We start from the raw sequence: 113,897 nt of genomic DNA on the forward strand, positions 1-113,897 counted from the left end.
GCGTGCCGGCCGAGATCCGGATCTCCAGACGGGACTGGGAGAGCGGGTGGTTCTGCCCCCGCACCAGCTCGGCCGTCATCGCCTTCGTCCCCCCTGTGTCGCGTGTGATGTGTCTCCTGCCGTGCCCCTGCTTCGGGTGCGGTACCTAGAGAACCGGCAGGATCGACGGCATCAGGTCCTGGAAGGTGCGGCCGTTGGCCGGGTTGCCGAGCGCGGTCATCTGCCAGCCGTTCCCCGAGCGGTGCACCTTGGCCATGATCTGGGCGGTGTACTGCCCGCCGCCGTCCAGCGTGTAGCGGGCGAGCTCCTGGCCGTTGGTCTCGTCGACGATGCGGCAGAAGGCGTTCTGCACCTCCTGGAACGTCTGGCCGGTGAAGGAGTTCACCGTGAAGACGATCTGGTCGATGTGGACCGGCACCCGCTGCAGGTCCACGAGGATCGCCTCGTCGTCGCCGCCGGATCCGGCGCCGCCGACCAGGTTGTCCCCGGTGTGCTTGACCGAGCCGTCGTCACTGACGAGGTGACGGAAGAAGACCACGTCGACCGGCTGCTTGTCGGCGAAGAGCACCGCCGACGCGTCGAGGTCGATCTCCCGTGTACGTGAACCGAACAGACCCCGGCGCGGCGCCGCCTGCCAGCCGAGCCCCATCCGCACCGCGGTCAGGGTCCCCCCGTCGCTCTTCTGCAGGCTGATGGCCTGACCCTTGGTCATATTGACCGTCACGCGCTGTCCCCTCTCCGCTTTCCCCGCAACCGTCCGTGCGCGGTTTCCAGCACCCTACGCATTCGCGCCGGTGGCGCGACCGCTCGGGGCCGTTTTGTGTCGGTCCTGCAACACACCGGATGCCGCGGGCTCAGGCAAGCCCCGCTTCGCGCATCTGGCGCAGTTCCTTCTTCAACTCCCCGACCTCGTCGCGCAGTCGTGCGGCCACCTCGAACTGGAGGTCCGCGGCCGCCGCCCGCATCCGGTCGGTCATCTCCTCGATGATCCCGGCGAGTTCGGTGGCGGGCCGGTCGGTGACCGTTTCGCCGCCGCCCTTGGCCTTCTTGGAGCCGGCCGTCTTGACGCCCAGCGCGGGAACGGGTGCCTTGGCGCCCTTCGCCTGGCGGTAGCCGGTGCCGAGCAGTTGCTCGGTGTCGACCTCCTCGCGGGCGATCGTCGCGACGATGTCGTTGATCTTCTTCCGCAGCGGCTGCGGGTCGAGACCGCGCTCGGTGTTGTAGGCGATCTGCTTCTCGCGGCGGCGGTTGGTCTCGTCGATGGCCTGCGCCATCGCCGGGGTGATCTTGTCCGCGTACATATGGACCTGCCCCGAGACGTTTCGGGCGGCTCGCCCGATGGTCTGGATCAGGGACGTCCCCGAGCGCAGGAAGCCCTGCTTGTCCGCGTCGAGGATGGCGACGAGCGACACCTCGGGCAGGTCGAGGCCCTCGCGCAGGAGGTTGATGCCGACCAGTACGTCGTACTCGCCGGAGCGCAGCTCGCGCAGCAGCTCGATGCGGCGCAGCGTGTCGACGTCGCTGTGCAGATAGCGGACCTGGATGCCGAGCTCCAGGAAGTAGTCGGTGAGGTCCTCGGCCATCTTCTTGGTGAGGGTGGTGACCAGGACCCGCTCGTCCTTCTCGGCGCGCGAACGGATCTCGTGGACCAGGTCGTCGATCTGGCCCTCGGTGGGCTTGACGACCACTTCCGGGTCGACGAGGCCGGTGGGGCGGATGATCTGTTCCACGAAGCCGTCGCCGCGGGACAGCTCGTACTTCCCCGGTGTGGCGGAGAGATAGACGGTCTGGTCGATCCGGCTCAGGAACTCCTCCCACTTCAGCGGGCGGTTGTCGAGCGCGGAGGGGAGCCGGAAGCCGTGGTCGACCAGGGTGCGCTTGCGGGAGGCGTCGCCCTCGTACATGGCGCCGATCTGCGGCACGGTGACATGCGACTCGTCGAGGACGAGGAGGAAGTCCTCGGGGAAGTAGTCGAGGAGGGTGTTGGGGGCGGTGCCGGGCGAGCGGCCGTCGAAGTGCATGGAGTAGTTCTCGACGCCGGAGCAGGTGCCGATCTGCCGGAGCATCTCGATGTCGTACGTGGTGCGCATCCGCAGCCGCTGGGCCTCCAGCATCTTGCCCTGCTTCTCCAGCTCGGCGAGGCGCTGCTCCAGCTCCTGCTCGATGCCGTTGACCGCCTTCTCCATGCGCTCGGGACCGGCGACGTAGTGGCTGGCGGGGAAGACGTGGAGCGACTGGTCCTCGCTGATCACCTCACCGGTGAGCGGGTGGAGGGTGGAGAGCGCCTCGATCTCGTCACCGAACATCTCGATGCGGACGGCGAGCTCCTCGTAGACCGGGAAGATCTCGATGGTGTCGCCGCGGACCCGGAAGGTGCCACGGGTGAACGCGAGGTCGTTGCGGCTGTACTGGATCTCGACGAAGCGGCGCAGCAGCTGGTCCCGGTCGATCTCCTCGCCGACCTTGAGCTGGACCATCCGGTCCACGTACTCCTGGGGCGTACCGAGGCCGTAGATGCAGGAGACGGAGGCGACCACGACGACGTCGCGCCGGGTGAGCAGCGAATTCGTCGCGGAGTGGCGCAGCCGCTCGACCTCCTCGTTGATCGAGGAGTCCTTCTCGATGTAGGTGTCCGACTGCGGTACGTACGCCTCGGGCTGGTAGTAGTCGTAGTACGAGACGAAGTACTCGACGGCGTTGTTGGGCAGCAGTTCGCGGAACTCGTTCGCCAGCTGTGCGGCGAGCGTCTTGTTCGGTGCCATCACGAGCGTGGGGCGCTGCAGCTTCTCGATCATCCACGCGGTGGTCGCCGATTTACCGGTGCCGGTCGCGCCGAGCAGGACCACGTCCTTCTCGTCGGCGCGGATGCGCCGCTCCAGCTCGGCGATGGCCGCCGGCTGGTCGCCGCTGGGCTGGTAGGGACTGACGACCTCGAAAGGCGCCACCGAACGTTCGATCTTCGAAACGGGCCGCATGGAACCACCGTACGACCCGCCACTGACAACCGGGCCGGGTCAGCCGAGGCGCCGGGGCGACGTCACCACTCTCCCGGTGGCGCGGGGTCGCGCGGCCGGGAGTGGAAGGACGCCGGGTCTGCGTGCGTCCCGAACCTTGGCACCTGGCGCTGGGCCGGGATTCCGGGCTTCCGGGCGGCCCCGCCCGGGGCCCCCGGGTCGTTCCAGTCCGGGGTGCCCATCACCATCAGCGGATCGAACATCACGACCACCGCGGCGAGGATCAGGAAGCAGGCGGGGCCGATCAGCAGCGGGATCAGCGGTGCGCTCGTTCCCTCGCCCGCGACGGCGTCGGGGTGCAGATGGACGCTGAGCGCGGCCATGCCCGTGTAGTGCATGCCGCTCACCGCGACGCCCATGACGACGCTGGCCCCGAGACTGGGAAGGAATCCGTGGACGGAGACGGCCGCCCAGAGTGCGGTCGTCGCGGCCACCACGGCTATGACGACGGAGAGGGCCACGGTGATCGTGTCGTACTCGAACTGTCCGTCGAGACGCATTCCGGCCATGCCCAGGTAGTGCATGGTGGCCACACCCAGCCCGGTGATCGTGCCGCCCGTCACCAGGGCCATCCTGGTGGCGCCCCGGTAGCCGACGATGAAGATGCCGACGCCGACCATGGCGACGGCGACCCCGAGACTGGCGAACGTGATCGGCATGTCGTAGCCGATGGTCACCCCGTCCACGGAGAAGCCCATCATCGCTATGAAGTGCATCGTCCATATGCCGGAGCCTATGGAGGTCGCGCCGAGGGCCAGCCAGCCCGCTTTGAAGGAACGCTCGGTGCGCAGCGAACGGTTGGTGCAGCGCAGTCCGAGGGCCGCGCCCAGGCAGGCCATGAGGAAGGCCGCGACGGGCGTCACCGCTCCGTAGCTGAAACCGTCGATCGTGCCCTGCATGCTCGTACGCCCTTCGCGGAAGCCCGGGTTTCGGGGTGACCCTAAGGCGCGAGTCCCGGCAAACAAACAGAAGAGCTGCATTTTATCGAGAGGGAATCCGGCCCGTTACCCGGCATCGTCGGCCGCGTTCACGTTGTGGCCATCCTTCGCCTGTCCCCCGTTGGGGCGCGGCTGTCACTCTCGGCCCGTCCGCAACTCTGACGCAAGGAGTACACGTGTACGCACGCACCGCGACCGCCGCCCTCGCCGCCGCCGCTCTGATGGGCACCGGCGCGTATCTGATGTCGACCGCCGATACGCAGACCGCGGGCCGGACCACCGCGGCCGGGCACACGACGGCGGTCACCGGCGTCAGCACCGTGAGCGCCCGGACCGCGAGCGCGAAGCGGACCGCTCCGGTCGTCTTCGCCCACCGGGGCGCCTCGGCCTACGCGCCGGAGAACACCCTGGCCGCCGTCGACAAGGCCGACACCCTCGGCTTCGACTGGGTGGAGAACGACGTCCAGTTCACCAAGGACGGCGTGCTGGTGGTCGTGCACGACACCGATCTGAAGCGGACCACCAATGCCGAGGAGGTCTTCCCGGACCGGGCTCCGTGGGCGGTCAAGGACTTCACGGCCGCGGAGATCGCCCGGCTGGACGCGGGCAGCTGGTTCGGTCCGGAGTTCGCCGGAACCCGCGTGCCGACGCTCAAGCAGTACCTGGACCGCGTCGAGCGCAACCGGCAGAAGCTGCTCCTGGAGATCAAGAGCCCCGAGATCTACCCGGGGATCGAGAAGGAGACCCTGCGGGTGCTGCGCCAGAAGGGTTGGCTCGACCGTTCGCACGTGAAGAACAGGCTCGTCATCCAGAGCTTCGGCGCGGACAGCGTGAAGAAGGTGCACCAGCTGCGCCCGGACGTCACCACGGGCTTCCTCGGCACTCCCGCGGTGGCCGATCTGCCCTCGTACGCGGCCTTCACCGACCAGATCAACCCCTCCTACACATCGGTTTCGGCCGACTACGTGGACGCGGTGCACGCGCTGAAGGGCGCGCACGGCAAGAAGCTCCGGGTCAACACCTGGACGGTCAACGACGCGGCGACCGCCGCGAAGGTGGCGGGCCTCGGCGTGGACGGGATCATCACCAACAACCCCGACGTGGTGCGCGAAGCCACCCGCTGATCCTCCGGCCGGCCGGCCGCCGCGCCCGTCCGCCCGGTCCCGTTGTCAGTGGCCGGCCGTACGGTGGTTCACGTGAACAGCAACGGGGTTGTCGAGTGGGCCGTCGTCGGGAGCGACATCGGTCCGCTGCTGCTCGCCGCGACGGGCACGGGGCTGGTGAGCGTGTTCTTCCACGCCCGTCCCGAGGTGCGGGACAAGGCGGTCGAGCAGTTGCGGACGCGACTGGGCGCGGAGCCCGTGGAGTCTCCCGGCTCCGCCCGGCTCGCCGAGCCGATACGCCAGCTCGCGGCGTATTTCGCGGGCTCGTCGCGGGAGTTCTCGCTCGATCTGGACTGGTCGCTGGCCTCCGGCTTCAACCGCCAGGTGCTCCGCGAGCTGGCCACGGGCGTGCCGTACGGGACGGTCGTCGGGTACGGGGATCTCGCCGGGCGGGTCGGGCAGCCGGGCGCCGCGCAGGCGGTCGGGGCGGCCATGGGGTCCAATCCGCTGCCGGTGGTGGTGCCGTGCCATCGCGTGGTGGAGAGCGACGGCGGCCTCGGCGGGTTCGGCGGCGGCCTCGAAACCAAGCGGCAGCTGCTGGCTCTGGAGGGCGTGCTGCCCCGGCCGCTGTTCTGAGCCGGCCGCCGGAGCCTTCGCGCCGGGGCAGCGGGACGGGCGATCCCCGGGCCCGCGCCGGGCCGTTCCGGCCGGGCCCGATCCGAACCCGGTTTCGTAGCCGTGTACGGACTGGCACACTGCGCCAGTGACGAACACCCTCGATGCACCTGACACCCCCACCGGGCCCGGCCGTCCCGCCGCCCCGGTCTCGGCGGCCGAGCTGCCCGGTCTGCGGCGCAGAACGTCCGCGGTGCTCATAGGCAGCCAGATACTCGGCGGCCTCGGCGTGCCCATCGGCATCGCCCTGGCCCCCGTGCTGGCCACCGAGGTGAGCGGCTCCGAGGCGCTGTCCGGTCTGGCCCCGACCGCTTCGGTGACCGGAACGGCGCTGCTCTCGCTGCCGCTGGCCGCGCTGATGACCGCGCGCGGCCGGCGCCCCGGTCTAGTGCTGGCGTATCTGATCGGCGCGGTGGGCGCGGGACTGGTGGTCCTGTCCACCCTCGTGGACAGCTTCCCGTTGCTCCTGCTCGGCATGGCCGGGTTCGGCGCCGGATCCTCGGCCAATCTGCAGGCCCGGTTCGCCGCCGCGGATCTGGCCGAGCCCGACCGGCGCGGCCGGGCGATCTCCACCGTCATCTGGGCCACCACGATCGGCTCCGTCCTCGGGCCGAACATCGCGGCCCCGGTGGGCCGTCTCTTCCGGGGCGGCCCAATATCCGAGAAGGCGGGCCCGTTCGTCTTCGCGGCCGGGATCTTCCTGCTGGCCGCCGTGGTGGTCGGGGCGCTGCTGCGGCCGGACCCGCTGCTCACGGCGCGGGCGCTGGCGCCGCAGGGCGACGGTTCGCCGGCCGGCCGGTCGCTGCGCGCCGGAATCGCGGCGGTCCGGGCCTCGCCGATGGCACGGCTGGCGCTGGTGACGGTGGCCGTCTCGCACACCGCGATGGTCTCGATCATGGTGATGACCCCGGTCGACCTGGGCCATCACGGTGCCGGACTCCAGCTGATCGGCCTGGTCATCAGCGGCCACATCGCCGGGATGTACGCGTTCTCCCCGGTGATGGGCTGGCTGTCGGACCGCTTCGGCCGGCTCGCCGTGATCGGCCTGGCGGTCGGGCTGCTCTCCTGCGCCGCACTGCTGGCCGGAACCGCCGGCCCCAGCCACGGGCAGACGGCGGCCGGTCTCTTCACTCTCGGTCTCGGCTGGTCGGCGGGGCTGGTCGCCGGTTCGGCGCTGCTCACCGACTCCGTGCCACAGCCCGCCCGCGCCGCCGTGCAGGGTCTTTCGGATCTGACCATGAACACGGCGGCAGGCATCGGCGGAGCGGTCGCCGGGGTCATCGTCGCCCGGGCGAGCTACGGCTGGCTGAACGTGGTCGGAGCCTGTCTGCTGCTGCCGATGGCGGCGCTGGCACTGCGCCGGGCACTGACCCGGCGCAGTGCCACGCCCCCAGCCACGCCCACGGCTTCCGACTGAACCTCGGGGAAGTCCCGGAGTCCTCCGGAGCACTCCGGAGGACTCCGACAGTTTCCGGAGAGGCTTCAGAAGACTGCTGAGTTTCCGGAGGGGCTTCAGAGGCTGATGTGGTACGCCTTGCGCAGCGTCTCGTGCACCGTCCACGTCGTACGGTCGCCCTCGCGCAGCACACAGGCGTCCCCGGGCCCGATCTCCAGCGTCGCACCGCCCTCGACCGCCACGGTCGCGCGCCCGCTGACGACGACGAAGAGTTCGTTGGCCTCGGTGTCGGTGACCACGCCGGGCGTGATCTGCCAGATGCCGCGCACCTGCTTGCCGTCGGGCGACTCCCAGAGCACCTTGCCGGTCACCACGGGCTCGCCCGAGACGATCTGCGCGGGGTCCAGCGGCTCCGGTTCGAGTTCGGCGTCCGGAATGTGCACGGCGAACGAGGCAGGGGCTTGATCAAATGTGGTCATGGCCGGTCACCTTAGCGACCGCCGGGAAACGACTCGGCAGCAGGTTGCGCCGAAATGGCAAGTGGAATCCCGGCCACTCCGGCCCGTGCCGCACGGCCCGCCGCCCCGGCCGCACGTTTGAGGCGGACGCGTCCGCGACAGGGATGTGGACATGTCATCCAACGCGTCGCATCGCGCACACCCCTGCGCCCCCGCCCTCTCCCCGGAGGTACGGGCGGCCCTCGCCACGCACCAACCCGTCGTGGCCCTGGAGTCGACGATCATCGCCCACGGTCTGCCTCGTCCCCGCAATCTGCGGGTCGCCGAGGAGCTCGAAGGGCTCGTACGGTCGGCGGGCGCGGTGCCCGCGACGATCGCCGTACTCGACGGAAAGGCCCACATCGGCCTGGACAAAGCCCAGTTGGAGCGGGTCGCCACGGACCCCGCGATGCGGAAGCTGGGGCACCGGGACCTGGCGCCGGCGCTGGCGACGGGCGCGAGCGGGGCGACGACCGTCTCCGCGACGGCGTTCCTGGCCGCCCGCGCCGGCCTGCGCGTCTTCGCGACCGGCGGCCTCGGCGGCGTACACCGGGAATGGACGCGGACCCAGGACGAGTCCGCCGATCTCCGGCTCCTGGCGCGGACCGGCATCACCGTGGTGTGCGCCGGGGTGAAGTCGATCCTGGACGTCCCGGCGACGCTGCAACGCCTGGAGACGCTGGGCGTGACCGTGCTCGGGTACGGCACCGGCCTCTTCCCCGGCTTCTATCTGACCAGTTCGGGCGAGCCGGTCGACTGGACGGTGCGGACGCCCGAGGAAGTCGCGGACGTGATGCGGGCCCAGGATGTGCTCGGCGGGCCCGGGGCCGCGCTCGTCGTCGCCAACCCCGTCCCCGTGGCGGACCAGCTGGATCCGGCGCTCCACGACCGGGTGCTGGCCGAGGCCCTGGCGGAGTGCCGGGAGCGCGGCATCGTGGGCCAGGCCGTCACACCGTTCCTGCTGGACCGGCTGATGCGGGGCACCGGCGGCGCCTCGCTGGAGGCCAATCTGGCGGCCGTACGCGCCAACGTCTCGCTTGCCGCGCGGATCTCCGGCGCCTGGGCGGCCCGGCCCGGGGCCCCGGCCTCGCGGCCCGACCCGGCGGCCGGAAAATGACCGACGACCGGACGACGGCCGACGACCGGACGACGGCGGACGGCCGGGCGACGGCCGACGACCGGACAACGGCCGACGACCGGACAACGGCCGACGACCGGACAACGGCGGACGGCCGGACAACGGCGGACGACCGGACAACGGCGGACGGCCGGGCCAGGACCGGCCGTGGCCTGCTCGTCATCGGGGACGTGGTCACGGATGTGGTGGCCCGGCACCGGACTGCACTGGTCCACGGTACGGACACCCCGGCCCGGATCCGTACCCTCCCCGGCGGCGCGGGGGCCAATGTCGCCTGCTGGGCGACCCGTTCGGGATGTGCCGATGTACGGCTGCTGGCCCGGGTCGGTGCCGACAGCGTGGACTGGCACCGGGACGCGCTGCGGCGGGCGGGGGTGCGCTGTCTGCTGGCCGTGGACGAGGAGGCGCCCACCGCCACCGTCGTCGCGCTCGTCGATTCCGCCGCCGAGCGCACCTTCCTCACCGACAGCGGCGCCGTGCTCCGTCTCTCCCCCGACGACTGGTCACCGTCGATGCTGGACGGCGTCGCCCATCTCCATCTCTCCGGCTACCTTCTCTTCGCCGCGACGAGCCGCGCGACGGCCCTGCTCGCCCTGCAAGAGGCGCGGTCGCGGCGGATCCCGGTGAGCGTCGACCCGGCCTCGGCCGGCTTCCTCGCCGAGCTGGGCGCCGACCGGTTCCTGACCGCCGTGGAGGGCGCCGATCTGCTGCTGCCCAACGCGGACGAGGCCCGGCTGCTCACCGGACTGCCCGAACCGGCCGATGCCGCGGCCAAGTTGAGCCTCCAGGTGGGCCGGGTGGTCGTCACGCTCGGCGAGGACGGCGCCCTGCTCGCCGCCGCCGGTGCGGTGACCGGGCGCATCCCGGCCGTTCAGGTGCGCGGGGCGGTGGACTCGACGGGGGCGGGCGACGCGTTCACCGGCGGTTTCCTCGCGGCGCACCTGGCGGGTGCGGACGACGTCTCGGCCGCGGCGGCGGGATGCCGGGCGGGCGCGGAGGCGGTCACCACCGTGGGCGGCCGTCCGGGCACCTGAGTACGGCCGGATGCCGCGGCCCCTGTGACCCTCCGACCGTGACCGTCAGGCCGCCGCCCCGCGCCATCCGGTCCAGGCCGGGTGCAGCGGATCGTCGGCGCGTACGACCGCGTCCGCGTGCTCGCCGGGCGCCGCCTCGTCCTCGTACCGCGCGAAGGCGGGCAGTGTCCAGCGCTCCGCCTCCCCGGTTCGGCGACGCAGCGCGCCCGGCGACAGTCGCAGATGGACACTCAGGTCGAACGGGAACCAGTGCCCCAGCAGCAACGGCCCGTGCACCACCAGCACCCCGCCCTCGGGCAGCGGCCGGTACGGGCTGCGCGTGGCCCGGTCGGTCACCGGATCCCAGAGATCCGGCAGTACCCGCCCGCTCCCGCCGGCCTCCAGCGGCCCGAAGACCTCGCGCCACGGTGCGCCCGTGTCGAACCAGCTGTCGTAGTACGAGTCGGGGTCCTCCTTGCCGTACTCGTACCGCAGGCTCGCCGGCCGCAGGAACCCCTCGGTGGACACCACCAGTACCGCACGGCCCCGGACCCGCAGCGCCTGTGCGACACGCTCGGCCGGCTCCTGCGTGCGGGCCGCCGGAGCGCCGTCGACGGCGACCTTCAGCCAGGGGCCGCCGTCGGCGGGTTCCAGGGTGTCGGTCCGTGCGGCGAAGGCTTCGGCCAGCCGCTCCCAGGTGATCGCTTCGAATCGCACCCGCCCATCATCGCCCCGGGTCCGTCATCGCCCCGAGCCCCCCGCCCGGTGCCGGGCGTCCCACCAGCGAGGAGCGTCCTCGTCGGGTCCGTCGGGACTGGCGAAGCGGAACGGGACGCCGAGCCGCTCCGCCAGTGCCCGGCCCGTCCGCGCCGCCTCACCGGTCCCCGCCGCGCCGATCCGGAAGCCGTCCAGATCGACGCTCTCCCACGGCCCGGCCAGGACGGCGGTCAGCACCACGATCCAGCCCCGGGTGTCCCCGTCCCAGACCGCCTCGACGGCCACCGGATCGCGGGGCAGGGCGCGAGCGGCGGCGGCCATGGCGTCCACGTCCGGGCGGGCCGGAGGCGGCATCCGGTCGGCGAGCGCGCGATGGCGCCCGTCGAGCACCTCCACGCATTCGTGCAGCTCCGGACGGGGTTCGATGCCGCTCTCCCGCATCGCCTGCGCGGCCTGGATGTCCCGGCCCGCCAGGACCAGCTCGTCGACCCGCTCACGTACGCCGGCGGGAAACGTCCACCACATGAGCTGTGCCCGGTGGTTCTCGGCGAGCCTCAGCACCCGGTCGGCGAGCGGGCGCAGGTCCGGTTCGCGGCCGGCCGCCGCTTCGGCGAGCCGGCGGATGTCGGCGCGCCACCGTCCGGACACACCGTCCGGCGCGTCGATGCGCCGGAATCCGCGCTCCAGCAGCCCCCGGGCGTTCTGCGGCTGCCCGCGGAGTACGGCCTTCGTCGCGGCGACCGCGTTGGCCAGCGCGCTCGCCGGCCTCGACCAGTCGTCGCCGTGCGCCGCCGGGTCGCCCCGGTCGCGGACGGGCCGGCCGGCGACCGGTGCCGTCGCGACCTCCAGGTCCACGCGCCAGAAGAGCGGCAGCCCGCGGAAGGCGGCGAAGAGCAGCCTCCGCTCGCGGGAGTTCAGCGAATCGGGGTCCGTACGCAGCGAGTCCAGGGGCACAACCTCTTCGAGCACCTCGCGGACGGCGTCGAGGCAGGCGTCGAACCGGTCGTCGGGGACGGTCCAGGCGATGTCGATGTCGCTGTACGCGTCCGCCGTTCCGCGGGCGAGCGAGCCCCTCAGCTCCGCGCGCGAACCGGGGCAGTACGCGGCGAGTGCCCGCAGCAGGTCCTGTGCGAACACGGCGCGCCGCGCCGGGTCGAGTTCGCCCGTGCCGGTCCGGTCCTGCGGGTTCTCGCCGTTCATGGCCGTTCTCTCCTGTCGATGGCCGTTGTCTCCCGTGTCTCCCGCCGTTCGAAAATGCTCCGTACCCGGCGGGTCCGCCTCCTACGATCTCCCCCATGGACCTCGAATTCGCCCGCACGTTCGCCGCCGAGTGGCTGGACGGCTGGAACTCCCACGACCTGGACCGCATTCTGACGCACTATCACGACGACGTGACGTTCAGTTCGCCCGTCATCGCGCAGCTCACCGGCGACGCCTCCGGCACGGTGCACGGCAAGGAGGGGCTGCGCAGGTACTGGGCGACGGGCCTGGAGCGCATCCCCGAGCTGAGGTTCGAGCTGGTGGACGTACGGGTGAGTGTCCATGCCCTGGTGATCGACTACCGCAACCAGATCGGCGGCCGGGTCAGCGAGGTGCTGATCTTCCGTGACGGCCTGGTGATCTCCGGCTTCGGGGCGTACGGCGAGACGCTCGCCAACTGACGGGCGGCCGGCAGGTCCGGCGCCGTCGGCAGACGGCCGGCAGGTCCGGCGCCGTCGGCAGGCGGGCGGCAGGTCCGGCGCCGTCGGCAGGCGGGCGGCGCGCGCTACCTCCCGGCCCCGCAGTCCACCGCCTCGGCGTCGTCGGAGAGTTCGCTGCCTTCGGGCAGCAGATAGGTCACCCACAGCACGACAGGCTCGGTACCCAGGTTGCGTCCGATGTGCCGGTGGTCGGCCCCGGAGGGCTCGATGAACGACGAGCCCGCGGGCGTCACCTCGACCGAGCAGTCGTCCAGAGTCCGCGTCAGCGTCCCGGACTTGACGACGGCGATCAGTTGGCCGCGATGGGTGTGCCAGCCGGTGGAACCGCCCGGCTCGACCGTGATGGTCCGGAAGGTCACATCGGTGCGGCCGTCCGGCGTCCGCACCTTCAGCTTCCCCGCCGATGTGCCCTTCGCGAGCACCGTGCCGCTCACTCCGCTGCCCGGGGTGGCGACGGCCGCCGACGGCACGAGGCCGAGCGCGGCCACACAGCCCACCAGGGCCAGGGCCTTCGCGGACCGTCCCCGGCCCGCCCGCCGCTTGCCGTTCCCGTGCTGCCCGCTGCTCACACCCGGCTCCTCCGCCTCGGCGTCCGGCGATCGCCCCGGACCGGCCGATACCCATGGTCCACGCGGGCGCCGACGCGGGGAACCCACACGCCGGGAGGGAAGCCGTACGGCGGAAGGGAACCCCCGTGGCAGGTGGCAATTCACGTGACGCGGGCGAACCACGGATCACCGCCCGGCCGCCCCTGTCACTCACCGCGCAGCGCAGCGGCGAGCGGCCCCTCGCCCGACACCTCGACGCGGCCGCCCTCGACGGCCTCGGCGAAGGTCAGCCCGCCGCACGCGAGCTCCAGGCAGACCTCGACGTCGAGCGCGATCCGGGCATCGGCACGGTCGGCGGGGCCGTCTCCGTACACCGCCTCCCCGTCCTCCGCCCCACCGGCGCGCACATGGAACTCGCCCTCGTCCAGGTGCACTTCGACGACTCCCGCGTAGGCCGGGCCGTCCAGCGCGCGCAGCAGCGGAAGCGCGAACCAGTGAGCCCGCACCGCGTCGGTCGGCCGTCGTTCGGCGAGCGCGGGCGCGCCCCACTCGGCGAGCGCGGCGAGCACCGGCATCAGGCCGTGGCCGCGCTCGGTCAGTTCGTAGACCGAGGCGGCGGCGGGCGGCGGGAGCCGGCGGCGGGTGGCGAGGCCGTTCTGCTCCATGTCCCGGAGCCGGGAGGCGAGCACGTCCGTGCTGACACCCGGGAGGTCGGCGTGCAGGTCGGTGTAGCGGCGGGGGCCCGCCAGCAGTTCACGGACGATCAGCAGCGTCCATCGGTCGCCCACGGAGTCGAGGGCGCGTGCGGTGGCGCAGAACTGGTCGTAGCTGCGGCGGCGGACCGGGCGTGTTGCGGGCTGTTGCTGACGTGGCATGCGACGCAGTCTAGACATGTTGTTGGACTTTCCAAGCCCGAGCTTGGTAAAACCAAGTATCGCAATCAGGTCGGGGAGGCCACCGCATGGAATTCCGGCAGTCCAGCAAACTCAACGAGGTCTGTTACGAGATCCGGGGCCCGGTCATCGAGCACGCCAACGCCCTGGAGGAGGCGGGCCACAGCGTGCTCCGTCTCAACACGGGCAACCCCGCGCTCTTCGGTTTCGAGGCGCCGGAGGAGGTCGTCCAGGACATGATCCGGATGCTTCCGCAGGCCCATGGCTACACGGATTCGCGCGGCATCCTGTCCGCCCGCCGGGCCGTGGCGCAGCGCTATCAGGCGATGGGGCTGCCGGATGTCGGGGTCGATGACATCTTCCTCGGCAACGGCGTCTCCGAGCTGATCTCGATGGCCGTCCAGGCGCTGCTGGAGGACGGCGACGAGGTGCTCGTCCCGTCCCCCGACTACCCGTTGTGGACCGCGGTGGTGACCCTCGCGGGCGGCAAGCCGGTGCACTACACCTGTGACGAGGCGTCGGACTGGAACCCCGATCTCGCCGACATGGCCTCGAAGATCACCGACCGCACCAAGGCCGTCGTGATCATCAACCCGAACAATCCGACCGGTGCCGTCTACCCGCGCGAGATCCTCGAAGGCATCCTCGACCTGGCGCGCAGGCACGGCCTGATGGTGTTCGCCGACGAGATCTACGACCAGATCCTGTACGACGACGCCGAGCACCACAGTGTGGCGGCCCTCGCCCCCGACCTGGTCTGTCTCACCTTCAGCGGTCTGTCGAAGACGTACCGTGTGGCGGGCTTCCGCTCCGGCTGGATGGTGGTCTCCGGCCCGCAGCAGCACGCCCGCAACTATCTGGAGGGGCTGACCACGCTCGCCTCCATGCGGCTCTGTCCCAACGCGCCCGCGCAGTACGCCATTCAGGCCGCGCTCGGCGGCCGGCAGTCGATCCGGGAGCTGGTCGCGCCGGGGGGCAGGCTGTACGAGCAGCGCAACCGGGCCTGGGAGAGGCTGAACGAGATCCCGGGGGTGTCGTGCGTGAAGCCGAAGGGCGCGCTGTACGCGTTCCCGCGCATCGATCCGAAGGTGCACCGGATCGTCGACGACGAGAAGTTCGTGCTGGATCTGCTGCTGCGGGAGAAGATCCAGGTCGTGCAGGGCACCGGTTTCAACTGGCCGCGGCCCGACCATTTCCGGATCCTCACGCTCCCGTACGCTGACGATCTCGACGCGGCGATCAGCCGCATCGGACGCTTCCTGACCGGATACCGCCAGTGATCGGATGCCCCCGGTGACCTGCTCCGCCTGCCGCTTTCCCATCCATACCCAGTTCGCCTCGTTCGGGCTCGTCGGCCCGATCGTGGAGGACGGAGTCGATCCGGCCACCGACCCGGCCTGGGCGGAGTCGGGCGCCCGGTCACCGGCCGAGTACGCGCGCTGGGCAGGTCATCTGTGCGGTATGACCTGTCTGCGCATGGCGCTCGGCGCCGGGGCGCCGTCCCTGTTCGCGCTGCGCGACGGGGCGCTCGGATACGGCGCGTACACCGAGGACGCGCGGGGGGAGATCCGGGGGCTGATCTACGCCCCCTTCGCCGAGTACGCACGTGAGGTGCACGGCGTGGACGCCACGGTGCACCGCCATCTCTCGCCGGAGGAGATCCTCGGTCTGCTGGACGGCGGACGTACGGTCATGGCCTCGGTGCACTACGGCATCCGGTACCCGGGGCGGCCGGCTCCCGGGCGGGGCGGGCATCTGGTGCTGCTGACGTCCCGTACGGCCGACGGCGCGGGCGTCCACTTCCACAACCCCTCGGGGACGACGGCGCAGACCCGGGCCGCGGAGCTGGCGCTGTCCGACTTCGAGCGTTTCTTCGCCGGGCGCGGGGTGTCGCTGCCGGCGAGCGTGTGAGCGGCGCGCCGTCCGGAACAGGAGCGGGCCCGGGGGCGTAGCCGGCCCCCGAGCCCTGGTGTGCCACCCATACGGCACGCCGACACTTTTAAGGACCCGTGTCAGGTTGATGTCGCCGCGTCCTGCCTTTAGACGACCGCAGATCGAAGCTCTGCGGGCCGGAGTCGAACCGGCATCTCGACGCCCGTGGGCACGGGCCCGTTTGATTCGGCGATGGGTGACGAATGCTGAGTCTGGAGCAAGAGTCTGAGATTGATCGCGGTCTGCCTCTACCATTTGGGCCACCCCGGCCCGTTCGTGCGCCGGGGCGCACGGAGTGCCGGGGGGAGGACTCGAACCTCCACTGGAACCGCGTCGTCACGACAAGCTTCAGTTTCAGCTTGCGCTCCTGGCGCACCCCGGCCGAAATTGGTCGGCCGGGGAATCAATGATCGGTCACCCGAAGAGGTAACCGAATACCGCATCACCCACCCGCTGGTCGGTGACGTCCGCGCCGTTGGCTTCCTCGCGGGCGTACTTCACGGCCTGCTGGAGCTTCTCCACCCGGTCCAGCAGCTCGTTGACGCGCCGTGCGGGGAGGGCGCCGGAGAACTTCACCGTCGTCCAGTACCCGATCGGGATGTCTTCGTAGTACACCTCGACCTGCGCCGGGTGCTTGTCGGTGGCCTCCGCCTTCACGTGGTTGCGGGGCACCTTCTTGGTACGGAGCGTCCGCACCGGCTCCGTCTTCCAGGAGTCCGTCGACGGGTCCTGGGTCCAGGCCTCCGCGGCGTCGAGCACGGGCAGCTTGCGGATGAAGGTGTTGAGGTCCGTCAGCTGCTTCTCCAGGAAGAGCAGGTACGAGACGGGCACGTCGCTCACCAGCACCCGGCCGTCGACCTTGACGTCGGCGCGGGCCGAGCAGTTCGCCCAGTCCTTCGTGGCGGTCACATCGAAGAGCCGGGTCAGGGTCGCCGTGGTCTCCCGCAGCACGTCCTCGGCCTTGATCTGCACCAGCGTCGACTCGGGCGGCAGCTGCTCGCCCTCCTCGTCCTTCGGCTGGTACGTACGGGAGATCCCGGCCAGCAGGCCGGTCTTCTGGAGGCCGTGATGGGCCGCCGTCAGGTCCTGGTGAGCCTTGGACTTGACGCCCTTCTCCACTGCGATGATCTGATTGAGTTTCGCCACGTCGCGGAACCTAACAGCGCCGAGCCGGTCCGAACAAACGGTTATCACAGGTCCCGTTCCGCTGTTTCGGCAGCTCGGGCGGGCAGGGCCGCGGTCAGGTCGACCTCGACGAGCTGTCCCGGAAAGCCGAGCCGTACGACGCCGAGGAGTGTGCTCGCGGTGGTGAACGCGGGCCCGATGGCCGAGCCGGTGAGTCTGTGCCAGGTGGCCTCCAGGACCGTGACGTCGTCGCTGACGACGTAGATCACCGACCGGACGACCTGCGCCGGCCCGGCCCCCACCGCGGCGAGCGCGACGAGGGCGTTGGCCACGACCTGGCCGATCTGGGCGTCGAGGTCGCCCGGACCCACCAGGGTGCCCGAGCGGTCGAGCGGGCACTGCCCGGCCAGATACGCCGTCCGGCCCGCCTCCACGACGGTGATGTGGTGATAGCCGGGCGTGGGGTGCAGCTGCTCCGGATTGATCCGGCCGATCTCCGTGGTCATGGGGCGATTGTGGCGGCCCGCGCCCCGGGGCGCAGCGTGATTTCGCCGGCGCTCCGGACCGATCCGTACGGGTGGTTTCCACCGGCCGCCCATGTCCTTGCCGCTGTCCGGCGGGGGCCGCTTGTCACAGTGAGGCCCGCACGTCCGCACCACCCGGCCCGCGGGCACTCCCGCGGCGTCCCGCGTGCGGACACCACCCGCTCACGGACACAACCCGAGTACGGCCCCGTCCGCTTGCGGAGCATCACCCGTCGTCTGCTCCTCCCCCAGGCCCGAAAGAAGGTCACCGCCTTGCCTCGCATCCACCGCTTCACCGTTCCGCAGGGCCGCACCGGCCCGCAGAAGCGCACCGCGCTGACCACGGCCGCCGTCGCCCTGGCCGTACTGGCCGTGGGCGCACCCGTCGCGTACGCCACACTGGGCGACGAAGCCCCCGCGGCATCCCGGTCCACGGCGTCGGCCCTCGCCACGCGCGGGAAGGCGTACATCGAGACCCGGCTCCTCTTCGGCACCGAACGCGCCGACGGCGGACCGGATGTGACCGATCGCCAGTTCCTGGCGTTCATCGACGAGGAAGTCACGCCGCGCTTCCCGAACGGGCTGACCATCCAGGACGGCCGGGGGCAGTGGCGGGACTCCAACGGGGTCATCGAGCGGGAGCGCAGCTACGAACTGACCCTGCTCTACCCCGCGTCCGAGGCCCGCGTGCGCGATGTCCGGATCGAGCGGATCCGCGACGCCTACGAGAAGGCCTACGCCCAGGACTCGGTGGCCCGGCTCGAAGAGCGTACGACCGCCGACTTCTGACCCCGGTCCGTCGTCCGGTCACGCCGCCGGTCATGCCGTCGCGCGGGCCCCGCGCCCGTGCGGCCGGCTGATCCGGTGCACGGCGCGTGAACTCCTGCCACGGCGACCGGGAGGAGCGTGCGGGATCCTGTCGGGTACTGTGCCGCGGCCGGGTACCGGACCGTACACACGCACCGAACGGGGAACGATCCACATGGGCACGCCAGTACGCCACTTCACAGCGACGACGCCGGACGGTCAGGAGTTCACCGTCAACGTGGAGCGGGACTTCCGGTACGACCCGTACCGCGACTTCGTGGTCTGCGCGCACTGCGACTGGTCGCCCTCACTGCTGACGATGAAGAGGATCGACGGCATGGCCTGGGAGCATCTGGCGTCGGTGCACGGTGCCGACCAGGGCCGGTCCGACCAGGAGAACGAGGGGTTTCGCAAGGCCCGGCTGGTCGTGCTGCCGATCGTCGCCGTGTTCCTGATCGCTCTTCTCGTCTATCTGCAGAACTCCTGAGGTCCGCAAGGCCGGTTCAGCCTCCGCTCAGCTCCATGAGCGCGGTCACCGGGTCGGTGTCCGGGGTGGCCCGGGGCCACCAGTCGTCCTCGCCCGGCTCGGATTCGTAGCCGTACCAGCGGCCGTCGTGGCCGAAGCGGAGCTGGAGTGTGCCTCCGGGGTGGGTGAGGTGATTGCGCCGGGGCTGGAAGCGGGGGAAGCCGGCGGCCGCGAGGGCGGGGCGGGCCCGGTCGAAGGGGCCGGCCGGGGGATCCCAGGGGGTTTCGAGGACGGCCAGCCCTCCGGCGCCGCCCTGGCGCCAGGCCGCGACCGCACGGGCCAGGTCGGTGGTGGTGCGGCCGGTGGCGTACGCCAGCTCGCGGTAGAGGGCGCGGGTGGTGGCGGTGAGCCCGGCGGTGGGCCGGGACGCGGCCAGCCGCACCGCGTCCTGCCAGGAGGTGAGTCCGGCGAGCGGGTCGAGGCCGGTGGTGAGCAGCGTGTGCGCGCGGGCCGCCGCGTCCGTGGCGAGGTGGTCGAGGGCGAGCGGGTCGCGTGCGCCCGGCAGACTCGGGTACGAGGGCGGCTGCGCGGGATGCGGCAGCACCGGAAGCGGGGCGGGGAGCGGCGGGAGGTACCGGCCGGCGAGGGCTTCGCGGGCCGGTACGGAGGGGGTGGTGGGGGCCGGGGGGCGTTCCCGGGCGGAATGGGCGGCGTTGCGGCGGCCCAGCTCTTCGAGGAGCTCGCGCTCGCCCCGGCCGCGCAGCAGCAACAGGACGAACGGGTCGGTGTCCAGCAGCCGCGCCATCTGGTAGCAGAGCGCGGCCACGTGCTTGCAGGGCCAGCCGTGGTCCGGGCAGGAGCAGCCGGGGTCGAGGTCCCCCGCGCCGGGCAGCAGCCCGATGCCGGCCTCGGCCGCCGTGTCGGCCAGCGAGTGCGGCATCTCCTTGCCGAGCAGCGCGGCGAGGTGTCCGGGCCGGACCGCTGCCGCGTCCAGGAAGGTGTCCCAGTCGGGGTCGGCGAGGGTCCGCAGCCGCAGCTCGCAGCGGTAGGGGCGGGGGCGGCTGCCGTGGACGTAGGCGACGACCCGGCCGGGGGTGACGGTGATCGCGGCGACCTTGCCGCTGTCGGCGTACGTACGGCCGCGGGAGAGCCGGGCCTCGTCCATCGAGAGGGATTCCAGGGCGGCCACCCAGGCACGGCCCCACCAGCTGTCGGCGAAGGGTTCGTCGCCGTCGCCGGTGCGGGGCGGTACGGCCTCGAAGGTGCGCCGAAGGTCGTCGGGGCCGGGGCGCGGGCGGGCGACGGGGCGGGGGTCGTGGCCGGTGTGCGGGCGGGGGCTCATGCCGGCCTCCGGAGCGAGACGAGATCGGCCAGGTCGCGGTCGCTCAGCTCGGTCAGCGCGGCCTCGCCGGTCCCGAGGACCGTGTCGGCCAGGGCACGCTTGGCCTCCAGCAGCTCACCGATCCGGTCCTCGACGGTGCCTTCCGCGATCAGCCGGTGCACCTGCACGGGCTGTGTCTGGCCGATGCGGTACGCCCGGTCCGTGGCCTGTTCCTCGACGGCCGGGTTCCACCAGCGGTCGTAGTGGATGACGTGGGCGGCCCTGGTGAGATTGAGTCCGGTGCCCGCTGCCTTGAGGGAGAGCAGGAAGACCGGGACCTCGCCGGACTGGAAGCGGTCCACCATCCGTTCCCGTTCGGCGACCGGTGTGCCGCCGTGCAGGAGCTGGGAGGGGACTCCGCGCGAGGTGAGGTGGGCGGAGAGGAGCCTGGCCATGGTCACGTACTGGGTGAAGATGAGGACGGAGCCCTCCTCGGCGAGGATCGTGTCGAGGAGTTCGTCGAGCAGGGCGAGCTTTCCGGAACGGCCGACGAGGCGGGTCGGCTCCTCCTTCAGATACTGCGCGGGGTGGTTGCAGATCTGCTTGAGCGAGGCCAGCAGCTTCATGATCAGGCCGCGCCGGGCGATGCCTTCCGATGCCTCGATGAACGCCATCGTCTCGCGGACCGCCGCTTCGTAGAGCGTGACCTGTTCGCGGGTGAGGAAGACGGGGTGGTCGGTCTCCGTCTTGGGCGGCAGCTCGGGGGCGATGCCCGGGTCGGACTTCTTGCGGCGCAGGAGGAAGGGCCGGACCAGCCGGGAGAGCCGTTCGACCGCTTCGTCGTTGGCGAGCCCGGCGGCCGTGCCGGTGTTCTCGACGATGCGGGCGTGCCGGGCCCGGAACGCCTTGAGGGGGCCGAGCAGTCCGGGGGTGGTCCAGTCGAGCAGGGCCCACAGCTCGGAGAGGTTGTTCTCCACCGGGGTGCCGGTGAGGGCGACCCGGGCCGGGGCCGGGATGGTGCGCAGCGCCTTCGCCGTGGAGGACTGCGGGTTCTTCACGTGCTGGGCCTCGTCCGCGACGATCAGACCCCAGCCGTGACCGGCCAGTTGGGCGGCGCTGGAGCGCATCGTGCCGTACGTGGTGAGGACGAAACCGCCGTCCGACCCGGTGAGTGTGCGGTCGGCGCCGTGGAAGCGGCGCACGGGGACACCGGGAGCGAAGCGGTTGATCTCCCGGTGCCAGTTGCCCAGGAGGGAGGCGGGGCAGATCACGAGGGTGGGCGCGGGGTGGGCGCGGTGCAGATGGAGGGCGATGAGGGTGATCGTCTTGCCCAGGCCCATGTCGTCGGCGAGGCAGCCGCCGAGGCCGAGCGAGGTCATCCGGTCCAGCCAGGCCAGGCCGCGCAGCTGGTAGTCGCGGAGAGTGGCGTCGAGGCCGGGCGGTTGGGCGATGGTGGTGTGGTCGGCGGTGATGCGCTCGCGGAGCGCGGCCAGCGCGCCGACGGGCACCGCCTCGACCTGTTCGCCGTCGGCCTCGGCGGTGCCGGTCAGGGCGACGGCGAGAGCGTCGACCGGATCGAGCAGGCCGAGCTCCCGCTTGCGTGCCTTGCGTACGAGCGCGGGGTCGACGACCACCCATTGGTCCCGCAGCCGCACCACCGGACGGTGGGCCTCCGCGAGGATGTCCATCTCCGCCTCGGTGAGCTGCTCGTCGCCCAGCGACAGCTGCCAGTTGAAGGCGAAGAGCTGCTCGGCGTCGAAGAACGAGGTGCCGTCGGTGGCCGAGCCGGGTGCGGGCCGCACGACGGCGGAGGCGGTGAGCGATCGGGCGAGCTCCCTGGGCCAGTGCACGCTCACCCCGGCCGTCGCCAGCCGGGCTCCGGCATCGCTGAGCAGCTCGTACAGCTCGTCCTCCTCAAGGGCGAGCACGTCGGGCACCGGCTGGTCCAGCAACCGCTCCAGCGGTGCCCAGACGCGGGCGGCGCGGCGCAGGGCGAGCACGGCGTCGATCCTGGCGCGCGGACCGAACGGCTCGCCCGCCCCGCCGTTCCACAACGCGGCGGCATCGGTGACGTAGGTCGGGTCGGCGAGGCTGTGCACCTGGGTGATGGCCGCGGCGGCGTGCCGCGCGGGGCCCGCGCGGTGCGCGGTGACCTCGCCCTCGCCCTCGCCGGGACCGGTGACGTCGGAGATGCCTCGCGCGTCGGGGATGTCGTATGTACCGGCAGTGTCGTACGTATCGGCCGTGTCGAAAAGTTCGTACGCCGACAGGTCCAGGCGCAGCGACACCCGCACACCCGCGTCGAGCCCGGACGCGACCTCGACCGCCCAGTCACGGGCGCCCGGCAGGTGCTGGGCCTCGCGGGACGCGAAGGGCGCCCCCATCGCGTACGCGGCGGCGGGTGTACGGGGCAGGGTGTCGGCGACCGCGTCGAGGAAGGAGCCGAGCAGCCACTGGGGGTCGGGGAGCCGGAGCGGGGTGGGGTCCGGCAGCGGGACCGCATGGCCCTCGGCCGGCAGTGCGGCGGCGATCGCCCGGAGGTGGGCGATGTCCTCGGCGTCGCGCGGCCCGGCCCGCCAGGCGTCGTGATCGTCGCCCGTCAGACCGGGGAGCAGTCTGCCGCGCGCCGCCAGGTTGAGCGCCTGGAGCGCGGCGGCGCCCCAGCAGCGCGTGGCGGGGTGGGCGGACTCCTGGTGCCGGGCCCGCACCAGCAGCGGCAGCGCGTCGGCGACGGGCAGCAGCAGCGCGGGCACCGTCCGCCGTCGGACGTCGTCGCCCTGCCCGTGCCGGCGGACGACGGTGATCTCGGCCGTGCTCGCACCGGGTGCCGGACTCTCCGGGTCCGCGGGGTGCGCGCAGACGTCGTCCGGCTCCGGGAGAGGGCCGCCCTCGGGATCCCAGAAGGCGACCCGCCCGTCCCTCGGCAGCGGCGCGGGCAGGAACACCGCGGCACAGCGCAGAAGGCGGACGGTGGCGGCGTCCTGCTGGTGTTGTGCCGTACTCATCGGTCCCCTCCCCTCCCGCCCTGATCTGCTCGGCCCCTCTTGGACCCTCTTGATCGCCTTGTTCTTTGTCGACTCCTGCGAGTCTAGGCGGGGGCTCTGACAACCGGACTCTCACCCATGTTTCAGCAGGTCAGGCAGGACATCAAACGCCCCGGTCCATATCGGTCGGACCGGGGCGGGGGACGGTGGGCAAAGGGCTGGTGCGGGCGGGCGGACTCAGTGCCTGGCCAACGGCTTCGGACGCGAGGACCGCGCCGGAACCGCGTTCGGCGGTGCGGGCACGGGCGGGGGCGAGGGGGTGGGCGCGGACGCCCCGGGCGAGGTCTGCGGCGGCCCTGGCCTTGGCCTCGGCTGAGCCTGTGCGGGGCGCTGGCCCTGCGCGCGGCGCTGCGGCTGACCGGTCTGCGGCGGCGCCACCTGCTGCTGCACGGGCTGCTGCTGGACGGGCTGCTGCTGGACGGGCTGCTGCGCCCGCTCCAGGAAGCGGAGCAGCTCCACCGGGAACGGCAGTACCAGCGTGGAGTTCTTCTCCGCCGCCACCGCCACCACCGTCTGCAGCAGACGCAGCTGGAGCGCGGCCGGCTGGGAGGACATCTCCTTCGCCGCCTCGGCGAGCTTCTTCGACGCCTGGAGCTCGGCGTCCGCGTTGATGACCCGGGCCCGCCGCTCACGGTCGGCCTCGGCCTGGCGGGCCATGGAGCGCTTCATCGTCTCCGGCAGCGATACGTCCTTGATCTCCACCCGGTCGATCTGCACCCCCCAGCCGACCGCCGGGCTGTCGATCATCAGCTCAAGGCCCTGATTCAGCTTCTCGCGGTTGGACAGCAGATCGTCCAGATCGCTCTTTCCGATGATCGACCGCAGCGAGGTCTGCGCCATCTGCGACACCGCGAACCGGTAGTCCTCGACCTGGATCACGGCGCTCGCCGCATCGACGACCTTGAAGTAGATGACCGCGTCCACCCGCACCGTGACGTTGTCCCGGGTGATCCCGTCCTGTGCCGGCACCGGCATCGTCACGATCTGCATATTGACCTTGCGCAGCCGCTCGATGCCGGGGAGCACCATGGTGAACCCGGGTCCTCGTACGTCGTCACGGAGCCTGCCGAGCCGCAGCACGACACCGCGCTCGTACTGCTTGACGACCTTGGCCGCCGCTGCCGTGTACAGCGCGCCCGCCGAGGCCGCCGCCACTATCGCGATCACGAGCTCCTGGACCATGACGGCCCCCTGAACGCCGGAAACTTCCGAAAGCTCCCGATTCAGGTGGTCCGCATGGGTCGCACGGGGCGTGCGAGTCACACGCGTCGCTTGAATCAGTCGCTATTACCACGGTATGCCCAATATCAATCGATATGAACACGGATCGGGCCCCCGTCGTCCCGTCCTTCCCCCGCCCGGCCGCGTACCGGATGCCGGGGCGCCGGAGAGGAGGCAGGGTGACCAGCGTCAGCACGTACCGAGTACGTACTCCGTGGCCATCCGTGCGTACCCGTGGCCCACGCAGCGCCAGTGCCGGTGCAACGAGCCGGACGAGACAGACGAGGACCCCGCCCATGCCCGTGATCGCTCACCGACGCCGCCGTCTCGGCATCGCAGCCGGGACCGCGCTCCTGACCCTCACCGTCGCAGGCTGTTCCGGCCTCGGCCGGACCGCGGTCGGACCGATCGCCTACACGACGGAGCGCGGCGTCGAGATCACGGTGAACAGCCCGCTCGTGAAGGGCTGCCACCGGCTCGCCCCCTCGGGCGCCAAGGTGGTGAGCAACGGCACCCTGGTCGACATCATTCTGTACCGCACCCGCAACTGCACCGGTCCGGGCACGACGTACGTCGCGAGGTCGGTCACCGATGTCAACGCGGGCTCCGCCCTGCCCTGGCGCAGCTACAGCACGGTCCACTGACCGGCCGCGTTCGCCACGGCCCCGTCCGCCGTCCGGAATCCAGCGCCTCCCGGGCCGCGGATCTCACTCGCTCCGGGGCCGCTCCGGCACGGCGCGCACCCATATCCCGTCGTCCGTGAGATACCGGTCCACGGTCAGGCCCGCCGCCTCCAGGTGGCCCTCGAACTGTTCCTTCGACAGCTCACGCGACCGGAACGTCTGGGTCCATCGCGCGTCGTCGAAGACGTACTCGGCACGCACCGAGTCCACCCCGTCCCCCACGGGCTCCGCCGAGACGATCCGTACGGTGTATCCGGCCGGATGGGTCCTCTCCCGCGGCAGGTCGGTGTGGTAGTCGGCGCCCTCGCGCTGGATGAGCACGACGCCGCCGTCCTTGACGTGCTTGCGGCAGGTCCGCAGCATCCCGTCACGCACCCGGTGCTCGCTCGTGTGCACCAGGAACGACGCCAGCATCACCACGTCGAACCTCTCCTCGCCGAGGTCCAGCGACTCGATGGGGCTCCGCACGGTGCGGGCGCCCCGGATGTGCTCCAGCATCTGCGCCGACTCGTCCACGGCGGTGACCTCGAAGCCGCGGCCGATCAGCGGATGCGTCACCCGGCCCGCACCGCAGCCCAGTTCCAGAATGCTCGCTCCGGCGGGCACCGCCGCCGCGATCACGTCCGGTTCGTCGCCGACGGAGAGCCGTCTGTACAGCTCGACCGCGCAGCCGTCCGGTGTGATCGCGCCGGGGCCCGTCCCTGAGTACCCTTCACGCACCAGTTGTCCGCTCATGTTCGTTGGAACGAACGGCCGTTGACGGCGGTTCCGGTCTTGCCGCCCCACATCGCCCCGCGCCGGCTCACACCGAGCGACGGGCGACCAGCGCCGCGCTGATGTGCTGGAGGTCGGCCGGGCGGGCCGGGGAGAGGCCGGTCAGCCGGTCGATGCGGCGGATCCGGTAGTCGACCGTGTTGGGGTGGATGTGCAGGGCGGCCGCGGTGGCCCGCCGGTCCAGGCCCAGTTCGAGATAGGTCTCCAGGGTGCGCAGCAGCTCCGGCTTCGCCTCCAGCGGCCGCAGCAGCTGCGCGAGCCCGTGCAGGGCCTCGCTGGGCCGGCTGAGCTGGTATTCGAGCAGCACATCGGCCAGCCGGTACAGGCCGGGCGGCCGGCCCGTTCGGACGATCAGATCGACGATCTCGGCGTTACGGGCCACCGCGGCCGGCACCGCCTCCGGTTCGGCGGTCTCCGCGGCGGCGGTGATGGGGACACCGGCGGCGCGGGTCGCCTCCTCGACCAGCGCACGCAGACCGCCCGGTCCGTGCCAAGGCGGCGGCTCGGCGGCGGGCAGCAGCACCGTGCCGCCGGAGGCGTCGAGGGCGGTGAGCGCCGGCGTGCCGGCGAAGTGGTCGAGTGACGTGCGGACCCGGCGGATCTTGCGCCGGGCCGCGATGCCCGCGCCGGGCCCGGGTGACTGGTTCAGCTCGTCGGGGTGCGGGGCGAGCGCGAGCGTCATCGTCAGGTAGCGGGCGGCCGGACGCAGCCCGGTGCGGTGGGTGAAGCGGTCCAGGGGTTCACCGGTCAGCAGCGCCGCCATCAGGGCGTGCCGGCCGCCGTGGTCCTGGCTGTCGAGGATCTGCCGGGCCTCCAGGTACGCGCTGCTGACGGCGGAGGTCAGCTGCTGCTGAAGGACCATGATCCGGTCCATGATCTCCAGAATGGTGGCGAGATCGCCGGGCAGTGCCCCCTTCGCGGCCTCCTGCCAGCACATCGCGGTACCGACCTGGTAGGCGGTGAGGATCGCGTCCAGCGGCACGCCCTCCTCGGCGCGCTGGGCCGCCGAGTCCCGTTGCTGGGCGAGTTCGGCCTCCGTGGCGGGGCGGCGGTGTTCGACGACGTCGGCGAAGAGCCGCAGATTGTGCTGGACGATGTCGGCGATGTCGCCGGAGATCTCCTCGTGCGGCAGATCGGCGTAGACCGGCAGATCGGCCAGCAGCCGGGCGACGACACGGCCGGTCAGGGCCGGAACCCGGGCGCGCAGCTGCGCGGCGACCGGACGTCCGGCGATGGACAGCGGCCGGCTCCCCGGCCCGCCCGGAACACCGTGCTCGCCCGTGATGACGAGCGTCCGATTGTCACGCGTCACAAGTTCCCCCGCAGAAGTCTGCGTTACCCACCAGTTAAACGACGGCACTTGAGTCTGCATGATGACCGGCGTCACACGCCATGCCACGTTCCCGCCCCCCACCGTCGGAGGATTCCGTGAACATGCCGCAGAACAAGGGCATCTGTCGTTCCGTCAGGACTGTCATGGGCGCTCTCGCCCTGGCCGGTCTGGCCGTGGGGACCGGTGCGGTACCGGCATCCGCCGCCGGTACGGACGATGCCACGTCCTATGTCGCGCTCGGCGACTCCATGGCCTCGGGACCGCTCATCCCCGACATCACGGGGCCGGTGGCCTGCGGCCGTTCGACGCACAACTACCCGCACGAACTGGCCGAGCGCCTCGGCGCTTCGCTGACCGACGTCACGTGCAGCGGCGCCGCCTCCAAGCACATGACCGAGAAGCAGTCGCTGTCGCTGCTCGACATCCCGATGGGCTCGGCGCCGCCCCAGTTCGACGCGCTGCGACCGGACACCGACCTGGTGACGCTGACCATCGGCGGCAACGACGCCGGACTGGTCGGCATCGCGCAGAAGTGCACCACCCTCGACCCGAACGCCACCCCGTGCAAGGAGAAGTACAACGAGGGCGGCGTGGACCAGGTGGGGCAGCGCATCGCGGAGTTCGCGCCGAAGCTGGGCGTCGTACTGGACTCGATCCACCAGCGTTCGCCGCAGGCCCGGGTGATCGTCACGGGGTACGGGCTGTACATCAAGCCCGGCGGCTGCTGGCCGCTGCAGCCGGTCCTCCCGGTGGACGCGGACTTCCTGCAGGGCAGCGTCGACCGGATGAACTCGGTGATCGCCGAGCAGAGCGCCGCGCACGGGGCCGAGTACATCGATCTGGCCACGCCCAGCAAGGGCCACGACTCCTGCCAGGCCCCGTCGGACAAGTGGGTCGAGGGCTACGTGCCGACCGCGGCCGCCGCCCCGCTGCACCCCAACCGCAACGGTGAGGCGAACTACGCCGCCATCATCGGTGCGCACCTCCAGGGGAGCTGACCGGAGTTGCGGCATCGTCTGCTGCGCGGGCTGCTGGCGGCGGCGCTCGGCGCCGCCGCCCTGCTCGTCCCGGACGCCCGGCCGGCACACGCCGCCGGGCCGTCCGGGCCCGGCTGCGACCCGCTGGCGCCCGTCGAATGCCTGCTGCCGTTCCCGAACGACTGGTACACCCGGGCCGACCCGGCCACCGACACCGGCCGCCGGGTGGCCTTCGGCGCCACCACCCTGCCGCGCGCCACGGCCGGCCGGCCCATCGACCCGACGGCCTGGAACCGGTCCGACGGCTTCTCCCCCGGCTCGACGCTGATCGCGCACGTCCCCGGCCTCGACCCGGCGGCGACCGGCGCGGCCCCGATCACCGACATCGGCAGCTCCCTGGCCCCGGACGCCCCCGTCGTACTGCTGGACACCCGCACCGGCGAGCGGTGGCCGTACTGGGCGGAGCCGGACTCCAACGCCACCGACCCCGCGCGCCGGGCCCTGCTGATCCATCCCGCGCGCAACTTCCGCGACGGCCACCACTACGCCGTCGCCCTGCGGAACCTCAAGGACGGGGCGGGGCACACCATCCCGGCCGCCGGCCCGTTCGCCGCCGTCGCCGGGGAGCCGCTGCCCGGCGGGCATCCGCTCCGCGCCCGCCAGCGTCAGCTCCACCCGGCCCTCAGGGCGCTGCACAGGGCCGGGGTGCGGTCCGAAGGGCTGTATCTGGCCTGGGACTTCACCGTCGCGAGCACCCGCGGTCTCACCGGTGACCTCTTCACCGTCCGCGACGACGCGTTCCGCCGGCTCGGCGGCCGCTCCCCCGGGTTCGCCGTCACCCAGGTCACCGACTTCACGGCCGAGCAGGACCCCCGGATCGCCCGCGAGGTGACCGGCCGGATCGACGTGCCCAGCTATCTGAACCTGCCCGGCGGCCCGCCCGGCTCCGTACTGCACCGCGGCCGCGACGGCCTGCCCCGGCGGCTCCCGCTGAACACCCAGCTCGCCACGTTCCGCTGCGAGATACCGCGCTCCGCCTTCCGTACCGCCTCGCACCCGGCCCTCTACGGGCACGGCCTCCTCGGCCGCCGTTCCGAGGTCGGCGCCGGCAATGTCAAGGCGATGGCGGCGGAGCACAACTTCACGTTCTGTGCGACGGACTGGATCGGGATGGCCGAGGAGGACATCCCCGTGGTGCTCGGTGCGCTCGCCGACCCGAACCTCTTCCCCGCCGTCCCCGAACGCAGCGAACAGGGCATGCTGAACGCCCTCTTCCTCGCCCGCGCCCTGATCCACGCGGACGGGCTGAGCACCGACCCGGCCTTCCGCGACGCGGACGGCCGGCCGCTCGTCGACACCCGGCACGGCATCGGCTACGACGGGAACAGCCAGGGCGGAATCCTCGGCGGCGCGCTGGTGGCCGCCTCGCCCGACATCCGGCGCGGGGTCCTCGGCGTCACCGGCATGAACTACGGCCTGCTCCTCGAACGCAGCGCCGACTTCGCACCGTTCCAGCAGGTCCTGGACCTCTCCTACCCGGACAGACTGCGCCAGCAGATCGTCCTCCAGCTGTTCCAGATGGTGTGGGACCGCGGTGAGACCAATGGGTACGCGAACCACCTCACCGACCGTCATCAGGTGCTGATGCACATCGCGTACGGGGACCACCAGGTCGCGAACGCGGCGGCCGACGTGGAGGCGCGCACCCTCGGCGCCCGGCTGATCGCCCCCGCACTGGCAACGGGCCGCAGCCCGGACACCGTCCCGTACTGGGGCATCGGAACCCTCTCCCGGGGTCAACTGCCTTACCGGGGCTCCGCGATGACGGTGTGGGACAGCGGTACGCCCACCCCGCCGCTCACCAACACCCCGCCCACCGGGCCGCAGTACGGCCACGATCCGCACTCGGACCCCCGCAACTCGTCGGCCGCGCGTCAGCAGAAGGCCACCTTCCTGACCACCGGCCGTGTCATCAATGTCTGCGGCACCACGCCGTGCACCGCCGTCCCCGCCTCCTGACACCCCCCACCCCCCTGACAGGGATGCAGACAAGGAGCACCATGCGCACGCACCGCATCACCCAGGCAGCCGTCGCGGCCGTCCTGCTCGCCGGTACGGTCCTCGTGCCGCCGGCCCTCGCCGCCACGCCCGCCGGCGCACCCGCGGCGAGCGCCGAGGCCGCCACCCGGGCCGCCGCGGTGCCGTTCACCGCGGCCACCGCCAAGCGCGCCGCGGACGGCGGCTACACGCTCTCCTGGTCCTCCGCCGCCGGCTCGGTGGCCGTCACCGCCGTCACCTCCCCCGACGCCACCACCGGCACCCCGGTGGGCACCGCCCCCGGCACCGGTTCGCTGACCGTCCCCGCCGGAACCCTCGCCGAGGCGGGCCGCTGGTACTTCCGGCTGGTGCCGGACAGCGGTTCCCCGCTGGTCGTCGCCGAACGTTCGCTCGGGATCGAGTCGGCCCGCAACTTCCGGGACATCGGCGGCTACCGCACCACCGACGGCCGCTGGGTCCGTCCGGGGCTGGTCTACCGCTCCAACAAGATCAACAAGCTCACCGACGCCGAGCAGCAGCGCCTGCTCTCCCAGCGGCTCACCCTCGACGTGGACCTGCGCAACGCGGTGGAGCGGCACGACGACCCGGACCGGGTGCCCGCCGGTGTGAAGTACCAGGTCGCCGACGTGGTGTCGCTCAGCCACGGCATCCGCTTCCACGACTCGGCCCTGATGACACTGGCCGAGGCCATCGCGGCCGGGCTGTTCTCCGGCTCGTCCGACCTCGGCCAGTCCATCGGCTACCCGTTCATGGTCAACTTCGTGGGCGCCGACTACGCCTTCCGCGACCTGCTCACGGCCGTCGCGACGAACGACTCCGGCGCGACGGTCTTCCACTGCAGCTCGGGCAAGGACCGCACCGGCTGGAGCACGGCCGTACTGCTCACCCTGCTCGGTGTCCCGCGCGAGACCGTCGAGGCGGACTTCCTCGCCAGCAACGACTACCTGGGCAACCCGAAGGCCGTCGAACTGAGCTGGCTGCGCGCGGCGTTCGACGAGGTCGACCACATCTACGGCGACTTCGACACCTACGTACGCGAGGGCCTGAAGCTCGACGACGCGACGGTGGCCGCCCTGCGCACCAAGCTGCTGACCGACTGACGCGCCGTCAAGATCCGGTGTGCCGACAGGCGGTGACCCCGCCGCCCGTCAGCACACCGGGTATCGCCCGTCCGGCCAGGCGACCGCGTGCTCGGCCTCCAGGCAGAGATCGTCGGCCACCTCGGTGATCACCGCGCGGCCCTCGGTCGACACCAGCCAGGACGGCGGAAGGTGTACGTCCCCGTGGCGTGCGCCGAGCAGATTGCCGCAGATCGCTCCCGTGGAGTCACTGTCGCCCGAGTGGTTGACCGAGAGCAGCAGCGCCGGGGCCACCTGGTCGGCGCCGGGCAGCACCAGGGCGCAGTACACGGCGATGGCGAGGGCCTCCTCCGCGACCCAGCCCGCGCCCAGCGTCTCCACCTTCTCGCCGGTCGGCGCACCCTCCGCGGCCAGATACACGGCGGCCCGAAGCGCCGCTGTCGTCTCCTCGTGCCCCGGATGGTGGCGCAGCAGCTCCATCGCCCTCAGCACGGCACCGGCCATCGAGTCGCCCTCCAGGAGGTGCGTGACGATCGCGGCGAGGGCCCCGGCCGCGTACGCGCCGGTCGGATGACCGTGGGTGAGCTGCGCGCACCAGTACGCGAGCCGGAAGCCCGCATCGGCGTCCTGGCCCAGCAGCCCGAACGGAGCGGACCGCATCACGGTGCCGCACCCCTTGGACCCGGTGTTGACGGGTCCGGGCTCGCCGAGCCGGCGCGTCGGTTCGGGGAGATGGCCGGTGGCGAGCCCGGTCAGACAGGCGTTGCCGGGGGCCCGGCGGGCGTAGAGCCAGGGCTGCTGCCGGAGCCAGCCGGTCCGTATCGGGCTGTCACCGCCCGCGAAGGGCGGCGCGGGGTGGTTCTGAGTGTCCAGCCAGCGGAGGTAGGCGTTCCGTACGAGCGCGGTCTCGGCACCGCCGATCCCCTTCGACGCCGCCCGGGCATGGGCCCTGATCAGCCCCTCGGCCGTGAACAGGGTCATCTGCGTATCGTCCGTGACCCGTCCGACGACCCCTTCCTCGTCCGGGAGCAGGCCCTGTACGCCGTGCTCACCGTGCGCCCTGCGGATACCGGCCAGGGACAGGAACTCCACCGGGTTCCCCAGCGCGTCCCCGATCGCCCCGCCCAGCAGACAGCCCCGGACCCTCGCCCTGCGGCCGGTGCGGCCCTCCCACGATGTGCCGTTCACACACGATCCCCTCAGTCCGACATCGAGATGTCCCGGAACGCCGTCGTGGGTCCATGCTGGTAGAAGAGGCGATCGCCATGCGTACCGGCAATGAACCGACGACTGCCCGCAGTCCACTTCGGCTGCGGCTCTGGCTGAGTCTATGGGGGCTGACCTGGGCCGTCTTCGGCCTGGCCGCCTTCACGCTGACCGGCCGGCCGGGCTGGGCCGCCGCCTGCGGCCTGCTGCTCCTGCTGGTCCTGGTGGATCTGACGGTGATCATCCACCACATCCACCAGGGCCCGCACTACCAGCCCGGCCGCAAGATCCCGCCGTACGAACCCGACCACGGCGGGCGCGGCAGATACGGGCACTGAGGCGCCGCCGGGGGCACGGCCGCCCGGCGCGGGACGTCAGCCCTGGGCCGGGAAGCGGGCCGCCTTCAGATACTCCGGGTTCGGGTCGAGCGCGGCGGCCAGCCGGAAGTGGCGGGCGGCCCGGTCCGTGCGGCCGGAGCGCTCGAAGGTGCGGGCCAGCGCGAAGTGCGCGAAGGCGTTGTCCGGTTCGCGCTCCAGGACGAGTTCGAATTCGAGCTCGGCGGGGCGCAGCTGGGCGGCGGCGAAGAACGCGCGGGCGCGCAGCAGCCGGGCAGCGGTGTTCTCCGGATGGGCCGCGATCACCGAATCCAGCAGTTTCACCGCGCCGCGGGGGTCACGCGCGGCCAGCAGTTGTTCGGCCGCTCGGAAGTCGATGACGTCGGTCTCCGGGGTCCTCTCGGGCACGGTCTCGTCCTTCCCTTCGTCACCGGGTCCTCGACCCGTCACCGGGTCCACAACGTCCGGCCGGGGTCCGGTATTCCGGTCCCGGCCGGTGCCGGGGTCAGCCGGCCACGCCGGCCCGCTCGGTCAGCTCCGACCAGACCTTGCGGACCTGCGGTTCCAGGTCCTCCAGCGGTCCGTCGTTGTCGATGATCAGGTCGGCCACGGCCCGCCGCTGCTCGCGGGTGGCCTGGGCGGCCATCCGGGCGCGGGCCTCGGGCTCGGTCATGCCTCGCAGCCGTACGAGCCGGTCGAGCTGGGTCTCGGGGCTCGCGTCCACGACGACGACCAGGTCGTAGAGCGGCGCCAGGCCGTTCTCGGTGAGGAGAGGGACGTCGTGGACGACGACCTGGCCGGGGCCCGCGGCCCGCTCCAGCTCGGCGGAGCGGGCGCCGACCAGGGGGTGGACGATCGCGTTGAGGGTGGCGAGCCGGTCGGCGTCGGAGAAGACGATCGAGCCGAGCTTCGGCCGGTCCAGGGTGCCGTCGGCGGTGAGGACCGAGGTGCCGAACGCCTCGACGACGGCCGCGAGCCCGGGTGTCCCCGGCTCGACGACCTCACGGGCGATCCGGTCCGCGTCGATCAGCACGGCCCCGTATCCGACGAGCAGCCGTGACACTTCACTCTTGCCGGCGCCGATCCCACCGGTCAGGCCCACTTTCAGCATGCCCGGCAGCCTAGTACGAGGGGGTGACCGGCGGGAGCGGTCAGACGTCCCCCTCGCGCTCCGCGAGGAACCGCTCGAATTCCAGGCCGATCTCATCGGCGGACGGCAGGTCCACCGGCTCGGCGACCAGGTTGCCCCGGGTCTCGGACCCGGCGACCGCGTCGTACTGGTGCTCAAGGCCCTCGACGAGCGAGACGAGTTCCTCGTCGCCCTGGTCGATCTGCCGGTCGATCTCGGTCTGGGTGCGGTGCGCCTCGGTGCGCAGCGCATGGGCGACGCTCGGCAGGACCAGACCGGTCGCGGCCGTGATCGACTCCAGCGCGGTGAGCGCCGCGTCCGGGTACGCGGAGCGGGCGACGTAGTGCGGGACGTGGGCGGCGACGCCGAGGACGTCGTGTCCGGCCTCCATCAGGCGGTACTCCACCAGGGCCTCGGCGGAACCGGGCACCTGCGCCTCGTCGAAGGGGCTGCGGTGGCCGGGCATGAGGTCCGTGCGGTTGCCGTGCGGGGTGATGCCGACGGGGCGGGTGTGCGGGACGCCCATCGGGATGCCGTGGAAATTCACGGCGAGGCGGACGCCGAGGCGCTCGACGATCTGCTCGACGGCGGCGGCGAAGCGCTCCCACTCCACGTCGGGCTCGGGCCCGGACAGCAGCAGGAAGGGCGCTCCGGTGGCGTCCTGCACGACCCTGACGTCGAGCGTCGGGGTCTCGTAGGCGGCCCAGCGGTCGCGCCGGAAGGTCAGCAGGGGGCGCCGTGCGCGGTAGTCGACCAGACGGTCGTGGTCGAAACTGGCCACGACCTGGTGCGGCAGCGTTTCGAGCAGGCCGTCCACGATCTGCTCGCCGGTCTCGCCCGCGTCGATGTATCCGTCGAAGTGGTAGAGCATGACCAGGCCGGCCGACTCCTGGGCGAGCGCCATGTCGACGACGGCCAGTCCCTTCGGCTCCCATTCGTACAAACTCTGCGGATCAGGCACGGTTACCGCTCCTCCTCGTGTTCGTCGAGAAGAACGTCCGGCAGGGCACAGGCATTCCCGGACTGTGCCCTTTCACCCGCCGGTTCATGCCGGATCCGATGCGAGAACCCGGGGACCGCCCGCACGGCGGTCTCCGGTGTCAGGCATCCGCCTTCCCGCCGGGACACAGGCATTGACGTTCATGTCGGTGAACCCCTCGTCGGCGAGGCCGAGTTCACGGCAGACCCGGAGCCGCCGGCTCCGCGCCCGGGCGGGCAACGGGCCGTCAGTTCCTTGTGCACCACACAGGCTTCCCTCCGTTCACCCGGTTCACCGATCCGCCCTCGCGAAGCATTGGTCCAGACATTGACAGGGTCGCACCCCGTCCCTACCGTCACTGGGCAGAGCGTTCAGAGACTCGCCCCACATTCATGTACGAGAACCTCGAACCCCTTCGACGGGAAGGCACCCCCATGCGCACCCGCACTCTGCTCCCCGCCCTGCTGGCCACCGCGCTCGCCACCGGCGGCCTCGCCCTCGCCTCCGCCACCGCGGCGGGTGCGGCATCGGTCATCGACGTGGGCACCGCCGCCCAGCTCAAGGCCGCCCTCACCGCCGCGGCCCCGGGCGACACCATCCGGCTCGCCGACGGCACGTACAGCGGCAACTTCAAGGCGACCGTCCCCGGCACCGCATCCGCCCGGATCACCCTCACGGGCTCGGCCAAGGCGATCCTCACGGCCGGCGGGGGCTACGGACTGCACCTCAACGGCGCCTCCTACTGGACCGTCAAGGGGATCACCGTCACCGGCGGCCAGAAGGGCATCATGGCCGACACCGCCACCGGCGTCGTCATCGATTCGGTGACCGTGCACGACCTGGACATGGAGGGCGTCCACTTCCGCAAGTCCAGCAAGAACGGCGTCATCAAGAACTCCCGGATCTACGACACCGGGCACGACGGCCGCGGCATGGGCGAGGGCGTCTACGTCGGCACGGCCGGCGATCTCTCCGACCGGAGCGACGGGGTCCAGATCCTGCAGAACACGATCGGCCCGGGGGTCGGCGGCGAGAACGTCGACATCAAGGAGGGCACCACCGGGGCGAGGATCATCGGCAACACCTTCGACGGCAGCGGGCTGACCGGCGCCAACTACGACGACTCCTGGGTCGACGTGAAGGGCAATGACGTCCTGGTCGAGGGCAACAAGGGCTCCCGTACGACCAACAACGGCTACGAGACCCACACCCAGCAGAGCGGCTGGGGCTGCGGCACCGTCTTCCGCGACAACACCTCGGACCTGACCGGCGCCAAGGGCGACAAGCAGCTCGCGGTCAACGTCACCAACTACGGCACGAACTGCCCGACGACCGTGTACAGCAGCAACACGGTGACCGGCGGCAAGGGGCTGACCAACATCACCGTCACGCCATAACGGCGTGCGTGGACGGCCGCGGAGACGAGTGAGGCCCGCTCCCCGAAGGGAGCGGGCCTCACTTTTCAGCTACTGCGGTCGATCATCGACCGGAGGGGGTGCAGAGCGTCAGCTCTGGCCGCCCGCCAGCTTCTCGCGCAGGGCAGCCAGGGCCTCGTCCGACGCCAGGGCGCCGGAGTTGTCCGCGGACTCCGAGGAGTACGAGCCGCCACCGCTGCCGCCGGAGGCAGCCGGGGCGCCACCGGCCGGGGCGGCAGCGCCCTCGGCAGCAGCGGCCTCGTCGGCCTCGCGGGACTTGATGACCTGGGCCTGGTGCTGCTCGAAGCGCTGCTGCGCCTCGGCGTACTGCGTCTCCCACGCCTCGCGCTGGGTCTCGTAGCCCTCGAGCCAGTCGTTGGTCTCGGGGTCGAAGCCCTCGGGGTAGATGTAGTTGCCCTGGTCGTCGTAGGACGCGGCCATGCCGTACAGGGTCGGGTCGAACTCGACCGACGCCGGGTCGGCACCGAAGGACTCGTTGGCCTGCTTCAGCGAGAGGCTGATGCGACGACGCTCAAGGTCGATGTCGATGACCTTGACGAAGATCTCGTCGTTGACCTGGACGACCTGCTCCGGGATCTCCACGTGGCGCTCGGCCAGCTCGGAGATGTGGACCAGGCCCTCGATGCCCTCGTCGACGCGCACGAACGCACCGAACGGAACGAGCTTGGTGACCTTACCGGGAACGACCTGCCCGATCTGGTGCGTACGGGCGAACTGCTGCCACGGGTCTTCCTGCGTCGCCTTGAGCGACAGGGAGACGCGCTCGCGGTCCATGTCGACGTCGAGAACCTCGACGGTGACTTCCTGGCCGACCTCGACAACCTCGGAGGGGTGGTCGATGTGCTTCCAGGACAGCTCGGAGACGTGCACGAGACCGTCGACGCCGCCGAGGTCCACGAACGCACCGAAGTTGACGATCGAGGAGACGACGCCGGAGCGGACCTGGCCCTTCTGCAGGGTCGTGAGGAACGTCTGGCGAACCTCGGACTGGGTCTGCTCCAGCCAGGCACGGCGGGACAGGACCACGTTGTTGCGGTTCTTGTCCAGCTCGATGATCTTGGCCTCGAGCTCCTTGCCCACGTAGGGCTGGAGGTCGCGGACACGGCGCATCTCGACGAGGGAGGCCGGCAGGAAGCCACGGAGGCCGATGTCGAGGATGAGACCACCCTTGACGACCTCGATGACGGTACCGGTGACGATGCCGTCCTCTTCCTTGATCTTCTCGATCGTGCCCCAGGCACGCTCGTACTGAGCGCGCTTCTTGGACAGGATGAGGCGGCCTTCCTTGTCCTCCTTCTGGAGAACCAGGGCCTCGATCTCGTCGCCGACCTTGACGACCTCGTTCGGGTCGACGTCGTGCTTGATCGAAAGCTCGCGGGAGGGGATGACGCCTTCGGTCTTGTAACCGATGTCGAGCAGGACCTCGTCCCGGTCGACCTTCACGATGACGCCGTCGACGATGTCGCCGTCGTTGAAGTACTTGATCGTCTCGTCGATCGCGGCGAGGAAGGCTTCCTCGTTACCGATGTCGTTGACCGCTACCTGCGGGGTGGTGGCGGTGGTCTCGGTGCTGCTCGTCATGTGGGAAAGGGCTCCGGTACGGACAGTGAGTCGTAGGTACTGCTACGCCGGGAGCCCGTATCACCTCTGCAGAAGCCGGACAGCTCGGGAAGCACCGGACCCGCTGGACGGGAAGCGCCTCGTGAACCGAGGGGACATACAACAGATGCGAGCGCGGCCTGCTAGGTCTGAGGCGCGCAGGCTCGCAGCGCAACTTGTAGCATACGGGGGCAGCCGGGCACGGTCAATGCGCGAAGGCGCACACCGGGGGCGCAACGGCTCATATCCGGCACAACTCGTGTTCCCCGAGGCCAGATCGGCCCCAGGAGACAAACCCACGGGCACGGGAGCCGTACTCACAGGTACCCCCAGCTACGTACCGCGTGCGGCGGGGTGAAGGCAAACTACAACGACGGACACGATGAGCCAAGAGATCTACCCGGCCGAACCCGAAGCGACCCGCCGCGACGCGTCGGAGGCCGAGAGCAGCCGGGCCAGTCGCGGCTGGTGGGACCGGAACGCCGACGAGTACCAGAGCGACCACGGCGCCTTCCTCGGCGACGACCGTTTCGTCTGGGGCCCGGAGGGCCTCGACGAGGCGGAGGCCGGTCTGCTGGGCCCCGCCGGGTCGCTGCGGGGCCGGGACGTCCTGGAGATCGGTGCGGGCGCCGCGCAGTGCTCGCGCTGGCTCGCCGCGCAGGGGGCCCGTCCGGTGGCGCTGGACCTCTCGCACCGGCAGTTGCAGCACGCGCTGCGGATCGACGGCGGCGATGCGCCGGCGCTCCGGCTGGTCGAGGCGGACGCCGGGGTGCTGCCGTTCCGGGACGGCTCCTTCGACCTGGCGTGCTCCGCCTACGGCGCGGTGCCGTTCGTCGCCGACCCCGTGCAGGTGTTCCGCGAGGTGCGCCGGGTGCTGCGGCCCGGGGGCCGCTGGGTCTTCTCGGTGACGCATCCGGTGCGCTGGGCGTTCCCGGACGAGCCGGGGCCCGAGGGCCTGTCGGTCGCGGCCTCCTACTTCGACCGCACTGCCTATGTCGAGCAGGACGAGCGGGGCGACGCCGTGTACGTCGAGCACCACCGGACGCTCGGCGACCGGGTGCGGGACGTGGTGGCCGGCGGCTTCCGGCTGGTCGACCTCGTCGAACCGGAGTGGCCGGCCTGGAACCACCAGGAGTGGGGCGGCTGGTCCCCCTTGCGCGGAAACCTGATCCCCGGCACGGCGATCTTCGTCTGCGAACGGGACTGACGGGACCGGGCGGGCGGCACCGGCGGCCCGGCACGGGGGCGGGTCGTACGAGACTGGGGGCGTGATCCGTACCGACGCCCTGGACCAGTTGCCCGTCCGCACCGCTGTGCCCGCCCTGGAGCGGGCGCTCGACGACCGCGGTGTCGCGGTGCTGTGCGCGCCGCCCGGCACCGGCAAGACCACCCTCGTACCGCTGGTCCTGGCCGGTCTGGCCGACGGCGGTCCGGTGCGCCGGGTGGTGGTCGCGGAACCGCGGCGGATCGCGGCGCGGGCGGCGGCGCGGCGGATGGCGTGGCTCATCGGGGAGCGGGCCGGCGGCCGGGTGGGGTTCACGGTCCGCGGGGAGCGGGTGGTGGGGCGCGACACGGTGGTGGAGGTGGTGACCACCGGTGTGCTGCTCCAGCGGCTGCAGCGCGACCAGGAGCTGACCGGGGTCGATGCGGTGATCATCGACGAGTGCCACGAGCGGCATCTGGACGCGGACACGGTCGCCGCGTTCCTGCTCGACGTGCGGGAGGCGATCCGGCCCGATCTGCGGCTGGTCGCCGCGTCCGCGACGACGGACGCGCAGGGCTGGGCGCGGCTGCTGGGCGATGCCCCGGTGGTCGAGGCGGAGGGTGTCTCGCATCCGGTGGAGGTGGTCTGGGCGCCGCCCGCCGCTCCGGTGCGGCCGCCGCACGGGATGCGGGTCGATCCGGCGCTGCTGACGCATGTCGCCGCGACGGTGCGCCGGGCGCTCGCGGAGCGGGACGGCGACGTGTTGTGTTTTCTGCCGGGTGTCGGCGAGATCGGGCGGGTGGCCGGGCAGTTGGCCGGCGTGGCCGCCGAGGTGCTCCAGGTGCACGGGCGGGCTCCGGCGGCGGTGCAGGACGCGGTGCTCGCCGGGTCGTCCGGCGAGGGGCGGCGGGTGGTACTGGCGACCTCGGTGGCGGAGTCGTCCCTCACGGTGCCCGGGGTGCGGGTGGTGGTGGACTCGGGGCTGGCCAGGGAACCGCGTACCGATCATGCCCGGGGGCTGAGCGCGCTGACGACGGTGCGGGCCTCGCAGGCGGCGGGGCGACAGCGGGCGGGCCGGGCCGGGCGGGAGGCGCCCGGGGCGGTGTACCGGTGCTGGGCGCAGGCGGAGGACGGCAGGCTCGCCCGGTTCCCGTCCCCGGAGATCAAGGTCGCGGACCTGGCGGCGTTCGCGTTGCAGGCGGCGTGCTGGGGCGATCCGGACGCGTCGGGGCTGGCGCTGCTCGACCCGCCGCCCCCTGGTGCGATGAGCGCGGCGCGCGAGGTGCTGACGGCGGTCGGTGCGGTGGACGCGGAGGGGCGGGTGACCGACCGGGGCAGCCGGATGTCGCGGCTGGGCCTGCATCCCCGGCTGGCGCGGGCGCTGCTGGACGGGGCCGCCGAGGTGGGCGGCCGGCGGGCGGCCGAGGTGGTGGCGCTGCTGAGCGAGGAGCCGCCCCGGGAGTACGGGGACGATCTGGCGGCCGCGTTGCGCGCCGCGCGGCGGGGCGGCGACGGGTACGCGGGGCGGTGGCGGCAGGAGGTGCGGCGGCTGTCCTCCTTCGTCGCGGACGCGGGCGGGGGTTCCGGGCCGGACGACGCGGCGGTGGGTCTGGTGGCCGCGCTGGCGTTCCCGGAGCGGGTGGCGCGGGCCCGGGGCGAGGGGGCGTTCCTGATGGCGTCGGGGACGGGTGCGGAGCCGCGGGACGGTTCGGGGCTGCGCAGCGCGCCGTGGCTGGCGGTCGCGGTGGCCGACCGGCCCGCGCACTCGGCGTCCGCGCGGGTGCGGCTCGCGGCCGTCATCGACGAGGGCACGGCGCGGGCGGCCGCCGGGCATCTGCGGTTCGCGGGTGAGGAGGTCCGCTGGTCCGGTGGTGATGTGGTGGCCCGCCGGGTGGAGCGGCTGGGTGCCGTCGAGCTGTCGGTGCGCCCGTTGAAACAGCCGGAGCCCGGGCTGGTGCGCGAGGCGCTGGTCGAGGGGCTGCGGCGCGAGGGGCTCGGGCTGCTGCGCTGGACGCGGGAGACCGGGCAGCTTCGGGAGCGGCTCGCGTTCCTGCGCCGTGAGCTGGGCGAGCCCTGGCCTGACGTGTCGGAGGGTGTGCTGCTGGAACGTACCGAGCAATGGCTGGAGCCAGAGCTGTCGCGTGCCCGGCGGCGCTCCGATCTGGCACGGATCGACGCGGGGCAGGCGTTGCGGCGGCTGCTGCCGTGGGCGACCGGTGAGGCGGCGCGGCTGGACGAGCTGGCGCCGGAGCGGATCGAGGTGCCGAGCGGTTCCCGGATCAGGGTGGAGTACGGCGGGGCGCAGCCCGTGCTCGCGGTGAAGCTCCAGGAGCTGTTCGGTCTGCGGGAGACCCCGAGGGTGGCCGGGGTGCCGGTCCTGGTCCATCTCCTCTCACCCGCCGGCCGCCCCGCCGCCGTCACCGCCGATCTGGCGTCGTTCTGGCAGGACGGCTACCGCGCCGTACGGGCGGAGCTGCGCGGCCGCTATCCGAAGCACCCGTGGCCGGAGGATCCGACGACGGTGGAGGCGACCCGGTTCACCAAGAGGGCCCGGCGGTAGGCGGCGCGGGCTGCGCCGCGCTGCCTGCCGCCGGGCCCTCCAGAACGCGGCTCAAGCGGGAGCGGGGGTAACGACGGGGTCAGGGGCCGCGTCCGGCCGTCGGGAGCGGGCCTCCAGCCACAGGGCGAGGGCGAGCAGTCCGATGCCGAGGACCAGGAAGCCCCACGGCAGGTACGAGGTGAGGAGCAGGACCAGCAGGCGCTGGGACTTGACCAGGTCGACGATCGATTCGACGTAGTCCGGGCGCATCTTCACGTGCCCGGCGAACACGGTCATGGTGTCCTGCGGCATCCCCATCTTCCGGGCGTTGCGCAGCTCCTCCTTGTGGATCTCCTCGCCGTTGACCGGCGCTCCGGTGACCGGGTCCACCCAGAACATCCGCTTGGTGGTGTACCAGCGGGTCATGCCCGTCTTCGCGATCTGTTCCGGGGTGACGCCCTTGATCGGCATCTTCTTCGGCATCGGGACCTTGGTCCACGGGATGGTCTGCTCGAAGTAGTAGACGTCCATGCCGTGGAAGGTGCGGTTGCCCTTGTAGTGGATGGGCGAGCTGGTGCGGGTCTGGGCGTCGAAGTACTCGTAGTCGCGCTTCTGGGTGAGGAAGGGCCACTTGAACTCGATGCCCTCGCGCCTGACCGGGTCGCCGTCGACCATTTCGCCGGTGGCGTGGACGGGGGCCTGGCTGTGGGCGTCGAAGATGTAGCGCTCGGGGATCTCGGAGACCATCTTGCCGTCCGGCCCGGCCACGTAGCTGAGGGCGTCCCAGACGACGACATCGCGGCCGGCGCTGCGTTCGATCTTCTCGGACTCCTCGACGTTCCCCTTGAGGGTCTGCACGATGGTGACCCTGGGGACCGTCTTCACCTTCATGTTGTCGTTGTAGTCGAGGAGAGTGGCGGGCTTCGCCTCCAGCACCGTCTCCTGGTACTGGCTGGGCGGGATCTTCGCCAGCCTGGGAAAGGCGTACCAGCGCAGCAGTGGCGACATGGCGGCGAAGAAGACGGCGAATGCCAGGAGTACGAGGCTGGCTCGGCGGCGCATGTGGGTGCCCTCCCTCGGCTTCGGTTGCTTCCGGTGGTCAGTGCCGGATCTGGGCACTAGTTCTTGGGGCCCGGGACGGTGGTCAGCAGGGGTTCGGGCGAGGTCTCTCCGGGCGGGGCGCCGATCGCCGTGATGGTGAAGACGAGCGCGAGGGCTGCGGCGAGCCCGATGGCGGCGGCGACGAGAGCACGCATGCCGGTCCTCCCGGAGAGTATGGATCTGATGGGGCGTCAGGGTTGGGGCACCGTAGCAACGCGGGCGCGAGATGAGAACACGTGGAACAGCCCCTCTGCCGGGTGGTGGCAAAGGGGCTGTTCCGACGTGCGGTGGAGCGGTCAGGCGGTGGGCGTCCCGGAGGGCTCGGGCGTCCTGGACGGCTCGGGCGTCGCGGAGGGCTCGGGTGTCCCCGAGGGATCGGGCGTCCCGGTGGCCCCGGCGGCCTCGACCTTCAGCTCGATGACGAGGACGGCACCGCCCTCGGTGGTGAGGCGCAGCTTGTAGGTGCCCGCGATGCCGTCGGCGTAGATCTTGGGCAGCTTCAGGGTGCCGTCGGCGCCGGTCTTCAGGTCCGTGAGGGTACGGACCGTCTTGCCGTCGGCGTCCTCGTCCTTGAAGTAGGGGCCCTTGTCGTTCTCGACCGGCTTCACGTCGTCGGTGATCATGGTTGCGGTGACGGCGACACCCGCCGCGATCGCGCCCTTGTAGGTGGCCTTGACCTCGACGGCGTCGGCGAACTCGGTGCCGGCCTCCGTGGTCAGTGCCTTGTCGTCAATCCTGGCGATCTTGTCGGCCGGGCGGCCGGTGACGGTCGCGCTGTAGGCGACGGCGGGCAGCGAGCGGCCGGTGGCGACGGCCCGCACCGTGAACTTCCCGGCCTTTTCGCCCGCCTTCAGGACCGGGGCGGTGACCGTGCCGTCGGCGCCGGTCAGGAGGGTGACCGCCTTCTTCCCGCCGTCGAAGGCGGCTTCGGTGTCACCGGCGACGGTGAAGGTCACGGACACCTCGGCGAGCGGGCCGCCGAGTTTGTTCTTGGCCCGGACCTTGATCCGCTCGGCGAAGGCGTCGCCCGCGGTGGCCGTCAGCGGGCCGGTACCGGCGTTCTCCACGCCCGCGAGGGTCTCGGCCGGCTTGGTGGGGGGCGTCGGCTCCGGGGTCGGCTCGGTCGACCCGCCGCCGGGCTTCGAGGGTCCGGGAGACGGCTTGCCGGGCCCGGACGGCGAGGGCGACGGGCTCGGGCCGCCGAGGTCGCGGTCCGTACCGCCGCCGAGGCCGGGCGGGACGGTGCCGGTTCCGTCGGGGATCTCGTGGGTGCCGCGCTTGTAGTAGTCGAACCACGAGCGGACGGTACGCAGATAGGCGTCCGAGTGGTTGTAGCTCAGGACCGCCCGGTCGAGGTCCCCGGCGAGGGACAGGTCGCGGGAGCCGGCGCAGAGGTAGCGGCCGGCGGCGAGCGCCGCGTCGTAGATGTTGTTGGGGTCCTTGCGGCCGTCGCCGTTGCCGTCCTGGCCCCAGGTCGCCCAGGTGGACGGGATGAACTGCATCGGGCCGACGGCGCGGTCATGGGTCGGATCCCCGTCGTACGCCCCGTTGTCGGTGTCCTTGATCATGGCGAAGCCCCGGCCGTCCAGGACCGGGCCGAGGATCGGCGAGAACGTGGTGCCGTTCGCGTCGACCCTGCCGCCGCGGGCCTGGCCGGACTCGACCTTGCCGATCGCGGCGAGCAGCTGCCAGGGCAGCCGGCAGGCGGCGTCGCTGCCGGCGACGGTCTGCTCGGCCTTCTTGTACGCCGCCAGGATCGAGGCCGGGATGCCGGATTCCGCGCTGCCGGTGACAGGCAGATTCGTGGACGTGCCCGGCTTGTTGGGGGTGTTCAGTGGCGGCAGGTCCGTGTAGTAGGGCGAGTTGCCGGTGGCTGCGCTGTCGTCGGGCGGAGGTGTCGACCCGGTGGCCTGCGGGTCGTCGCTCCCGGTGACCAGCGTGGTGCCCGGGGCCCCCGAGGCGGAGAGCGCCGCCACGGCGACGGCGGCCACAGCGGTGGTGGTCGCCCCCTTGCGAAGCCGGCGACCGAATTGCGCTGCCATACCTCTGGCCCCTCCCCTTCGACGACAGTCCGCGCTCCCCAGCGACAGGACTCAGGCGACCCTACGGCAACTTGTGCCGCCGGGACACTGCTCACTGACCGTTTCTTACCTGTTTTTCACGTTCCCGACGGCAAGTTGTACGGCGGTGGTCAGGGTGGCTCACACGGCTCGCGCATACTTGCCGCCATGCCGTTCACACTCAGTCATGCCGCCGCCGTACTGCCGGGGATGCGGCGGGACGGGACGGCGCGTGGACCGCTGTTCGCCTCGGCCCTGGTCGCTGGTTCGTTCGCCCCCGACATGACGTACTACGCGGACACCGCGGTTCCCGGTGCCATGGAGTTCGGGCAGGTCACCCACTCGGTGTGGGGCGTGTTCACCGTGGATGTGCTGATCACCACCGCCGTGGTGGCGTTGTGGCTGCTGCTGCGCGAACCGCTGGTGGCGCTGCTGCCGGCGGGTTGGCAGGGGCGCGTCCACGCGTTCGTACGGGGCCGGCGCGGGGCCCTGGGCGTCCGGGAGGTGGGTGGGTTCGTGGTGTCGGCGGTGATCGGGGCCGCCACCCATGTCGTCTGGGACGCGTTCACCCATCACGACCGGTGGGGTGTGCGCCTGGTGCCGGTGCTCGACTGGAGCGTCGGCGGGTTCCCGGTGTTCCAGCTGGTGCAGTACGGCAGTTCGGCGGTGGCCCTGGCCGTGCTCGCCTGGTTCACGGCTTCGGGGCTGCGTGGGACGGGGGCGCGCCCGGTCCCGCCGTCGGTGCCGGTGCTGGACCGGCGGGGCCGGTGGGTGGCGGGAGTGCTGCTGAGCGTCTGCGTACTGCTCGGCGTCGTCCACCGGTGCGCGCGCTGGTACGCGTACTTCGGGCACATCGACACCCCGCTCGACATCATCCCGACCGCGTGCTTCGGCGCCGGGGCGGGGCTGGCGGTGGGCCTGGTGCTGTACGGGGCGTGGATGCGACTGCGGACGCGCCGCCCGCGCCCGGCCGCACCCGTGGCCGCCGGGCGCATGTAGGAGGCCCGCCCCGGCGCCGGGGCGCCGGGGCGCCGGACGGACTCAAGGGCATCGCGCCCCCGGCCCGCCCGGCGCCGTCGCGAGGTCAGTGCGCCGCGGACTCCCAGTCCGTGCCGACGCCCACCGAGACGTCCAGCGGAGCGCGCAACTGCACGGCCGTGGACATCTCGTGGCGCAGGATCTCCTCGACCCGCTCCCGCTCGCCCTCGGCGATCTCCAGCACGATTTCGTCATGGACCTGGAGCAGCATCCGGGACTTCAGCTTCGCCTCGGTCAGCGCCCGGTCGACCTGGAGCATGGCGACCTTGACGATGTCCGCCGCGGTGCCCTGGATCGGTGCGTTGAGCGCCATCCGCTCGGCCATCTCGCGGCGCTGGCGGTTGTCGCTGTTGAGGTCGGGGAGGTAGCGGCGGCGGCCGAAGACGGTCTCCGTGTAGCCCGTGGCCCGGGCCTCCTCCACCACCCGGTGCAGATAGTCGCGCACTCCGCCGAACCGCTCGAAGTAGGTGTCCATCAGGCCGCGCGCCTCGCCGGCCTCGATGTTCAGCTGCTGGGAGAGGCCGAACGCGGAGAGCCCGTACGCGAGTCCGTAGCTCATGGCCTTGATCTTGCGGCGCATCTCGGGGTCGACGGCCGACTTGTCGACGCCGAAGACCTGGGAGGCGACCGTGGTGTGCAGGTCCTCGCCGGAGGTGAACGCCTCGATCAGGCCCTCGTCCTCGGAGAGGTGTGCCATCACCCGCAGCTCGATCTGGCTGTAGTCGGCGGTCATCAGCGTCTCGAAGCCCTCGCCGACGACGAAGCCGCGGCGGATGGCCCGGCCCTCGTCCGTACGGACCGGGATGTTCTGCAGGTTGGGGTCGGTGGAGGAGAGCCGGCCCGTCGCCGCCACGGTCTGGTTGAACGTGGTGTGGATCCGGCCGTCCGCCGCGATCGTCTTGACCAGGCCCTCGACCGTGACCCGCAGCTTGGCCTGCTCGCGGTGGCGCAGCATGATCACCGGCAGCTCGTGCTCGGTCTGCGCGGCGAGCCAGGCCAGCGCGTCCGCGTCCGTGGTGTACCCGGTCTTCGTCTTCTTCGTCTTCGGCAGGCCCAGCTCACCGAAGAGGACTTCCTGGAGCTGCTTGGGCGAACCGAGGTTGAACTCGCGGCCGACCGCGGCGTGCGCCTCCTTCACCGCCTGCTGCACCGCACCGGCGAACTGCTGCTCCATGCCTTCCAGATGGGCCCGGTCGGCGGCGATTCCGTGCCGCTCCAGGCGGGCCAGCAGCGCGGACGTCGGCAGCTCCATGTCGTGCAGCAGCTCGGCCGCGCCGACCTCCGCCAGCCGCGTGGTGAACGCGTCGCCCAGGTCCAGGACCGCGCGGGCCTGTGCCATCAGGGACTCGGCCTCGGCCTGGTCGTCCGCGCCGAAGGCCAGCTGCCCGTCGGAGGCCGCGGCCGGGGCCAGCTCTCGGCCCAGGTACTCCACCGCCAGCGCGTCCAGCGCGAAGGAACGACGGCCGGGCTTGACCAGATAGGCGGCCAGCGCGGTGTCCATCGTGACGCCCTCGACCTGCCAGCCGTGCTCGGGGAAGACCCGCATGGCGCTCTTGGCGTTGTGCATGACCTTGGGCCGGTCCGGGTCGGAGATCCACGCGGCGAACGCCTGCTCGTCGCCCTCGTCGACCGCGGCCGGGTCGAACCAGGCCGCCGCGCCGTCCGCCGCGGCCAGCGCGACCTCGGTGACCGCGCCGCTGCCCAGCGCCCAGGTGTCGACGGTGGCCACGCCGAGCGGCTGCCCGCCGTGCTCGGCGAGCCACGGCGCGAGCTCGCCCGCGCCCAGCACCGCACCGTCCAGCTCGATGCCCGCGGCGGGTGCCGGGGCCTCGTCCTCGGCCGCGCCCGGGTCGACGGCCAGCAGCCGCTCGCGCAGGCTAGGGTTGCGGATCTCCAGGACGTCCAGCACGCCGGTCACCGCCGTGCGGTCGTACGGGGCGCGCTCCAGGTCCTGCGGGGTCTTCGGCAGCTCCACGTCGCGGACCATCTCGGTCAGCCTGCGGTTCAGCCGCACCGCGTCCAGGTGGTCCCGGAAATTCTGGCCCGCCTTGCCCTTGACCTCCTCGGCCCGCTCGACCAGCTCGGCGAAGGAGCCGAACTGGTTGATCCACTTCGCGGCGGTCTTCTCACCGACACCGGGGATGCCCGGGAGGTTGTCCGACGGGTCGCCGCGCAGCGCCGCGAAGTCCGGGTACTGCTGCGGCGTGAGCCCGTACTTCTCCTCGACCTTCGCCGGGGTGAAGCGCGTCAGCTCCGAGACGCCCTTCGTCGGGTACAGCACGGTGATGTTGTCCGTGATCAGCTGGAAGGAATCCCGGTCACCGGTGACGATCAGCACCTCGAAGCCGGCCGCCTCGGCCTGTGTGGCCAGCGTGGCGATGACGTCGTCCGCCTCGAAGCCGTCGACCGCGAAGCGGTCCGCGTGCATCGCGTCCAGCAGCTCGCCGATCAGCTCGACCTGCCCCTTGAACTCGTCCGGGGTCTTCGAGCGGTTCGCCTTGTACTCCGGGAACTCCTGGGAGCGCCAGGTCTTGCGGGAGACGTCGAACGCCACCGCGAAATGCGTCGGCGCCTCGTCACGCAGGGTGTTCGCGAGCATCGACGCGAAGCCGTACACCGCGTTCGTCGGCTGCCCCGACCCTGTCGTGAAATTCTCCGCAGGCAGCGCAAAGAACGCCCGGTACGCCAGGGAGTGCCCGTCCATCAGGAGCAGGCGCGGTCGGTTGTCTGCCGTCTTCTTCGATGCCGTCTCAGCCACGCCCCCGATCCTGCCACGGACCACTGACATTCCCGACCGACCCGGCTCTCCGCCCGCCCTGTCCGTGCCGCGTGACAGGATCGTAGGAGGAACACGGACAGCACCGATGCGCACAGCACACCGCCCAGGTCCGCCGCCGGCCCGAAGGGGAGCAAGCAATGGCCACCAAACCGCCCACGGGTGACCCGGTTCAGGACGCGCCGCAGGTCGAGCCGGCCCAGCACGCCGCCGCCGGGCTGCCCGCCGTCGCCCACAGCCTGCTCATCGCCCAGCAGCAGATGGGCGTGCGACGCACCGCGCAGACCCTCTTCAAGGTCAACCAGAAGAACGGCTTCGACTGCCCCGGCTGCGCCTGGCCCGAGGGCGACAAGCGGCACACGGCGGAATTCTGCGAGAACGGCGCCAAGGCCGTCGCCGAGGAGGCGACGCTGCGCCGGGTCACCCCCGACTTCTTCGCCGCGCACCCGGTCGCCGACCTCGCCACCCGCAGCGGGTACTGGCTGGGCCAGCAGGGCCGGATCACCCAGCCGATGTACCTCCCCGAGGGCGCCGAACGGTACGAGGCGGTGACCTGGGAGCGCGCCTTCGCCGTCATCGCCGAGGAGCTGCGCGCGCTCGGCTCCCCCGACGAGGCGCTCTTCTACACCTCGGGCCGCACCAGCAACGAGGCCGCGTTCCTGCTCCAGCTCTTCGCCCGCGAATTCGGCACCAACAATCTCCCCGACTGTTCCAACATGTGCCACGAGTCCTCCGGCTCCGCGCTGACGGAGACCATCGGCATCGGCAAGGGCAGCGTGTCCCTGGAGGACCTCCACCGGGCGGACCTGATCATCGTCGCCGGGCAGAACCCCGGCACGAACCACCCCCGGATGCTCTCCGCCCTGGAGAAGGCCAAGTCGGCCGGAGCGAAGATCATTTCGGTGAATCCGCTCCCCGAGGCCGGCCTGGAGCGGTTCAAGAACCCGCAGACCCCGCTCGGCATGATCAGGGGCGCCGCGCTCAACGATCTCTTCCTGCAGATCCGGATCGGCGGCGACCAGGCCCTCTTCCGGCTCCTCAACAAAATGATCCTGGAGACCGACGGCGCCGTCGACGAGACCTTCGTACGGGAGCACACCCACGGTTACGAGGAGTTCGCCGCCGCCGCCCGCGAGGCCGACTGGGCAGAGACCCTCGCCGCCACCGGCCTCGACCGCGCGGCCATCGAAGAGGCCCTGGCCATGGTCCTCGCCTCGAAGCGCACCATCGTCTGCTGGGCCATGGGCCTCACCCAGCACAAGCACTCCGTGCCGACCATCCGCGAGGTAGTCAACTTCCTGCTGCTGAGGGGCAACATCGGCCGCCCCGGCGCCGGGGTCTGCCCCGTCCGGGGCCACTCCAATGTGCAGGGCGACCGCACCATGGGCATCTTCGAGCGCCCGTCCGCCGCCTTCCTGGACGCCCTCGACGCGGAGTTCGGGATCACCTCGCCGCGGCATCACGGCTATGACGTCGTCCGCTCCATCCAGGCCCTGCGCGACGGCGACGCCAGGGTCTTCTTCGCCATGGGCGGCAACTTCGTCGCGGCCACCCCCGACACGGACGTCACCGAGGCGGCGATGCGCCGCGCCCGCCTCACCGTCCACGTCTCCACCAAGCTCAACCGCTCGCACGCCGTGACCGGCACCCGCGCGCTGATCCTGCCGACGCTGGGGCGCACCGACAAGGACGTCCAGGCGAGCGGCAAGCAGTTCGTCACCGTCGAGGACTCCATGAGCATGGTCCACGCCTCGCGCGGCAACCTCACCCCGGCGAGCCCCCATCTGCTCTCCGAGCCCGCCATCGTCGCCCGCCTCGCCCGTGCCGTACTCGGCCCCGGATCGCGCACCCCGTGGGAGGAGTTCGAGAAGGACTACGCGACGATCCGCGACCGCATCTCCCGCGTCGTCCCCGGCTTCGAGGACTTCAACGCCCGTGTGGCGCGCCCCGGCGGCTTCACCCTCCCGCACGCCCCGCGCGACGAGCGCCGTTTCCCCACCGCGACCGGCCGGGCCAATTTCACCGCCGCCCCCGTCGAGTACCCCGAACTCCCCGAAGGCAGGCTGCTGTTGCAGACCCTGCGCTCCCACGACCAGTACAACACCACCATCTACGGCCTCGACGACCGCTACCGGGGCATCAAGGGCGGCCGCCGCGTCGTCCTGGTCAACCCCGACGACGCCCGCTCCCTCGGCCTGGCCGACGGGGCGTACACCGACCTCGTCAGTGAATGGAAGGACGGGGTGGAGCGCCGGGCCCCCGGCTTCCGTGTCGTGCACTACCCGACCGCCCGGGGCTGCGCCGCCGCCTACTACCCGGAGACCAATGTGCTGGTCCCCCTCGGCTCCACCGCCGACACCAGCAACACCCCGGCCAGCAAGTCCGTCGTCGTCCGCTTCGAGAACACCACCGCATGACCGGGCCGTGCGACCGGCCGGACAGGGCCTAAGCGTCCGCTCAGTCGTCTGATAAGAACGATGCGCACAGCAATGAAGCAGTGAACCATCGCGGACGATCGGAGCCGGACCCATGGGCGAGCACACCACACCCAAGTTCCCCCAGGAGATCATCGACGAGTACGCCGCCCTCGGCGTCGACCTGCCCGCGCTCTTCTCCGCCGGCCACCTCGGCGAACGCATGGGCGTCACCATCGTCGAGGCCTCCGCGGAGCGCGTCGTGGGCACCATGCCCGTCGAGGGCAACACCCAGCCCTACGGACTGCTGCACGGCGGCGCCTCCGCCGTGCTCGCCGAGACCCTCGGCTCCGTCGGCTCCATGCTCCACGGCGGCGCCACCAAGCTCGCCGTGGGTGTCGATCTGAACTGCACCCACCACCGCAGTGTGCGCAGCGGACTCGTCACGGGCGTCGCCACTCCCGTACACCGCGGCCGCTCCACCGCCACCTACGAGATCGTCATCACCGACGAACAGGACAAGCGGGTCTGTACCGCACGCCTGACCTGCATGCTCCGTGACGCCTCCCGGCCCGACGCCGCCTGACGGCCCGGAACGCGCCGCACAACACACCACGACACCACTGCCCGGCCGGTACACAATCCGGCCGGGCAGTGCCATATCAATGCACAACCACCCTCACTCCGCCCCCGGTTGGCAACCATATGCGCCAACTCCCTTGACCGGAACCCGTGTTGTGTGGCCCACTCGGCACCCCACACACCACACCGCGTCGATCACATCAGCCCCGATGTGACACAGCGTAATCGGCGCCCGGTCCGCGAACACCTCCGCGCGACCCCACGAGCCCGGCCGCGAAGCCGCCGGGCGCCTCGCCGTGCCCGGGTGTTCCGCACCCCCTCCCACCTCGCGCGACAGCAGCATGATCGGCTCAAGCCCCTTAGCAGAGCTGCGTGTTCTCAGAATGCGGTCACTTCACGGTCCGGTAAAAAGCCGTACATGTCCGCACAGCCACCTCAAGCCTTCCTCAACGGCATAACAAGACAGTCACATCCTGCGGCGGACCCATCCCGGACCCCCACACCTGCGCTTAGAGTCACCGCCAGTCACCGCGCCGCCGGGCGCGTCTGCAGCACGGCCCTGTACCACCCAGTACGGCCCGGCGAACGTCACGGCACCTCAAGCAGAGGAGGCCGCGCCAGGGAAAGGACCTTTCGTGCGACACCGTTCTTTGCTCATACTCACCACCGTGCTCACGACCGGAGCACTCACCCTCACCGCCTGCGGGTCGCGCGACGACAGCAAGAAGAGCAGCGACGGCGGCGGCACCCAGACCGTCGTCATCGGCGTCGACGCGCCGATCACCGGCGACCTGTCCGCCCTCGGCCTCGGCATCAAGAACTCCGCCGACCTCGCCGCCCAGACGGCCAACAAGGAAAAGACCGTCCCGGGCATCAAGTTCGAGGTCAAGCCCCTCGACGACCAGGCGCAGCCCTCCGTGGGCCAGCAGAACGCCCAGAAGTTCATCGACGACGAATCCGTCGTCGGCGTCGTCGGCCCGCTGAACTCCGGCGTCTCCCAGTCGATGCAGAAGCCGCTCAACGACGCCAGCCTCACCCAGGTCTCCCCCGCCAACACCGGCACGGAGCTCACCCAGGGCGAGAACTGGAAGACCGGCGACAAGAAGCGCCCCTTCAAGACCTACTTCCGTACCGCCACCACGGACCAGATCCAGGGCGCCTTCGCGGCGAAGTACCTCTACAACAACGCGAAGATCAAGCAGGTCTACCTCATCGACGACCAGAAGCCCTACGGCGCCGGTCTCGCCGCGTCGTTCAAGAACACCTTCACCACCCTCGGCGGCAAGATCGTCGGCTCCGACCACGTCAACCCCGACGACCGTGACTTCAACGCCGTCGTCACCAAGGTCAAGAAGTCCGGTGCCAAGGCCGTCTACTACGGCGGCGAGTACCCGGCCGGCGCGCCCCTGAGCCAGCAGCTCAAGGACAGCGTCCAGATCCCGCTCATGGGCGGCGACGGCATGTACAGCGCCGACTTCATCAAGCTGAACAAGAAGGCCCAGGGCGACATCGCCACCTCGGTCGGCAAGCCCGTCGAGGAGCTCGACTCGGCCAAGAAGTTCATCGCGGACTACAAGACCGCCGGATACAAGGACGCCTACGAGGCCTACGGCGGCGGCACCTACGACGCCACCTGGTCGATCATCGAGGCCGTCAAGATCGTCGTCGCCGAGAACGGCGGCAAGCTCCCCAGCGGCGACGACGCCCGCACCAAGGTCCTGGCGGCCATGGCCAAGGTCAAGTTCGACGGCGTCACCGGCCCCGTCTCCTTCGACGAGTACGGCGACACCACCAACACCATGATGACCGCCTACCAGGTCGACGGCGGCAAGTGGACCTCCAAGCTCAGCGAGGCCTACAAGCCGTAACAAGCTCCCGGGCCACGCCTGACCCACACCAGACCGCGCGGGAGCGCTACCAGCGCCCCCGCGCGGTGCCATATCCGAACCACTCCACGGAGGCCCTGCGGTGAACGAACTGCCGCAACAGCTGGCCAATGGACTCATCCTCGGCGCGATGTACGGTCTCATCGCGATCGGCTACACGATGGTCTACGGAATCATCCAGCTCATCAACTTCGCCCACGGCGAGATCTTCATGATCGGAGGCTTCGGAGCTCTCACCGTGTACCTCTGGATGCCGGCCGGTGTCTCCCTCCTCGCGATCATCCCTCTCATGATCATCGGCGGCGTCATATGCTCCGTCGCCGTCAGCACGGCCGCCGAACGCTTCGCGTACCGGCCTCTGCGCACCGCCCCACGACTGGCCCCGCTGATCACCGCGATCGGACTCTCGCTCGCGCTCCAGCAGGCCATCTGGAAGTGGTACCCGGACGCCAAGAAGGACCGTTCCTTCCCCCAGTTCAAGGGCGAAGCGATCGACATCTTCGGCGCCCACATCCAGCGCGGTGACCTGTTCGTCCTGATCACGGCACCCATCTGCATGCTCGCCCTCGGGCTCTTCGTCTCCAAGACCCGCTCCGGGCGCGGCATGCAGGCCACCAGCCAGGACCCCGACACCGCCAAGCTCATGGGCATCAACACCGACCGCATCATCGTCATGGCCTTCGCCATCGGTGCCGCGTTCGCCGCCGTCGCCGCCGTCGCCTACGGGCTCAAGAACGGCCAGATCGGCTTCAAAATGGGCTTCATCATGGGCCTCAAGGCCTTCACCGCAGCCGTGCTCGGCGGTATCGGCAACATCTACGGGGCCATGCTCGGCGGCGTCGTACTGGGCATCGCCGAATCCCTCGCCACCGGTTACATGAGCAACGTGCCCGGCATGGATCTCTTCGGCGGCGGCGCCTGGAAGGACGTGTGGGCCTTCGTCCTCCTCATCATCGTCCTGCTGCTCCGTCCCCAGGGTCTGCTCGGCGAACGCGTCGCGGATCGGGCGTGATACGGATGACCACCAACCACACCACCGCACCCGGCCCCGCGTTCCTGCCGGTCCCCGCCGCCGCGGCCCGCATCGGCACCGTCGTCGGCTCCGTCGTCGCACTGGCCGGCACCTTCCTCGCCTGGACCTGGACCGACGAGTTCCCCGGCGACCTCACCGTCACCGGCTACCCCGGCGGCCTCCAGGTCCTCACCCTCATCGGCGCCGCACTCACCCTGCTCCTCACGCTGTCGGGGTACGGCGTCCGGGGCCTGGGCTGGCTCACCCCCGGCGGCACCAACAGCCCCGTCCGCCTCCTGGCCCTGGGCACCCTCGGCACCACCGGCTACACCATCGGTGCCATCGCCTACGACCTCGGCGGCATCGTCAACCTGGAGCCCGGCGCCTGGGTCAGCGGCATCGGCGCGCTCATCGCCGCCGTCACCGCGCTCGGCCTCCCCGGCGACCAGCCGCTCGACGGGACCGGGACCACCGCCTGGCAGCGCTTCCGCAACAGCCTCGGCGCCCCCCAGGCCCCCCGCGCCAAGGCGCTCCCCTCCTGGGCCGAGATCCTCATCATCGTCGCCGCGTTCGGCATCGGTCTCTATGTCTTCGCCTACGGCATCGACACCGACTACACCGAACTCTTCATCGGCTTCCTCATCACCGTCGGCTTCGCCTTCACCGCGCTCCACCGGGCCGGGCTCGTCTCCCGCCTCACCGCGCTGACCACGAAGCACCGCAACATCACACTCGCCGCCGCCCTCGTCGCGGCCGTCTGCTTCCCCTTCACCCAGCAGAAGGAGGAGTACGCGCTCATCGGCGCCAACATCCTCATCTTCGGCACGGTGGCACTCGGCCTCAACGTCGTCGTCGGCCTCGCCGGCCTGCTCGACCTCGGATACGTGGCCTTCCTCGGCGTCGGCGCCTACGCCGCCGCCCTGGTCTCCGGCTCCACCATGTCGGCCATCGGAGTCGAATTCCCCTTCTGGGCCGCCGTCCTCACCGGCGCCGGAGCATCACTCGTCTTCGGCGTCCTGATCGGCGCACCCACCCTGCGGCTGCGCGGCGACTACCTCGCCATCGTCACGCTCGGCTTCGGTGAGATCTTCCGCCTCACCGTGAACAACCTCAACGGCAACAGCGGACCCGACCTCACCAACGGCTCCCAGGGCATCCCCAGCATCCCCGACCTCAACTTCTTCGGGTTCGACTTCGGGCTCAAGCACAACGTCCTCGGCTTCGACCTCGGCAGGTCCGCCAACTACTACCTGCTGATGCTCGTCTTCACCGCCGTCGTCGTGCTCGTCTTCCGCCGCTCCGGGGAATCCCGCATCGGCCGTGCCTGGGTCGCCATCCGCGAGGACGAGACCGCGGCCACCGCCATGGGCATCAACGCCTTCCGGCTCAAGCTGCTCGCCTTCGCCCTCGGCGCCACCCTCGCCGGGCTCGCCGGAACCGTCCAGGCGCACGTCAACTACACCGTGACGCCCGAGCAGTACCAGTTCGCCGGCTCCGTGCCGCCCAACTCCGCCTTCCTCCTCGCCGCCGTCATCCTCGGCGGCATGGGGACGCTCAGCGGACCCCTGGTCGGCGCCGCACTGCTCTATCTCATCCCGGCGAAGCTCCAGTTCATGCAGGACTACCAGCTCTTCCTCTTCGGCATCGCGCTCATCCTCCTGATGCGTCTGCGGCCCGAAGGACTGGTCGCCGACCGCCGGAAGCAGCTCGAATTCCACGAGAACGACCAGCCCGACGTACCCGAACCGCGACAGTCCGAAGAGACCGCCGCCGGCATCGCCAAGGCGGGGGCGTGACCACCATGACCACCACCACGAAGACCGCCACCACCGTCCTCGACGCCAGCGGCGTGACCATGCGCTTCGGCGGCCTCACCGCCGTGCGCAATGTCGACCTCACCGTCAACGCGGGCGAGATCGTCGGCCTCATCGGCCCCAACGGTGCCGGCAAGACCACCTTCTTCAACTGCCTCACCGGCCTGTACGTCCCCACCGAGGGCAAGGTCAGCTACAAGGGCGCCGTCCTGCCGCCCAAGCCCCACCTCGTGACCCAGGCAGGCATCGCCCGTACCTTCCAGAACATCCGGCTCTTCGCCAACATGACCGTCCTGGAGAACGTTCTCGTCGGACGCCACACCAGGACCAAGGAGGGCCTCTGGTCCGCCCTCCTGCGCCTTCCCGGCTTCACCAGGGCCGAGCAGGCCAGCCGCGAACGGGCCATGGAACTCCTGGAGTTCATCGGTCTGGCGGACAAGGCCGACCATCTCGCGCGCAACCTCCCCTACGGAGACCAGCGCAAGCTGGAGATCGCCCGCGCGCTGGCCAGCGACCCCGGGCTGCTGCTCCTGGACGAGCCCACCGCGGGAATGAACCCGCAGGAGACCCGGGTCACCGAGGAGCTCATCTTCGCCATCCGTGACCAGGGCATCGCCGTCCTCGTCATCGAGCACGACATGCGGTTCATCTTCAACCTCTGCGACCGCGTCGCCGTCCTCGTCCAGGGCGAGAAGCTCGTCGAGGGCACCCCCGACGTCGTCCAGAGCGACGAACGCGTGGTCGCCGCCTACCTCGGCACCCCCTTCGAAGGCGCCCCGGGCGCCGAGGAGGCCGCCGAGGTCGAGGCCGCCGAAGCGGACGCCGCGAAAACAGCCACCACCAGCACCGAGGAGGAGGACACCCGATGACCGCACTTCTGGAGGTCGAGGACCTCCGCGTCGCCTACGGCAAGATCGAAGCCGTCAAGGGCATCTCCTTCACCGTCGAGGCCGGCCAGGTCGTCACCCTCATCGGCACCAACGGTGCGGGCAAGACCACCACCCTGCGCACCCTCTCCGGCCTGCTCAAGCCGGTCGGCGGCCGCATCGTCTTCGACGGCAAGCCGCTCACCGACGTCCCGGCCCACAAGGTCGTCTCCCTGGGCCTCGCGCACTCCCCCGAGGGACGCCACATCTTCCCCCGGCTGACCATCACCGAGAATCTCCAGCTCGGCGCCTACCTCCGCAGCGACAAGGCAGGCATCGAGAAGGACATCCAGCGCGCCTACGGCCTCTTCCCCATCCTCGGGGAACGCCGGAAGCAGGCCGCCGGAACGCTCTCGGGCGGCGAGCAGCAGATGCTCGCCATGGGCAGGGCCCTCATGTGCCGGCCCAAGCTCCTGATGCTCGACGAGCCCTCGATGGGTCTCTCCCCGATCATGATGCAGAAGATCATGGAGACCATCGTCGAGCTGAAGGCCCAGGGCACCACCATCCTGCTCGTGGAGCAGAACGCCCAGGCGGCGCTCTCCCTCGCGGACCAGGGCCACGTCATGGAGGTCGGCAAGATCGTCCTCTCCGGCACCGGCCCGGACCTCCTGCACGACGAGTCCGTCCGCAAGGCGTACCTCGGCGAGGACTGACCCCATGGGAGAAGGCCCGCGCTCCGGACCTCCGGAACGCGGGCCTTCTCCCATGAACGGGCGGGCCGGGACGGCTACTCGGCCGCCTTCTTCTTCTCCTCGGCGTCCTCGATCAGTGCCTCGGCCAGCTGCTGCATCGAAAGCCGCCGGTCCATCGACGTCTTCTGGATCCACCGGAACGCGGCCGGCTCGGAGAGCCCGTAGTCCGTCTGCAGAATGCTCTTCGCCCGGTCGACCAGCTTCCGCGTCTCCAGCCGCTGCGCGAGGTCCGCGACCTCGGTCTCCAGCGCCTTCAGCTCCGCGAACCGCGACACCGCCATCTCGATGGCCGGCACCACGTCGCTCTTGCTGAACGGCTTCACGAGATACGCCATCGCCCCGGCGTCCCGGGCCCGCTCGACGAGGTCGCGCTGCGAGAACGCGGTGAGCATCAGCACCGGCGCGATGGACTCCTCGGCGATCTTCTCCGCGGCGGAGATCCCGTCCAGAACCGGCATCTTCACGTCGAGGATCACCAGATCGGGCCGGTGCTCCCGGGCCAGCTCGACGGCCCGCTGACCGTCCCCGGCCTCGCCGACGACCGCGTACCCCTCTTCCTCCAGCATCTCTTTGAGGTCGAGACGGATGAGCGCCTCGTCCTCCGCGATGACGACGCGGGTCGTCAGCGGCGGAACGTGCGACTTGTCGTCGTCGGCGGCGGGCTGGGGCGACTCGGGCGTGGTCACGGGGCTCCTTGATCAAGGCAGGGGTACTGCTGCCAAGAGCCTACCCAGCTGCGGTAAGGTGGTCGGGCAGCGGGTCGAGGGAAACCTACGATTCAGCGAGCCCCGGTAGTCCAATTGGTTAGAGACAATGGATTCAAAACCCATACAGTGTCGGTTCGAGTCCGACTCGGGGTACTTTTCCTTCGATTCCAAGGCGGCAAGGAAACGGTAGGGCTTCAGCCTTCCGGGAGGTCCCGAGGACCCCGCCGCCCGCACCTCGTTCACCGGGCTCCGTCGCCCGACGGGCGTCCGTCGTTCCCATGGACGCCCACGTCGGGCCGAAGCACTGACGACCGGCCTATGCGGGGCTGTCGTCCTCACCGATGTGATGCACCCGCACCAGGTTCGTCGAGCCCGGGACACCCGGCGGGGAGCCGGCCGTGATCACCACGACATCGCCCTTCTCGCAGCGGCCGATCTTCAGCAGTTCCTCGTCGACCTGGGCGACCATCGCGTCCGTCGACTCCACGTGCGGACCGAGGAAGGTCTCGACGCCCCAGGTCAGGTTCAGTTGGGAGCGGGTGGCCGGGTCCGGGGTGAAGGCCAGGAGCGGGATGGGCGAGCGGTAGCGGGACAGACGCCTGACCGTGTCGCCGCTCTGGGTGAAGGCGACCAGGAACTTCGCACCCAGGAAGTCGCCCATCTCGGCCGCCGCGCGGGCCACCGCGCCGCCCTGGGTGCGGGGCTTGTTGCGGTCGGTCAGGGGCGGAAGGCCCTTGGTGAGGATGTCCTCCTCGGCCGCCTCGACGATGCGGGACATCGTGCGGACCGTTTCCACGGGGTACTTGCCCACACTGGTCTCGCCGGAGAGCATCACGGCGTCCGTGCCGTCGATGACGGCGTTGGCCACGTCGGAGGCCTCGGCGCGGGTGGGGCGGGAGTTGTCGATCATCGAGTCGAGCATCTGCGTGGCGACGATGACCGGCTTGGCGTTGCGCTTGGCGAGTTTGATCGCGCGCTTCTGGACGATCGGCACCTGCTCCAGGGGCATTTCGACGCCGAGGTCACCGCGGGCGACCATGATGCCGTCGAAGGCGGCGACGATGCCGTCGATGTTCTCGACGGCCTGGGGCTTCTCCACCTTGGCGATGACGGGGAGACGCCGGCCCTCCTCGTCCATGATGCGGTGGACGTCCTCGATGTCGCGCCCGCTGCGCACGAAGGAGAGGGCGATGATGTCGGCGCCGGTGCGCAGGGCCCAGCGGAGGTCCTCGATGTCCTTCTCGGAGAGCGCGGGGACGGAGACGGCGACGCCGGGGAGGTTGAGCCCCTTGTGGTCGGAGACCATGCCGCCCTCGATGACCGTGGTGCCAACGCGGGGGCCGTCCACCTCGGTGACTTCGAGGGTGACGCGGCCGTCGTCGACGAGGATGCGTTCGCCGGGGGTGACGTCATCGGCGAGACCGTCGTAGGTGGTGCCGCAGGTGTGACGGTCGCCCTCGACGGGTTCGACGGTGATGGTGAAGCTGTCGCCGCGTTCAAGGAGTACGGGGCCCTCCCGGAAGCATCCGAGACGGATCTTCGGGCCTTGAAGGTCGGCGAGGATGCCGACACTGCGTCCGGCCTCGTCGGCTGCCTTGCGCACGCGGTGGTACCGCTCTTCGTGTTCGGCGTAGGTGCCGTGGCTGAGATTGAGGCGGGCGATGTCCATTCCCGCTTCGACCAATGCCTTGATCTGGTCGTATGTGTCGACGGCGGGGCCCAGGGTACAAACGATTTTTGCTCGGCGCATGGTTCGACCCTAGACCTTACCTACGGGTAGTTATTCAGCGTGCCATGACCGCCCAACGACCTTTGGATGAAGGGTTATTGACAAGTGTTGAATTGTGCGCCGGGGTGCTCGGATGAGCATTCCCTTTACAGTTTTGGCGGTGACATGATGAAGCGGGCGTTGACCTGGGCGTAGACCGTCTGGCGTTGTGGTTCGAGGTCGAGCGCCGGGGCGTCCTCGGGTGCCGCGCCCCCGAAGGCGGCCCTGCCGCGCATCGCTCCGGGTGCGGCCGGGACGGGCGGGGCGGTGTTCTCCGCGCCGAGGTCGGCGAGCTCGACGAGTGCGGTGAGCTGGGCACCGAGGGCGTCGGCGTACTCTCGGGCGCGCTGGACGGCTTCCCGGACGGCCTGGCGGCGGGCGTCCGCGTGGGCGGGCGAGTCGGGGCGCAGTCCCCACCAGGGGCCGTTGACCCGGGTCATTTCGAGGTCGGCGACCCGGGTGGTGAATTCCCCCAGCGCGGTGAAGTCATTGAGGACCGCGGTGATGTGGACCCGGCCGTGGTACGCGCGGATCTTCTCGTTGCGGCTCTGCGGGGTGAGTTCGGGCGTGATGGAGAATGCGCCGGTTTCGAGTTTCTCCATGGCCGGCCCGTAGGAGCGCGCGAGTTCCAGTACGTGGTTGTTGCGGCGGGTGAGGTCTTCGAGGGCGTTGCGGCGGTCCTTGCCGCGAGCGGTGACGGTGATGGTGATGCGGGCGGTCTCGGGCTCGACCTGGAGGCGGGCATCGCCCCGGACGGCGACGCGGGGGTGTTCGGGGGTGCCGTAGGACGGTGGGGTGTCGGTCATGGGTCCACTGTCGCACCCGGGTCCGACAGCGGCTGGTCACCAGATCGAAACCCGCAAGGGGTGTTGCGTGGTGCGGCTCCTGAGTCAGAATCTACGCGCGTTGTGCACGGCGGGTGTACCGGCTGTCCGGGCTCCCGGCCGTACGTGATCCGAACAGCGTGAGATCCGAACAGCGCGAGAACCGAGCTGCGTGAGAACTGAGATGTGGGAGACGAAATGCCGCTGAACCGTAGGACGTTCCTGGGCACATCGGCGGCCGCCGGTGCGGGTGTGGCGATCGCGGGTGCCTCCGCGGCGCCCGCCTCGGCGCACGGTCACGGCCATGGGCACGGTCACGGGCGTCCGCCGAAGCGGTACTCGTTCACGGTGATGGGCACCACCGATCTGCACGGGAACGTCTTCAACTGGGACTACTTCACCGACAAGGAGTTCGACGACAAGGCGCACAACGATGTCGGCCTGGCGAAGATCTCGACCCTGGTGGACCAGGTGCGCCGGGAGAAGGGCCGTCGCAACACGTTGATGATCGACGCCGGTGACACCATCCAGGGCACCCAGTTGTCGTACTACTACGCCAAGATCGACCCGATCACGGCGAAGCGCGGCCCGGTGCATCCGATGGCTCAGGCGATGAACGCGATCGGATACGACGCCGCGGCGCTCGGCAACCACGAGTTCAACTACGGCATCCCGGTGCTTCGGAAGTTCGAGGAGCAGTGCGACTTCCCGCTGCTCGGTGCGAACGCGCTGGACGCGAAGACCCTGCGGCCGGCGTTCGCCCCGTACGTCATCAAGCGGATGCGTACCCCGCACGGCCCGGATGTGAAGGTCGCGATCCTGGGGCTGACCAACCCGGGGATCGCCATCTGGGACAAGGCGAATGTCGGCGGGAAGATGGTGTTCCCGGGGCTGGAGGAGCAGGCGGCGAAGTTCGTGCCGCGGCTTCGTTCGATGGGCGCGGACGTGGTGATCGTCTCGGCGCACTCGGGCAACAGCGGGACGTCGTCGTACGGTGACCAGATCCCGTACGTCGAGAACGCGGCCGGTCTGGTGGCCGAGCAGGTTCCGGGGATCGACGCCATTCTCGTCGGGCACGCGCACCTGGAGATTCCCGAGCACTTCGTGGAGAACAAGCAGACCGGCAAGAAGGTGGTGCTCTCGGAGCCCCTGAAGTGGGGGCAGCGGCTGACGCTGTTCGACTTCGACCTGGTGTGGGAGAAGGGCCGCTGGGTGGTGGAGAAGGCGGGTTCGCAGGTGCTGAACTCCAACACCGTGGCCGAGGACCCGAAGATCACCCGGCTGCTGGCGGACGAGCACAAGAAGGTCGTGGCGTACGTCAACCAGGTCATCGGTACATCGACGGCGGCGATGACGACGGCGGAGGCGGCCTGGAAGGACGAGCCGATCATCGATCTGATCAATGTGGTCCAGGCGGAGACGGTGAAGGCGGCGCTGGCCGGCGGCGCGTACGCGGCGCTTCCGGTGCTGTCCCAGGCGTCGTGCTTCTCGCGCACGGCGCAGATCCCGGCCGGGAATGTGACGATCAAGGATGCGGCGGGTCTGTACCCGTTCGAGAACACGCTTGAGGCGCGGCTGCTGACCGGTGCCCAGCTGAAGGACTACCTGGAGTTCTCGGCGCGGTACTACGTGCAGACCCCGGCGGGTGCGCCGGTGGACACCGCGAAGCTGACGAACGCGGACAACACTCCGGACTACAACTACGACGCGGTGTCGGGGCTGACGTACGAGATCGACATCGCGAAGCCGAACGGCTCGCGGATCGTGAATCTCTCGTTCGAGGGCAAGCCGATCGACCCGGCGGCGGAATTCGTGCTGGCGGTGAACAACTACCGGGCCAGTGGCGGCGGGAACTTCCCGCATGTCGCGGGCGCCAAGCAGCTGTGGGCGAATTCGGAGGAGATCCGCAACACGATCATCGCCTGGGTGCAGGCGAAGGGTTCGGTGGACGGTGCGCAGTTCGCGTCGGTGGACTGGCGGCTGACGCGTGAGGGTACGCCGGTGTTCTGAGGTCTTCCGTCCGGATCGATCCCGGCATGATCCGAACGAGAGGCCCCAGCGCTTCTCCCGGTGGGCGGCCGTCTTCTCCTTCGGGAGGGGGCGGCCGCCTGCTGTGGGGGGTGGGTGTCAGTTGTTCCGGGCGAGGGGGATGAGGTCGGGGCCCTGGGTGGGGACGCGTGGGCCCTGCGGGGTGAGCCCGAAGGTGGTGAAGGCGGTGCGTTCGGGGAGGGGGTAGGGGTTGGTGCCGGTGAGGTCGTTGAGGATGGTGGCGCTGCGCCAGGCGGCCAGTCCGAGGTCGGGGGCGCCGACGCCGTGGGTGTGGCGTTCGGCGTTCTGTACGTAGACGTTGCCGGTGACGGTGGGGTCGAGGACGAGACGGAACCGGTCGTCGATGCGGGGGCGTTCGGAGGCGTCGCGGCGCATGTAGGGGTCGAGGCCGGTGAGGATGCGGTCGAGGGAGCGCTCGCGGTAGCCGGTGGCGAGGACCACGGCGTCGGTGGTGAGGCGGGAGCGGGTGTTCTGCTGGGTGTGTTCGAGGTGGAGCTCGATGCGGGTGTTGGCGACGCGTCCGACGGTGCGTACGCAGACCCCGGGGGTGAGGGTGGTGTCGGGCCAGCCGCCGTGCAGGGTGCGGCGGTAGAGCTCGTCGTGGATGGCGGCGATGGTGTCGGCGTCGATGCCCTTGTGGAGCTGCCACTGGTGGGGGACGAGCTCGTCGCGTACCGCTTCGGGAAGGGCGTGGAAGTAGCGGCTGTAGTCCGGGGTGAAGTGTTCGAGGCCGAGCTTCGAGTACTCCATGGGCGCGAATGCCTGGGTGCGGGCGAGCCAGTGGAGGTTCTCGTGGCCCTGGGGGCGGGCGCGCAGGAGATCGAGGAAGATCTCGGCGCCGGACTGGCCGGAGCCGATGACGGTGATGTGGGGGGCTTCGAGGAGTTCCTGCCGGTGGTGGAGGTAGTCGGCGGAGTGGATGACGGGGACGTTCTCCGCCTCGGTGAGGGGCTTGAAGAACTCGGGGATGTACGGCTCGGTGCCGATACCGAGGGCGATGTTGCGGGTGTGGGCGCGGCCGAGCGCCTCGGCCTCGCCCTCGTCGTCGAGTTGGGTGAAGTCGATCTCGAAGAGCTTGCGTTGGTTGTTCCAGCGGACGGCGTCGACCTGGTGGCTGAAGTGGAGGCCGGGCAGTTGGCCGGTGACCCACCGGCAGTAGGCGTCGTACTCGGCGCGTTGGATGTGGAAGCGCTCGGCGAAATAGAAGGGGAAGAGACGGTCCCGGCCGCGCAGGTAGTTGAGGAAGGTCCAGGGGCTGGCGGGGTCGGCGAGGGTGACGAGGTCGGCGAGGAAGGGGACCTGGAGGCTGGCTCCGTCGATGAGGAGGCCGGGGTGCCAGTGGAAGGCGGGGCGTTGCTCGTAGAAGGCCGCGGCGAGGGGGCGATCGGCGGGTACGCCGTGGGCGAGGGCGGCGAGGGAGAGGTTGAAGGGGCCGATGCCGATGCCGATGAGGTCGTGTGGCTGGTCGGTGTCGGGGGTGGGGAGGTCGGTCATCGGGGGGTCTTGCCTTCCGCGAGATCGTTGGTGAGCCGGTCGACGAGGTCGAGGAGTGTGCGCAGGTCCTGGGTGGTGGTGTGGGGGTTGAGGAGGGTGGCCTTGAGCCAGAGGCGGTCGCCGGTGTGGGCGCGGCCGAGCACGGCGCGTCCCCGGGTGAGGAGGGTGCGGCGGATGGTGGCGACGGTGGTGTCGTCGGCGCCGGTGGGGCGGAAGAGGACGGTGCTGATGGTGGGGCGGTCGTAGAGGTCGAGGGTGGGGGTTTCGTCGATGAGGTCGGCGAGGTGGTGGGCGGCGGCGAGGGTGCGGTCGACGAGGTCGGCGAGTCCGGAACGGCCGAGCGCCCGGAGGGTGACGGCGATCTTGAGTGCGTCGGGGCGCCGGGTGGTGCGCAGCGAGCGGCCGAGGAGGTCGGGGAGACCGGCTTCGGTGTCGTCCTCGGCGTTGAGGTAGGAGGCCCGGTGGTGGAGCGGGTCGAGGTGGTGGCGGTGCGGGACGGCGAGGATCCCCGCGGATGCCGGCTGCCAGCCGAGTTTGTGCAGGTCGAGGGTGACGCTGTCGGCGCGGTCGAGGCCGTGGACCTTGTCCCGGTGGGTGGGGCTGAAGAGGAGGGGACCGCCGTAGGCGGCGTCGATGTGGAGTTCGGCGCCGTGGGCGGTGCAGAGGTCGGCGATGTCGGCGAGCGGGTCGATCCGGCCGGTGTCGGTGGTGCCGGCGGTGGCGGTGACCAGGAGCGGGCGCTGGTGCCGGGTGAGGGCCTCCTCCAGGGCGGCGAGGTCCATGACGCCGGTGGGGGCGGGGATGACGACGGGTTCGGGCAGCCCCAGGAGCCAGGCGGCGCGGGTGATGCTGTGGTGGGCGTTGGCGGCGCAGATGGTCTGCACGGGGCCGTTGCGCTCGCGGGCGAGGAGGAGCGCGAGTTGGTTGGACTCGGTGCCGCCGGTGGTGACGAGCGCGTCCGGGGTGGGTCGGCCGGGGTAGACCTCGGCGGCCAGGGCGGCGACGGTGTCGGCTTCCAGGGCGGAGGCGGCGGGGGCCTGGTCCCAGGAGTCCATGGAGGGGTTGAGGGCCGAGGCGGCGAGGTCGGCCGCGGCGGCGAGGGCCAGCGGCGGGGTGTGGAGGTGGGCGGCGCAGAGGGGGTCGGCGGGGTCCGCGGCGCCTTCGGTGAGGGCGGTGACCAGGGTGCGCAGGGCCTCGTGGGGGCCGGTGCCGTGGTCGGGGACGACGGGGTGGGTGGCGGTGCGCATCCGTGGGGTGACGGCGTCGGGTCCGCCCGCGGGCAGGGGGCCGTCGCGTCGGTGCGCTCCGTCGTGGAGCGCGGTCAGGACGGTGTCGATCAGGGGGCGCAGGGCGGCTGGGCCGCTGGTGGTTCCGGCGAGGGGCGGGAGTGGGGGTGGGGTGGGCATGGCGTGGGGGCCCTTCGGATGCGCGTGGCCGGGCATGGGTGGACATGCCAGCTTGTCCGGGTTTCCGGTGGCGCCGCCGTGGAGCCGGGGGATGTGAACTCGAAAGGGGGACGGGTGGTGCGGTGCGGGACGTCGCGGGGAGTTCCGGTGGTATGGGTGTGGCTCCGGATGCGGGTGTGCCCGGCGTCCCCTGTGGTGGGGGCGCCGGGCACGGGTGGTGCGGGTGGTGTGGGTGCGGGTCGTCTGCCCCGCGGCCCGGTCGGTCGGCCGATCAGTGGGCGTTGCGTACGTCGAGGGCGCGGCGCAGGTCGTCGATCTGGTCGGTGAGCCTGCGGTGCAGGGCGGGGATGAGGGTCTGGTCTCCGAGGGCCTGTTCGCCGAGGCGGAGGTTCTCGGCGTCGACCGCGTACGCCGGGAAGGCGTAACGTCCCGCGGCCTCCGCGATGGCGGGGCCCCGGCGGGCGGCGAGTGCGGTGGCCTCGGGGTAGTAGCGGGGCACGTAGTCCCGTACGAGGTCGGCCTGTTCGGGCTGCCAGAAGCCCTGGGCGACGGCGGTGAACAGGTAGTTGGAGAGGCCGTCGTCGTTGAACAGGGCCTGCCAGGCGGCGGCCTTGGCCTCCGGAGTGGGGAGGGCGGCGCGGCAGCGGGCGGCACCCTCCTGTCCGGTGGCGCTGGGGTCCTGTTCGAGTTCGGCGGCGATGGTGGCCTCGTCGACGGCGCCGAGGACGGCGAGGCGGGTGAGGATGCGCCAGCGCAGCTCGGGGTCGAGTTCGGGTCCGCCGGGGACCGTGCCGTTGGTGAGCCAGTCCTGGATGGTGTCGGGCTGGGTGGCGGCGTCGATGAGGTGGCGTACGGCGATGAGGCGCAGGCCCGGGTTGTGGCCGTCCTCGGTGCGGCGGATGAGGTCACGGCACAGGGCGGTGAGGGTGGTGAGGGCCGCGGGGCGGTCCTCGGGGCTCACGTAGCGGTCCGCGACGTAGGCGCCGGCGAAGGCGAGAACGCCCTGGGCGAGGGCGAGGTCGGTCTCGTGCGGCAGGTGGGCGCGGGCCGCTTCGAGGTAGGCGGCGGGGGCGAGTTCGCCGTCGCGGACCATGTCGCGGGCGGTGTTCCAGATGACGGCGCGGGTCAGGGCGTCGGGGACGCCGGAGAGTCCGGAGACGACGGATTCCCAGGACCGGGCGTCGAGGCGGACCTTGGCGTAGCTGAGGTCGCCGTCGTTGAGTACGAGGAGCGCGGGGCGGCTGCCGGGGCGCGCGTCGGGAGTGCCGTCGTGGGGGACGTCGATCTCGAACCGCTCGCGCAGGACGAGCCGCTCGGTGCCGGTGACCGCGTCCGGGGCCTGGTCGTAGGCGCCGACGGCGATGCGGTGGGGGCGGCTGCCGTCGCGGTCGACGGCGAGGGTCCAGTTGCCGTCGGACTCCTCGACGCGGGGGGTGAGGGTGTCGACCCCGGTGGTGCGCAGCCAGGCGTCGGCCCAGGCGTGGACGTCGCGGTCGGTGGCCGATGCGAGGTTGTCGATGAAGTCGGCGAGGGTGGCGTTGGCGAACTTGTGGCGGGCGAAGTGGGTGTTGATGCCGGCCAGGAAGTCCTTCTCGCCGAGCCAGGCGACGAGTTGGCGCAGGGCGGACGCGCCCTTGGCGTAGGAGATGCCGTCGAAGTTGAGCATCGCCGACGCGGTGTCGGGGACGGCGGCCGGGTCCGGGGCGACGGGATGGGTGGAGGGACGCTGGTCGGCGTCGTAGCCCCAGCCCTTGCGGGCGACGCCGAAGTCGACCCAGGTGTCGGTGAAGCGGGTGGCTTCGGCGAGGGTCTGGTAGCCCATGTACTCGGCGAAGGACTCGTTGAGCCAGATGTCGTCCCACCAGGCGAGGGTGACGAGGTCGCCGAACCACATGTGGGCCATCTCGTGGGCGATCACCATGCCGCGGGTCTGGCGCTCGGTGTCGGTGACGGCGGAGCGGTAGACGAATTCGTCGCGGAAGGTGACGAGTCCGGGGTTCTCCATGGCGCCGGCGTTGAACTCGGGGACGAACGCCTGGTCGTAGGAGTCGAAGGGGTAGGGCTCCTCGAACTTCTCGTGGAAGCGGTCGAAGCAGGCCCGGGTGATGTCGAGGATCTCGTCGGCGTCCGCGTCGAGGTACGGGGCCAGGGAGCGTCGGCAGTGGATGCCGAAGGGCAGTCCGGCGTGTTCGGTGGTCACGGAGTGCCAGGGGCCGACGGCGACGGCGACGAGGTAGGTGGAGATGAGCGGGGTGGCGGCCAGGGTCCAGTGGCCGTCGCCCCGGTGTTCGGCGATGCCGTTGCCGAGGACGGTCCAGCCCTCGGGGGCGGTGACGGTGAGCGCGAAGACGGACTTGAGGTCGGGCTGGTCGAACGCGGCGAAGACGCGCTGGACGTCTTCCATGAAGAGCTGGGTGTAGGCGTACGTCTCACCGTCGGTCGGGTCGGTGAAGCGGTGCATGCCTTCGCCGGTGCGGGAGTAGCGCATGGCGGCGTCGATGCGCAGCTCGTGGGTGCCGGGGGTGAGCGCGGTGAGGGGGAAGCGGTTCTCGACGAGGTCGGCGGGGTCGAGGGGGTGTCCGTCGAGGCTGATCGAGCGCAGAGTGGCGGGCTTGAGCTCGACGAAGGTGTCTCCGGCCGCGGCCGCGGTGAACTGGATGACGGTGCGGGAGTCGAAGGTCTCCTCCCCCGTGGTCAGATCTAGGTCGATCGAGTACCGGTGTACGTCGAGGAACTTGGCTCGGGTCTGCGCTTCGTCGCGCGTCAGTACGGACATGTGTCCATGCTGCCGTACGCGGTGGACGGCCCGCAGCCGGGTTCTCGCACGGCTGAGCGACCTCCGCCGGGGCGGGCGGTCACCCCCACTCGCCGCGGAACCTCCGGTACTCGTCGTGCATGAGGTCCCGGAAGGACCGGTAGCGGACCGCTCCGGGCAGCCAGTGGGCGACGTACCAGGCCTCCCACTCGCCGTCGGGGGTGACGACGCGCGGGTTGAGCAGGTAGACGTCCATTGCCCCGGGGGTGTGGCTGATCTTGAGCAGATCGCTCAGGTACTCGGTCCGGAAGGCCCAGGGTTCCTGCTCGTCGCCGTAGACGAGGTACTCCTCGTCGGGGACGTCGTCCGGTTCCCCGCCGCCGGTCCAGCCCTCGATCAGCTCCGGGTCGAGATCCCTGACCCAGCCGATCTCCCGTACGGGCAGGAGCCGCCGGATCTCGCTCGTGGTGTCGAGCCACCCGTCACTGGTCCGCAGGAACTCCCGGTAGCCGGGCGGGAGTACGGCACCCAGTCGCGCTTCGAGCGCCGCGAGCTCCTGCGGCGTCGCACCCGCCGATCCCAGCCAGCGGGCCGCCCGTACCTCGTCCGGAAAGGGCTCGGAGCGCTCCTGCTCGTGCAGGACCGGGTCGAGCCATTCGTCGCTCCAGCGTTGGAGCAGATCGCGCCACGGGTGAAGTGCGGGGCGGAACCCGGGTGCGGGCTCGTCCCGCTCTGTGTCCGGCATGGCTGAACAGTACGCGGGGCCACCGACAGCCGTTCTGGCAGAATGCGCGGCTGATGAGCGAGATCACGGAGTGTGTCCTGTGCGGCGGAACGGTCGCTCCCGACGGCCACTGCTGGGACTGCGGTGGTGCCCAGCCGTCGTTCCGTTCGCGGGTGGAGATCACGACGGGCAGTGGTGCGGCGGGGGTCAGTGACCGGGGCAGGCACCGGGGTGTCAACGCGGACGCGATGGCGCTGGCCACGGTCGGCGCATGGACGGCCGCGGTCGTCTGCGACGGGGTGTCCATGTCGCCGCGGTCGGAGCGGGCGGCCCGGGTCGCGGCCGAGGTCGGGCTGAACGTGCTGGTGGCGCGGTTGCGGGAGGGTGTGCTGCCGGAGCGTGCGCTCGACGACGCGGCCGTGCGGGCGGGGCGCGCCGTCGTCGGACTGGCGGAGTCGGTGGAGGCCGCGCCCGCCTGTACGTTCGTCGCCGGCATCGCGGGCCCCGAGGGTGTCTGGAGCGCCTGGATCGGTGACAGCCGCGCCTACTGGCTGCCCGACGAGGGGCCGGGGTCGGCGCTGACCGAGGACGACACGGGCGAACACGAGGCGCTCTCCGCGTGGTTGGGGGCCGACGCCGGTGATCCGGCACCGCGCGTCCGGAGCTACCGGCCCTCGGTGCCCGGCCGACTGCTGCTGTGCACCGATGGGCTCTGGCGCTGTCTGCCCGGCGCCGCCGAGCTGCGGGATGTGCTCGGACGTCGTCCGGCCGGTGGTGGCGTTCCGGAAGAGGCGCGGTCTCTGGTGGGGTACGCCCTGGAGGCGGGCGGCCACGACAACGTGACGGTGGTGCTCCTCCCCGTCGTCCCCGGTCCGCCCGGCGTGCCGGTGGCCGGGTCGTAGCCGGGCCGGATCGTGCAACCGTGCGGGCGGGCTGCCGCGTCCCGCGTGGCGACGGGCGCTGTCGCCCGGTGCCGGGCGGGAGTGTGGGAGCGGATGGGGCGGACGGTGTCCGAAGCGGTGCAGCAGGTGGACGGGCAGGGCTCCGGCGGGGAGCGGCGGTGGGTCGTCGGGGTCGCGCCGTGGGGTGTGGCGGCGGGTGCGGTCGCCTGGTGTCTCGCGGGAAGCCGGCGGGCCGCGCATACGCAGAACTATCCCTGGAACGTCTGGATCCCGGTCGGCCACGGGGCGGTCAAGGGTGTGTTCCTGGGGCTGCTGGCCGGCTGGTGTGCCGTGTTGGTGCTCCGCTTCGTTCCGGCGGACCGGTGGCGGGCGGGCGGCGGGGCGGCGGCGCGGTTCGCGGGGCTCGTGTTCTCCGGAGGGCTGCTGGGCGGTCTGGTGCCCGGCACTCTCCGGGACTTCCTGGGTGAGCCGCAGCCGCGGACCCTGTACTACTTCGACGGGCCGAGGCCGGAATCGGAGTGGTACTGGCGGCCGTTGCTGTCCGAGTGGCTGACGTACACGGTGCTGCCGGCGTTCGGCTGCGCGGTGCTGCTGACCGTGGGCGCTGTGGTGTCGGCCCGGTGCCCGCACCGCGAACGGTTCGGCTGGGCGGTGCCGGCCCTGGTGGGGGTGGGGCTGCTGTTCCTCCCCGACCGGGCAGCCGCCGGACTGCCCGAACCCCAGGGCAACGGTGATCACGTCAACGAGTCGGCGGGGGCCGGGCTCGTCGTACTGGCCACGGGTCTCGGGCTGCTCCTGAGTGCCTGGGCGGTGCGGTCATGGCGCAGGTCACGCCGGCCGGCGGGTCCTCGAACCCCGGCGCTCACGCCTCCCCGTTCGTCGCCGACTCCTCCGCGATCCGCTCGTGGTGGCGGATGACCTCCGCCACGATGAAGTTCAGCAGCTTCTCGGCGAAGGCCGGATCCAGATGCGCGCTCTCCGCCAGCTGCCGCAGCCGTTCGATCTGCCTGCTCTCGCGGGCCGGGTCGGCCGGCGGGAGGTGATGGGCGGCCTTGAGGTGGCCGACCTGCTGGGTGCACTTGAAGCGCTCGGCGAGCATGTGGACAACGGCGGCGTCAATGTTGTCGATGCTCTCGCGCAGCCGGTTCAGTTCCGCGCTCACGGACTCGTCGATGTCCCTGGTGGTCATGGTCAGCGAGCTTAGGGCCTGTCCGGTGGGGTGATCGTCGGTGGGTGGTCCGGGTCCGGAACCCGGTCGCTCCAGCCGCCGGGCACATTGCGGCCCTGCTGCTCGCGGAAGCGGACCGGGGCGGCGCCGACCCGGCGGGCGAAGAGGCGGGAGAAGTACGCCGGATCGTCGTAGCCGACGCGCCGGGCGACGGCGGCGACCGGCAGATCGGTGGCGGCGAGGAGCTCCTTGGCGCGGCCGAGCCGGATGCCGAGGAGGTAGTCCTTGGGGCTGCACCCGGCGCCCCGGCGCACCGCCGTGCGCAGTTCGGCGGGGGTCATGCCGTGCCGGGCCGCGTGCTCGGCGACCGACAACGGCTGGAAGGCATCGCGGGCCAGGGCCTGGAGCACGGGGTCGCCGTCGGGGCTGACATCGGCGCGGGCCCGGCGCAGGGCGACGAGGAGTTCGTGGACGGCGGCGCCGCTCTCGACCTCCAGCAGCGGGTTGCCGCGCCGTGCCGCGCGTACGATCCGTCCGATCGCGGCACGGGGGCCCGCCGTGTCGGCGAGCGGGACGAGCGGGCGGTCGGGCTCGATGTAGCCCAGCTCGGTGTAGGTGGCGGTTGCGGGGCCGGTGAAGTCGACGAAGCTCTCGTCCCAGCCGGTGCCCGGATCGGCGCCGTAGTGGTGCGGGGTGCCGGGGGTCAGCCAGATCAGGCTGGGGGCGGTGACGGGCACCCGGCGGCCGTCGGGTCCGGTGAACCAGCCGCTGCCGGAGTTGATGACGACGGCCACGTGGTGGTCCAGGGTGCGGGGGCCGACGGTCGGCAGCGCGCCGTGCTGGAGTCCCACGCCCAGGCAGACGAGGCCCAGCCGGTGGTGGAGCGGGCTGGGAGTGAAGAAACGCATCCAGGTGTGGTACATCGGCCTCCCTTCCTCCCCTTTCTCACGTAGGTCCGAATTTCTCACGTAGGTCCGAACAATCGATCCGAACAATTGTGTCCAAACAGCAGTGATCTTTGTCCATGGACCGGCCGGACGCCAGGGGGCGAAGGTGGTGGCAACATTCCTCCCGGGTTCGCCCGCTCCGTGGTGCGTGCTGTCGTACGGGCCCGGGCTGCGGTTCCGGGGGCCGCACGCACAGGAGAGTACGAGCACGATGGCTGACTTCACCGTGGGGGACGACCACTTCCGGATCGACGGGAAGCCCGTACGGCTGCTGTCGGGGGCCCTGCACTACTTCCGGGTGCACGAGGCGCAGTGGGATCACCGCCTGTCGATGCTGCGCGCCATGGGGCTCAACTGCGTCGAGACGTATGTGCCGTGGAATCTGCACGAGCCGCAGCCCGGCCGGTTCCGGGACGTGGCGGCGCTCGGCCGGTTCCTGGACGCGGCACAGCGGGCCGGGCTCTGGGCGATCGTCCGGCCGGGGCCGTACATCTGCGCCGAGTGGGAGAACGGTGGCCTGCCGGTCTGGGTGACGGGGCGGTTCGGCCGGCGGGTGCGGTCCCGTGACGAGGAGTACCTGGGCGCCGTGGAGCGGTGGTTCGGTGCGCTGCTGCCGCAGGTGGTGCAGCGGCAGACAGGGCGCGGCGGGCCGGTGATCATGGTCCAGGCGGAGAACGAGTACGGCAGCTACGGCTCCGATCAGGTCTATCTGCGGCGGGTGGCCGGGATGCTGCGCGAGCGCGGGGTGACCGTGCCGCTGTTCACCTCCGACGGGCCGGAGGACCACATGCTCACCGGCGGCTCGGTGCCGGGTCTGCTGGCCACGGCGAACTTCGGGTCGGGTGCCCGGGAGGCGTTCGAGGTGCTGCGCCGCCATCAGCCGAAGGGGCCGCTGATGTGCATGGAGTTCTGGTGCGGTTGGTTCGAGCACTGGGGCGCCGAGCCGATCGTGCGGAAGCCGGCACAGGCCACCGAGGCGCTGCGGGAGATCCTGGAGTGCGGGGCTTCGGTGAACATCTACATGGCGCACGGGGGGACGAACTTCGCCGGGTGGGCGGGGGCGAACCGGTCCGGCCCGATCCAGGACCAGGACTTCCTGCCGACGGTGACGTCGTACGACTACGACGCGCCGATCGACGAGTACGGCCGCCCCACGGAGAAGTTCCGGCTGTTCCGCGAGGTGCTCGCCGAGTACGCGGACGGGCCGCTCCCGGAGCTTCCGCCGGAGCCGGTCGGACTCGCGGCTCCGGTGCGGGCCGAGCTGACCGACTGGGCGCCGCTGGATGCCGTACTGGACGCGCTGGGCGACGAGGAGGCGGCGCCGTCCGGTGTTCCGCCGACCTTCGAGGAGCTGGGCGTCGACCGGGGGCTGGTCCGCTACCGGGTGGCGGTTCCCGGCCCGCGCCGGCCGTACGCCCTGGACGTGACGGGGCTCCGGGACCGGGCCGTGGTGTACGTGAACGGGGTCCGGGAGGGGGTGCTCACCGAGGAGAACAACGCGCTGGACGAGCCGGTGGCCGGGCCCGCGGAGGTCGAGCTGTGGGTGGAGTCGCTGGGCCGGGTCAATTACGGGCCGCGGCTCGGTGAGCCCAAGGGGATCACCGGCGGGGTGCGCCACGAGCGGCAGTTCCTGCACGGGGTGCGGGCGCGGGCGCTGCGGCTGGAGGCGTTCGAGAAGCCGGACGCGGTGGCCGGGGTGGCGTTCGCCGGCGCCGAGGGGGCCGGTTCCACCGGGTTGTTCCGGGGGACCTTCGAGGTCGCCGGGGCGGCCGGCACCGGTCACGCCGGGCTCGAACTGCCCGGCTGGACGCGCGGGTTCGTCTGGGTGAACGGCTTCTGCCTCGGGCGCTACTGGTCGCTGGGCGCGCAGCGGACGCTGTACGTGCCGGGGCCGGTGCTGCGGGAGGGCGCCAACGAGGTGTGGGTGCTGGAACTGGAGGGCGCGGGCGCGCCGTACGCGGAGCTGGGCCCGGGGGTGCCCGTCAGGACGGACACCCCCGGGGACGTTCGGATGTGACTCACCGAACCGGCCGGGGCCGGGTCAGAGCGTGGCTGCCGCGGACGCGATGTTGGCGGCGAAGGTCGAGACCTCGCTGTACACGCCGGGGTAGCCGGGCTCGGCGCAGCCCTGGCCCCAGCTGACGATGCCGACCTGGATCCAGGCTCCGGCGTTGTCCTTGCGGAACATGGGGCCGCCGGAGTCGCCCTGGCAGGTGTCGACGCCGCCGGTGTCGAGCAGCCCGGCGCAGATCTCGTCACCGGGGACGAGGTCGCTGCCGTACGCGGCCTCGCAGTCGGCGTCGGAGACGAAGGGCACGGAGGCCTTGAGCAGGTAGCGCTGCTGGGCGCCGCCCTCGGTGGCCGCGCCCCAGCCGGCGATGGTGAAGTCGCCGTTGTTGTACGCGGTGGTGGTGGCGATCTTCAGGGTCGGCAGGTCGATGGGCTTGGCGAGCTTGATGAGCGCCCAGTCCTTGCCCGCGCCGTTGTAGCCGGGGGCCTGGAGGACCTTGGTGGACTTGACCTTGACCGCGCCGGCGGACTGCAGGTCGACGACGCCCGCGGTGGCGGTGATGGAGGTGTTGTTGCCCGAGCCGTCCACGCAGTGCGCGGCGGTGAGGACGATGTCCTTGGCGTAGAGGGCACCGCCGCAGCCCATCGACAGCCGGACCATGAACGGGAATTCACCCTGGGCGGCGCGGGTTCCGCCGACGACCGGCTGGGGAGCCGCGGAGGCTCCGGCGGGCTGGAGGCTGACGGCCGCGAGAACCACGGCGGCTATGACGGAACATCTCTTCACGGCACGCAGAAGCTGCTTCAAGAGACTGCCTTCTTTCGTGGGGGGTGCTTGTGGGGGGTACTTGTGGGGAGTGCCTGCCGCCCGGGCCGGGTGCCGACCACGGGCGGCAGGCACCGCACCGATAGTCATGCTCCCGACAAAGGCGTGATTCGGATTATCGGGAAATGATCACGACCCCCACAAGGATCACTTTCCGGCCAAGATCATCTGCGGTCCTGCGGCTACAGTGAAAGCCGGTCGGACCTCGCGGACGGGGGTGGCACGTGGCGGACAGCAGCCGGAGCGCCGGCAGCCCGGTGGTCCACGGTTTCCCGCACCTCGAAACGGTCCGGTCCGCGATCACCGCGCTGTACCGGCGGCTGTCGTACGACGGCGTCCGCGGTTACGCCACGAGCCTCGCCCCCGTCGACGCCGCCTTCGGCGACCAGGACGATCTGTACCTCGGCACCCAGCGGGTGGCCCGGGCGGTGGTGCGGCATCTCCATCTGCCGGACGCCCGCATGATCGTCGGCTTCCGCGCGATGGAGCACGCCGCCGCGGTCGAACTGACCGCCGGACCCGAGTACTTCGTCGAGCTCAACGACCGCTTCCGCAGCCACCGCAGGGACATCGGCGCCGCACTCTCGCACGAGGTCACGCATGTGCTGCTGCACCGCCTCGGCCTGGAGTTCCCCGGCACTCGGGACAACGAGATCCTCACCGACACCGTGACCACGTACCTGGGCGCGGGGTGGCTGCTGCTCGACGCCTTCCGCGAGGACCGGGTCTCCAGCCAGAAGCTCGGCTACCTCACCCCGGAGGAGTTCGGATACGTCCTCGCCAAGCGGGCGTTCGCCTTCGACGAGGACCCGTCACCGTGGTTCACCAGCCCGCAGGCGTACACGGCGTACGAGAAGGGGCGCGCCCGGGCGCTCCAGGACGTCCGGCAGCCGCCCCTGGCGGCCGCCGGATGGGCGGGCCGCCGCCGCTACGCCAGGGACCGGCGGCACGCCCGGGACCACCCGGACACGCCCCCGGCCCCCGGTGCCCCGTACGCCTTCGGGAACGGACCGCAGGGGCTCCGGGTCTCCTTCGCCTGCCCCGTCTGCCACCAGCGCGTCCGCGTACCGGTGCGCGGACGGGTGCGGGCCCGCTGCGGGCTGTGCCGTACGGTCCTGGACTGCGAGACCTGAACCGGGCGGGAGTGCGGCTCCGTCCCCCGCGGCGGCGCACGGAGCGGGCCTTCGTCCGGGTCAGTCCGTTGTGCGGGGGGAGTCGTCGGCCGCTGTCCGCGAGCGGCGCGACGGACGGTCCGGCGGGGGCCCCGCGATGGGGCAATGGGTTCCGGTGTAGATCGTGGGCATGCACTTGTTGCAATGGATGCACAGGGAGCGCACCTCCGGCTGCGCCCTCATGCGGTTCACCAGGTCCGGTTCGCGCAGCAGGGCGCGGGCCATGGCCACGTACTCGAATCCCTCCGCCATGGCCTGCTCGACGGTCGCCCGGCGGGTGATGCCGCCGAGCAGGATCAGCGGGAGGCTCAGCGCGGCCCTGAACTGACGCGCCGAGGGCAGCAGGAACGCCTCTTCGTAGGGGTAGGAGCGCAGGAATCTGCCACCGGCCAGGCGTATGCCCAGACGAGCCGGCCAGGGGAAGGCCGCGGCGAACTCGGTGAGCGGCGCGTCGCCGCGGAACAGATACATCGGATTGAACAGAGAACTCCCGGCGGTCAGTTCGAGGGCATCGACCGTGCCGTCCTCCTGGAGCCGGCGGGCGACTTGAAGGCTCTCGTCGAGCCAGAAACCTCCGGGCACCCCGTCGTCCATGTTGAGCTTGGCGGTGATCGCGATGGTGTCGCCGACCTCGTCGCGAACGGCGCGGGCGATACCGAGAGCGACCTTGGCACGGTTGGCGAGGCTGCCCCCGTAGGCGTCGTCGCGGTGGTTGAGGCGGCGGCTGAGGAACGAACTGGCCAGGTAATTGTGGCCGAAGTGCAGTTCGACCGCGTCGAATCCGGACTCGACGGCCAGCCGGGCGGCCGTGGCGTGGGCGCGGACGACCCCGGCGATGTCCTCGACGGTCGCCGCCCGTGTCATCCGCATGCCGAGCGGGCTGAGGAACCGTCCGGGGGCGAGTGCCGGGAGCCGGTTGGAACGCGCGTCGGCGACCGGTCCCGCATGGCCGAGCTGGGCACTGATCGCGGCCCCCTCACGGTGCACGGCATCGGTGAGCCGGCGCAGCCCCGGCACCGCCTCGGGGCGCATCCAGATCTGACGGCGCTCGGTGCGGCCCTCGGGGGCGACGGCGCAGTACGCGACGGTGGTCATGCCCACTCCGCCGGCGGCGGGCCGGCGGTGGTACGCGATCAGTTCGTCGGTGACCAGGCCGTCGGGTGTCACGCCCTCGAAGGTGGCGGACCTGATGACGCGATTGCGGAGGACGAGGGGCCCCAGGCGCGCGGGCGTGAAGGGGTCCGGTGCGGTCGGTACGGGGGCGGGGGACGGTGAAGGCATGCCGGTCTCCGGTGTGTGCGACGACGTTGGACGTGAACGACGGGGCCGGGCGGGGCCGGCGGCGGACTCCGGCAGGGCCAGAAGCACGAACACCCGCAGGGCGGACGACGACGAGACAGCCGGGGAAACGAACACCCCCAGGGCGGACGACCACCCGACAGCCAAGGGCGCGACGGCGCGGTCGGCGGCGGGTCCAAGACGCGATCGGCCACGGGTCCGGGACGCGATCGGCGGCGGCCGGCCTACCGCGCCCCGTACACCGGCTGCGCCGGCTCCGCCCGGGCGAGCAGTTTCCGTACCGCCTCCCCCGCCTCCCCCGGCGCCCATCGAGCGCCCCGGTCCGCGGTGGGGCCGGGCCGCCAGCCCTCCATGACAGTGATCCGCCCGGCCTCCACCTCGAAGACCCGCCCGGTCACCCCGTCGCTCGCGGCCGAGCCGAGCCACACCACCAGCGGGGACACGTTCTCCGGGGCCATCGCGTCGAACCCGCCCTCCCCCGGCGCCGCCATCGCCTGCGCGAACGTCTGCTCGGTCATCCGGGTCCGGGCCGCCGGAGCGATCGCGTTGACCTGGACCCCGTACCGGCCCGTCTCCTCGGCGGCGACCAGCGTCAGGCCGACGATCCCGGCCTTCGCGGCGGAGTAGTTGCCCTGGCCGACGCTGCCGAGCAGCCCCGCGCCGGAGCTGGTGTTGATCACCCGGGCGACCGGTGCGCGGCCCGCCTTCGCCTCGGCCCGCCAGTGCGCCGCCGCGTGCCGCAACGGCAGGAAGTGCCCCTTGAGATGGACCCGCATCACGGCGTCCCAGTCGTCCTCGTCCAGATTCACCAGCATCCGGTCGCGCAGGAACCCCGCGTTGTTGACCAGGGTGTCCAGCCGCCCGAAACTCTCCAGCGCGGCCGCGACCAGCGAGCCGGCCCCTTCGGTCGTGGCGATGTCGCCCCCGTGGGCGACCGCCTCGCCGCCCGCCGCCACGATCTCGTCGACCACCAGTTGCGCCGGGCCGAGGGAGCCGCCGTCGCCGCCGGGACCGACCCCCAGATCATTGACGACCACCTTCGCGCCCTCGGCGGCGAAGGCGAGCGCATGGGCCCGGCCGAGGCCCCGCCCCGCACCCGTCACGATCACCACACGGCCGTCGCACAGACCGGTCATCACTCGCCTCCTTGTTGGCGATGCGGGGGCAGGCTGCTACCTTCCACACCTAACAAATGTTTGGTGGAAAGGTAGCTGATTCGCTCATGGGTGTCTCCACCACAAGTCCCGGCAAGGGCATCCGGCTCGTCACCGTCGACCATCCGCCCGTCAACGCGCTTCCCGTGCAGGGCTGGTACGACCTCGCCGACGCGCTGCGCGCGGCGGGCCGCGATCCCGAGGTCCGCTGCGTCGTGCTGGCCGCCACCGGGCGCGGGTTCAACGCGGGCGTCGACATCAAGGAGATGCAGCGCGACACCGGGCACACCACCCTGATCGGCGCCAACCGCGGCTGCTACGAGGCGTTCGCCGCCGTCTACGAGTGCGAGGTCCCGGTCGTCGCCGCGGTGAACGGCTTCTGTCTCGGCGGCGGCATCGGCCTGGTCGGCAACGCGGACGCGATCGTGGCGAGCGACGACGCCACGTTCGGTCTGCCCGAGCTGGACCGGGGCGCGCTCGGCGCGGCGACCCATCTGGCCCGGCTGGTGCCCCAGCACCTGATGCGGGCGCTCTACTACACCTCGCGCACCGCCACCGCCGCCGAACTGCACGCCCACGGCTCCGTCTGGAAGGTCGTACCGCGCGACGAACTCCACGGCGCCGCCCTGGAGTTGGCGGGCGAGATAGCCAGCAAGGATGGATATCTGATCCGGCTGGCCAAGGCCGCCATCAACGGCATCGACCCGGTGGACGTACGCCGCAGCTACCGCTTCGAGCAGGGCTTCACCTTCGAGGCCAACCTCAGCGGGGTCGCCGACCGCGTACGCGAGACCTTCGGCAAGGAGGCATGACCATGACCGACAAGACCATGACGGCCGACGACGTCGTCTCCCGGCTCAGCAGCGGGATGACGATCGGCATCGGCGGCTGGGGCTCGCGCCGCAAACCCATGGCGCTGGTGCGGGCGCTGCTCCGCTCCGAGGTCACCGACCTCACCGTGATCTCGTACGGCGGCCCCGACGTGGGGCTGCTCGCCGCGGCCGGCAGGATCCGGAAACTGGTGGCGGCCTTCGTCACCCTCGACTCGATCCCGCTCGAACCTCACTTCAGGGCGGCCCGCCAGCGCGGCGCGTTCGAACTGATGGAGATCGACGAGGCCATGTTCATGTGGGGGCTGCACGCCGCCGCGAACCGGCTGCCGTTCCTCCCCGTGCGGGCCGGCATCGGCTCCGACGTGATGCGGGTCAACCCGGGCCTGCGCAAGGTGACTTCGCCGTACCCGGACGGCGAGGAGTTCGTCGCGATGCCCGCGCTGCGGATGGACGCCGCGCTGGTCCACCTGAACCGCGCCGACCGGTTCGGCAACGGCCAGTACCTCGGCCCCGACCCGTACTTCGACGACCTGTTCTGCGAGGCCGCGGACGCCGCGTACGTGTCCTGCGAACGCCTCGTGGAGACGGCCGAACTGACCGGGAACGCCGCCCCGCAGACCCTCCTCGTCAGGCGGCACTCCGTCACCGGTGTCGTCGAGACCCCGAACGGCGCGCACTTCACCTCCTGCGTGCCCGACCACCCGCGCGACGAGGCGTTCCAGAAGGCGTACGCGACCGCCGCCGCCGACCCCGACGCCTGGGCGGCCTTCAGTGAGCGCTTCCTGCCCGCCGGGGGCGACGAGAAGGGCTACCAGTCGGCCGTCCGGACCTGGCACGAGGAGCAGAAATGACCACGGAGAACGCGACCGCGAACCCGACCGCCGTCACCCGGGCCGAGCACTGCGTGATCGCCTGTGCCGACGCCTGGCGCGACAACGGCGAGGTGCTCGCCAGCCCGATGGGCCTCGTCCCGTCCATCGGCGCGCGGCTCGCCAGACGCACCTTCTCGCCCGATCTGCTGCTCACCGACGGCGAGGCGCTGCTCGTCGCCCCGGACGGCACGACGGAGGGCTGGCTGCCCTACCGCCAACACCTCACCATGGTCACCGGTGGCAGGCGCCACGTGATGATGGGGGCGAGCCAGATCGACCGGTTCGGCAACCAGAACATCTCCTGCATCGGTGACTGGGAACAGCCCTCCCGCCAACTGCTCGGCGTGCGCGGCGCGCCGGTCAACACCCTGAACAATCCGGTCAGTTACTGGATCCCCAGGCATTCCACCCGGGTATTCGTCGAGCGCGTCGACATGATCTGCGGGGTCGGGCACGACAGCGCCGCGGCGGCCGGTCCGTCGGCGACCCGCTACCACCGCATCCCGCGTGTGGTGAGCGATCTCGGCGTCTTCGACTTCGCGACCCCGGACCGTTCGATGCGGCTGGCCTCGGTGCACCCCGGCGTCACCGTCGACCAGGTCCGCGAGGCCACCGGTTTCGCGCTCACGGTCCCGGACGACGTCCCGTACACCCGGGAACCGACCGCCGAGGAACTGGCCCTGATCCGCGAGGTCATCGACCCGAACGGCACCCGGAACCGCGAGGTCAGGGTCTGATGCGGACGGCGCTCACGGAGCTGGTCGGCGTCCGCCATCCCATCGTCCAGACCGGCATGGGCTGGGTGGCGGGCCCCCGCCTGGTCTCCGCCACGGCCCGCGCCGGCGCACTGGGCGTCCTGGCCTCCGCGACGATGACCACCCAGCAGCTGCGGGCGGCGGTACGGGAGGTCAAATCCCGTACGGACGAGCCGTTCGGCGTCAATCTGCGTGCCGACGCGGGCGACGCGGGCGAGCGGGTACGGATCATCATCGACGAGGGCGTACCGGTGGCGTCCTTCGCGCTGGCCCCCTCGAAGGAGCTCATCGCCGAACTGAAGGACGCGGGGGTGGTCGTGATCCCGTCGGTCGGCGCCAGACGCCATGCCGAGAAGGTCGCGGCGTGGGGCGCGGACGCGGTGATCGTGCAGGGCGGCGAGGGCGGCGGGCACACCGGTGAGGTGGCGACCACCGTGCTGCTGCCCCAGGTGGCCGACGCGGTGGACATCCCGGTGATCGCGGCGGGCGGCTTCCGCGACGGCCGGGGCCTGGTCGCGGCGCTGGCGTACGGGGCGGCGGGCATCGCGATGGGCACGCGGTTCCTGCTGACGTCGGACTCGACCGTGCCGGACGCGGTGAAGGCCCGGTATCTCGCGGCGGGCGTCAAGGACATCACGGTCACCAGGGCGGTGGACGGGCTCCCGCACCGGATGCTGCGTACGGAGATGGTCGCGGCGCTGGAGAACGCGGGCCGGGTCCGGGCCCTGGCCCAGGCGGTGCGCCGGGCGGCGGGCTTCCGGCGGATCTCCGGGACGAGCTGGTCCCGGATGGTGCGCGACGGCCTGGCGATGAAGCACGGCAAGGACCTGTCGTGGAGCCAGGTCCTGCTGGCGGCCAACACGCCGATGCTCCTGAAGGCGTCCATGGTGGACGGCCGGACGGACCTGGGGGTGATGGCCTCGGGCCAGGTGGCGGGCCTGATCGAGGACCTGCCGAGCTGCGCGGAGCTGGTGGAACGGGTGATGGCCGAGGCCCACGAGGCACTGGGCACGGTGATCCGCGCGCAGCGGGCGGAGGGCGCGGACGCGTAGGCGGCGCCCGGATCTCTCCGGGCGCCGCCTTGTCCGTTACGTGTCCCTGGGGCCACGCGTCCTTCTACGGCCGCGCGTCCCCACGGCTGCACGGCCCCGCGGCCCTACGGCTGCGCGGCCACGCGTCCCCACGGCTGCACGGCCGTACGTCCCTGCGACTACGCGGCCCTGCGGCCACGGCCCGCCGCCGCACCGCCGCGTCCGGCACCGGAGCGCCCGACACCCGCGCCGCGCGGCTCACCGTTGCCGCGGCCACCGCCCGAGCCCGCACCCGCGCTGCGCGCGGAGCCGCCCGTACCGGCGCTGCGCGCAGCGCCGCCCGTGCCGCGGGTCTCGCCGCCGCCCTGTCCGGCGCCACCGCGGCGGCCACGGCCCCGGCTGCCCGAGCGGAAGCCGGTTCCGCCCGCCGAGGCCCCGCCCGAGCGCGTGCGCTGCTTCGGCGGGGTCGGCTGGGGGGCCTCGATGACGATCGCGATGCCCGACGGCTCGCGGGCCCCGGTGATCCGGGTGAGCTCCGCGTCGCTGGACTTGATCCGGGTGGTCTGCGGGGCGATGCCCGCGTCGGCCATCAGCCGGGTCATGTCCCGCTTCTCCTCGGGCAGCACCAGCGTGACGACACTGCCGGACTCCCCGGCGCGCGCAGTGCGCCCGCCCCGGTGGAGGTAGTCCTTGTGATCGGTCGGCGGATCCACGTTCACGACCAGGTCGAGGTCGTCGACGTGGATGCCACGGGCCGCCACGTTGGTCGCGACCAGGGCGGTGACCTGGCCGTTCTTGAACTGGTCCAGGGTCCGGTTGCGCTGCGGCTGCGAGCGCCCGCCGTGCAGGGCGGCGGCCCGTACGCCGCTGGCGAGCAGCCGCTTGGCGAACCGGTCGGCGGCACGCTTGGTGTCCACGAACATGATCACCCGGCCCTCACGGGCGGCGATCCTCGTGGCGACGGCCTTCTTGTCGGTCTCGTCGATCACATGGAGCACGTGGTGCTCCATGGTGGTGACGGCGCCGGCGGACGGGTCGACGGAGTGCACGACCGGGTCGGTCAGGAACATCTTGACCAGCCGGTCGATGTTCTTGTCGAGCGTCGCGGAGAACAGCATCCGCTGGCCGTCCGGCTCGACCTGCTTGAGCAGGGCGACGACCTGCGGCATGAAGCCCATGTCGGCCATCTGGTCGGCCTCGTCGAGGACGGTGATGGCGACCTGGTCGAGACGGCAGTCGCCACGCTCGATGAGGTCCTTCAGCCGTCCCGGCGTGGCGACGAGCACCTCGGCGCCGCGGCGCAGCGTGCCGGACTGCTTGGTGATCGACATGCCGCCGACGACGGTGGCCAGGCGCAGGTTCACGGACGTCGCGTACGGCGTCAGCGCGTCGGTGACCTGCTGGGCCAGCTCGCGGGTCGGGACCAGGACGAGCGCCAGCGGGGCCTTCGGCTCGGCGCGCCGGCCCGCGGTGCGGGCCAGCAGGGCGAGGCCGAAGGCAAGGGTCTTGCCGGAGCCGGTACGGCCTCGGCCGAGGATGTCCCGGCCGGCGAGCGAGTTCGGCAGGGTGGCGCCCTGGATCGGGAACGGATCGGTGACGCCCTGCGCGGCAAGGGTCTTCAGCAGGGCTGCGGGCATGTCCAGCTCGGCGAACGCCGCTACGGCGGGCAGTGCGGGGGTCATGGTTTCGGGCAGGGCGAACTCACCCTGCGGCGGCGTGGCCCTGCGACGGGGCGACGCCTTGCCGGATCCCTTGCCGGAACCCTTAGCGGTTGCCTTTGCCGGGGCCGTGCCGCGCCCCCTCGACGGGCGGTTGCGGGCGGGTCGGTCCTGGCGTTCGGAGCGGGTCATACGGAATTGCCCTCCTGGGGGATTCCTGAGGAGTCCTGGGGATTCCTGAGAACTGCGTGGGACTGCGGGGAACTGCATGGGGCGGCCGGGGCGGGCGCCGTGGGCGGGCGCGCCTGTTCCGACAGGTCCCGGGGACAGCACAAACCGGGGCCCGCACCGTGAAGGTGCGGGCCCCGGCTGCGAGGTACGCGTCCGGCGATTAGGCCGGGACGATGTTCTCCGCCTGCGGGCCCTTCTGGCCCTGCGTGACGTCGAAGGAGACCTTCTGGCCCTCCTGGAGCTCACGGAAGCCCGAGGTGGCGATGTTGGAGTAGTGGGCGAAGACGTCGGCGCCGCCGCCGTCCTGCTCGATGAAGCCGAAGCCCTTTTCCGAGTTGAACCACTTCACGGTTCCAGTAGCCATGTCATTCTCCTAAAAGAGGTGCAGTGCCGGAAATCCGCACTTTACGAATTTCAAGTCGCCGCATTGAGCCCCATCCGGAGAAAGCCGGAAAACAATAATGCGCCTGAGGAAGCATTCCCGTCAGGCGCACATAAAGTTCATGGGTACCAAAACTGCAACTCGGCAACCGTAGCACGTTCCGTCGGCGAGCGGTGGGAACACGCCGCGTGGCCGGTCGGCGGGTTTGGGTCCGGGCCCTTGCGGTAACTGGCCGGGAGTGACCGGAAAGGCCGCCGGAATCCTTGTCGCGACTGGTGTCGCGACGGCCCGGCGGCCGTGTTCGGGCGGGCCGGCGGTCAGAGCCGTTCGATGATCGTCACGTTCGCCTGGCCGCCGCCCTCGCACATGGTCTGGAGGCCGTAGCGGCCGCCGGTGCGTTCCAGTTCGTGCAGCAGGGTCGTCATCAATTTCGCACCGGTTGCGCCGAGCGGGTGACCGAGGGCGATCCCGCCGCCGTTGACGTTGACCCGTTCGGGGTCGGCCCCGGTCTCCTTCAGCCAGGCCAGGACAACGGGGGCGAATGCCTCGTTGATCTCGACCAGGTCCATGTCGTCGATGGTCATTCCGGCTTTCTTGAGCGCGTACGCGGTGGCCGGGATCGGTGCCGACAGCATGCGGATCGGGTCCTCGCCGCGCACCGAGAGGTGGTGGACGCGGGCGCGCGGGGTGAGGCCGTGCTCGGCCACGGCGCGCTCGGAGGCGATGAGCAGGGCGGCGGCGCCGTCGGAGATCTGCGAGGAGCACGCGGCGGTGATCGTGCCGCCGTCCAGGACCGGCTTCAGCCCCGCCATCTTCTCCAGGGTGGTGTCGCGGCGCGGCCCCTCGTCGGTGGTGACGCCCGCGAGGGCGACGGTCTCGCGGGCGAAGCGCCCCTCGTCGATGGCGCGGATCGCGCGCCGGTGGGAGCGGAGCGCGAACTCCTCCATGTCGCGGCGGCTGATGTCCCACTTCTCGGCGATCAGCTGGGCGCCGTGGAACTGGTTGACCGGGGCGTCGCCGTACCGGGCGCGCCAGCCCTCGCTGCCCGCGTACGGGCCCTCGGTCAGTCCGAGGGGCTCGGCGGCCTGGCGGGAGGCGAAGGCGATGGGGATCTGTGTCATGGACTGGGCGCCGCCCGCGACGACCAGGTCCTGGGTGCCGGAGAGGACGCCCTGGGCGGCGAAGTGCAGGGCCTGCTGGGAGGAGCCGCACTGGCGGTCGACGGTCACGCCGGGGACCTCCTCGGGCAGTCCGGCCGCCAGCCAGCAGGTGCGGGCGATGTCGCCGGCCTGGGGTCCGACGGTGTCCAGGCAGCCGAAGACCACGTCCTCGACGGCCGCCGGGTCGACTCCGGTCCGCTCGACGAGGGCCTTGAGGACATGGGCGCCGAGGTCGGCGGGGTGGACGGCGCCGAGGCCGCCCCCGCGCCGGCCGACCGGGGTGCGTACCGCTTCGACTATGTATGCCTCGGCCATGACTGCTGCTCCTTGGTGAGCGCGGGTGGGGTCAGGTGTCGAGGGCGATGCCGTCCAGGACCATCGAGAGGTACTGGCGGGCGATCTCCTCGGGGCTGTGCAGTCCGCCCGGCCGGTACCAGGACGCCGCGACCCAGACCGTGTCGCGGACGAAGCGGTAGGTGAGGCGGATGTCCAGATCGGCGCGGAAGCTGTGGTCGGCGACGCCGCGTTCCAGCGTGCCGAGCCAGGCCTTCTCGAACTTCTGCTGGGAGTCGGCGAGGTACTGGAAGCGCGGCTGGTCGGCCAGATGCCTGGCCTCCTTCTGGTAGATGGCGACGGCGGCGCGGTGCCGGTCGATCTCCCGGAAGGACTCGGTGACGAGCGCCTCGATGGTCTGCCTGGGGGCCAGTTCGGCGGCGAGGACCGTGTCGTACCCCTCCCAGAGTTCGGTGAGGAAGGTCGAGAGGATCTCGTCGAGCATCGATTCCTTGGAATCGAAGTGGTAGTAGAGGCTGCCCGCGAGCATCCCGGCCGCGTCCGCGATCTTGCGGACGGTGGTGGCGTTGTATCCCTGGGCGGCGAAGACCTCGGCGGCGGTGGCGAGCAGTTCGCGGCGCCGCTCGGGCGAGGGGGTCACCTGGGGCTTCTTCTTGGTAGGCACCCGGCCATTCTCCGCCCGTCCGCCGCTGCCGGGGGTGTCCCGGGCCGTCGCACGGTCAGGCCCGCTGACTGCTGACGGAGACGACCTCGCCGGTCAGGTACGAGGAGTAGTCGCTGGCGAGGAAGACGATGACGTTGGCGACCTCCCACGGCTCGGCGTACCGGCCGAAGGCCTCCTTCGCGGTCAGTTCGTCGAGGAGTTCGGCGGAGGTGACCTTCACCAGGTGCGGGTGCATGGCGAGGCTGGGCGCGACGGCGTTGACGCGTACGCCGTACTCGGCGGCCTCGATCGCCGCGCACCGGGTGAGCGCCATGACACCCGCCTTCGCGGCGGCGTAGTGGGCCTGGCCGCTCTGGGCGCGCCAGCCGACGACGGAGGCGTTGTTGACGACGATGCCGCCGCGGCCCGCCGCCCGGAGCGAGCGCAGCGCGGCCCGGGTGCAGCGGAAGGTGCCGTTCAGAGTGACGTCGAGGACCTTGGACCACTGTTCGTCGGTCATCTCGGTGAGTTCGGCGGTACCGCCGAGCCCGGCGTTGTTGACGACGATGTCGAGGCCGTCGTGGGTCCGTTCGGCGAGCTCGAAGAGGGCCCGGACCTGGGCCTCGTCGGTGACGTCGCAGGGCAGCGAGGCGACGCGGTCCGCACCGAACTCCTCGGCGAACGCCTGCTCGGTCTCCTTCAGCCGGCGGGCGTGCGCGTCGCCGATGACGACGCGGGCGCCCTCCTCCAGGAATCTGCGGGCGGTGGCGCCGCCGATGCCGGCGCCCGCGGCCGCGGTGATGACGGCGGTGCGGCCGGCCAGCAGCCCGTGCCCGGATACGTACTGCGGTGCGCTCACGCCCGTACCTCCTCGGTCCCGGCCCGCGGGTCCTCGACGGTGCTCGTGCCCGTACGTTAACCTACCAAACACTTGTTAGGGAAGGATGAGCCGATGCCCTCTGCCCACGACCCCTCCGCCGCCGGCCAGGACGGCCCGGTGCTGTACGAGCGCCGCGGCCCGGTCGCGTACATCACGCTGAACCGCCCGCGCTACCGCAACGCCCAGAACTCGGCCATGACCTACGCCCTGGACGCCGCGTTCTACCGGGCCGCCGAGGACTCCGAGGTCAAGGTGGCCGTGCTGGCGGGCGCCGGGGAGCACTTCTCGGCGGGCCATGACATCGGCACGCCCGAGCGGGACGCGCATCTGCCGTTCGAGCGCAGGGCGGGCCTGTGGTGGGACCACTCCGACAAGACCGGCGCGGAGAGCCGCTTCGCCCGCGAGTCGGAGGTCTATCTGGGCATGTGCAGGCGGTGGCGCGAGCTGCCGAAGCCGGTCATCGCCTCCGTGCAGGGCGCCTGTGTGGCCGGCGGGCTGATGCTCGCCTGGATCTGCGACCTGATCGTGGCGAGCGAGGACGCCTTCTTCGCCGATCCGGTGGTGCGGATGGGCATCCCCGGTGTCGAATACTTCGCCCACCCGTGGGTGATGCCGCCCCGGATCGCCAAGGAGTTCCTGTACACCGGCGACCGGATGAGCGCCCGCCGGGCGTACGAGGTCGGCATGGTGAACAAGGTGGTGGAGCGGAGCGAACTCACCGGCCGCACGGATGAACTGGCACTGCGGATAGCCGCGATGCCCCGGCTCGGGCTGGCCCTCACCAAGCGCGCGGTCAATCAGGCCGAGGACCTCCAGGGGATGCACACCGGGATGGACTCCGTCTTCGGCCTGCACCACCTCGCCCATGCACACAACGCGGAGACGGCGGCGGATCCGCTCGGCGGCATGGACATCGCCTCGATGAAGAAGAAGGCGGACGGCTGATGGATCTGTCGGGCACGGAGCAGGAGGCGGCGTTCCGGGACGAGGCGCGCCGGTGGCTGCGGGCCAATGTGCCCGCCACCCCGCTGCCGTCGCTGGAGACCGCCGAGGGCTTCGCCGCGCACCGGGAGTGGGAGGCACGGCTGTACGCGGACCGCTGGTCGGTGGTCTCCTGGCCGGCCGAGTACGGCGGCCGGGGCGTCGACATCTTCCGGTGGCTGGTCTTCGAGGAGGAGTACTACGCGGCGGGCGGCCCCGGCCGGGTCTCGCAGAACGGCATCAATCTCCTCGCCCCGACGCTCTTCGACCACGCCACGCAGGAGCAGCGGGCCCGCGTCCTGCCGTCGATGGCCAGCGGCGAGGTGATCTGGGCGCAGGCCTGGTCCGAGCCGGAGTCGGGCTCGGACCTGGCGTCGCTGCGTTCGCGGGCGGTGCGCACGGACGGCGGCTGGCTGCTCTCGGGGCAGAAGACCTGGTCGTCCCGGGCCGCCTTCGCGGACCGGGCGTTCGGCATCTTCCGTACGGATCCCGGGGCGGCCAAGCCGCACCACGGGCTGACGTATCTGATGTTCGACCTGTCGGCGCCGGGGGTCTCGGTGCGGCCCATCGGGCGGCTCGACGGCAAGCCGGCCTTCGCCGAGCTGTTCCTGGACGAGGTGTTCGTACCGGACGAGGACATCATCGGGGAGCCCGGCCAGGGCTGGCGTATCGCCATGTCGACAACGGGCAACGAGCGGGGGCTGACGCTCCGCTCCCCCGGCCGCTTCCTGGCCGCCGCCGACCGGCTGGCCGTGCTGTGGCGCACCCATGGCGACCCCTCGGACACGGCGATCCGGGACCGGGTGGCGGACGCGGTGATCGGGGCGCGCGCCTATCAGCTCTTCACCGCCGCCAACGCCTCGCGCTTCGCCGCCGGGGCGACCATCGGCGCGGAGTCCAGCCTGAACAAGGTGTTCTGGTCCGAGTACGACATCGCGCTGCACGAGACCGCGCTCGATCTGCTGGGCCCGGACGCGGAACTCGCCACGTCCGACTGGGCCGAGGGTTACGTCTTCTCCCTCGCGGGCCCCATCTACGCCGGCACGAACGAGATCCAGCGCGACATCATCGCCGAGCGGCTGCTCGGCCTGCCGAAGGGACGGCGCTGATGCGTTTCCTCCTGGACGACGAGCAGCGGGAGTTCGCCCGCTCGCTGGACGCGATGCTGACCGCCTCGGACACTCCTTCGGTGGTCCGGGCCTGGGCCGCCGGGGACCACGGCCCCGGCATGGATCTGTGGGCGCGGCTGGCGGAGGCGGGCGTCTTCGCCCTCGCGGTACCGGAGGCGTACGAGGGTGTCGGCCCGCTGCCGGTCGAACTCGCGGTCGCCTTCACCGAGTTGGGGCGCCACGCGGTGCCGGGGCCGGTGGTGGAGACGGTCGCGGCCGCGGTGCTGCTGGCGGACGTGGGCGGTCCGGCGGCCAAGGAGTGGCTGCCCCGGCTGGCGTCGGGCGCGGCGTCGGCGACGCTCCGGACGGTCGGGCACGGGCCGTACGCGCTGGACGCGGACGCCGTGGACGCGGTGTTCACGGTGACGGGTGACGAGCTGCGGCTCGCGCCCGGTCCCGGCGCACTCAGCGTGTCGTCCGATCCGGCCCGGCGGCTGTGGCGCCCCGCGCCGGGCGGGGAACTGCTCGCGTCGGGGGCCCGGGTGACCCGGGCCGCGGAGCGGGCGGCCGGGTGGGCGGCGTTCGCGACGGCCGCGCAGGCGCTCGGCACCGGTGAGGCACTGCTGCGGTCCACGGTCGGGTACGTGAAGCAGCGCACCCAGTTCGGTGCGGCCATCGGCTCCTTCCAGGCGGTGAAGCACCGGCTGGCGGACACCCTGATCGGGCTGGAGTTCGCCCGTCCGCTGCTGTACGGGGCGGCGCTCGCGCTGGCGGGGGACGCGCCGGACGCCGGTGCGCAGGTGGCGGCGGCCAAGGTGGCGGCGGGCGAGGCGGGGTACGCGGCGGCCGGGGCGGCGCTGCAGTTGCACGGTGCGGTGGGGTACACGCAGGAGCTGGACCTGGCGCTGTGGCTGCGGAAGGCACGCCCCCTGCGCGATGCGTGGGGGACGCCGGGGGCGTGCCGGGCGCGGGTGCTCGCCGACGGTCCCCCTGTGTCAGGAGGTCTCCCTCAGTGAGCCGTCGTCGTTGCCCCTCCGGAAGGAGCGCATCGGACGACCGGGGCGCCATGCCTGGATGACCATGGTGTCGCCGCCTTCGAGCCCGGTGTGCACCACCTCGGTCAGCTCCGTCCGGAAGAGGTGGAAGGGCTCCGGCGGCTTCACCTCCTCGATGAAGCGGGCCAGCACGGCGGGGTCGGTCACCTCCACGGCGCGGCCGGAGATCCGGACGTCGCCGTCGGCCATCTCGGCGTCCGGTCCGGGGTTGGCCTGCACCGCGAACCGCGGATCGCGCATCAGGTCCAGCGCCTTGCGCGAATTCGGCATCATGCCGAGCCACAGTTCACCGAAGCGGAAATCCACCTCCAGTCCCGTCACGCGAGGCGATCCGTCCTTGCGCAGGGTCGCCAGGACGTGGTGCTTGTACTGCTGGAAGCGGGTCCGGACGGTTTCGGCGAAGGCAGGCTCCGCCGACCGGAAATCTTCCCAGGAACTCGATGTCATGCGTCCATGGAACCGTGGATACCCGACATCTTCTGTCCTGATTCTCCGGCCCGCGCCGGCCCGTCCGCCCTTCGGCCCATCCGGCTCAGCCCTGCGAGAGGGTGACCAGCAGCGCCCACCCGTGGGTCCGGAGCACCCCCGCCGATTCGTCCCGCGTCAACAGCGCGTCGTAGCGGTCGAGTTCGAGATCCGAGCCGTCGAGCACCGCACCGTCCTCCAGCGCGACGGCCAGCATCGCCCCGCCCGGGGGCGCCGACAGCCGGACGGTGCCGCGCACCACCGCGACGGCCGCACTCGTCCGCCCCCTGCGGCACATCACGTTGAGGTTCACGACCGGGCCGCCGAGCAGGGTGCCCTCGGTCTCCAGGTCGCCGGGGAAGTCGTGCGGCCAGTACGGCTCGTCGACGATGTGGTGCTCACCGTCCACCATGAGGTCCATGCCGGCGCCCTCGACCACGGTCAGGGTGCGGTCGATGCCGGGGAAGGCGGAGAACGGCCCGTCCTCGGACACCTCGGCGAGGCTGACCCGCCAGTCGAAGGCGTCCATCGGCGCGCCCTCGGGATACGCCGCGATCTCCCGGGTGACTCCCCCGCCGTTCTTCCAGGGCGTGGCCGTACGGTCGGCCGCCCGCAGCACCCGGGCCGTCATTCGACGATCCCCAGGGCCCTGGCCGAGGCCAGCCACTGCGGGAATTCGGCGACGAGCCGGTCGTACAGCTCGGCGTCCGGGACCTGGCGCGGGTCGGGTCCGGCGTGGAAGAACCCGGCGTTGTCTATCGGGCGTTTGGCGGGCACGGCCAGTTCGTCGAGCTTGCGCAGGAAGTCGAACTGGTTGCTCCGCTTGTTGCCGAAGCCGATGAACTGCCAGAACAGGGGGAGTTTCGCCGCCTTGCAGAGATAGCGTTCCGCCGCGTGCTTGCTGATCGGGCCGCCGTCGGTCTGGAAGACGACGAGCGCGGGCGCGGTGGAGCCGCTGTCGAGGTAGTGGTCGATGACGGCGTCCATGGCCAGGTGGTAGCTGGTCTTCCCCATGTGCCCGAGGCCGGCCACGATCGCGTCGACCCGGCCGCGGTGGTTGTCCAGGGCGATGTCGGTGACGGCGTCGACCTCCGTGGAGAACAGGACGAGGGGGACGCGGCCGTCGTCGTCCAGGTGGGCCGAGAGCCCGAGCACCCGGTCGGCCAGGGCCTGCACGCTGCCGTCCTTGTAGAACTCCCGCATGGAGCCGGAGTAGTCGAGCACCAGATGGACCGCGGCGCGCTCGCCGCTCATGCGGTGCTTGGTCAACGAGACCGCGGCGCTCTTGTAGAGGCTGACCAGCGCGGGCGCGCTCTCCTCGATCTTGCGGAGGCTGATGGCCGGACCTGTTGTGGCGGCGGGCGGGCCGGCCATGGGGTGTCTCCGATCCTCGACGTGCCGGGGCCTTCGAGCGTAGGCCACCCGGGCATGCCCCGGCCGGGCGGTGTTCGCTATGTTGATCTGCCGCCGTCCCCACCGGCCGCTCGTGTCCGCCCACCCGTGAAGGAGCCTGCCGTGGAGGCCGCGGTCACCACCTGTTATCGCCATCCGTCCTACGAGACGTATGTGAGCTGCACCCGCTGCGAACGCTTCATCTGCCCCGACTGCATGCGTGAGGCCGCCGTCGGCCACCACTGCGTGGAGTGTGTGAAGGAGGGGCAGCGTTCGGTCCGGCAGGCGCGGACCGTGTTCGGCGGCGCGGTGTCGCGGACCGCGGTGCCGGTCGTCACGTATGCACTGATCGGGCTCAACGTCGCGGCGTACCTGGCCGAGTTGATCCGGCCGGGGATCATCGACCGGTTCGCGATGCTCGGTGCCGGGCTGAACGGGCCGGACGGCGGTCAGTACGTCTACGAGGCGGGGGACTTCCCCGGCTTCGATGTGATCGGGGTGGTGGGCGGCGAGTGGTACCGGCTGCTGACCGGGGCCTTCCTGCATCTGCCGCCGGGCGGCTCGTCCCTCGGTTCGCTGCCGTTCGGGGTGCTGCACATCCTGTTCAACATGTACGCGCTGTGGAACCTGGGCCGGGTCGTGGAGGAGCAGCTGGGCCGGGCCCGTTATCTCGCGCTGTATCTGCTGTCCGCGCTGGGCGGTTCGGTCCTGGTCTGTCTGATCGCGCCGTTCACCGCCACGGTGGGCGCCTCCGGTGCGATCTTCGGGCTCGGGGCGGCGTTCTACGTCATCAACCGGCGGCTGGGCCGCGACATGCGGGCGGTCAACCGGTTCATGGCCGGCTTCCTGATCTGGATGCTGATCTCGGCCGGATTCGCCTCGTGGCAGGGCCACTTGGGCGGGCTCCTGACGGGCGGCATCGTCACCGTGGCGTACGCCTACGCCCCGGCGAAGCGCCGTACGGCGGTCCAGGCCGCCGCATGTGTGGTGCTGTTCGCCGTGCTGGTGCTGCTGGTGGTGCTCAAGACCTCCGCGCTGACGGGCTGAGCCGGGGCCGGGCGGACCGGCCCCGGACGCGCCACGGCGCCTGCCGAATCGTCCGGTCGGGGACGGGCAGGCGCCGCGTTCAGTTCCGCACGCCGTTGTGCGGGACGTCTGTGTGTGCCGTGATCAGACCGTCAGTGCACGGTCCGTCGGGCGGATCGGGGCCGGCAGTGCGCTGGCTCCGGTCAGGAAGCGGTCCACCCCGCGGGCCGCGGAGCGGCCCTCGGCGATGGCCCACACGATGAGGGACTGGCCGCGGCCGGCGTCACCGGCGACGAAGACTCCGCCGACGTTGGTGGCGTAGTCCGCGTCGCGCGCGACATTGCCGCGCTCGTCGAGCTCCAGGCCGAACTGCTGGACCAGACCGTTGGCCTGGTCGGTGCCGGTGAAGCCCATGGCGAGGGTGACCAGCTGTGCGGGGATCCTCCGCTCGGTGCCGGGCTTCTGTTCCAGCTTGCCGTCCTTGAACTCCACCTCGACCAGGTGCAGTGCCTGGACGTTGCCCTCCTCGTCGCCTTCGAAGTGGGTGGTGGAGACGGAGTAGACCCGCTCGCCGCCCTCCTCGTGCGCGGAGGTGACCTTGTAGAGCATCGGGAACGTCGGCCAGGGCTGGTTGGCGTTCCGGTCCTCGCCCGGCCGGGGCATGATCTCCAGCTGGGTGACGGAGAGCGCGCCCTGGCGGTGGGCGGTGCCGACGCAGTCGGCGCCGGTGTCGCCGCCGCCGATCACGACGACGTGCTTGCCCTCGGCGGTGATCGGGGAGACCGTCAGGTCGCCCTCCTGCACCTTGTTGGCCAGCGGCAGGTACTCCATGGCGAAGTGCACGCCGTTCAGCTCACGGCCCGGGACGGGCAGGTCGCGCGAGACGGTGGCACCCGCGGCGATGACGACCGCGTCGTAGCGGCGGCGGAGCTTGGCCGCGTCGATGTCCCGGCCGATCTCCGTCTCGGTGCGGAACTTGGTGCCCTCCGCGCGCATCTGCTCGATGCGGCGGTTGATGTGCGACTTCTCCATCTTGAACTCGGGGATGCCGTACCGGAGAAGACCTCCGATGCGGTCCGCGCGCTCGTACACGGCGACCGTGTGGCCGGCCCGGGTCAGCTGCTGGGCGGCGGCGAGACCCGCCGGGCCCGAGCCGATCACGGCGACGGTCTTGCCGGAGAGCCGCTCGGGCGGCTGCGGGGTGACGTCGCCGCTGTCCCATGCCTTGTCGATGATGGAGACTTCGACGTTCTTGATGGTGACGGCCGGCTGGTTGATGCCGAGCACGCACGCCGACTCGCACGGGGCCGGGCAGAGCCGCCCGGTGAACTCGGGGAAGTTGTTCGTGGCGTGCAGGCGCTCGGACGCGGCCGACCAGTCCTCGCGGTAGGCGTAGTCGTTCCACTCGGGGATGAGGTTTCCGAGCGGGCAGCCGTTGTGGCAGAACGGGATGCCGCAGTCCATGCAGCGGCCGGCCTGCTTGCTGATGATCGGGAGCAGCGAGCCCGGAACGTAGACCTCGTTCCAGTCCTTGACGCGCTCGCCCACGGGGCGGGTCTCGGCGACCTCGCGTCCGGTGGTCAGGAAGCCCTTGGGGTCAGCCATTGGTCGCCGCCTCCATCATCTTCTCGGTGGTCTCCTGCTCGGAGAGACCGGCGAGCTCAGCGGCGTCCTTGGCGGCGAGCACTGCCTTGTAGGTGGACGGGATGATCTTGCTGAAGCGGGTCACCGCGGTGTCCCACTCGGTGAGAAGCTTCTCGGCGACCGTGGATCCGGTCTCCTCCTGGTGGCGGCGCACGACGTCGTGCAGCCACTGCTTGTCGGTGTCGGAGAGTTCCTCGACCGCGCCGAGGTTCCCGACGTTGACATTGTCGCGGTTCAGGTCGATGACGTACGCGACACCGCCCGACATGCCCGCGGCGAAGTTGCGGCCGGTCTCGCCGAGGACGACGGCGTGCCCGCCGGTCATGTACTCGCAGCCGTGGTCGCCCACGCCCTCCGAGACGACCGTGGCGCCGGAGTTGCGGACGCAGAACCGCTCACCGGTGCGGCCGCGCAGGAACAGCTCGCCGCCGGTGGCGCCGTAGGCGATGGTGTTGCCCGCGATGGTGGAGTACTCGGCGAGGTGGTCTGCGCCGCGGTCCGGGCGGACGATGACGCGGCCGCCGGAGAGGCCCTTGCCGACGTAGTCGTTGGCGTCGCCCTCCAGGCGCAGCGTCACGCCGCTCGGCACGAACGCGCCGAAGGACTGGCCCGCGGAACCGGTGAAGGTGATGTCGATGGTGTCCTGCGGCAGACCGGCGCCGCCGAACTTCTTGGTCACCTCGTGGCCGAGCATGGTGCCGACGGTCCGGTTGATGTTGCGGATCGCGATCTGGGCCCGGACCGGCTGGGCGCTCTCGGCGCTGTCCGCGTTCAGGGCGTCGGCGGCGAGCCTGATCAGCTCGTTGTCGAGGGCCTTGGCGAGCCCGTGGTCCTGCTCGGCCCGCTGGTGGCGGACCGCGCCCTCGGGCAGCTCGGGGACGTGGAAGAGCGGCTTCAGGTCGAGGCCCTGTGCCTTCCAGTGCGTGATCGCACGGTCGGTGTCGAGCAGCTCGGCGTGGCCGACGGCCTCCTCGATCGTACGGAAGCCCAGCTCGGCGAGGATCTCGCGGACTTCCTGGGCGATGAACTCGAAGAAGTTGACGACGTACTCGGCCTTGCCGGAGAACCGGTCGCGCAGGACCGGGTTCTGGGTGGCGATGCCGACCGGGCAGGTGTCCAGGTGGCAGACGCGCATCATGACGCAGCCGGAGACGACGAGCGGCGCGGTCGCGAAACCGAACTCCTCGGCGCCCAGCAGCGCGGCGATGACGACGTCGCGGCCGGTCTTCAGCTGGCCGTCGGTCTGTACGACGATGCGGTCGCGCAGACCGTTGAGCAGCAGCGTCTGCTGGGTCTCGGCGAGGCCGAGCTCCCAGGGGCCGCCCGCGTGCTTCAGCGAGGTGAGCGGGGAGGCGCCCGTTCCGCCGTCGTGGCCGGAGATCAGGACGACGTCCGCGTGTGCCTTGGAGACACCGGCGGCGACCGTGCCGACGCCGACCTCGGAGACCAGCTTCACGTGGATGCGGGCCGCCGGGTTGGCGTTCTTGAGGTCGTGGATCAGCTGGGCCAGGTCCTCGATGGAGTAGATGTCGTGGTGCGGCGGCGGCGAGATGAGGCCGACGCCCGGGGTGGAGTGCCGGGTCTTCGCGACCCAGGGGTAGACCTTGTGGCCGGGCAGCTGGCCGCCCTCGCCGGGCTTGGCGCCCTGCGCCATCTTGATCTGGATGTCGTCCGCGTTGACCAGGTACTCGCTGGTCACACCGAAGCGGCCGGAGGCGACCTGCTTGATGGACGAGCGGCGCGCCGGGTCGTAGAGCCGGTCGGCGTCCTCGCCGCCCTCACCGGTGTTGGACTTGCCGCCCAGCTGGTTCATGGCGATGGCGAGTGTCTCGTGCGCCTCGCGGGAGATCGAACCGTACGACATGGCGCCGGTGGAGAAGCGCTTGACGATGTCGGATACGGACTCGACCTCGTCGACGGAGATCGCCTCGCGGTCGCTCCTGAAGCCGAACAGGCCGCGGAGCGTCATCAGCCGCTCGGACTGCTCGTTCACCCGGTCCGTGTACTTCTTGAAGATGTCGTAGCGCTTGTTGCGGGTGGCGTGCTGGAGGCGGAAGACCGTCTCCGGGTCGAACAGGTGCGGCTCGCCCTCGCGGCGCCACTGGTACTCGCCGCCGATCTCCAGCGCCCGGTGCGAGGCGGAGATGCCGGAGGCGGGGTAGCCCTTGGTGTGCCGGGCGGCGACCTCCTTGGCGACGACGTCGAGGCCGGCGCCGCCGATCTTGGTGGCGGTGCCGTTGAAGTACCTCGCGACGAAGTCCTCGTCCAGGCCGACGGCCTCGAAGACCTGGGCGCCCCGGTAGGAGGCGACCGTCGAGATGCCCATCTTGGACATGACCTTCAGGACGCCCTTGCCGAGCGCGTAGATCAGGTTCCGGATGGCCTGCTCGGCCTCGATGCCCTCGATGAACGTACCGGCGCGGACCAGGTCCTCGACGGACTCCATCGCCAGGTACGGGTTGACCGCGGCGGCGCCGTAGCCGATGAGCAGCGCGACGTGGTGGACCTCGCGGACGTCCCCGGCCTCGACCAGCAGCCCCACCTGGGTGCGCTGCTTGGTACGGATGAGGTGGTGGTGGACGGCCGAGGTGAGCAGCAGCGACGGGATCGGCGCGTGCTCGGCGTCGGAGTGCCGGTCGGAGAGGACGACCAGTCGGGCGCCGTCCTCGATGGCGGCGTCGACCTCGGTGCAGATCTCCTCGATCCGCGCGGCCAGCGCGTCGCCGCCGCCGCCGACCCGGTAGAGACCGGAGAGTGTGGCGGCCTTCATGCCCGGCATGTCGCCGTCGGCGTTGATGTGTATCAGCTTGGCGAGCTCGTCGTTGTCGATCACCGGGAACGGCAGCGTGACGCTGCGGCAGGACGCGGCGGTCGGCTCCAGCAGGTTGCCCGACGGACCCAGCGTGGAGCGCAGCGAGGTGACGAGCTCCTCGCGGATGGCGTCCAGCGGCGGGTTGGTGACCTGGGCGAACAGCTGGGTGAAGTAGTCGAAGAGCAGCCGGGGGCGCTCGGACAGCGCGGCGATCGGCGAGTCCGTGCCCATGGAGCCGAGCGGCTCGCCGGCGGTGCGGGCCATCGGAGCGAGGATGACGCGGAGCTCTTCCTCGGTGTAGCCGAAGGTCTGCTGGCGGCGGGTGACGGAGGCGTGCGTGTGCACGATGTGCTCCCGCTCGGGGAGGTCCTCCAGCTCGATCTCGCCGGTCTCCAGCCAGTCGCCGTACGGCTGCTCGGCGGCGAGGGCGGCCTTGATCTCGTCGTCCTCGATGATGCGGCCCTCGGCGGTGTCGACGAGGAACATCTTCCCGGGCTGGAGGCGGCCCTTGCGGACGACCTTCGCGGGGTCGATGTCCAGGACACCTACCTCGGAGGAGAGCACGACGAGGCCGTCGTCGGTGACCCAGTAGCGGCCGGGGCGCAGACCGTTGCGGTCCAGGACCGCGCCGACCTGGGTGCCGTCGGTGAAGGTGACGCAGGCCGGGCCGTCCCAGGGCTCCATCATCGTGGAGTGGTACTGGTAGAAGGCGCGCCGGGCCGGGTCCATCGAGTCATGGTTCTCCCATGCCTCGGGAACCATCATCAGCACCGAGTGCGGCAGCGAGCGGCCACCGAGGTGGAGCAGCTCCAGGACTTCGTCGAAGGAGGCGGAGTCGGAGGCGTCGGGGGTGCAGACGGGGAAGATCCGGTCGAGCTGTGCCTGGCCGAAGAGGCTGGAGGCGAGCTGGGACTCGCGGGCCTTCATCCAGTTGCGGTTGCCCTTGACCGTGTTGATCTCGCCGTTGTGCGCGACGAAGCGGTACGGGTGGGCGAGCGGCCAGCTCGGGAAGGTGTTGGTGGAGAACCGCGAGTGGACCAGGGCGACCGCGGTGGCGAAGCGGCGGTCGGAGAGGTCCGGGAAGAACGGCTCCAGCTGCCCGGTGGTGAGCATGCCCTTGTAGACGATCGTGCGGGCGGAGAGCGAGGGGAAGTACACCCCGGTCTCCCGCTCGGCGCGCTTGCGCAGCACGAAGGCCTTGCGGTCGAGGACGATGCCGGTGCTCTCGCCGTCCGCGACGAAGAGCTGACGGAACTCGGGCATGGTGGCGCGGGCGCCGTTGCCGAGGATGTCGGGGGTGACGGGTACCTGTCGCCAGCCGAGGACCTTGAGGCCTTCCTCCGCGGCGATCTTCTCCAGTTCGCGGACGGCCTCGGTGGAGTCGTCGGCGGGCAGGAAGGCGATTCCGACGGCGTAGGCACCGGCCTCGGGGAGCTCGAAGGCGGTCTCTTCACGCAGGAAGGCGTCCGGCACCTGGAGGAGGATCCCGGCGCCGTCGCCGGAGTCGGGCTCGGATCCGGTGGCACCGCGGTGTTCGAGATTGCGCAGCACGGTCAGCGCCTGCTCGACCAGCTCATGGCTGGCCACACCGGTCAGAGTGGCCACGAACCCGACACCGCAGGCGTCGTGCTCGTTACGGGGGTCGTACATCCCCTGCTGGGCGGGGCGACCGTCCATGGGCGACCAGGCGTCGATGCGCATTGGCTCTCCCGTCGTCGTCGTGGCATATGCAGTGCCGAGGGACGACGTTGGCCCTCTGCGAAATTTCGTGCAGGTTACATGATGGGGCGCTTCTCAAGAAGCGGATAGTTCGTTCCAACATACGGACACCGTCCGAGACGGTGGATGGGTCGCAGCCGGAAGGATCGGCGCCCGAGGGGGACCGCAGAGAGCAGGCGTCGTTGCCTGCGGTGTCTACGGGTCATGCCCGGCGGCAAAGGAAATGAAACCGCCGAGTAACGGCTACTTATGTGTAGCGCTGTATAGGGACTCATTTTAAGCCCGTGGCGGCCGGTCCGCCCAGAGGCTGTCACCAAGATGTACGTCACACGGGTGGCGGACACGTTACGGGCAGGCACTCCCACCTGCGGGTGTGCCTGCCCGTTCCTTCTGCCTGCGGGGTGGGGTCAGCCCCCGACGGCCACACCGAACAGCGTGCCCAGTCCGTAGGTGATGGCGGCCGCGGCGCCGCCCAGGGCCAACTGGCGCAACCCGCTGTACAGCCAGCTGCGGGCCGTCACCCTGGCCACCACCGCACCGCAGGCGAACAGTCCGACCAGCGCCAGCAGCACGGCCGGCCACAACGCGCTCGCGCCGAGCAGATACGGCAGCACGGGCAGCAGGGCACCCAGCGCGAACGCGCCGAACGACGACACGGCGGCGACCAGCGGCGAGGGCAGATCGCCCGGGTCGATGCCCAGCTCCTCGCGGGCGTGTATCTCCAGGGCCTGCTCCGGGTCGCGCGACAGCTGCCGGGCGACCTCGCGGGCGAGCCCCGGCTCGACGCCGCGGGACTCGTAGAGCTCGGCGAGCTCCCGCTCCTCGTCCTTGGGGTGCTTGCTCAACTCCCGCCGCTCGACGTCGAGTTCGGCCTCGACCAGCTCACGCTGCGAGGCCACGGAGGTGTACTCGCCGGCCGCCATGGAGAACGCACCGGCGGCCAGGCCCGCCAGACCGGTGATCACGATCGTCTGCTGGGAGACGGAACCGCCCGCGACACCGGTCATCAGCGCGAGGTTGGAGACCAGCCCGTCCATGGCGCCGAACACCGCCGGACGCAGCCAGCCGCCGTTCACATCACGGTGGGTGTGATTGTCGCGGTGGGCCTCGTGCAGTACGGCGTCGGTCTCGATGATGGACACAGCTCTCCCCTTCTCCGGCGACGGATTCCACTCGCTCCGCCCCCGCTCGTCACCATCGAAAGTACGCACGAAAAACGGCTCCCGCCAGCAAGGCAGGCCGTACTTACCACGCTCCGTGAGCAGGTAAGTACGGCCTTCCTCAGTGCTTCCGGCCCTTCATCCGACTGGCCCTTTTGTTGCGATTGTCGGCCTCTGTCGGGGCTCCGCGTGGCACATATCGAGCAGGACGAGAACTGGCTCGGTGCGAGCGGAGGGTCGACGCGATGGAGCTGATCGCAGGAAATCCGGCGGAGCCGCGGACCGGCGGCGCGGAACCGGAGGTGCCGGACCGCGCGGGGCGGGGCGGGACGCCCCGGGGGGATCTGGCCGACCGGGCCCGCGGCTCGATGCTCGGGCTCGCGGTCGGGGACGCGCTGGGCGCACCGGCGGAGAACCTGCGCCCCTCGGAGATCCGCCGCCGCTGGGGCCGGATCGAGGGCTTCGTGAGCGACGACCCCGCGGGCACCGACGACACCGAGTACGCGATCTTCTCCGGGCTGCTGCTCGCCCGGCACGGTTCCGCGCTCACCGTCACGCACGTGGAGCGGGCCTGGCACCTGTGGATCGCCGATCTCGACGAGGGGCCGTTCCGGGGTGCCGGGTTCAGCGAGCGGGGAACGCTGGAGAATCTGCGGCGGGGGCTCGCCGCCCCGATCTCCGCCCAGCACCGGCACGCCTGGAGCGACGGTCTGGCGATGCGGGCGGCGCCGTTCGGTGTCTTCGCGGCCGGCCGGCCGGCCGAGGCGGCGCGGCTGGTCGCGGTGGACGGGCGGGTCAGCCATGACGGGGAGGGCATCTACGGCGGCCAGGCGGTGGCGGCCGGGGTGGCCGCCGCGATGACGGGTGCCGGGGTCACATCGGTGATCGCCGCCGCACTGTCGGTCGTACCCATGGACTCCTGGACGGCGCGTTCGCTGCGGCGCGCGGTGGCGGCCGCGCAGCGCGGCTACCCCGACCGGCTCACCATGGAACGCGCGGTGCGCTCGGCGGTGGTGGTCGGCGGCTACCCGTGGACGGATCTGGCGCCCGAGGCGGTGGGCCTGGCCTTCGGGGCGTTCGCGGCGGCGCGCGGCGACTTCCGCACGGCGGTGCTCACGGCGGTCAACATGGGCCGCGACGCGGACACCACGGCCGCGGTGGCGGGGGCTCTGGCCGGCGCGCTGAACGGGGCGTCCGCGATTCCGCGGCACTGGGGGGACGCGATCGGCCCGGTCCGGGGCAGCTGTCTGCCGACGATGCGGGGTCACCACGTCCTGGAAATCGCGGAGTTGCTCACTCCGGACGAGGCGGACGAGACGGACGAGGTGGGCGGCGCGGACAGGACTGACGGGGTGGAAGGCGCGGATGGGACAGACGGGGCAGGCATGGCAGACAGGACAGGCATGGCAGACGGGACCGGCGAGGTGCACGGGACCGGCCCGGCACCCGGGTCCGACGGTGCGCGCGACGCTGTCATCGACGACGGTGGCACCGACGGCGGTGTCATCAACGACGGCGGCCCGGTCCGGACCCGCCCGCGTACGGACGCGGGCGGGGTCCGGAACGACGGGCCCCGGAGCGAACCGCGTACAGCCGGCGACGCACCACCGCCCCCGCACGACACCCCCCGCGCTCCCGCAACCCCCATCTCTCCCGCAACCCCCGCGCCCTCCTCCCCCGCCGCCCGGCTCCGTACCCGGCCCGCCGTCGGGCACCGGGCCCGGATCGAGGGGCTGTTGCTCGGGCTCGCCTCCGGGGACGCCGCCGGATGGCCCGCCGCCCGGCACCGGGCGGCCCGGATGCCCGAGTGGACCCGGCGCCTCACCCGGGAGCTCGACACCTTCGCCGAGCAGAACGCGACCACCACGCTGCCCGTCCCCATCGCGCTCAACCAGCCACCCGAACCGCTGCGGCTGGGGCCCTCCGACGACGCCGAATGGGCGGCCTTCGCCGCCGGGACCGTACTCACATCGGCGGCCGGTCCGCTGCACGGCCTCTCCCCCGAACGCCGGATGCGGGCCGCCATCGACGTCGCCTGGAACGCACTGGCCGCCGAGGTCGCCGCGGCTGCCGCCCGTGCCCCCGAGGTCGAGTCCGCGGTGCTTCCGCTGCGCGCCCGGATCTCGGTACGGGCCGGGCTCGGCAATCTCGCCGCCGGGCTCCGCCCGCCCGCCACCGGCCACGACAACCCGCACTACTTCGACGACGCGGCCTGCGTACGTGCCGCCGTGCTCGCCGTCGCCCACCCCGCCGACCCCGCGGCCGCCGCCGACCTCGCCGAGTTCGACGCGCGCTACACCCAGGACGGCGACGGAGTGCACGGCGCCCGCGCGATGGCGGCGGCGATCGCCGAGGCGCTCGGCGGCGCGGACGTGGACACCGCGGTGAACGCCGCGCTCGCCCAGCTCCCCGAAGGCACCGAGATCGCCCGCAACGCCGCCCACGCCGTACGGATCGCCCGCGACTTCGCCGGCGAGGCGGCGGGCGCCTTCGCCCTGGTCCCGGTGCTGGAGCATCAGATCGTCGACCACGTCTACAGCTACGGGATCGCCGCGGCCGAGACCGTCCCGGTCACCCTCGCCCTGGCCACCGCCGCCCGCGGCCGGATCACCCAGGCCGTTCCCGCGGCGGCGTGCCTGTCCCGGGTGGCGGACTCGGCGCCCGCCCTGGCCGGTGCGCTGACCGGTGCGCTCGGCGGGATCGGCGCCGTCCCGGACGGCTGGCGCGAAGCCTGCCGCACCCTCGCCGGCTGTGCGCTGCCCCGCCTCGCAGGGACCGATCTCATCGAACTCGCCGGGCTGCTGGCAGACACGGAACCGAAGCCCCCGGGTGGACAATTCGGACATGACATCCACGACGCCCACGCTGTCCGAGGCCGGACCCACGACACTCACACTCGATGAACGAATCGCCGGCGCACTCGTCGGCGCCGCGGTCGGCGACGCGCTCGGCGGTCCGGTGGAGGGCCGCTCCCCCGAGCAGATCGTGGCCCGCCACGGCGGGCGGATCGACGGCATCGTGGGCCCGTGGGACGGCGAGAACTGGCGCACCGCACGCCCCATCGCCCCGTACCACAAGGGCGACGGGCACGTCACCGACGACACTCTGATGACCCATGCGCTGGTGCGGGTGTACGGCGAAGTGCGCGACCATCTCGACGCCTACGCGGTCGCCGGCCATCTCGTGCCCGAGCTGATCTCCCACCCCCGCTGGATCCCGGAGCTGGAAGCCGAGGCGCTGCCGCTCCAGCGGGTCTTCCTCGCCGAGAAGTGGATCGTCGCCCGGCTGCACTACGGCCATGTCGATCCGCGCGAGGCGGGCTCCGGCAACATCGTCAACTGCGGTGCGGCGATGTACATGGCCCCGGTCGGCCTGGTCAACGCCGCCCATCCGGAGGCCGCGTACGCCGAGGCGCTGGATGTCGCCGGTGCCCACCAGTCGAGCTACGGAAGGGAGGCGGCCGGGGTCTTCGCGGCGGCCGTCGCCGCCGCCTGCGCGCCGGGCGCGACCCCCGCCACCGTCGTCGACACCTGCCTGTCGCTCGCCAAGGACGGCACCCGCTCGGCGATCGAGGCGGTGTGCGAAGCGGCCTCGGACCACAGCGACTTCGAGTCGGCGCTGACCCCGCTGCGCACCGCCGTCACCCCCTTCGACACGGTCGGCCCCGACTACCGCGCCCCGTCCCTCGGCGCCCGCAGACCGTCCCGGCTGCATGCCATCGAGGAGCTCCCGATCGCCCTCGGCATGCTGCTCGTCGCGGACGGCGACTACCGGCGCACGGTCCTCGGCTCGGTCAACTACGGCCGGGACTGCGACTCGATCGCCACCATGAGCGGCGCCGTCGCGGGAGCGCTGCACGGTACGCGGGCGATCCCCGCCGACTGGGTGAGAACGGTCGCCGGGGCCAGCCGCCTCGATCTGCACGCCCCCGCACGGATCCTGGCGGACGTCGCCCGCGAGGTGTTCGTACGGGACACCGCCCGGCGCCGCGCGCACGAGTCGGCGTTCGCCGCACTGGTGGGTACGCCATGACCGTACGGGTGACCTGGGTGCAGCCGGAGGACCTCGTCGGGCACGAGCTGCGCCAGGCGGCCGAGGACGGGCGGGACGCGCGGGACGTCGCGCGCCGGTGGTACGAGGCGGGCGGCACCCCGGCCCCGGAGCGCGCGGGCGCGTCCACCCCGCCGGCGCCCGAGCTGCGGGTGCTCGCCGAGCGGCTGCTCGATGAACTCGCCCTGCTGGAATCGCCGTCGGCGGTGGACGAGCCGACGGACCGGGCGGCGATCCGGGCCGCGTGCCCCGACTGGCCGGCGCCCCGGACGGACGCCCCGTCGGTGAGCCGGGACCGGCTGCACGCCGCCTGGCTGGGCCGGGCGGCCGGCTGTCTGCTCGGCAAACCCGTCGAGAAGCTGCCGCTGGAGGGCATCCGCGCGCTGGCCCGCGCCACCGGCAACTGGCCGCTCACCACCTGGTTCACCGCCAAGGGGCTGCCCGCCCCGCTGGCCGCCACCTACCCCTGGAACCGTCGCTCCGCGCCCAACTCGCTGGCCGAGAACATCGACGGCATGCCCGAGGACGACGATCTCAACTACCCTTTGCTCACCGTGCTGTTGCTCCAGCGGTACGGTCCGTCCTTCACCACCGGCGATCTCGCCAGGCTCTGGCTGGACGAGCTCCCGGCGGGCCGGACGTTCACCGCCGAGCGGATCGCGTACCGCAATCTGCTGGACGGCGTCGAGCCCCCGCACACCGCCGGGTACCGCAATCCGTTCCGGGAGTGGATCGGCGCACGGATCCGGGCCGATGTGCACGGCTGGACCAACCCGGGCGACCCGGCGACCGCGGCGGAGCAGGCCCACCGCGACGCCGTGCTCAGCCACACCGCCAACGGGGTGTACGGGGCGATGTTCACCGCCGCTGCGCTCGCCGAGGCGGCCGGGGGCGGGAGCGATGTGCACGGCTGCCTGGCCACCGGGCTGCGCGTCGTACCACCGCGTTCACGGTTCGCGCGGGCGGTGCGCTTCGGTGTCGCGGCGGCCCGCGACAGCGCCGACTTCGACGCGGTGACCGACCGGCTGCACGCCGAGTTCGGCCGGTACCACTGGGTCCATGTACTGCCCAACGCCGCGCTGCTCGCCGCCGCCCTCACCCATGCCGACGGCGACTTCTCGCTCTCCGTCTGCCGGGCGGTGTCGGGCGGCTGGGACACCGACTCCAACGGCGCGACCGCGGGTTCGCTCGCCGGGCTGCTGGCCGGGGCCCCTTCGCTGCTGCCCGAACGCTGGACCACCCCGCTGAAGAACCGTCTCGCCTCGTCCGTACCCGGTTTCGACTCCATCGGCTTCGACGAACTCGCCGAACAGACCCACCGGCTCACCCACAAGGAGGCACTGTGCCCATGACCGGCATCGCGGTGCTCGGCAGCACCAATATGGACCTCGTCGCATACGTCGAACGGGCCCCGGGGCGCGGAGAGACCGTCACCGGACGGGAGTTCCGCACCGTCCCGGGCGGCAAGGGCGCCAACCAGGCCGTCGCCGCCGCCCGCGCGGGCGGCGAGGTGACGATGATCGGCGTGGTCGGGGACGACGAGTACGGCGTACGACTGCGGTCGAATCTGGAGCACGCGGGCATCGACACCGATCTGCTGCACACCGTCGAGGGCCCCAGCGGCACCGCGCACATCGTGGTGGACGACACGGGGGCCAACTCCATCGTGGTGGTTCCCGGCGCCAACGGCACCGTCACCGCTCTCGGCCCCGGCGAGATGGCCGCCATCGCCGGCGCCGATCTGCTGCTGCTCCAGCTGGAGCTGCCGCTGTCCGCGGTGATCGAGGGCGCCCGGGTGGCCCACGCCCAGGGCGTCCGGACCATCCTCACCCCCTCTCCCGTGCAGCCGCTGCCCTCCGAACTCCTCGACTGCGTCGACCTGTTGATCCCCAATGAGCACGAGGCGGCCGCGCTCTCCGGCTTCACCGACCCGCATGCTTCGGCGCAGTACCTGCTCAGTCAGGTCCCCGCGGTCGTCATCACGCTCGGCTCGAAGGGCTGCCTGTACGCGGCCCGGGGCGGCGAACCCGTCATCCTCCCCGCCCCCGAGGTCACCGCCGTCGACACCACCGGGGCCGGCGACACCTTCGTCGGCACGCTCGCCGTCGCGCTCGGCGAACGACGGCCCGTGCCCCGGGCGCTGGCCTGGGCGTCGTCGGCCGCCGCGCTGTGCGTACAGCGGCCGGGCGCCTCGGCCTCCATGCCGTACCGCACCGAGATCGACGCCGCATGACCGCGCCCGCGCAGGCCCCCCTGACCGGGCTGCGGGTCATCGACCTCGCCACGCTCTTCGCCGGTCCGCTCTCCGCCACCATGCTCGGCGACTTCGGCGCCGAGGTGATCAAGGTCGAGCATCCGCTCCGGCCCGACCCCTCGCGCGGGCACGGCCCCACCAAGGACGGCATCGGCCTGTGGTGGAAGCTGCTCGGCCGCAACAAGCGCAATCTGACCCTCGACCTGTCCACTCGGAAAGGCCGCGACATCCTGCTCCGGCTGGCCGCCGAAACGGATGTGGTCATCGAGAACTTCCGGCCCGGGACACTGGAGCGCTGGGGCCTCGGCTGGGCGGAGCTGCACGCGGTCAACCCTCGCCTCGTCCTGGTCAGGGTCACCGGGTTCGGACAGTTCGGCCCGTACGCGCACCGCCCCGGATTCGGCACCCTGGCCGAGGCGATGAGCGGGTTCGCCGCGATCACCGGGGAGCCGGACGGGCCGCCCACGCTGCCGCCGTTCGGCCTCGCCGACTCGATCGCGGCACTGGCCACCGCGTACGCCGTGATGGCGGCCCTCGCCGGACGCGAACGCACCGGCCACGGGCAGATCGTCGACATGGCGATCATCGAGCCCATCCTGACCGTGCTCGGCCCGCAGCCCATCTGGTACGACCAGCTCGGCTACGTACAGCCGCGCACCGGCAACCGCTCCCGCAACAACGCCCCGCGCAACACCTACCGCACCTCGGACGGGCACTGGGTCGCGGTCTCCACCTCCGCGCAGTCGATCGCCGAGCGCGTGATGCACCTGGTCGGCCGGGCCGAACTGATCGACGAGCCCTGGTTCGCCGCCGGCACCACCCGCGCCGAGCACGCCGAGGAGCTCGACGAGGCGGTCGGCAACTGGATCGCCCGGCACACCCGCGAGGAGGCCGTCTCGGCCTTCGAGAAGGCGGAGGCGGCCATCGCGCCGATCCACGACATCCAGGACGTGATGGAGGACCCGCAGTACCGGGCCCTGGACTCCGTCACCGAGGTCGACGACCCGGAGCTGGGCCCGCTGCGGATGCAGAACGTGCTGTTCCGGCTGTCCGCCACGCCGGGCGCGATCCGCTGGGCGGGCCGGCCGCACGGCGCGGACACCGAGGAGATCCTCACCGGCCTGGGCCTGTCGGGCCCGGAGATCTCGGCGCTGCGGGCGGAGCGCGTGCTGTGACGGCGGCGGTCCCGCTCACCTGGCTGTACGTTCCCGGGGACCGGCCGGGAGTGGTGCACAAGGCACGGGATTCGGGCGCGGACGTGGTGATCGTGGACCTGGAGGACGCGGTCGCGCCGGACCGCAAGGAGTACGCGCGGTCGGCCACCGTCGAGCTGCTCTCCGAAGCGGCCGGGGAGACGGCCGTGCCGGTCCATGTCCGGGTCCACAACGAGGCGGACGTCATCGCCCTGGCGGGGCTGCCGGGGCTCGCCGAGCTCCGGCTGCCCAAGATCACCCACGCTGCTTCCGTCCATCACATCGCGGCCGTGGCGCCGGGCGTCGCGCTCTGTCCGCTGCTGGAGTCGGCGCTCGGCATCGAGCACGCGTACTCGGTGGCCGCATCCCATCCCCAGGTGCGCTCCATCGCCCTCGGCGAGGCGGACCTCCGGGCCGATCTGGGGGTACGGGACGACGCCGGGCTCGACTGGTCGCGCAGCCGGGTGGTGGTCGCCGCCCGTGCGGCCGGACTTGCGCCGCCCACCCAGTCGGTGTTCCCGGACGTCCGGGACCTGGACGGCCTGTGGACGTCCTGCGCGCACGGCCGGGCGCTGGGTTTCCTGGGCCGGGCGGCGATCCATCCCCGCCAGCTCCCGGTCATCGAGCGGGCGTTCCGACCGACGCCGCAGGAGATCGAGGCGGCGGCGGAGATCGTGGCGGCGGCCGTGGCGGACGAGGGTGCGCTGGCCCTGCCGGACGGCCGGTTCGTCGACGCGGCGGTGGTCGCCTCGGCCCGTCGGACGCTCGCGCTGGCGGGCGAGTGAGACCACATGCGTGGGGCCCCGGACCGGTCGGTCCGGGGCCCCACGCACGGGTTCACACGGCTCAGCCCTTCTTGGCCGTCTCCACGGTGCCGTTCTTCTCCGCTGTCTCGACGTCATCCGCGGGCCCGGCGTCGCCGTCCGCCTCCGGAGCCTTGTCCGCGCCGCCCTCGGCGGTCCCGGAGCCCTTGGCGTCCTCGGCGGTCCCGGTGTCCTCCGCGGTGTCGCTGTCCTCGGCGTCACCGGCCTCCGCCGCGGCCGCGGCCGCCGCTTCCTCCGCAGCTCCCGGCTCCACGATCTCCTCGCGCCCCGGCCGCACCTTCGCCGAGATCACGAAGTACGCCACGGCCAGCACGAAGACGATCAGCGCGGTCCACACGTTCAGGCGCAGGCCCAGGATGTGGTGGGCCTCGTCGACCCGCATGTACTCGATCCAGGCCCGCCCCGCGCAGTACGCGGCGACGTACAGGGCGAACACCCGGCCGTGTCCGAGCTTGAAGCGGCGGTCCGCCCAGATCACCAGCAGGGCGGCACCGATGCACCACAGCGATTCGTAGAGGAACGTCGGGTGGTAGGTGCCGGCGACCCGGTTGGGGCCCTCGCTGATCTTCAGCGCCCACGGCAGGTCGGTCGCCTTGCCGTACAGCTCCTGGTTGAACCAGTTGCCCCAGCGGCCACAGGCCTGGGCCAGGGCGAGGCCGGGGGCCAGCGCGTCGGCCCAGGCGGGCAGCGGGATCCCGCGGCGGCGGCAGCCGATCCAGGCGCCGACGGCACCGAGCGCGACCGCGCCCCAGATGCCGAGGCCGCCCTGCCAGATCTTGAAGGCGTCGACCCAGTTCTCGCCCTCGCTGAAGTACAGCTGGTAGTCGGTGATCACGTGGTAGAGCCGGCCGCCGACGAGGCCGAAGGGCACCGCCCAGACGGCGATGTCGGCAACGGTGCCGGATCTGCCGCCCCGGGCGACCCAGCGCTTGTTGCCGAACCAGACGGCGACGAAGACACCGATGATGATGCAGAACGCGTAGCCGCGGAGCGGGATCGGGCCGAGATCGATCACGCCGGTCGACGGGCTGGGAATATAGGCAAGGTCCATGGCAGGGTCGACGCTACCTTGCCGGGTGGGGCCTACGGCAACCCACCCGACAACGTCTGGGTAACGGGCAGGTCATCGATTCCCCTTGCCGGACCCCGCCCGGGGACCGGTCAGGAGCCCGACGGGGCGGGGGTCACCGTGCCCGGCTTCTTGCCCTTGTTGGCCTCGGTCACCCACTTCTTCAGGTTCGCCACGGTGATCGGTTCGCTCCCCTTCTTCGGGAAGATCGATTCGCCGTTGAGCAGCGCGGTCGGTGTGCCCTGGAATCCGCCGTTCTGGAACGCCGTGTTGGACTTCTGGACCCAGCTGTCGTGCTTGCCGTCGTTCACACAGCTGCGGAAGCCGGGGGTGTCGAGCTCCGGGACCTTCCCCGCGAGCTCGATCAGTTTGCCGTTGTCACCGAAGGTGTCGACGGACTCCTGCGGCTGGTTGCGGTAGAGCACGTCGTGGTACGCGGGGAACTTTCCGGCGTCCTGTGCGCAGGCCGCCGCGTTGGCCGCCCGCAGCGAGCCGTCGCCGCCGAGATTCCCGTCGATGATCGTGGCGAGGTGGTACTCGACCTTGAGCTGTCCGCTGTTCTCCAGCTGGTGGATCGTGTCGCGGAAGGCGTTCTCGAACTGGGCGCAGACCGGGCAGCGGAAATCCTCCCAGATGGTGAGTGTGGACGGGGCGTCGTCCGCGCCGACCTGGATGGCCAGGCTGTCCTTCCCGGTCGCGCCGGACGGTGCGACGAGGGGGCCCGCCTCGCTCTTGCCGCTCTTGCCGCCCGAATTCGCGGCGATCACACCGATGACGGCGGCCAGCGCCAGCACACCCACGACCGCGCTGGTGACGATCAGTGTGCGCCTGCGGCGCTCGCTCGCCCGCTGGCGCTCGCGCTGCTGTACGAGCCGGTCTCTCGCGGCCCTTTTTCCCTGTTCGTTCTTCTCGCTCACACCCGCAGCAACGAACCGGGGAGGCACGTGCGTGCCTCCCCGGTCCAGGTCCACCCGTTCGGGTGACACCCGGTTCAGCGCTTTCGAACGCCTTCGGCGAGTTCGCCCGCCAGGGAGCTGACGGCGGCCAGACCCGCCGCCTCGTCGGGGGCGTCGAGGATCGCCTTGACGAAGGCGGAGCCGACGATCACCCCGTCGGCGAAGCCCGCGACCTCGGCGGCCTGCCCGGCGTTGGAGACGCCCAGGCCGACGCAGACCGGCAGCTCCGTCGTGGCGCGGGTGCGCAGGACCAGGTCCTGGGCCTGCTCGCCCACCGAGGCGCGGGTGCCGGTGACGCCCATCAGCGAGGCCGCGTAGACGAAGCCGGAGCCGGCCGCGGTGATGGTGGCGAGGCGCTCGTCCTTGCTGCTCGGCGCGACGACGAAGACGGTCGCGAGACCGTGCTTGTCGGCGTGCTCGCGCCACAGCGCGGACTCCTGGACCGGCAGGTCGGGCAGGATGCACCCGGCGCCGCCCGCCTCGGCGAGCTCGGCGGTGAAGCGCTCGACGCCGTACCGGTCGATCGGGTTCCAGTACGTCATGACGAGGATCGGGACACCGGTCGCCTCGTGGGCCTCGCGGACCGTGCGCATCACGTCGGCGATCTTCACGCCGCCGCGCAGGGCGATGTCGTCGGCGGTCTGGATGACCGGTCCGTCGAGCACCGGGTCGCTGTGCGGCAGCCCCACCTCGACGATGTCCGCGCCGCCCGCCACGACCGCCTTCACGGCCTCGATCCCGCCGTCGACGGTCGGGAACCCGGCCGGGAGGTACGCGATGAGGGCGGCCCGGTTCTCCGCCTTCGCCTGCGCGAGGGCGGAACTCAGCAGCTCCACGTTGCCGCTCACTTGGTGACCTCCTCTTCCCCGTCGGCCACATCGGCCTCGACGACGCCGTCGGCTCCGTCGTACAGCCCGAAGTAGCGGGCTGCCGTGTCCATGTCCTTGTCGCCGCGGCCGGACAGGTTGACCACGATCAGCCCGTCCTTGCCGAGCTCCTTGCCGACCTCCAGGGCTCCGGCCAGCGCGTGGGCGCTCTCGATGGCCGGGATGATCCCTTCGGTGCGGGAGAGCAGGCGCAGCGACTGCATGGCCGCGTCGTCGGTGACCGCGCGGTACTCGCCGCGGCCGATGTCCTTGAGGTACGAGTGCTCCGGGCCGATGCCCGGGTAGTCCAGACCGGCCGAGATGGAGTACGGCTCGGTGATCTGGCCCTCGTCGTCCTGGAGGACGTAGCTGCGCGAGCCGTGCAGGATGCCGGGCTCGCCCGCGGTCAGGGTCGCCGCGTGCTCGCCGGTCTCCACACCGTGTCCGGCGGGCTCGCAGCCGATCAGCCTGACGTGCGCGTCCGGGATGAAGGCGTGGAAGAGCCCGATGGCGTTGGAGCCGCCGCCGACGCAGGCGATGGCGGCGTCCGGCAGCCGGCCGGTGCGCTCCAGGATCTGGCGGCGGGCCTCGACGCCGATGACCCGGTGGAAGTCGCGGACCATGGCCGGGAAGGGGTGGGGTCCGGCAACGGTGCCGAAGAGGTAGTGCGTACGGTCCACATTGGCGACCCAGTCGCGGAACGCCTCGTTGATGGCGTCCTTCAGGGTCCTGGAGCCGGACTTCACGGCGATGACCTCGGCGCCGAGCATCCGCATCCGCGCCACGTTCAGCGCCTGCCGCTCGGTGTCGATCTCGCCCATGTAGATGGTGCATTCGAGGCCGAAGAGCGCGCAGGCGGTGGCGGTGGCGACGCCGTGCTGGCCGGCGCCGGTCTCGGCGATGACCCGGGTCTTGCCCATGCGCCTGGTGAGCAGCGCCTGGCCCAGCACGTTGTTGATCTTGTGCGAGCCGGTGTGGTTGAGGTCCTCGCGCTTGAGGAAGATCCGGGCGCCGCCGGCGTGCTCGGCGAAGCGCGGGACCTCGGTCAGCGCGCTGGGGCGGCCGGTGTAGTTGACCATGAGCTCGTTGAGCTCGGCGGCGAAGGCCGGGTCGGCCTTGGCCTTGTCGTACTCGACGGCGACCTCGTCCACGGCGGCGACGAGCGCCTCCGGGATGAACTTGCCGCCGAACGCACCGAAGTACCCCTCGGCGCTGGGGATCAGACCCTCCGGGTCCGGAATGAAGAAGTCAGATGACATCCGACGTGCTCCTCGACATCGCAATGGGTGGATTCACCGTATGCGCCGTGAGCGGAGCGCCACCGCGACCGGCGATCGGTCGGGCGGTGCGGTCGTACGTACGGCTGGAGTGGTGCGAGTACGTCGGCCGGGGCTCGCTACGGCGCGGTCCCCGTGCGCCATCGCATGCCGTTGACCTGACCGGGCTCGTCGCCGATCACGTACCGCACGCGCCGGCCGTGCACCCGGCGCGCGGGGGCGCGGCAGCCGCGCGGGCGGCAGCCGCGCGCCAGCGGGGCGTGCGGGTCACGGGCGACCGTCGTACCGGCGGGGCGCAGGCCCGGCCGGACGTGGTACGCGCAGCGGTCGGTGGACACGGTTCCGGTCAGCCCCGTCCGTGCCGGAGGGCCGGGTGGGCGCCGGCGGCGACCAG

The 113,897-nt window shown here is 71.5% G+C and carries 98 protein-coding genes, 2 tRNA genes and 1 pseudogene (1 of these 101 cut by a window edge); 47 read left to right on the plus strand and 54 right to left on the minus strand.

The window, feature by feature from the left end; genetic code table 11:
• Positions 1–145: 145 nt before the first annotated feature.
• The 3 genes from ACFVH0_RS10715 to ACFVH0_RS10725 all read right to left on the minus strand — a co-directional run bounded on the left by ACFVH0_RS10715 (position 146) and on the right by ACFVH0_RS10725 (position 3,913).
• Positions 146–724 carry a TerD family protein gene (locus tag ACFVH0_RS10715; protein WP_385819228.1) on the minus strand — a complete coding sequence of 193 codons (579 nt, stop codon included), beginning with the start codon at positions 722–724 and terminating at the stop codon, positions 146–148.
• Between the two features lie 130 nt (positions 725–854).
• Positions 855–2,975: an excinuclease ABC subunit UvrB gene (gene uvrB, locus ACFVH0_RS10720; protein ID WP_385819229.1), complete on the minus strand. Its 2,121-nt coding sequence runs from the start codon at positions 2,973–2,975 to the stop codon at positions 855–857.
• Between the two features lie 62 nt (positions 2,976–3,037).
• Complete coding sequence (locus tag ACFVH0_RS10725; protein ID WP_385819230.1) at positions 3,038–3,913, minus strand: MHYT domain-containing protein; 876 nt, start codon at positions 3,911–3,913, stop codon at positions 3,038–3,040.
• Positions 3,914–4,128: 215 nt separating this feature from the next.
• Between ACFVH0_RS10725 and ACFVH0_RS10730 the strand changes: the two genes are divergently transcribed.
• The 3 genes from ACFVH0_RS10730 to ACFVH0_RS10740 all read left to right on the plus strand — a co-directional run bounded on the left by ACFVH0_RS10730 (position 4,129) and on the right by ACFVH0_RS10740 (position 7,147).
• Positions 4,129–5,076: a glycerophosphodiester phosphodiesterase gene (locus tag ACFVH0_RS10730; protein WP_385819231.1), complete on the plus strand. Its 948-nt coding sequence runs from the start codon at positions 4,129–4,131 to the stop codon at positions 5,074–5,076.
• A gap of 72 nt (positions 5,077–5,148) precedes the next feature.
• Positions 5,149–5,691 (plus strand): methylated-DNA--[protein]-cysteine S-methyltransferase, encoded by a 543-nt coding sequence (locus tag ACFVH0_RS10735; RefSeq protein WP_385819232.1) that lies wholly within the window; start codon positions 5,149–5,151, stop codon positions 5,689–5,691.
• A 127-nt stretch (positions 5,692–5,818) separates the two neighbouring features.
• Entirely contained in the window at positions 5,819–7,147 is a 1,329-nt protein-coding gene (locus tag ACFVH0_RS10740) for an MFS transporter (protein ID WP_385819233.1), read from the plus strand.
• A 95-nt stretch (positions 7,148–7,242) separates the two neighbouring features.
• On the opposite strand, the gene ACFVH0_RS10745 is transcribed toward ACFVH0_RS10740, so the two are convergent.
• A complete protein-coding gene (locus ACFVH0_RS10745; RefSeq protein WP_385819234.1) occupies positions 7,243–7,605 on the minus strand; it encodes a cupin domain-containing protein in 363 nt (120 codons plus the stop codon).
• 151 nt (positions 7,606–7,756) lie between these two features.
• Here ACFVH0_RS10745 and ACFVH0_RS10750 point away from each other — a divergent pair, with 151 nt between their 5' ends.
• Both ACFVH0_RS10750 and ACFVH0_RS10755 read left to right on the plus strand, forming a co-directional pair.
• Positions 7,757–8,740, plus strand: coding sequence for a pseudouridine-5'-phosphate glycosidase (locus ACFVH0_RS10750; RefSeq protein WP_385819235.1), 984 nt, complete (start codon positions 7,757–7,759; stop codon positions 8,738–8,740).
• Positions 8,737–9,795: a carbohydrate kinase family protein gene (locus ACFVH0_RS10755; protein WP_385819236.1), complete on the plus strand. Its 1,059-nt coding sequence runs from the start codon at positions 8,737–8,739 to the stop codon at positions 9,793–9,795. Before ACFVH0_RS10750 ends, ACFVH0_RS10755 begins: the two co-directional genes overlap by 4 nt.
• A 45-nt stretch (positions 9,796–9,840) precedes the next feature.
• On the opposite strand, the gene ACFVH0_RS10760 is transcribed toward ACFVH0_RS10755, so the two are convergent.
• Positions 9,841–10,491, minus strand: coding sequence for a uridine kinase (locus tag ACFVH0_RS10760; protein ID WP_385819237.1), 651 nt, complete (start codon positions 10,489–10,491; stop codon positions 9,841–9,843).
• A gap of 24 nt (positions 10,492–10,515) precedes the next feature.
• A complete protein-coding gene (locus ACFVH0_RS10765) occupies positions 10,516–11,691 on the minus strand; it encodes a nucleotidyltransferase domain-containing protein (RefSeq protein ID WP_385819238.1) in 1,176 nt (391 codons plus the stop codon).
• 95 nt (positions 11,692–11,786) lie between these two features.
• Here ACFVH0_RS10765 and ACFVH0_RS10770 point away from each other — a divergent pair, with 95 nt between their 5' ends.
• Positions 11,787–12,152, plus strand: coding sequence for a nuclear transport factor 2 family protein (locus tag ACFVH0_RS10770; protein WP_385819239.1), 366 nt, complete (start codon positions 11,787–11,789; stop codon positions 12,150–12,152).
• 104 nt (positions 12,153–12,256) lie between these two features.
• Here ACFVH0_RS10770 and ACFVH0_RS10775 read toward each other — a convergent pair whose 3' ends face one another.
• Together ACFVH0_RS10775 and ACFVH0_RS10780 are read right to left on the minus strand one after the other, a co-directional pair.
• On the minus strand, positions 12,257–12,697 hold the full coding sequence (locus ACFVH0_RS10775) for a cupin domain-containing protein (protein WP_385819344.1): 441 nt from the start codon (positions 12,695–12,697) through the stop codon (positions 12,257–12,259).
• A gap of 248 nt (positions 12,698–12,945) precedes the next feature.
• Entirely contained in the window at positions 12,946–13,614 is a 669-nt protein-coding gene (locus ACFVH0_RS10780; RefSeq protein ID WP_385819240.1) for a winged helix-turn-helix transcriptional regulator, read from the minus strand.
• Positions 13,615–13,700: 86 nt separating this feature from the next.
• Between ACFVH0_RS10780 and ACFVH0_RS10785 the strand changes: the two genes are divergently transcribed.
• Positions 13,701–14,912: a pyridoxal phosphate-dependent aminotransferase gene (locus ACFVH0_RS10785; protein ID WP_385819241.1), complete on the plus strand. Its 1,212-nt coding sequence runs from the start codon at positions 13,701–13,703 to the stop codon at positions 14,910–14,912.
• A gap of 13 nt (positions 14,913–14,925) precedes the next feature.
• Positions 14,926–15,543, plus strand: a complete 618-nt coding sequence (locus ACFVH0_RS10790; protein WP_385819242.1) for a peptidase — start codon at positions 14,926–14,928, stop codon at positions 15,541–15,543.
• 317 nt (positions 15,544–15,860) lie between these two features.
• Here ACFVH0_RS10790 and ACFVH0_RS10795 read toward each other — a convergent pair.
• The 3 genes from ACFVH0_RS10795 to ACFVH0_RS10805 all read right to left on the minus strand — a co-directional run bounded on the left by ACFVH0_RS10795 (position 15,861) and on the right by ACFVH0_RS10805 (position 17,195).
• Positions 15,861–15,946, minus strand: a tRNA-OTHER gene (locus tag ACFVH0_RS10795).
• Between the two features lie 32 nt (positions 15,947–15,978).
• Entirely contained in the window at positions 15,979–16,710 is a 732-nt protein-coding gene (locus tag ACFVH0_RS10800; RefSeq protein ID WP_385819243.1) for a hypothetical protein, read from the minus strand.
• Positions 16,711–16,754: 44 nt separating this feature from the next.
• The gene (locus ACFVH0_RS10805; RefSeq protein WP_385819244.1) at positions 16,755–17,195 is read right to left on the minus strand and encodes a RidA family protein; all 441 of its coding nucleotides are present in this window, start codon (positions 17,193–17,195) and stop codon (positions 16,755–16,757) included.
• 300 nt (positions 17,196–17,495) lie between these two features.
• Here ACFVH0_RS10805 and ACFVH0_RS10810 point away from each other — a divergent pair, with 300 nt between their 5' ends.
• Both ACFVH0_RS10810 and ACFVH0_RS10815 read left to right on the plus strand, forming a co-directional pair.
• Positions 17,496–18,002 (plus strand): DUF3574 domain-containing protein, encoded by a 507-nt coding sequence (locus ACFVH0_RS10810; RefSeq protein WP_385819345.1) that lies wholly within the window; start codon positions 17,496–17,498, stop codon positions 18,000–18,002.
• A gap of 193 nt (positions 18,003–18,195) precedes the next feature.
• Positions 18,196–18,507, plus strand: coding sequence for a hypothetical protein (locus ACFVH0_RS10815; protein WP_385819245.1), 312 nt, complete (start codon positions 18,196–18,198; stop codon positions 18,505–18,507).
• A 16-nt stretch (positions 18,508–18,523) separates the two neighbouring features.
• Here the strand turns inward: ACFVH0_RS10815 and ACFVH0_RS10820 are convergent, their stop codons facing one another.
• The 3 genes from ACFVH0_RS10820 to ACFVH0_RS10830 form a co-directional block, all read right to left on the minus strand.
• A complete protein-coding gene (locus ACFVH0_RS10820) occupies positions 18,524–19,828 on the minus strand; it encodes an SWIM zinc finger family protein (RefSeq protein ID WP_385819246.1) in 1,305 nt (434 codons plus the stop codon).
• The gene (locus ACFVH0_RS10825; protein WP_385819247.1) at positions 19,825–22,812 is read right to left on the minus strand and encodes a DEAD/DEAH box helicase; all 2,988 of its coding nucleotides are present in this window, start codon (positions 22,810–22,812) and stop codon (positions 19,825–19,827) included. The genes ACFVH0_RS10820 and ACFVH0_RS10825 overlap by 4 nt, the downstream gene beginning before the upstream one ends.
• Before the next feature lie 216 nt (positions 22,813–23,028).
• Positions 23,029–24,033, minus strand: a complete 1,005-nt coding sequence (locus ACFVH0_RS10830) for a slipin family protein (RefSeq protein ID WP_385819248.1) — start codon at positions 24,031–24,033, stop codon at positions 23,029–23,031.
• A gap of 335 nt (positions 24,034–24,368) precedes the next feature.
• On the opposite strand from ACFVH0_RS10830, the gene ACFVH0_RS10835 reads away from it, so the two are divergent.
• Positions 24,369–24,716: a hypothetical protein gene (locus ACFVH0_RS10835; RefSeq protein WP_385819249.1), complete on the plus strand. Its 348-nt coding sequence runs from the start codon at positions 24,369–24,371 to the stop codon at positions 24,714–24,716.
• Positions 24,717–24,779: 63 nt separating this feature from the next.
• Here ACFVH0_RS10835 and ACFVH0_RS10840 read toward each other — a convergent pair whose 3' ends face one another.
• Positions 24,780–25,490, minus strand: coding sequence for a class I SAM-dependent methyltransferase (locus ACFVH0_RS10840; RefSeq protein WP_385819250.1), 711 nt, complete (start codon positions 25,488–25,490; stop codon positions 24,780–24,782).
• Between the two features lie 67 nt (positions 25,491–25,557).
• A complete protein-coding gene (locus ACFVH0_RS10845; protein WP_385819346.1) occupies positions 25,558–26,769 on the minus strand; it encodes a PucR family transcriptional regulator in 1,212 nt (403 codons plus the stop codon).
• Between the two features lie 194 nt (positions 26,770–26,963).
• Here ACFVH0_RS10845 and ACFVH0_RS10850 point away from each other — a divergent pair, with 194 nt between their 5' ends.
• The 3 genes from ACFVH0_RS10850 to ACFVH0_RS10860 are packed head-to-tail and all read left to right on the plus strand — an operon-like array spanning position 26,964 to position 30,997.
• The gene (locus ACFVH0_RS10850) at positions 26,964–27,860 is read left to right on the plus strand and encodes an SGNH/GDSL hydrolase family protein (protein ID WP_385819251.1); all 897 of its coding nucleotides are present in this window, start codon (positions 26,964–26,966) and stop codon (positions 27,858–27,860) included.
• 6 nt (positions 27,861–27,866) lie between these two features.
• The gene (locus ACFVH0_RS10855) at positions 27,867–29,858 is read left to right on the plus strand and encodes a hypothetical protein (protein ID WP_385819252.1); all 1,992 of its coding nucleotides are present in this window, start codon (positions 27,867–27,869) and stop codon (positions 29,856–29,858) included.
• A gap of 41 nt (positions 29,859–29,899) precedes the next feature.
• Positions 29,900–30,997 carry a tyrosine-protein phosphatase gene (locus ACFVH0_RS10860; protein ID WP_385819253.1) on the plus strand — a complete coding sequence of 366 codons (1,098 nt, stop codon included), beginning with the start codon at positions 29,900–29,902 and terminating at the stop codon, positions 30,995–30,997.
• A gap of 48 nt (positions 30,998–31,045) precedes the next feature.
• Here ACFVH0_RS10860 and ACFVH0_RS10865 read toward each other — a convergent pair whose 3' ends face one another.
• Positions 31,046–32,164 (minus strand): ADP-ribosylglycohydrolase family protein, encoded by a 1,119-nt coding sequence (locus ACFVH0_RS10865; protein ID WP_385819254.1) that lies wholly within the window; start codon positions 32,162–32,164, stop codon positions 31,046–31,048.
• A gap of 53 nt (positions 32,165–32,217) precedes the next feature.
• On the opposite strand from ACFVH0_RS10865, the gene ACFVH0_RS10870 reads away from it, so the two are divergent.
• Complete coding sequence (locus tag ACFVH0_RS10870) at positions 32,218–32,520, plus strand: DUF6343 family protein (protein ID WP_385819255.1); 303 nt, start codon at positions 32,218–32,220, stop codon at positions 32,518–32,520.
• Between the two features lie 36 nt (positions 32,521–32,556).
• On the opposite strand, the gene ACFVH0_RS10875 is transcribed toward ACFVH0_RS10870, so the two are convergent.
• From ACFVH0_RS10875 to ACFVH0_RS10885, 3 genes are all read right to left on the minus strand, one after another.
• Positions 32,557–32,925: a tetratricopeptide repeat protein gene (locus ACFVH0_RS10875; RefSeq protein ID WP_385819256.1), complete on the minus strand. Its 369-nt coding sequence runs from the start codon at positions 32,923–32,925 to the stop codon at positions 32,557–32,559.
• A 97-nt stretch (positions 32,926–33,022) separates the two neighbouring features.
• Positions 33,023–33,628: a dephospho-CoA kinase gene (gene coaE, locus ACFVH0_RS10880; protein WP_385819257.1), complete on the minus strand. Its 606-nt coding sequence runs from the start codon at positions 33,626–33,628 to the stop codon at positions 33,023–33,025.
• Positions 33,629–33,668: 40 nt separating this feature from the next.
• The gene (locus tag ACFVH0_RS10885; RefSeq protein ID WP_385819258.1) at positions 33,669–34,607 is read right to left on the minus strand and encodes a PAC2 family protein; all 939 of its coding nucleotides are present in this window, start codon (positions 34,605–34,607) and stop codon (positions 33,669–33,671) included.
• A 452-nt stretch (positions 34,608–35,059) separates the two neighbouring features.
• On the opposite strand from ACFVH0_RS10885, the gene ACFVH0_RS10890 reads away from it, so the two are divergent.
• A complete protein-coding gene (locus ACFVH0_RS10890; protein WP_385819259.1) occupies positions 35,060–36,022 on the plus strand; it encodes a right-handed parallel beta-helix repeat-containing protein in 963 nt (320 codons plus the stop codon).
• Between the two features lie 108 nt (positions 36,023–36,130).
• Here ACFVH0_RS10890 and rpsA read toward each other — a convergent pair whose 3' ends face one another.
• On the minus strand, positions 36,131–37,642 hold the full coding sequence (gene rpsA, locus ACFVH0_RS10895; RefSeq protein ID WP_072483117.1) for a 30S ribosomal protein S1: 1,512 nt from the start codon (positions 37,640–37,642) through the stop codon (positions 36,131–36,133).
• 400 nt (positions 37,643–38,042) lie between these two features.
• On the opposite strand from rpsA, the gene ACFVH0_RS10900 reads away from it, so the two are divergent.
• Both ACFVH0_RS10900 and hrpB read left to right on the plus strand, forming a co-directional pair.
• A complete protein-coding gene (locus tag ACFVH0_RS10900; RefSeq protein ID WP_385819260.1) occupies positions 38,043–38,867 on the plus strand; it encodes a class I SAM-dependent methyltransferase in 825 nt (274 codons plus the stop codon).
• 61 nt (positions 38,868–38,928) lie between these two features.
• Positions 38,929–41,424 (plus strand): ATP-dependent helicase HrpB, encoded by a 2,496-nt coding sequence (hrpB, locus tag ACFVH0_RS10905; protein ID WP_385819261.1) that lies wholly within the window; start codon positions 38,929–38,931, stop codon positions 41,422–41,424.
• A gap of 51 nt (positions 41,425–41,475) precedes the next feature.
• On the opposite strand, the gene ACFVH0_RS10910 is transcribed toward hrpB, so the two are convergent.
• From ACFVH0_RS10910 to ACFVH0_RS10920, 3 genes are all read right to left on the minus strand, one after another.
• Positions 41,476–42,465, minus strand: coding sequence for a DUF3068 domain-containing protein (locus ACFVH0_RS10910; protein WP_385819262.1), 990 nt, complete (start codon positions 42,463–42,465; stop codon positions 41,476–41,478).
• A gap of 56 nt (positions 42,466–42,521) precedes the next feature.
• The gene (locus ACFVH0_RS10915) at positions 42,522–42,659 is read right to left on the minus strand and encodes an SPW_0924 family protein (RefSeq protein WP_266916575.1); all 138 of its coding nucleotides are present in this window, start codon (positions 42,657–42,659) and stop codon (positions 42,522–42,524) included.
• A 141-nt stretch (positions 42,660–42,800) separates the two neighbouring features.
• Positions 42,801–44,546, minus strand: coding sequence for a lytic murein transglycosylase (locus tag ACFVH0_RS10920; RefSeq protein ID WP_385819263.1), 1,746 nt, complete (start codon positions 44,544–44,546; stop codon positions 42,801–42,803).
• Positions 44,547–44,732: 186 nt separating this feature from the next.
• Here ACFVH0_RS10920 and ACFVH0_RS10925 point away from each other — a divergent pair, with 186 nt between their 5' ends.
• The gene (locus ACFVH0_RS10925; protein ID WP_385819264.1) at positions 44,733–45,563 is read left to right on the plus strand and encodes a DUF4184 family protein; all 831 of its coding nucleotides are present in this window, start codon (positions 44,733–44,735) and stop codon (positions 45,561–45,563) included.
• Positions 45,564–45,648: 85 nt separating this feature from the next.
• Here the strand turns inward: ACFVH0_RS10925 and polA are convergent, their stop codons facing one another.
• On the minus strand, positions 45,649–48,360 hold the full coding sequence (gene polA / locus ACFVH0_RS10930) for a DNA polymerase I (protein WP_385819265.1): 2,712 nt from the start codon (positions 48,358–48,360) through the stop codon (positions 45,649–45,651).
• A gap of 158 nt (positions 48,361–48,518) precedes the next feature.
• On the opposite strand from polA, the gene ACFVH0_RS10935 reads away from it, so the two are divergent.
• The 7 genes from ACFVH0_RS10935 to ACFVH0_RS10965 all read left to right on the plus strand — a co-directional run bounded on the left by ACFVH0_RS10935 (position 48,519) and on the right by ACFVH0_RS10965 (position 57,668).
• Positions 48,519–50,795: an FdhF/YdeP family oxidoreductase gene (locus ACFVH0_RS10935; RefSeq protein ID WP_385819266.1), complete on the plus strand. Its 2,277-nt coding sequence runs from the start codon at positions 48,519–48,521 to the stop codon at positions 50,793–50,795.
• A 112-nt stretch (positions 50,796–50,907) separates the two neighbouring features.
• Positions 50,908–51,378 carry a PaaI family thioesterase gene (locus ACFVH0_RS10940; RefSeq protein ID WP_385819267.1) on the plus strand — a complete coding sequence of 157 codons (471 nt, stop codon included), beginning with the start codon at positions 50,908–50,910 and terminating at the stop codon, positions 51,376–51,378.
• 646 nt (positions 51,379–52,024) lie between these two features.
• Complete coding sequence (locus ACFVH0_RS10945; RefSeq protein ID WP_385819347.1) at positions 52,025–53,242, plus strand: branched-chain amino acid ABC transporter substrate-binding protein; 1,218 nt, start codon at positions 52,025–52,027, stop codon at positions 53,240–53,242.
• 100 nt (positions 53,243–53,342) lie between these two features.
• The gene (locus ACFVH0_RS10950) at positions 53,343–54,272 is read left to right on the plus strand and encodes a branched-chain amino acid ABC transporter permease (protein WP_124718262.1); all 930 of its coding nucleotides are present in this window, start codon (positions 53,343–53,345) and stop codon (positions 54,270–54,272) included.
• A 5-nt stretch (positions 54,273–54,277) separates the two neighbouring features.
• On the plus strand, positions 54,278–56,068 hold the full coding sequence (locus ACFVH0_RS10955) for a branched-chain amino acid ABC transporter permease (protein WP_385819268.1): 1,791 nt from the start codon (positions 54,278–54,280) through the stop codon (positions 56,066–56,068).
• Between the two features lie 5 nt (positions 56,069–56,073).
• Entirely contained in the window at positions 56,074–56,955 is an 882-nt protein-coding gene (locus ACFVH0_RS10960) for an ABC transporter ATP-binding protein (RefSeq protein ID WP_385819348.1), read from the plus strand.
• Positions 56,952–57,668 carry an ABC transporter ATP-binding protein gene (locus ACFVH0_RS10965; protein WP_385819269.1) on the plus strand — a complete coding sequence of 239 codons (717 nt, stop codon included), beginning with the start codon at positions 56,952–56,954 and terminating at the stop codon, positions 57,666–57,668. The genes ACFVH0_RS10960 and ACFVH0_RS10965 overlap by 4 nt, the downstream gene beginning before the upstream one ends.
• Positions 57,669–57,742: 74 nt before the next feature.
• Here ACFVH0_RS10965 and ACFVH0_RS10970 read toward each other — a convergent pair whose 3' ends face one another.
• The gene (locus ACFVH0_RS10970; RefSeq protein ID WP_124718259.1) at positions 57,743–58,393 is read right to left on the minus strand and encodes an ANTAR domain-containing response regulator; all 651 of its coding nucleotides are present in this window, start codon (positions 58,391–58,393) and stop codon (positions 57,743–57,745) included.
• A gap of 99 nt (positions 58,394–58,492) precedes the next feature.
• On the opposite strand from ACFVH0_RS10970, the gene ACFVH0_RS10975 reads away from it, so the two are divergent.
• Positions 58,493–58,567, plus strand: a tRNA-Leu gene (locus tag ACFVH0_RS10975).
• Between the two features lie 163 nt (positions 58,568–58,730).
• Here the strand turns inward: ACFVH0_RS10975 and pyk are convergent.
• Both pyk and ACFVH0_RS10985 read right to left on the minus strand, forming a co-directional pair.
• A complete protein-coding gene (gene pyk / locus ACFVH0_RS10980) occupies positions 58,731–60,164 on the minus strand; it encodes a pyruvate kinase (protein ID WP_385819270.1) in 1,434 nt (477 codons plus the stop codon).
• A gap of 125 nt (positions 60,165–60,289) precedes the next feature.
• Positions 60,290–60,988, minus strand: a complete 699-nt coding sequence (locus ACFVH0_RS10985; protein WP_385819271.1) for an SIMPL domain-containing protein — start codon at positions 60,986–60,988, stop codon at positions 60,290–60,292.
• A gap of 216 nt (positions 60,989–61,204) precedes the next feature.
• Here ACFVH0_RS10985 and ACFVH0_RS10990 point away from each other — a divergent pair, with 216 nt between their 5' ends.
• On the plus strand, positions 61,205–63,016 hold the full coding sequence (locus ACFVH0_RS10990; protein ID WP_385819272.1) for a bifunctional metallophosphatase/5'-nucleotidase: 1,812 nt from the start codon (positions 61,205–61,207) through the stop codon (positions 63,014–63,016).
• Positions 63,017–63,133: 117 nt separating this feature from the next.
• Here the strand turns inward: ACFVH0_RS10990 and ACFVH0_RS10995 are convergent, their stop codons facing one another.
• From ACFVH0_RS10995 to ACFVH0_RS11010, 4 genes are all read right to left on the minus strand, one after another.
• Entirely contained in the window at positions 63,134–64,549 is a 1,416-nt protein-coding gene (locus tag ACFVH0_RS10995) for a lysine N(6)-hydroxylase/L-ornithine N(5)-oxygenase family protein (protein ID WP_385819273.1), read from the minus strand.
• Positions 64,546–65,955, minus strand: a complete 1,410-nt coding sequence (locus ACFVH0_RS11000; protein ID WP_385819274.1) for a pyridoxal phosphate-dependent decarboxylase family protein — start codon at positions 65,953–65,955, stop codon at positions 64,546–64,548. Before ACFVH0_RS11000 ends, ACFVH0_RS10995 begins: the two co-directional genes overlap by 4 nt.
• Positions 65,956–66,226: 271 nt before the next feature.
• On the minus strand, positions 66,227–68,731 hold the full coding sequence (gene pepN, locus ACFVH0_RS11005; RefSeq protein WP_385819275.1) for an aminopeptidase N: 2,505 nt from the start codon (positions 68,729–68,731) through the stop codon (positions 66,227–66,229).
• Between the two features lie 79 nt (positions 68,732–68,810).
• A complete protein-coding gene (locus ACFVH0_RS11010; RefSeq protein ID WP_385819276.1) occupies positions 68,811–69,455 on the minus strand; it encodes an SMI1/KNR4 family protein in 645 nt (214 codons plus the stop codon).
• 53 nt (positions 69,456–69,508) lie between these two features.
• Here ACFVH0_RS11010 and ACFVH0_RS11015 point away from each other — a divergent pair, with 53 nt between their 5' ends.
• Both ACFVH0_RS11015 and ACFVH0_RS11020 read left to right on the plus strand, forming a co-directional pair.
• A complete protein-coding gene (locus ACFVH0_RS11015; RefSeq protein ID WP_385819277.1) occupies positions 69,509–70,336 on the plus strand; it encodes a PP2C family protein-serine/threonine phosphatase in 828 nt (275 codons plus the stop codon).
• 105 nt (positions 70,337–70,441) lie between these two features.
• A complete protein-coding gene (locus ACFVH0_RS11020; RefSeq protein WP_385819278.1) occupies positions 70,442–71,254 on the plus strand; it encodes a hypothetical protein in 813 nt (270 codons plus the stop codon).
• On the opposite strand, the gene ACFVH0_RS11025 is transcribed toward ACFVH0_RS11020, so the two are convergent.
• On the minus strand, positions 71,199–71,525 hold the full coding sequence (locus ACFVH0_RS11025) for a chorismate mutase (protein ID WP_360540662.1): 327 nt from the start codon (positions 71,523–71,525) through the stop codon (positions 71,199–71,201). The genes ACFVH0_RS11020 and ACFVH0_RS11025 overlap by 56 nt on opposite strands.
• An 11-nt stretch (positions 71,526–71,536) precedes the next feature.
• A complete protein-coding gene (locus tag ACFVH0_RS11030) occupies positions 71,537–72,427 on the minus strand; it encodes a helix-turn-helix domain-containing protein (RefSeq protein WP_385819279.1) in 891 nt (296 codons plus the stop codon).
• Between the two features lie 235 nt (positions 72,428–72,662).
• Here ACFVH0_RS11030 and ACFVH0_RS11035 point away from each other — a divergent pair, with 235 nt between their 5' ends.
• Positions 72,663–74,468, plus strand: coding sequence for a beta-galactosidase family protein (locus tag ACFVH0_RS11035; RefSeq protein ID WP_385819280.1), 1,806 nt, complete (start codon positions 72,663–72,665; stop codon positions 74,466–74,468).
• Between the two features lie 24 nt (positions 74,469–74,492).
• Here the strand turns inward: ACFVH0_RS11035 and ACFVH0_RS11040 are convergent, their stop codons facing one another.
• Positions 74,493–75,269, minus strand: a complete 777-nt coding sequence (locus ACFVH0_RS11040; RefSeq protein ID WP_385819281.1) for a S1 family peptidase — start codon at positions 75,267–75,269, stop codon at positions 74,493–74,495.
• A 242-nt stretch (positions 75,270–75,511) separates the two neighbouring features.
• Between ACFVH0_RS11040 and ACFVH0_RS11045 the strand changes: the two genes are divergently transcribed.
• Positions 75,512–76,420, plus strand: a complete 909-nt coding sequence (locus ACFVH0_RS11045; protein WP_385819282.1) for a hypothetical protein — start codon at positions 75,512–75,514, stop codon at positions 76,418–76,420.
• A gap of 60 nt (positions 76,421–76,480) precedes the next feature.
• Here ACFVH0_RS11045 and ACFVH0_RS11050 read toward each other — a convergent pair whose 3' ends face one another.
• On the minus strand, positions 76,481–77,740 hold the full coding sequence (locus ACFVH0_RS11050; protein ID WP_385819283.1) for an NADH:flavin oxidoreductase: 1,260 nt from the start codon (positions 77,738–77,740) through the stop codon (positions 76,481–76,483).
• 242 nt (positions 77,741–77,982) lie between these two features.
• Positions 77,983–78,894, minus strand: a complete 912-nt coding sequence (locus tag ACFVH0_RS11055) for an SDR family oxidoreductase (protein WP_385819284.1) — start codon at positions 78,892–78,894, stop codon at positions 77,983–77,985.
• Positions 78,895–78,980: 86 nt separating this feature from the next.
• Between ACFVH0_RS11055 and ACFVH0_RS11060 the strand changes: the two genes are divergently transcribed.
• From ACFVH0_RS11060 to ACFVH0_RS11075, 4 genes are read left to right on the plus strand one after another with little or no spacing between them, the layout of a single operon-like run.
• Complete coding sequence (locus tag ACFVH0_RS11060; protein WP_385819285.1) at positions 78,981–79,724, plus strand: enoyl-CoA hydratase family protein; 744 nt, start codon at positions 78,981–78,983, stop codon at positions 79,722–79,724.
• A 2-nt stretch (positions 79,725–79,726) separates the two neighbouring features.
• Positions 79,727–80,596: a CoA transferase subunit A gene (locus ACFVH0_RS11065; protein ID WP_385819286.1), complete on the plus strand. Its 870-nt coding sequence runs from the start codon at positions 79,727–79,729 to the stop codon at positions 80,594–80,596.
• Entirely contained in the window at positions 80,593–81,354 is a 762-nt protein-coding gene (locus ACFVH0_RS11070; protein ID WP_385819287.1) for a CoA-transferase subunit beta, read from the plus strand. Before ACFVH0_RS11065 ends, ACFVH0_RS11070 begins: the two co-directional genes overlap by 4 nt.
• Positions 81,354–82,424 (plus strand): NAD(P)H-dependent flavin oxidoreductase, encoded by a 1,071-nt coding sequence (locus tag ACFVH0_RS11075; protein WP_385819288.1) that lies wholly within the window; start codon positions 81,354–81,356, stop codon positions 82,422–82,424. The genes ACFVH0_RS11070 and ACFVH0_RS11075 overlap by 1 nt, the downstream gene beginning before the upstream one ends.
• Positions 82,425–82,582: 158 nt before the next feature.
• On the opposite strand, the gene ACFVH0_RS11080 is transcribed toward ACFVH0_RS11075, so the two are convergent.
• The 5 genes from ACFVH0_RS11080 to ACFVH0_RS11100 all read right to left on the minus strand — a co-directional run bounded on the left by ACFVH0_RS11080 (position 82,583) and on the right by ACFVH0_RS11100 (position 87,630).
• Positions 82,583–84,253: a DEAD/DEAH box helicase gene (locus tag ACFVH0_RS11080; protein WP_385819289.1), complete on the minus strand. Its 1,671-nt coding sequence runs from the start codon at positions 84,251–84,253 to the stop codon at positions 82,583–82,585.
• A gap of 199 nt (positions 84,254–84,452) precedes the next feature.
• The gene (locus ACFVH0_RS11085; protein ID WP_003969786.1) at positions 84,453–84,656 is read right to left on the minus strand and encodes a cold-shock protein; all 204 of its coding nucleotides are present in this window, start codon (positions 84,654–84,656) and stop codon (positions 84,453–84,455) included.
• Between the two features lie 335 nt (positions 84,657–84,991).
• Complete coding sequence (locus ACFVH0_RS11090; RefSeq protein ID WP_385819290.1) at positions 84,992–86,149, minus strand: acetyl-CoA C-acetyltransferase; 1,158 nt, start codon at positions 86,147–86,149, stop codon at positions 84,992–84,994.
• A 31-nt stretch (positions 86,150–86,180) separates the two neighbouring features.
• A complete protein-coding gene (locus tag ACFVH0_RS11095) occupies positions 86,181–86,792 on the minus strand; it encodes a TetR/AcrR family transcriptional regulator (RefSeq protein ID WP_385819291.1) in 612 nt (203 codons plus the stop codon).
• 55 nt (positions 86,793–86,847) lie between these two features.
• A complete protein-coding gene (locus tag ACFVH0_RS11100) occupies positions 86,848–87,630 on the minus strand; it encodes an SDR family oxidoreductase (RefSeq protein ID WP_385819292.1) in 783 nt (260 codons plus the stop codon).
• A 93-nt stretch (positions 87,631–87,723) separates the two neighbouring features.
• On the opposite strand from ACFVH0_RS11100, the gene ACFVH0_RS11105 reads away from it, so the two are divergent.
• The 3 genes from ACFVH0_RS11105 to ACFVH0_RS11115 are packed head-to-tail and all read left to right on the plus strand — an operon-like array spanning position 87,724 to position 90,757.
• Positions 87,724–88,596 (plus strand): enoyl-CoA hydratase, encoded by an 873-nt coding sequence (locus tag ACFVH0_RS11105; protein ID WP_385819293.1) that lies wholly within the window; start codon positions 87,724–87,726, stop codon positions 88,594–88,596.
• Positions 88,596–89,741, plus strand: coding sequence for an acyl-CoA dehydrogenase family protein (locus ACFVH0_RS11110; RefSeq protein ID WP_385819294.1), 1,146 nt, complete (start codon positions 88,596–88,598; stop codon positions 89,739–89,741). Before ACFVH0_RS11105 ends, ACFVH0_RS11110 begins: the two co-directional genes overlap by 1 nt.
• On the plus strand, positions 89,741–90,757 hold the full coding sequence (locus ACFVH0_RS11115; protein ID WP_385819295.1) for an acyl-CoA dehydrogenase family protein: 1,017 nt from the start codon (positions 89,741–89,743) through the stop codon (positions 90,755–90,757). Before ACFVH0_RS11110 ends, ACFVH0_RS11115 begins: the two co-directional genes overlap by 1 nt.
• Here the strand turns inward: ACFVH0_RS11115 and ACFVH0_RS11120 are convergent.
• The 3 genes from ACFVH0_RS11120 to ACFVH0_RS11130 form a co-directional block, all read right to left on the minus strand.
• Positions 90,737–91,243 (minus strand): pyridoxamine 5'-phosphate oxidase family protein, encoded by a 507-nt coding sequence (locus ACFVH0_RS11120; RefSeq protein WP_385819296.1) that lies wholly within the window; start codon positions 91,241–91,243, stop codon positions 90,737–90,739. The two genes, ACFVH0_RS11115 and ACFVH0_RS11120, sit on opposite strands and share 21 nt — an antisense overlap.
• 85 nt (positions 91,244–91,328) lie before the next feature.
• Positions 91,329–91,892: a HutD family protein gene (locus tag ACFVH0_RS11125; RefSeq protein ID WP_385819297.1), complete on the minus strand. Its 564-nt coding sequence runs from the start codon at positions 91,890–91,892 to the stop codon at positions 91,329–91,331.
• Complete coding sequence (locus tag ACFVH0_RS11130) at positions 91,889–92,635, minus strand: vWA domain-containing protein (RefSeq protein WP_385819298.1); 747 nt, start codon at positions 92,633–92,635, stop codon at positions 91,889–91,891. The genes ACFVH0_RS11125 and ACFVH0_RS11130 overlap by 4 nt, the downstream gene beginning before the upstream one ends.
• Before the next feature lie 141 nt (positions 92,636–92,776).
• Here ACFVH0_RS11130 and ACFVH0_RS11135 point away from each other — a divergent pair, with 141 nt between their 5' ends.
• Positions 92,777–93,700, plus strand: a complete 924-nt coding sequence (locus tag ACFVH0_RS11135) for a rhomboid family intramembrane serine protease (protein ID WP_385819299.1) — start codon at positions 92,777–92,779, stop codon at positions 93,698–93,700.
• Positions 93,701–93,823: 123 nt separating this feature from the next.
• Here ACFVH0_RS11135 and ACFVH0_RS11140 read toward each other — a convergent pair whose 3' ends face one another.
• From ACFVH0_RS11140 to ACFVH0_RS11150, 3 genes are all read right to left on the minus strand, one after another.
• Positions 93,824–95,284, minus strand: a complete 1,461-nt coding sequence (locus ACFVH0_RS11140; protein ID WP_385819300.1) for a glutamate synthase subunit beta — start codon at positions 95,282–95,284, stop codon at positions 93,824–93,826.
• On the minus strand, positions 95,277–99,836 hold the full coding sequence (gene gltB, locus ACFVH0_RS11145; RefSeq protein ID WP_385819301.1) for a glutamate synthase large subunit: 4,560 nt from the start codon (positions 99,834–99,836) through the stop codon (positions 95,277–95,279). The genes ACFVH0_RS11140 and gltB overlap by 8 nt, the downstream gene beginning before the upstream one ends.
• Positions 99,837–100,261: 425 nt before the next feature.
• On the minus strand, positions 100,262–100,996 hold the full coding sequence (locus ACFVH0_RS11150; RefSeq protein WP_385819302.1) for a VIT1/CCC1 transporter family protein: 735 nt from the start codon (positions 100,994–100,996) through the stop codon (positions 100,262–100,264).
• Positions 100,997–101,259: 263 nt separating this feature from the next.
• Between ACFVH0_RS11150 and ACFVH0_RS11155 the strand changes: the two are divergent.
• The 7 genes and pseudogenes from ACFVH0_RS11155 to ACFVH0_RS11185 form a co-directional block, all read left to right on the plus strand.
• A pseudogene (locus ACFVH0_RS11155) lies at positions 101,260–102,327 on the plus strand (ADP-ribosylglycohydrolase family protein); the annotation flags it as partial.
• 90 nt (positions 102,328–102,417) lie between these two features.
• Positions 102,418–103,917 carry an ADP-ribosylglycohydrolase family protein gene (locus ACFVH0_RS11160; protein ID WP_385819349.1) on the plus strand — a complete coding sequence of 500 codons (1,500 nt, stop codon included), beginning with the start codon at positions 102,418–102,420 and terminating at the stop codon, positions 103,915–103,917.
• Entirely contained in the window at positions 103,859–105,046 is a 1,188-nt protein-coding gene (locus ACFVH0_RS11165) for an ADP-ribosylglycohydrolase family protein (RefSeq protein WP_385819303.1), read from the plus strand. The genes ACFVH0_RS11160 and ACFVH0_RS11165 overlap by 59 nt, the downstream gene beginning before the upstream one ends.
• Positions 105,043–106,416 carry an ADP-ribosylglycohydrolase family protein gene (locus ACFVH0_RS11170; RefSeq protein ID WP_385819304.1) on the plus strand — a complete coding sequence of 458 codons (1,374 nt, stop codon included), beginning with the start codon at positions 105,043–105,045 and terminating at the stop codon, positions 106,414–106,416. The genes ACFVH0_RS11165 and ACFVH0_RS11170 overlap by 4 nt, the downstream gene beginning before the upstream one ends.
• Complete coding sequence (gene rbsK, locus ACFVH0_RS11175) at positions 106,413–107,297, plus strand: ribokinase (protein ID WP_385819305.1); 885 nt, start codon at positions 106,413–106,415, stop codon at positions 107,295–107,297. Before ACFVH0_RS11170 ends, rbsK begins: the two co-directional genes overlap by 4 nt.
• Positions 107,294–108,493, plus strand: a complete 1,200-nt coding sequence (locus ACFVH0_RS11180) for a CaiB/BaiF CoA transferase family protein (protein ID WP_385819306.1) — start codon at positions 107,294–107,296, stop codon at positions 108,491–108,493. The genes rbsK and ACFVH0_RS11180 overlap by 4 nt, the downstream gene beginning before the upstream one ends.
• Entirely contained in the window at positions 108,490–109,296 is an 807-nt protein-coding gene (locus tag ACFVH0_RS11185; protein ID WP_385819307.1) for an HpcH/HpaI aldolase/citrate lyase family protein, read from the plus strand. The genes ACFVH0_RS11180 and ACFVH0_RS11185 overlap by 4 nt, the downstream gene beginning before the upstream one ends.
• Before the next feature lie 61 nt (positions 109,297–109,357).
• Here ACFVH0_RS11185 and lgt read toward each other — a convergent pair whose 3' ends face one another.
• From lgt to trpC, 6 genes are all read right to left on the minus strand, one after another.
• Positions 109,358–110,386 carry a prolipoprotein diacylglyceryl transferase gene (gene lgt, locus ACFVH0_RS11190; protein ID WP_385819308.1) on the minus strand — a complete coding sequence of 343 codons (1,029 nt, stop codon included), beginning with the start codon at positions 110,384–110,386 and terminating at the stop codon, positions 109,358–109,360.
• Positions 110,387–110,496: 110 nt separating this feature from the next.
• Positions 110,497–111,321 carry a DsbA family protein gene (locus ACFVH0_RS11195; RefSeq protein ID WP_385819309.1) on the minus strand — a complete coding sequence of 275 codons (825 nt, stop codon included), beginning with the start codon at positions 111,319–111,321 and terminating at the stop codon, positions 110,497–110,499.
• A 74-nt stretch (positions 111,322–111,395) separates the two neighbouring features.
• Complete coding sequence (gene trpA, locus ACFVH0_RS11200) at positions 111,396–112,208, minus strand: tryptophan synthase subunit alpha (protein ID WP_385819310.1); 813 nt, start codon at positions 112,206–112,208, stop codon at positions 111,396–111,398.
• Positions 112,205–113,485 carry a tryptophan synthase subunit beta gene (gene trpB / locus ACFVH0_RS11205; protein WP_385819311.1) on the minus strand — a complete coding sequence of 427 codons (1,281 nt, stop codon included), beginning with the start codon at positions 113,483–113,485 and terminating at the stop codon, positions 112,205–112,207. The genes trpA and trpB overlap by 4 nt, the downstream gene beginning before the upstream one ends.
• A gap of 137 nt (positions 113,486–113,622) precedes the next feature.
• Positions 113,623–113,802 (minus strand): tryptophan biosynthesis modulator TrpM, encoded by a 180-nt coding sequence (trpM, locus tag ACFVH0_RS11210; protein WP_385819350.1) that lies wholly within the window; start codon positions 113,800–113,802, stop codon positions 113,623–113,625.
• A 47-nt stretch (positions 113,803–113,849) separates the two neighbouring features.
• Positions 113,850–113,897, minus strand: partial view of an indole-3-glycerol phosphate synthase TrpC gene (gene trpC / locus ACFVH0_RS11215; protein ID WP_385819312.1) — the 3' end only. The gene runs 762 nt beyond the window's last position; only the last 48 of its 810 coding nucleotides appear in the window; the start codon falls outside the window, past its right edge — the gene reads right to left on this strand; its stop codon occupies positions 113,850–113,852.

The sequence above is a fragment of the Streptomyces sp. NPDC127117 genome (assembly GCF_042677325.1).
Taxonomy (GTDB): domain Bacteria; phylum Actinomycetota; class Actinomycetes; order Streptomycetales; family Streptomycetaceae; genus Streptomyces.

Bases quoted from the DNA above. Each gene is read 5' to 3' on its own strand.
- ACFVH0_RS10770 (WP_385819239.1), top strand. From the start codon at position 11,787: ATGGACCTCGAATTCGCCCGCACGTTCGCCGCCGAGTGGCTGGACGGC.
- ACFVH0_RS10915 (WP_266916575.1), bottom strand. From the start codon at position 42,659: ATGCGTGCTCTCGTCGCCGCCGCCATCGGGCTCGCCGCAGCCCTCGCG.
- ACFVH0_RS10870 (WP_385819255.1), top strand. From the start codon at position 32,218: ATGCTGGTAGAAGAGGCGATCGCCATGCGTACCGGCAATGAACCGACG.
- rbsK (WP_385819305.1), top strand. From the start codon at position 106,413: ATGACCGGCATCGCGGTGCTCGGCAGCACCAATATGGACCTCGTCGCA.
- ACFVH0_RS10830 (WP_385819248.1), bottom strand. From the start codon at position 24,033: ATGGTCCAGGAGCTCGTGATCGCGATAGTGGCGGCGGCCTCGGCGGGC.
- ACFVH0_RS10925 (WP_385819264.1), top strand. From the start codon at position 44,733: ATGCCGTTCACACTCAGTCATGCCGCCGCCGTACTGCCGGGGATGCGG.
- pepN (WP_385819275.1), bottom strand. From the start codon at position 68,731: ATGTCCGTACTGACGCGCGACGAAGCGCAGACCCGAGCCAAGTTCCTC.
- ACFVH0_RS11090 (WP_385819290.1), bottom strand. From the start codon at position 86,149: ATGGCCGAGGCATACATAGTCGAAGCGGTACGCACCCCGGTCGGCCGG.
- ACFVH0_RS10850 (WP_385819251.1), top strand. From the start codon at position 26,964: ATGCCGCAGAACAAGGGCATCTGTCGTTCCGTCAGGACTGTCATGGGC.
- ACFVH0_RS10990 (WP_385819272.1), top strand. From the start codon at position 61,205: ATGCCGCTGAACCGTAGGACGTTCCTGGGCACATCGGCGGCCGCCGGT.
- ACFVH0_RS11160 (WP_385819349.1), top strand. From the start codon at position 102,418: ATGGCAGACGGGACCGGCGAGGTGCACGGGACCGGCCCGGCACCCGGG.
- ACFVH0_RS10785 (WP_385819241.1), top strand. From the start codon at position 13,701: ATGGAATTCCGGCAGTCCAGCAAACTCAACGAGGTCTGTTACGAGATC.
- ACFVH0_RS11120 (WP_385819296.1), bottom strand. From the start codon at position 91,243: ATGACATCGAGTTCCTGGGAAGATTTCCGGTCGGCGGAGCCTGCCTTC.
- ACFVH0_RS10765 (WP_385819238.1), bottom strand. From the start codon at position 11,691: ATGAACGGCGAGAACCCGCAGGACCGGACCGGCACGGGCGAACTCGAC.
- uvrB (WP_385819229.1), bottom strand. From the start codon at position 2,975: ATGCGGCCCGTTTCGAAGATCGAACGTTCGGTGGCGCCTTTCGAGGTC.
- ACFVH0_RS11060 (WP_385819285.1), top strand. From the start codon at position 78,981: ATGGGTGTCTCCACCACAAGTCCCGGCAAGGGCATCCGGCTCGTCACC.
- ACFVH0_RS11165 (WP_385819303.1), top strand. From the start codon at position 103,859: ATGACATCCACGACGCCCACGCTGTCCGAGGCCGGACCCACGACACTC.
- ACFVH0_RS11010 (WP_385819276.1), bottom strand. From the start codon at position 69,455: ATGCCGGACACAGAGCGGGACGAGCCCGCACCCGGGTTCCGCCCCGCA.
- ACFVH0_RS11075 (WP_385819288.1), top strand. From the start codon at position 81,354: ATGCGGACGGCGCTCACGGAGCTGGTCGGCGTCCGCCATCCCATCGTC.
- ACFVH0_RS11110 (WP_385819294.1), top strand. From the start codon at position 88,596: ATGGATCTGTCGGGCACGGAGCAGGAGGCGGCGTTCCGGGACGAGGCG.
- ACFVH0_RS10820 (WP_385819246.1), bottom strand. From the start codon at position 19,828: ATGAGCCCCCGCCCGCACACCGGCCACGACCCCCGCCCCGTCGCCCGC.
- ACFVH0_RS11030 (WP_385819279.1), bottom strand. From the start codon at position 72,427: ATGTACCACACCTGGATGCGTTTCTTCACTCCCAGCCCGCTCCACCAC.
- ACFVH0_RS10910 (WP_385819262.1), bottom strand. From the start codon at position 42,465: ATGCGCCGCCGAGCCAGCCTCGTACTCCTGGCATTCGCCGTCTTCTTC.
- pyk (WP_385819270.1), bottom strand. From the start codon at position 60,164: ATGCGCCGAGCAAAAATCGTTTGTACCCTGGGCCCCGCCGTCGACACA.
- ACFVH0_RS10815 (WP_385819245.1), top strand. From the start codon at position 18,196: ATGGGCACGCCAGTACGCCACTTCACAGCGACGACGCCGGACGGTCAG.
- ACFVH0_RS10750 (WP_385819235.1), top strand. From the start codon at position 7,757: ATGTCATCCAACGCGTCGCATCGCGCACACCCCTGCGCCCCCGCCCTC.
- ACFVH0_RS10835 (WP_385819249.1), top strand. From the start codon at position 24,369: ATGCCCGTGATCGCTCACCGACGCCGCCGTCTCGGCATCGCAGCCGGG.
- ACFVH0_RS11025 (WP_360540662.1), bottom strand. From the start codon at position 71,525: ATGACCACCAGGGACATCGACGAGTCCGTGAGCGCGGAACTGAACCGG.
- rpsA (WP_072483117.1), bottom strand. From the start codon at position 37,642: ATGACGAGCAGCACCGAGACCACCGCCACCACCCCGCAGGTAGCGGTC.
- lgt (WP_385819308.1), bottom strand. From the start codon at position 110,386: ATGGACCTTGCCTATATTCCCAGCCCGTCGACCGGCGTGATCGATCTC.
- ACFVH0_RS10935 (WP_385819266.1), top strand. From the start codon at position 48,519: ATGGCCACCAAACCGCCCACGGGTGACCCGGTTCAGGACGCGCCGCAG.
- ACFVH0_RS11105 (WP_385819293.1), top strand. From the start codon at position 87,724: ATGCCCTCTGCCCACGACCCCTCCGCCGCCGGCCAGGACGGCCCGGTG.
- ACFVH0_RS10985 (WP_385819271.1), bottom strand. From the start codon at position 60,988: ATGACCGACACCCCACCGTCCTACGGCACCCCCGAACACCCCCGCGTC.
- ACFVH0_RS10920 (WP_385819263.1), bottom strand. From the start codon at position 44,546: ATGGCAGCGCAATTCGGTCGCCGGCTTCGCAAGGGGGCGACCACCACC.
- ACFVH0_RS11125 (WP_385819297.1), bottom strand. From the start codon at position 91,892: ATGACGGCCCGGGTGCTGCGGGCGGCCGACCGTACGGCCACGCCCTGG.
- gltB (WP_385819301.1), bottom strand. From the start codon at position 99,836: ATGCGCATCGACGCCTGGTCGCCCATGGACGGTCGCCCCGCCCAGCAG.
- ACFVH0_RS10780 (WP_385819240.1), bottom strand. From the start codon at position 13,614: ATGCCACGTCAGCAACAGCCCGCAACACGCCCGGTCCGCCGCCGCAGC.
- ACFVH0_RS10825 (WP_385819247.1), bottom strand. From the start codon at position 22,812: ATGAGTACGGCACAACACCAGCAGGACGCCGCCACCGTCCGCCTTCTG.
- trpB (WP_385819311.1), bottom strand. From the start codon at position 113,485: ATGTCATCTGACTTCTTCATTCCGGACCCGGAGGGTCTGATCCCCAGC.
- ACFVH0_RS11000 (WP_385819274.1), bottom strand. From the start codon at position 65,955: ATGCCCACCCCACCCCCACTCCCGCCCCTCGCCGGAACCACCAGCGGC.
- ACFVH0_RS10805 (WP_385819244.1), bottom strand. From the start codon at position 17,195: ATGACCACGGAGATCGGCCGGATCAATCCGGAGCAGCTGCACCCCACG.
- ACFVH0_RS10965 (WP_385819269.1), top strand. From the start codon at position 56,952: ATGACCGCACTTCTGGAGGTCGAGGACCTCCGCGTCGCCTACGGCAAG.
- ACFVH0_RS11080 (WP_385819289.1), bottom strand. From the start codon at position 84,253: ATGACCCGCTCCGAACGCCAGGACCGACCCGCCCGCAACCGCCCGTCG.
- ACFVH0_RS11140 (WP_385819300.1), bottom strand. From the start codon at position 95,284: ATGGCTGACCCCAAGGGCTTCCTGACCACCGGACGCGAGGTCGCCGAG.
- ACFVH0_RS11070 (WP_385819287.1), top strand. From the start codon at position 80,593: ATGACCACGGAGAACGCGACCGCGAACCCGACCGCCGTCACCCGGGCC.
- ACFVH0_RS10840 (WP_385819250.1), bottom strand. From the start codon at position 25,490: ATGAGCGGACAACTGGTGCGTGAAGGGTACTCAGGGACGGGCCCCGGC.
- ACFVH0_RS11085 (WP_003969786.1), bottom strand. From the start codon at position 84,656: ATGGCTACTGGAACCGTGAAGTGGTTCAACTCGGAAAAGGGCTTCGGC.
- ACFVH0_RS10745 (WP_385819234.1), bottom strand. From the start codon at position 7,605: ATGACCACATTTGATCAAGCCCCTGCCTCGTTCGCCGTGCACATTCCG.
- ACFVH0_RS11065 (WP_385819286.1), top strand. From the start codon at position 79,727: ATGACCGACAAGACCATGACGGCCGACGACGTCGTCTCCCGGCTCAGC.
- ACFVH0_RS10755 (WP_385819236.1), top strand. From the start codon at position 8,737: ATGACCGACGACCGGACGACGGCCGACGACCGGACGACGGCGGACGGC.
- ACFVH0_RS10900 (WP_385819260.1), top strand. From the start codon at position 38,043: ATGAGCCAAGAGATCTACCCGGCCGAACCCGAAGCGACCCGCCGCGAC.
- ACFVH0_RS10890 (WP_385819259.1), top strand. From the start codon at position 35,060: ATGCGCACCCGCACTCTGCTCCCCGCCCTGCTGGCCACCGCGCTCGCC.
- ACFVH0_RS11115 (WP_385819295.1), top strand. From the start codon at position 89,741: ATGCGTTTCCTCCTGGACGACGAGCAGCGGGAGTTCGCCCGCTCGCTG.
- ACFVH0_RS11130 (WP_385819298.1), bottom strand. From the start codon at position 92,635: ATGGCCGGCCCGCCCGCCGCCACAACAGGTCCGGCCATCAGCCTCCGC.
- ACFVH0_RS10725 (WP_385819230.1), bottom strand. From the start codon at position 3,913: ATGCAGGGCACGATCGACGGTTTCAGCTACGGAGCGGTGACGCCCGTC.
- ACFVH0_RS10960 (WP_385819348.1), top strand. From the start codon at position 56,074: ATGACCACCACCACGAAGACCGCCACCACCGTCCTCGACGCCAGCGGC.
- ACFVH0_RS11015 (WP_385819277.1), top strand. From the start codon at position 69,509: ATGAGCGAGATCACGGAGTGTGTCCTGTGCGGCGGAACGGTCGCTCCC.
- ACFVH0_RS11035 (WP_385819280.1), top strand. From the start codon at position 72,663: ATGGCTGACTTCACCGTGGGGGACGACCACTTCCGGATCGACGGGAAG.
- ACFVH0_RS10860 (WP_385819253.1), top strand. From the start codon at position 29,900: ATGCGCACGCACCGCATCACCCAGGCAGCCGTCGCGGCCGTCCTGCTC.
- ACFVH0_RS10940 (WP_385819267.1), top strand. From the start codon at position 50,908: ATGGGCGAGCACACCACACCCAAGTTCCCCCAGGAGATCATCGACGAG.
- ACFVH0_RS11050 (WP_385819283.1), bottom strand. From the start codon at position 77,740: ATGCCTTCACCGTCCCCCGCCCCCGTACCGACCGCACCGGACCCCTTC.
- ACFVH0_RS11170 (WP_385819304.1), top strand. From the start codon at position 105,043: ATGACCGTACGGGTGACCTGGGTGCAGCCGGAGGACCTCGTCGGGCAC.
- coaE (WP_385819257.1), bottom strand. From the start codon at position 33,628: ATGCTGAAAGTGGGCCTGACCGGTGGGATCGGCGCCGGCAAGAGTGAA.
- ACFVH0_RS10955 (WP_385819268.1), top strand. From the start codon at position 54,278: ATGACCACCAACCACACCACCGCACCCGGCCCCGCGTTCCTGCCGGTC.
- ACFVH0_RS10995 (WP_385819273.1), bottom strand. From the start codon at position 64,549: ATGACCGACCTCCCCACCCCCGACACCGACCAGCCACACGACCTCATC.
- ACFVH0_RS11180 (WP_385819306.1), top strand. From the start codon at position 107,294: ATGACCGCGCCCGCGCAGGCCCCCCTGACCGGGCTGCGGGTCATCGAC.
- ACFVH0_RS11055 (WP_385819284.1), bottom strand. From the start codon at position 78,894: ATGACCGGTCTGTGCGACGGCCGTGTGGTGATCGTGACGGGTGCGGGG.